Source organism: Hydrogenophaga pseudoflava (assembly GCF_004353865.1).
Taxonomy (GTDB): Bacteria; Pseudomonadota; Gammaproteobacteria; order Burkholderiales; family Burkholderiaceae_C; genus Hydrogenophaga; species Hydrogenophaga pseudoflava.
On record NZ_CP037867.1, the window covers coordinates 2,738,593 to 2,853,935 of the forward strand.

Sequence of the window (115,343 nt, forward strand, 5' to 3'; positions counted from 1 at the left end):
GGCGGCTTCGTTCCCGGCAGCGCGATGGACAGCACCTCCGTGTCGCGCGCTCTTAGCTGAGGATAAGCACTCGCCAGTTTGCCGAGGCGCTGCTCCGAAAAGGGCAAGGAGTAAAAAACCAGCAACACGGCCTTGTTCTCCCTCTCTTCATTGAGCAGCGGCGTGGGGTTGGACTGGCAGATCCCCGACTCCCGCGACACAGCCTTGCTCTCCTTGTTCTCCCGGTAAGTCTTGAGCGAACCCGTTTGCTCGAACTGATCCACGAAGTCGAAGTCGGGTGGGCCGAGCCAGGGCTGGCCGGGCACGATCTGTGGCGTCAGGATGCGGGCCTGAAACCCGGCGGAGAAGGCGCGCAGGAAGTTCACGACGTCCCAGCGCTGCTCGGGCGTCATCTCCTGGGCGAAGCCGGGCATGGCGGTTTGCGGCTTGCCGTGGGTCAGCCACCAGAACAGGTCGCCGGCCGTGTGCAGCGCTGTATGCGGCTCGGTGAGGTCCACAGGCTTGGCGGGCAGGCGGGCCGCCAGCGGCCCGTCCCCCTTGCCTCCCGCACCGTGGCAGCTGATGCAGTGCCGGGAGAACAGCGCCGCACCGCGCGCCACCGACACCGCGTTGTAGCTGATATCGGTGCGCCGGTAGGTGTCGGGGTAGGCAGGCACCGACAGCGTGTGCAGCCCAAAGACCAGCCCCGCGACAGTTGCCAGCGCGGCAGCCCCCAGACGGATACGGCGCCCCCCCGGGGTCACATTGCCGCCAGCGCCCGACCAGGCGGTATGCCACAGCACGGCCAGCCCCCCGAGCGCCAGCAGTGCGGCCCCCGCGACCTTGAGCGCCACCCCCTTCTGGCCCCAGTTGGCCGCGATCGACAAGCGAAACGGCAGCGGCCAGACCATCTGGTCATGGGCCGCGGGCAGCGTGCCAGTCAGCCCGGCCGCAAAAACAAGGATCAGCATCACGATGCCGAGCTCAACCCTGAGCAGACCAGCCACCGCGCGCCACACGCCGCCCTGCCCGTGCGCGCCGCTGCCCAGGCGGGGCATCCAGACCCAGCGAATCCGCGCCGCCAACAGCAGCACCAGCGCCAGCAGCACCAGCTTGGCCAGCACCTGCAGGCCGAACGGGGTGCTCAGCAAGGGCGCGAAGCTGCGTTCGATCACCGTCATCAGGCCGCCCAAGAGGTCATCGCTGCGGGCCGGCCAACGCGTGGGTGCGCCAAACTGCAAATAGGTGATGAGCAGGCCGGAGGCAACGATCAGGGCCACACAAATGGTGGCCAGCAGCGAGAAGCGGCGCAGCAGCAAGGCAAACATCGGGCGCCAAAGGGGATCGTGTCCGCTGGCCGCCAGGTACACGCCGTAGGCCAGTGCCGGCAGCGCGCCGGCCCAGGCGCCTGCTGCCAGCAGGTGCAGCGCATGGCCGGTTCCTGCCAGCCAGACCGGCTCGGTCGCGGCACCGTGCCCGGAAAATGCGGCGCTCGCATTCATCGCCACCGCCAGGCCCAGCAGCGCCACCGTGACGGCCCGCTCACCGAACCGGGTGAACAGGGGTTCGCGTGCGAGCAAGAGCAGCAGCATGAGCAAGGCGATGGCCTGCCGCACCTGCCAGACCGCGCCGTAGCGGGTCCGCTCCAGCAGCCGCAGCCATTCGGCCCCTTCAAAGACGGCTTCGCCGCGGCCGCTGACCGAGGCCGCCTGCAGCATCAGCAGACCGACAGCGGCGACCAGCGACAGGGCCAACAACCAGGGCGCGACCGCCATGACAACACGTCGCCAACGTGTGGCCGCCGGGCTGGTGTGATCTGCAGGAGCCAGCAGCAGCAGCGCAAAGCCGCCGAGCAGCACCACGCCGCTGGTCAGCTGCAGCCAGCGCAGCATGGTGCCGAGCCATTCCATCTACTTGCCGGCGCCGCCGCTCTCGACGCTGAAGGTATAGCCATAGTCGACGGTGTGGCCATCGACCGAGAGCACCCGGTATTTCACGGTATAGGCACCCGGCACGAGCACGGGCAAGGGCAGGACCAGCAGTTTGGGGTCGTCCTTGTCCACCTGGGCCTTCGACGTTGCGACCGGACCGGCGCCGTCCCTGATCACGCTGATCGTTGCGTACGCGGGCTCCAGCCGCTCGTTGAACCACAGCCGCACCTGCGGCGGCGGCTTCGATAGCGTGGCTCGGCGCGCCGGCTCCGACTTGACCAGCGCCGCATGCGCCCAGGCTGCGCTGGTGCCGGCCAGGGCCAGCACCGCGACGAGACACGAAGCCATCTCGCGCCGGGCGTTCACTCTGCGCGCACCCAGGTTTGCGAGCGCCCTAGCATTGGCACACCGATATAGCCTCGAACCTCGAGCTTCTTGCCCCCGTCGGCGGGCCGCAGACGCAGCCGGTAGGTCGCCCCGTTCTCTGGGTCGAGCACCTCTCCGCCGTCCCACAGCGTGACATCCTCGGCATTGCGCTTGATGCCGCGAATAATCATCATCCCGACCACCGCTTTGTCCTTGCGCTCATCGGTGCATTTCGCGCAGACGGTCGCCGCCTTCGGGTCTAGCAGCTTTTCTATGGTGCCACTGATCACGCCAGCCGATTCGCTGATGCGGATCAATGTCTTTACGGTCTTGCCGTCGTCGTCAATCGTCTTCCAGAGCCCGACGGGTGTGTCCTGCGCAAAAGCAGGAACGGCTACCCAAGCAAGTAAAGCGATAGCGAGTGCGCTTTTCAATGTTTTTTCGATTTCCATGAGGTTTTCTTTCATTGTGGGTAATCGGGAAACGACTCCATTGGCCGACGGCGCTATTGCTTTGCTGACTATTTGCACCCGTATCCATTGATCTCAGGGACGATCTGACTGTATGTTTATGGCTTGACCTTGCCCCGATTCGGAACGACCACCACACTTACCTTCTGTACCGATGATTCGATGGTCTTGTGGGATGCATCGGACCAGTACACGCTGATGACGTGCGCGCCCGCTTCGAGCGGCAGGTCAAAAACGTAGCGGTAGCGGTTCTTGCCCACGCGCGCGAGTTCCCTCATCGTCGGCATCAGCGAGGTGCCATCGATGTCAACGTGCAGGTGAACGCCAACGGTCTTGGCGCCCATCGTCATCTGCTCCAGATCGGCGCCGGTCTCGAATTCGACCTTGATGTCGGGGCCGAGCTGCGCCCCGGCAAGCGGCGACACGATGCGCAGCGATGGCAAGGCCTTCACGTCCAGCGCCTCGCCTTTGCGGACACTCCCACTGGCGCCATGGCCATGGTGCGCGTGCTCTCCCGCCACGGCCACCGTTGCGCCCAGCGCCCCGATCAGGGCAGCGAGACAGACCTTGCGAACACCCAGCTTCGATTTCATCGTTGACTCCTTGTATTCTGACCAAGCATGGCAAGCGACCGGGCACGAAAGCTCTGCAAGAACCGTCGGCCCGTCATCCGCTGCGCGCATGCAAGCCTGCACAGCGACTTCCGCTCCTCGGCGGTGCGTGCGCTGACGCACTCGCACTCGCACATGGACACCCGTGGCATTCCTTCGCGCCAACGGTCATTTCTGGGGACGTATCGCGTCTGCCGTTCCCTGGATGAAGGCCTTGATCTTCTCCACCTCGTCCGCGCTCAGTTTGCCCGTGAAGTCAGGCATGCCCCGGCTCATGGCCGGACCCTTGAAGACGAACTTGTCCAGGTTCTCGATATAGGCGGCCCCGATGTAGCCCAGGTTGGGAATGCTGCCGCCGCGGTCAACACCCGGCACGCCGTGGCAAAGCACGCAATTGCTGACATACAGCGCGGTGCCGGCCGGCACCTGGGCCGGGTCGTATTTCACGCCAGCCACCAGCTCTTCCATGCGGTACTTCACGAACTCGGGCATCGGCGCCTTGCCGCCGACCGCGAAGGTATACACCGTGCCCGGTCCCTGCCGGTCGGTGGCGCGTCTGTCCAATCCATATGAGCCGCCCCAGCCTACCGCAATCGACACATACTGCTTGCCGTCCACCAGGTAGGTGGATGGCGCAGCCACCACGCCGGTTCCGGTGGGTGATTCCCAGAGCTTCTCGCCGTTGCGCGCGTTGAAGGCAATGAAGCGGCCGTCGGCCGTGCCTTGGAACACCAGATCGCCCGCGGTGGTCAGCGTGCCGCCGTTCCACGGCGACACATGCTCCTGCGTCCAGGCAGCCTTCTGCTGCACCGGATCCCAGGCGATCAGCCTGCCGAACGGGGCACTCTTGGGTGGCTCGACGTTGGCAAATGTCGCTATGTTCCAGCCCGTGTTGCTTTGCGGTTCGCCCGGACGCACGCCGTTGAACGTCCAGTCCTTGTTGTCCATCAGCGTGAGCGGCACACTCTGCGCCGGCAAGTAGGCCAGCCCGGTCTGCGGGTTGAATGACATCGAATGCCAGTTGTGTGCACCTAAGGCGCTGGGAATGATCTCGCGCGGCCGGTCAGCCACGCGCGCAATGGGCGTTTCGATCGGGCGTCCGTCCTTGTCATAGCCGCTGGCCCAGTTCACGTCAACGAAATTCTTCGCCGAGATGAACTTGCCGTTGGTGCGGTCGATCACGAAGAAGAAGCCGTTCTTCGGCGCATGCAGGATCACCTTGCGCGGCTTGCCGTCAATCTTCAGATCGGCCAGGATCATCGGCTGGGTCGAAGTGAAATCCCAGTTGTCGCCCGGGGTCTGCTGGTAGTGCCAGACGTACTTGCCGGTGTCGGGGTCGAGCGCGACGATGGATGCGAGATAAAGGTTGTCGCCGCCCGCGGGGCTGCGTTTGCTGCGGGCCCAGGGCGAGCCGTTGCCGGTGCCCACATACATCAGGTTGAGCTCGGGGTCGAAGGTCAGGGTGTCCCAGGCGGTGCCGCCACCCCCGGCTTCCCAGTACTTGCCACTGGGATCCCAGGTCTTGGCCGCCTTGGCCATGGACTCATCCTCGAACGGCTTGCTCGGATCGCCCGGTACCGTGAACCAGCGCCATTTCTGGTCACCGGTCTTGGCATCGTAGGCGGTGATGTAGCCGCGCACGCCGTATTCGGCACCACCGTTGCCAATGATGACTTTGCCCTTGAACACGCGCGGCGCACCAGTGATGGTGTAGCTGAACTTGCGATCAATGATGGTGTCTTTTTCCCAGACCTTTTTGCCGCTCGCCGCATCGAGCGCGATCAGGCGGCCGTCGAACGAACCGACATAGACCTTGCCTTCATACAGGGCGACGCCACGGTTGACCACATCGCAGCATCCTTTGTAGCCGATCTCGCGCGGCACCTTGGGATCAAAGGTCCAGATGCGCTTGCCGGTGCGCACATCGATCGCATGAACAATGCTCCACGAGGCGCTGACATACATGATGCCGTCCACCACCAGCGGTGTGGCCTCAACGCCGCGCGTCGATTCGAGGTTGTACGACCAGACCAGTCCCATGTCTTTTACGTTGGCGGTATTGATCTGGTTCAGGCGCGAGAAGCGGGTCTCGGCATAGTCCAGGCCGTAGCTGGGCCAGTCGTTGGTGCGCGCCTCGTTGGCGCGGATGAATGCGCCATCGACCTTCTTGGTCACGGCTGCAATGTGCGCCTTCGAGCCCTTCGCCGCCTCGGCCATGGCAGCCGGCGCTGCCATGGCGAGCAGCGAAACCACTGCGAACATCACGGCGATTGCGGGTCGTTTGGCGGCTTTCCCTTGACGGACGCCACCCACCGTATCGAAGCCATGCTTCATTGTGTCTCCTTTTTTCATGCTGTCTCCTTTTTGGTTTTGAGTCTTGAGGTATGTCCGTGATTCAGGTTCTGCGCCGCGGTCTGGTGAACCGGTACAGGAGCAGCGCCACGCCCATCAAGACCAGCGGAAATGGCAGGTACTTCCAATAATTGCGCACTCCGACCCGAAACGGAAACACCGAATGTTCGGTCTTTCCGGTGGCCGGGTCGGTCGCGCTGAGCAGTCCGATATACCATCCAGCTGCGCTGAAGCGGTGATCCAGCGTGACGGTGCCGCGCGGATAGGTCTTGGCCGGCAGCGCCACGACGGTCTCTGCCGCAATACGGCCCGCGTCACCGAGATCCTCGTAGCGCGCCATGGCCTCTTTCCCGCTGGCATCACGAAGTATCCGGAACTCCACCACGCGTTCGCGCAATGCGGGCTGGATGAAGTCAATCACCATCACCGCACGCCCGACCTCGGGAATGTCCTCGCAGAACTCCTGACTGGCCCGATGCTCGGGCTGGTAGCCGGCAAAATGGGCGTCAGCCGTCCTGCTATTGCCGACACGCAAGACGCACTTGTCGTCCTCCATGCCGACCCCGCCATGAGCCCAAGCGGATGCCGCGGCCACTGCAAGCAGCGCGGAACCCAGTATTCGGATCAAGCGCATCCTCAGTACCCCCCGAACAAGGGGATCATCGGCCCGCTGATTTCAACCGGATAGCGGCGCCCCTTGGCATCAAAGAAGAACAGCATGCCGGCCACCACCGCATCCGGGGACGAAATCATGGTCGTCATGCGCTGCGTCTCCCACATCGCGTCGTCGGCATAGATCACGATCTGCTGTGTTTTACCCGGCTGAATCGGCCCGCCTTCCACGCGCAGCGCGTCGGATGCCACCAGATCGTCCGCATCTCTGGGCTTGACCTGCTGCACCGCTGCATTGATGAAGCGCAGTCCCCCGGATGCAAACTCGCCGATGCTCAAGGGACTGCTCCCGTGATTGGTCACGGTGAGCGCAATGCGAAAGCTTCGTCCAGGGATGCGGTAGCGGGCATCATCCATGCGCACCATCACCGGCGAGGGCTCGCGCTCCAGGACGGCCGTGTCGACCTTGCCGGTCTGCAACGGCGTCGTGATCGGCCAGCGCTCGTTGGCATAGATGTATCCACCAACGATGAGCATCAGCGTGACCAGCAGGACCCCCAGCGCCACCATGCGATCGCGCGCGGTAATCATGTCGTCGGCATTCTCGCCCAGCGCGCTGACCCGCCGGAACCTCGGCATGATCAAGGGTATCTTGGTCAGCCAATAGCCAAACCAGAGCAAACCAAGCGCAATCCACGCCACCGACCAGCCAACGGAATGAGCGAAGCCGTAGGTCTCGAGGTCAAGCTCTTGCCCGAGCAACGTCTTGATGCTGTTCTGGAAGTCCGCCTGGGTACCCCCGACCTCGACCCACAGGCCGGGCCCGATCATGGGACCGGCGTCCTTGACGTTGACGATCGGATGCAGGTGGTAGCGCCCCGGTGTGCGCGCCTTCAGCGTGACCACGAAATCGTAACGCTCGCCCCGCTTGAACGTTGTGCTGCGGATGCCGGGCGTTCCGTTGATGCGCGTCTCCAGCCGAACGAAGGATGGCCCGGGTACACCGATATTGAGAAAGGCCGAGCCATCCTCGATGGAGGCAACGTGATGGGGCCAGGATTCGGACGGAATGAATCTGCCTTTGACCACCAATATCTCGTTGACGTCGAGCTTGGCCGTCGACAACTCGAGATCAAACCAATGCACGGTGCGCATGCGCAAGGCCGGCTGCTGGGCTTTTTCGCCATGGGCGTATGCCAACTGTGCCGAGAACGCAACCCCTACCACAATCAGCGTCTGAATGACTGCAAACAATTTTGTTATGAATTTCATGATTGTCCCTCGAATTAGACGACTTTCTGCAACCACTTGAGCCTGAAGGCGAGGGAGCCCACCCAGACCCAGAACCAGTACGCCATGACTGTCAAAAAGGCCGCAAACACCGCCGTCAGCGGCGTCACCGCATCACCGAACGTCCTCAAGGTGCTCTCCTCGATGATGCGCACGTATTCCGGCATGGCGGTGCGGATGTACTCGAAGCCCATCACGTCCGCCACGGTCATCAAGGTGCCCTGCATCTCGACGGGAACCATGTACGGCGCAAACAAGGGCCAGTTCAGCGGCCAGAGCAGCAAACCGGAAAGAAAACCCGCGAAGATTCCTGTGAAAAAGAAACTGCGCGTGAGCAGCAAGATGCAATCGATCATCAGACCAATGGCAATATGGGTGGACGGAACCACAAAATTCATCGGAAAACCGGCAAATTCATGGAAATTCAGGTAGCGGCTCACCCACGCCATCAGCGTGAATGCAAGAATGCTCAACGTGCCGCCCAGCGGCAGCCGCACCAAACGCCAGAAGGCATAGCCAAACACGGCAGGGAGCGTGACCATCACCAACGGTGTTATCAGTGGCCAATAGCGCCGGTCCCTCCAGTCCATCCAAAAATCCCAGTCGCCCACAAGCAAAGAAAACTGGAAGCTGAAAATAGCACCCAAAAGGACAACGAGCAGCGGAATGACCACCCAATCCACCTGAGCATCCACGCGCGCCAATTCCTGCGGGCTATCGATGGCTGATGTCGAAATAGACATGAAAAACTTTCAAAAACAAATATATGCAAAGGGGAAAATGCTCACCCCACAACAATCAAGCCGTGGAGCGAGCACACATGAAACCCGCGATCGGAGGGCCTGGACACCCCCCTTTGAATCAATCGGGCGCCATCAATCCTTTATCAACGGGCCGCCAGGAGATCATCCTCAGCGGAAGCCGTCAGCCTCGTAAGTTCAGCCACCCGGGCAAGGATTTGCAAGAGCAGCCCGCCCGCAGCGAATGCAGACCAGCCCAGCAACACAAAGCCCCAGTGAATCGGCGCGGCGAACAGCTCCTCGGCATAGAAGAAAGTGTGCCCCCATTCATTGAAGCCAACGTTGGGCATGATCATGAAAGCGCCGGTCACAATGATCGCGAACGGCACGGAGACGCGCTTGCCAAAGAGAGGAATCCGCGTATGGGCATAGGCAAACGAAATGAAGCCCCAGAAAATCAGCACCGGCACACAGAAATAGAAGAGACCGATGTGAGTGGGCGTGAAATCGGTATCCCGGATCGTGACCTGATGCCAAGCCGCATCCGCCTCCGTGTAGATCGAACCTGTCACGTAAAAGAGTATCCCGAATCCCAACAACTGAGCCATCAACACAAACAAGCGGCGCAACTCTTCGCGCGGCCCGATTTGCGAAAAATCACGCACACGGGTATGCCAGAGGTAGGCGAGAGATCCCGTGCCCACAGTGATGATCAGCAACAACTGCCCATACAGGAGTCGCATCCAATAGGCTTGAAACTCAGGGCTGAAATAATCAAGGCCATAGGTAAAGGCACTGGCCTCCGAGTAGATCCGGTAACCAGTGAACACCACCACGGCACTGAGAATAGCAATAAAGAACTTGGCCCACGGTGCCCCAAGCCTGCCTTGAGCAGCACCCGCCTTCTGAATCGAACTTGTTTTCATCGTCATGTCTCCTGTTGTGCGAAGTAAAAACTGACCATCGCCGGTCCGCATGGCGCGAACTACTTCGCGAACGACTTTGCGCCACCGTCCTGAAAATGGTAGATCGAAGTCTGCGGCGCCACACCTAACTTTCGTTAGGGTGTTTTTCATGGCGCATCTCCATAGACTCGGTCCACACATGAATCGACATAAAGGAGACAAAAAATGTCAGTGACTTCCGCAGCAATGCGTCTTGTAGGCCCCGCCGATCACGTCGGCCAGCCGGAACTAGAGCGCATCTTTGCTGCACAACGCGAGACGGCATTGCGACTTCGCAGGTCAACCGCCGCGCAGCGACTCGACAAGATCGAACGCCTTAAGCGGGCCGTTCTGGCGCGCCAAACCGACATCCAGCGCGCCGGCGCCATGGATTTTGGCAAGCCAGCCGCCGAGGTCGACCTGACCGAGATCCTGCCGGTTGTGGCCGAGGCCAACGACGCACGCCGCCATCTGCGCCGCTGGATGAAGGCGAAGAAGGTTCTGCCAACCCTGCTGATGTTCGGCACCTCGAGCTACGTGCAGTGCGAACCAAAAGGCCGTTGCCTGATCATCTCGCCCTGGAACTATCCGGTCAACCTGACCTTCGGACCGCTGATCTCGGCCATCGCCGCCGGCAACACGGTGATTCTCAAGCCCTCGGAGATGACGCCGCACCTGACGGCGCTCATGGCCGAAATCGTGCGCGAGGTGTTTCCCGAAGACGAGGTGGCGCTGTTCCAGGGCGATGCTTCGGTCTCGCAGGCGCTGCTGGACCTGCCGTTCGACCACATCTTCTTCACCGGCTCACCAGCGATCGGCCGGGTGGTGATGGCGGCGGCGGCCAAGCACCTGACCAGCGTGACGCTGGAGCTGGGCGGCAAGAGTCCGACCATCGTCGATGCCACGGCGGACCTGAAGGCCGCGGCGGCCAACCTGATGTGGTCCAAGTGCACCAACAGTGGCCAGACCTGCATCGCCCCGGACCACGTCTATGTCCACGAATCGGTCAAGGAAACCTTTGTCCAGCACTGCCGTGACGCCTTGGCCAAGGCCTACGGCGAGGGCGACGCAACGCGCAACAGTCCGAACCTGGCGCGGATCGTCAATCCGCGCCACACGCAACGCCTGATCGATCTGATGGACGACTCCGTGCAAAAGGGCGCCCGCGTGCTCGTGGGCGGGCAACACCAGGCCGATCAGAAATTCATTGCACCGTCGCTGATCGACCAGGTCAGCCCCGACGCGAAGATCATGCAAGAGGAAATTTTCGGCCCCTTGCTGCCCGTGATCGCGTACCGTGACCTCGACGAGGTCATCGGCAAAATCAACGCCCAGCCCAAGCCGCTCGCGCTGTACATCTGGACCAAGGATGGCAAGCTTGCCGACAAGGTGCTGCGCGAGACGAGCTCGGGCGGCGCCTGCGTCAACCACAGCGTCGTGCAGTTCCTGCACGGCCGTTTGCCCTTCGGCGGTGTCAACAACTCCGGCCTGGGCAGCGCACACGGGCTCTACGGGTTCAAGGCCTTCAGCCATGAGCGCGCGATCGTCAAGACCTGGCTGTTGCTGGCATCGACCTTCTACCCGCCCTACACCCATCTGTCGCAGCGGCTGATCAACTGGACGCTGCGTCTGGTCTGAGGGTCTCGGTTGCACGGAGGTAGCCCGTGCCACTCTATTTTTATAAATCTCCTGGGACAAGTTTTGAAATTCGATTACATCATCGTAGGCGCCGGGTCGGCCGGCTGTGTGCTGGCAAACCGTTTGAGCGCGGACCCGTCGAACCGCGTTTGCCTGCTCGAGGCGGGGCGGTCCGATGACTCCTCGCTGATCCGCACGCCCATGGGCCTCGTGGGCTTGCTCTCGACCCGCAAGTACAACTGGTATTTTGACACCGAGCCGCAAGCCGAACTCGGGGGCCGTCGCCTGTACTGGCCGCGGGGCAAAACAGTCGGCGGCAGTAGTTCGATCAATGCCATGGTCTACATGCGCGGACACCAGGCTGATTACGACGAATGGGCGGCGGCGGGAAATGCCGGCTGGGCCTACAAGGATCTGCTGCCGATCTTCATGGAACACGAGCACAACGAACGCGGCGCCTCGGCGCATCATGCAACCAATGGACTGCTGAATGTCGCGGATGTGCGCTCGCCAAACCCCCTGTCGCACCTGTTCGTTGAAGCCGCCGTTCAAACTGGCATTACACGCAACATGGACTTCAACGGCGCCCAACAGGAGGGGGCCGGGCCGCACCAGGTAACCCAAAAGAACGGGGAGCGCTGGAGCAGCGCGCGGGCCTTCCTGCACCCTGTCATGGACCGGCCGAACCTGACGGTGCTGACAGGCGCCCATGTCACGCGCATCCTCTTCTCGGGCCGACAGGCCGTGGGGGTCGAGATCGAGCGCAAGGGCGAGCGCCAAAGCATAGAAGCCGAGCGTGAAATCGTTCTGAGCGGCGGTGCGATCAATTCGCCCCAGTTGCTGCTGCTGTCCGGCGTCGGTCCGAAGCAGGATTTGGCACGGCACGGCATCGGCCTCGTGGCCGATCTGCAGGGCGTGGGCCAGAACCTGCAGGACCATCTCGATGTCACGGTGATGATCCGCGACCGCAGCAAGCAAGCCGTTGGCGTGGCGCCCGGCTTTCTGCCAAGAGCGGTTGCCGGTCTCTGGCAATACTGGCGCAAGCGCGAAGGCTTCCTGTCCAGCAATGTGGCCGAGACCGGCGGCTTCGCCAAGCTCTCGCCGCAATCGGAGTTGCCGGAAGTGCAGTTCCACTTCCTGCCGACCTATCTGCGCAACCACGGCCGGAACCTCGCTCCCGGCTACGGGGCCACCTTGCACATGTGCCAGTTGCGACCAAAGAGCCGAGGCTTTATTGGCCTGAAAAACGCCGACCCGCTGGCCGCGCCGATGATCCAGCCCAACTACCTGAGCCATGCCGACGATTGGGACGAGATGTTGCGCGGCCTGAAGCTTGCGCGGCGCATCTTTGAGGCGGACGCCTTTCGCCCGGTGAACGGCGGCGAGGTAGCCCCGGGCGTCGGCGTGTCCAGCAACGAAGATTTGCGGGCCTACATCCGCCGCTCCGCGGAAACCATTTATCACCCCGTGGGCAGCTGCAAAATGGGGCGCGACGGGATGGCCGTGGTCGACGATCAGTTGCGGGTGCACGGGCTGTCGGGACTGCGTGTTGCCGATGCGTCGATCATGCCGACGATCATCGGCGGCAACACCAACGCCCCCTGCATGGTGATCGGCGAAAAGTGCGCGCGGGCCATCTTGCGCTAGCCACAACCGCACACCATTGCGTGCGCAAACAAGCGCCTCCCTCACCCCACAAACCATGGGTGTGAGTTCCCTCCGCGAGGCACCACGGTGCCTACGAACGCACTGGCCGGCCACCGGCCAGGCCAGCTTTAACAACGACACTTCTGGAGATTTCATGAACGGACAAATGATGAGCGCCCCCCTGCTCATTTCCTCACTCATCACCCATGCGGCACGCCATAGTGGCGATGTGCCCATCGTTTCGCGCCGGATCGAAGGTGACATCCACCGCACCACGTATTCACAATTGCACGACCGCGCGCGCCAGATGGCCCACGCGCTCGGCGGGCTCGGCGTACAAGCGGGGCAGCGCGTCGCCACGCTGGCCTGGAACGGCTACCGGCACCTGGAACTGTACTTCGCCGTATCCGGCAGTGGTGCGGTGCTGCATACCCTCAACCCGCGCCTGCACCCGGACCAATTGCTGTACATCCTCGACCATGCCGAGGATCAGGTGTTGTTCTTTGACCTGACCTTCCTGCCCCTGGTTGAAGCCGTGGCGGGGCGCTGCAAGACGGTGCGCCACTTCGTCGCAATGATCGACAAAGACAAGATGCCTGCGAGCAAGCTGCCCAATCTGCTGTGCTACGAAGACCTCATCGCGGCGCAAAAGCCTGACTTCGTATGGCCCACCTTCGACGAAAATACCGCCTCGTCGCTGTGCTACACGTCCGGCACCACGGGCAACCCCAAGGGCGTGCTCTACAGCCACCGCTCGACGATGCTGCACACTTACGCATCGGTCATGCCAGACGCGATCGGCATCTCGTCACGCGACTGCGTGTTGCCGGTCGTACCGATGTTCCACGTCAACGCCTGGGGACTGCCCTACAGCTGCGCGATGGTCGGCGCGAAACTGGTGCTACCGGGGCCGGCGCTGGACGGCAAGTCGCTGCACGAGCTGATTGCCACCGAGCAGGTGTCCTTTGCGGCCGGAGTGCCCACCATCTGGCTGGGCATGCTCCAGTACGTCGAGCAAAATTCGCTCAGTCTCGCCCCCCTGCAGCGCACCATTATCGGCGGCTCGGCGGTGCCACCGAGCATGATGCGGTCTTTTGAAGACGGCTATGGCATCGAGGTCATCCACGCGTGGGGGATGACGGAGATGTCGCCGCTGGGCACGGTGTGCCGGCTGCGCCAGAAACACCTGGCCGACCCGCTGGATGTGCAGCATGCGCGGCTCGAGAAACAAGGCAAGGCGGTGTTCGGCGTGGACATGCGCATCGTCGATCCGCAGGGCGCTGACGTCGCGTGGGATGGCAAGTCGCAGGGCGATCTGCTGGTGCGCGGCCCCTGGGTGGTCCAAAGCTACTTCGGCCCTGATGGCGCCCAACCGCTGGTCAGCGATGAGACGGGCGCGCAGTGGTTCCCCACCGGCGACGTGGCCACGATAGACGCCGACGGCTACATGCAAATCACCGATCGCAGCAAGGACGTGATCAAGTCCGGCGGTGAGTGGATCGGCTCGATCGACCTGGAAAACGTCGCCATGGCGCACCCGGCGGTGGCGATGGCTGCGGCCATTGCTATTCCTCACCCGAAGTGGGATGAACGGCCCTTGCTGGTGGTGGTGCGCAAGCCGGGTACGGAAGTCACGCGCGAAGAATTGATCGAGCACTACAAAGGCAAGGTCGCCTCCTGGTGGGTGCCTGACGATGTGGTGTTCGTGGACGCCATTCCGATCGGCGCGACCGGCAAGATGCTGAAGAACAAGCTGCGCGAGCAGTTCAAAGACCATCGGTTGCCGGGGGTCTAAAAGGTTTGCGGCCCATGAAAACCACGCCGCAAAAAGCAAGCCCGGCGATTTGCCGGGCCCACATCAACGCAATGGAGACAAAATGAAAAAATCGAATATTCGGCGATTGGCCAGCTTGACTGTATTGTGCGCAATCACAGGCGGTGCTGCTGCACAGGAATCGCCATGGTTTGTACGCATGGGTGCCACATCGGTTCAACACCAGTCGGATGCAGATATTGCTGTTGGGGGGGGGGCAGTGCCCGGATCTGGTTTAAACCTGAGCGACGCCTCGGCCCTCACCGCCGAGTTTGGGTACTGGCTCACGCCATCGGTGGCCTTGCGAGGGCTGGTGGGTTTTCCGCTGCTGAAGACTCGTGCCGAAGGTCGCGGGACGCTGGCGCCTGTTGGCGAGTTGGGAAAGATCACTTATGCGCCTTTGGTGGTTACAGCGACTTACAGCTTTGACCTGGGGTCTGTCAAGCCTTACGTCGGTGCTGGAATTGGCTATGTCGGTATAACGGATACGAAAGACGGTGCACTGAAGAACCTGAAAGTGGACAGCGGGTTTGGTAGTGTGCTTCAGGTGGGCGTCGACATCCCCATCGACAAGACGTGGGGCGTGTTCCTCGACTACCGTAAGTTGTACTGGAAGACCAAAGCGACCGGAACGGTTCCCGCATTTGGAGGCGCACCCGCACAGGTTGATTTGAATCCGTCTCCATCCGCAGTGACCATCGGTGTATCCATGCGGTTTTAATGGCTCACCTTTGGCCTCGCGTCGTGTGTAGCAAACTGCGGGCACGCAATGTGTGGTCAAAGGTATTGACATCCCAGTCCATGCTGTGCCGCCCCTCATGCCACTGACAGGAGGGATTCTTATGACAAGACTGACGCGTCATCACCCATTGTTTGTTCCAGCGTATTGCCGTTTTCAATTCCGCCACCCCGACTTCTGCCAAACAATTTGTCAAGGAATAATACATGCGTCCAGCAGGTGAGAAAAGTAGGAGGACTTTGTCCGCCAAAACAGCCTTGACCCTGGCCGTGACCTCACTGTTTTATCCATGTGTCGATGCGCAGACGCTGGCGGACGTCGTGGTGACCGCCTCACGGGCTCAACAACGCAGTTTTGATGCGCCGGCCGCCATTCAGTCAATTGATCGCGACACGATTCAAAACGCCGGGCCTCAGGTCAATCTATCAGAATCGCTCAACCGGGTCCCAGGTTTGACGATCCTGAACCGGCAGAACTATGCGCAGGATCTGCAGCTGTCCATCCGTGGTTTTGGCGCACGCTCGACCTTCGGCATCCGGGGCATCCGTTTGCTGGTCGATGGCATTCCGGCCACCACGCCGGATGGCCAGGGCCAGGGATCGTCGATCAGCTTGACCTCCACCGAGCGTATTGAAGTGTTGCGCGGACCGCTGGCGCAAATGTATGGCAATTCAGCGGGCGGTGTGATCCAGGCGTTTACCCGGGATGCCCCCGAGCAAGCGGAAGTGGGGGCACAGTATTACCTGGGGTCCTTCGGCATGCAGCGCTCCGACTGGCAATACGCGGGACGTGCTGGCGACTACGGCCTTGTGGTCGACTACAGCACGTTTGACACCCAGGGCTACCGCGACAACAGCAAGACCGAGCGCAAGCAGTTCAACGGAAAGTTGAGTTTCAATGCCAGCGAAAAGACGCATGTGAATGTGGTTTTCAACCAGTTTGACATGCCCCTTGCCCAGGATCCTTTGGGCCTCACCGCCGCTCAGTTAGCCGCAAACCCGGCGCAGGCGGGGAATAATGCGGTCAGCCGACGAACCCGCAAAACGGTGCTGCAAAACCAGCTCGGCAGCTCGCTGGTGCACACCATTGATACAGAGCGGGCCGTGACTGCGCGTCTCTATTACGGCACCCGGGACAATCTTCAGTACCAGACACTGGGTGCAACCGGAGCATGGGTGGGGCTGAATCGACACTACTATGGCGCCGGCCTGCAGTACAACGCCCAGTCCAAACTAGGCGGCATACCGGTGCGGTGGGTCGCGGGGTATGAGTTTGATCGCTCCCAAGAGAAGCGTCAGGGCGGCGTTGCGGCACTGGGCGAAAAAGCGTCCACCACACGCAACGAAGACAATCGTGCCGAAAACAATGATGTTTTCATCCAAGCGAGCGCCCTGGTCTCGGACAAAGTATCGATGGTGGCAGGCCTGCGACACAGCACGGTCCGTTTGAGCAGCGCTGACAATTACCTCAGCGATGGCAACGGATCTGGTTCGGTCAGCTACCAGGCTGCCAGCCCGGTGCTGGGGTTGACCTACCATGCGTCCGATGACCTGAATCTGTACGCCAATTACGGCAAGGGGTTCGAGGGTCCCACGCTGGCTGAAGTCGCCTACAGTGGCGGGGGAACACCTGCATTCAATACCGCCATCAACGCGTCAAGCAGTCAGCATTACGAACTGGGGATCAAGTGGGCACCAAGTTCTCGGTTACGTCTTGATTTCACCCTGTTCCAGATCAACTCGGATGATGAAATCGTGGTCGCCAGAAGTAGCGGTGGTAACACCTCTTTCAAAAATGCACCGGGAACACGGCGAACAGGATGGGAACTTACGGGCAGCACCCAGCTAGCAGCCAATTGGCAAGCGACGTTGGCCGCAACCCAGATTGACGCGACCTTCTCACAGGCCTTTACCAGTGGCACGTCCGGCATAGCTTCCGGTAATCGTATCCCCGGCATCCCAAAGCATTTCATTTTCTCCGAGTTGCTGTGGTCGAGCCAGTCCCTGGACGGTGCAAAGAGGTTACCCAAGCCAGGCAGTCAGGTCGGCATCGAGTTCACGCAAGCCGGCCGACTGTATGCAAACGATACCAATACGGCGTCTGCCGATGGTTACGCTACCTTGAATTTGAAAGCAAGTCACGCCTGGGCAGTGGGTGCTGGCAGTCTGACGGTCTATGGCCGGATCGACAACCTCACCGATGCGCGTTACGTGGGGTCGGTCATTGTCAACCAGGCTTTGTCTCAGTTCTATGAACCGGCACCCGGAAGAACTTGGACACTGGGACTTCGTCTGATCTTGCCGCTTTGAATTGGTCGTGCTGGCCTGGGGTGAGGACTATGCGTATTGGCCTTGTGGGAGGTCGTGCTGTTGCGACCGTGGACAAGTCATTGAATACTGGCTTCATCTGCGTCCAGCCCAAGCCTTCGCTCAATCTTTTGTTGGTCCTGCATCGGTGGCAACGTTCAGAAATATCGGTCAAATCGTCTGCCACGATAATACGGTTGCGTCCGGCCGAGTTGGCCCGATACCTTGCCTGATCGGCTGCCTCACCCGCAACTTCCTTTTTTCCCCGATCGGTCGGATTGCGGCCGAGCGCTTCTTGCGCCAGGGGTGCCTTGAACATGGCTGCGTCAATGCTCTGCCAACGCCACGCGATACCTTGCACCTGGTCGTACTCAGTCAGCCCGGCTTTCCAGATGGCCTCGAAGGCGCCCGCTCTCTCCCATTCAAGAAATCGCTTGCGGACTGCGCTGGCACTGCCAAATCGCTCCTGGGGCAACGCTTTCCATTGACAACCCGTTCTCAGCACATACACGATGGCCTCGAACACCAGCCGCGCTGGCTTGGGTGGGCGACCAGCGCCGGGCTTGCGCACATACGCTTTGTCGGTAGGGCGCTCACGCACAGGCTCCGTTTCGTCGTATAAAAGTCTTTTGTCGCACCCCATGCCGACCGGTTTCAGGCAAGCAAGCCCCCAGACGTCAGCTTGAAGACCGCAACCGTTTGCACCAGCTCCTGCGCCTGCGATTTGAGGCTGGAAGCCGCTGCGGCCATCTCCTCCACCAGCGCCGCATTTTGCTGCGTCGCCTGGTCCATTTGCATCACGGCCTCGCCCACCTGCGCAACGCCTGCGGCCTGCTCGTTGCTGGCCGCACTGATTTCACCCATGAGGTCGGTGACCCGCTTGATGGCGCTGACTACCTTGGTCATGGTGGCACCTGCCTGGTCCACCAGCACCGCACCCTGTTCCACACGCTCCACACTGGCATTGATCAGGGATTTGATTTCCTTGGCGGCTTCGGCACTGCGTCCGGCCAGACTGCGCACCTCGCTGGCCACCACGGCAAAACCACGGCCCTGCTCACCGGCGCGCGCGGCTTCCACTGCCGCGTTCAAAGCCAGGATATTGGTCTGGAAGGCAATACCCTCAATCACGTTGATGATGTCAGCCATCTTCGTGGAGCCGTCGCTGATGCCTTTCATAGTTTCCACCACCTGGGCCACGACCTCACCCCCCTCCGTGGCAACGCTGGAGGCACTCATGGCCAACTGGTTCGCCTGGCGGGCGCCGTCTGCATTCTGCTTGACGGTGGCACTGAGCTCTTCCATGGAGGCCGCGGTTTCTTCCAGTGCACTGGCCTGGCTTTCGGTGCGGGCCGATAGATCGTGGTTGCCCGATGCAATCTCGGCGCTGGCAGTGGAAACGCCTTCGGCGCCCTGGCGCACGCTGGACACTGTCTTGACCAGGCTGGTCTGCATCTGCTCAAGGCTGATCATCAAGCGGCCGACCTCATCATTCGAACGCGCCACGATGCCCCCCGAAAGATCTCCTTGGGCAATGCGGCTCGCCACACCCACCGCATCCTCCAGCGGCCCGAGAACCGCCTTGCGCAGACCCCAGAAGATGGCCAGCAGCACCAAGCCCCCCAGCAAGTTGATGGTGAACACAACCGTCTGAACAAAGCTTACCGCCTCAGCTACCAGCGGGGCGAAAAGGTCGGAGTTGCGCTGTACGATCACCATTTCGGGTTGCAACCGCTCGACCAGCGCCGGGCTCACGGAGAGGCCGGGTTCGGCCTCGATGATCTTTCGCATGCGCTCCAGATCGTCGATGTCTTGGTGCGGCAAGTTGATGATGTCACCGAAACCGACCAGGCGGAACAGCCCCTGCTCGATCTTGAACAACTCGACATCAATCTGCGCGGCAATCCACTGCCCACGCCCAATCAAATTGAGCAGAACGTCCTTGTCGAGCGCAGGCGCCGATCCACCGGAGGTAACCCTTTGCATTGCGTGGGTCATCTGCATGACGGCCTCAAGGTGGTCCCGCTCAAGGTGGTGAAACCGCGCGGCCTTGCTAAGGTAGCGTCCGCCCAGCATCACCAGCACAGACACCACGAGTACGGCTATCAAACCAAAGCGAAATCTCTGGCGCAGGGTCAATCGGGACATTTAACAACTCCTGAAACTGAAAAGGATTTCCACACAAGTCCTGTCCAGCAATATCGGCTATCAAGGCACTTTTCTCAAACCCGTGAGACTCTCGTCAAACGAGCAGCCAGGCCCGGCTACGGGCTTCCCGCAAAGCGGCGGTGCGGTTTTTGACACCCAGTTTCGCGTACAGGTTGTGCAGGTGCCACTTGACTGTGCCCTCGGTCAACATAAGCCGCCCCGCCACTTCGCTGTTGGACAGGCCATCAGCCAACAGGCGCAGGATTTGCAGTTCGCGCTCGGTCGGCCGCTCCTGGTCGGTGTGTACCGCAGCCTGGCGCGCAATAGCGGAACCCGTGGCAGACAGCAGCGTGCGCGCGTACAAAAGCGCGGGGGTTGGGCTCTGCGGCTTGTCGACCACTCGGCGCAGGAGGCTCTCTAATTCGGCACCCTCGTCAAGGTACAGACGCACGTAGCCGTTCGAGGCAGCAATGCGCAGGCTTTCCATCAACGCACTGTGGGCCTCGTCCACGTTCCCCGTCCGGTCGAGCGCCAGTGATCGCAGCATCAGCAATTCGGCCAGCTTGTGCTGCTGGTGACTGCGCCATGCCCGCCCAATGCCGGAATCGACCCATTGCAAGGCAAGTTCTGGCCGGCCCTGTGCGAGATCGAGCCGTGCCCAGAGTCGCTCAGCTTTGTCGCGGTGAAGGCTGGTGTGCGGCGCTTGCGGTAGCAGGCCGTGTTCGACCGCCATGCGCCGTGCAGCCTCGGCATCTCCGGCCCGCACGAGCAGGAGGGCGCGTTCGGCCACCATCGTCAACCGCAGACGCGCGAAGCCGCGCGCCAGCCCGACCCGCTCACCCTCGGCTGCCACGTCGAGTGCACCCGAGATGTCGCCCCGCGCCGCTTGCAGACGTGACGCCGCCACATAACCCGCAACCATCGCATCCACGATGCCCTGGTGCGGCAGCAGCGGCAAGGCCGCTTCTGCTTCCACCATCGCGCCCGCGCAATCGTTGCGTTCATAGAGCAGCAAGGCGCGGATCGCGCGCAGCATGGCCACCAGTCCGGTGGCCCCAGGCACAAAAGCTGGTGCTTCGGTCAGCGCCGAGGAAGCGTCTGCCAGGGCATCCCTATGCCGCCCTGCCTTGAGCAGTGAGGCGGCCGATACCACTCGCACCCACATCAGCCCGTAAGGCGAAGGAATGGCATCGAATTTAACTTGCGCCTCGCGCAAGGACTGGGCGGCTTCGGCAAAGCGTCCATTGCATTTGTGCGCATAGGCCAGAACCGTCTGCGCGGCACCGTGGTCGAAGGGGTCCGAGTCCGGCGGCGGTCCAGCCAGCCACTGGCGCACAAAAACTTCGGCATCCGCCGCGTCATCACGCAGGGCTGCGAGCACACCCCGCTGGAGAACCGTTGTGCCCAGGGTCGTGAGTGCGACGGCCGAGCACGTCTTGCCGCAGGCGCGCTCGATTCGCGCCAGCCACGACGCCGCTTCGGCATAACGGCGCAGAAATATGAGCGCCCACGCCGCATACAACATCAATTCGCTATCCAGCTCGGCGCTGCGTGACTCCACTTGCGTGAGCATGTCCATGAACGTTTCGTGCCGGCCCTCGCCTTTCACCAGCTGACGTGCACAACCGGTCAGATAGGACGATGCAAGCATCGCGTCGTTCCCCTCCAGTGCTGTGCGGATGGCCCGGTAACCCTCGCCACGGGTATGCCACCATTGGGCACAACGCGAACGCAACGCTGACGCGCCAGCGCCCGCCGCGTCAATCAATCGCGTCAGCGCCCGCTCAGCCACCAGTGCATGCAAAGCGTAGAACGGTTCACCTGCCACGAGTCCTCGACGCTGCACGATGCCCAGCCGTTCCCCCTCGGCGATCGCCTCCGCACCCTCGGGCGCATCGAGCGCGGCCAGCAGCGCCATTGTGAAGTCGCCAACAGCGGCCATCACGAACAGCGCCTGCTGGCGGGCCGGCGCCATGCCCAGAAAGAAGCTTTCATAGACAAAGCTGTCCATCAGCATGTTGCTGCTTTCGGCGGACTCCTGCAAACCGCCACGACTGGCTATCGCAAGCCGAACCAGTGTCGGCCAACCCTCGGTGATGCCGAGGATGCTGTCTATCTCGTCGTCCTGCGCCGACAAGCCGCAACGGCGCGCCAACTCTCGAACGTCCTGCGCGTCGAACCTCAGATCGCGCTCCGTCACCCAGCGCACCAGCCCGCGCGAGGTCATGGTGGTCAGATCGAGTTCCATCCCGTCCCGGCCGCAAACCACGAAGCGCACATGGTCAGGCGCAGCGACCAGCAGACGGCTCAGGATGAAAGCACTCTTGCTGCCGCGCAGCGCATGCACATCGTCGAAGAACAGCACCACGGGTCGGGGGCGTTCGCCAAGAGCCTGCAACAACTCCATCAGGCCGCTCTCGACCGCTGCCGCCGCGTCGGGAGCGGTCATCGCGAGGGGCTCCGACGGACCTCCGACGGCCTTCAGCAAGGAGTGCACGAAGAAAACGGGATCGCGCCAGGAAGCGTCGAGCCCGACCCACAGGGGGTCGGCGTCGTCTTTGCAAGCGCGAAACCATCCTCCCGCCAGCGTCGTCTTGCCATAACCGGCTGGCGCAAAGACAGCGACGATTCGATCGCTCATGGACAAAGGCAGAAGTGCGCGCCGCGTCACCGTGGCCGATGTATCGCCTGGCGGCACCCACTCACTCGCCGTCTGAGACAACGACGACGCCGGAGCGGCGAGAGGGGAAACGCAAGATGTCATTTTGGGATGGGTTATTTCATGGCGGCGCGAAAATGATGACCCTGCAGTATTCTTGCGATCAGACCGCCCGGAATCGCGGCAGTGCCATGCCGCCCCCGGCGGGCTCGCAGACCAACTCGACTGCCATGTCGAAACCCACAAGCGATGGGTCGGCGCCGGCAAAGGAGCTGATCATCCGCGGTCCTTCTTCGAGTTCGACCAGGATCACGGCATAGGGCGTATCCTGCTTGAAGGCCGGCCCGGGCGCCCGGTGAACGACGCTAAAGGAGTGCACTTTGCCGCGGCCGCTTGCGGCACGGTGCTCCAGGCGCTCGCTGCCGCACGCGCGGCAGATGGCCTGCTGGTAGTACTGCACGTGGCCGCACGCCTGGCAGTGTTGCAACAGCAATTTGCCCTCGTTGATGCCCTTCCAAAAAGTTTGCGAATCCGCATCCGGCATGGGCAGCGGCTTGATGTGGGCGTCTTGGGGATTGATCACAGCGTCGCCTCCGTTCCCAAAATAGTCGTCGCGTTGGTTGCGAAGCCTGCCCCCAGGCTGTGTACCAGGCCGAGTTCGGCACCCGCCACCTGGCGTTCGCCGCAGCGTCCGCGCAACTGGTTGATGACCTCGTAAAAGTGGAACAGGGAGCCCGGCATGCCCGAGTGCGCGAACGACAGCAGGCCGCCGTGCGTGTTGCATGGAATGGCACCGCCGTAGGTCATCTGACCATCATCGACAAAAGGCCCGCCCTCGCCCTTGGCACAGAACCCAAGGTCCTCCAGCATCATGATCACCGTGCCGGTGAAGCAGTCATAGACCCCGGCCACGTCAATGTCCTTGGGTCCGCAGCCGGCCATGGCATAGGCTTTGGCACTCGACTGCACCGCGCCGGTGGCAGTGAGCGAGGGCATCAAGAAGATGTGCTCGTGCGTGTAGCATTCGCCGCCACCCAGGATGTAGACCGGCTTGGCAATGCCCAAGGCCTTGGCACGCTCGGCCGAAGTGACGATGAAAGCCGCACCGCCGTCCGAGATCAGCGAGCAGTCCAGCTTGTGATAGGGGGTTGTCACCATGCCGGAATTGAGCACGTCGTCAACGGTGAGTGGGTCGGTCATCTGCGCCCCCGGCGTGCGGCGTGCGTGTTCACGGTGGATCACCGCCACCTTGGCCAGCTGCTCGGAGGTGGTGCCGAATTCCTTCATGTGCCGGTGCGCGGTCATGGCGAAGGTGTTGGCCACGGGAATGCCGAATGGCATCTCGTATTGCTGGTCCCGGCTTTCGGTCATCGAGCGCAAGGCGAGGTCGGGCGACAGGCCGGTCAGCAGGCTGTCTCCACCGACCACCAGCACGGTTTCGGCCAGGCCGCCGGCAATCGCGGCGGCGGCGATATTGAACATCGTCGCCGCCGTGGCGCCCGAGACCTGCAGCGTGTTGGAGAATGTGGGCTGGATGCCGAGGTACTCGCTGAAGGCGACGCTGAAACGATGGAACGGCGAGGCGAAGGCAGCGCTTGACAGCACGCCGTCCACCTCGTGCTTGCCGATGCCGGCGTCGGCCAGCGCCTTGCCCGCCGCATCAGCCGCCAGCGCGAGTGCGCTCTTGCCCGGCACGCGCCCGACCGCCGAAAGACCGGCGCCGATGATCGCGGTCTGGCCGCGAAGCGTCTGTCTCGATGACGAGGAAGACGATGGTTTGAAACTTGTCATGGTGATTCAGAATGGGGACGATCTGAGGCTGCGGGGACGCGCAAATGCTGGCGCAATTGCGCCTTGAGGATTTTGCCCACCGGATTGCGCGGAATCACGTCGATCAGCTCCATGCGCTCAGGCAGCTTGTAGGTCGCCACGCCGATCTGCTTCAGGTGCGCGACGATGTCTTCCAGCGTCGGTGGCCGCGCCTTGTCCTTGGGCACGACCATGATGCAGGTCTTCTCTCCCATGATGTCGTCGGGCACAGCCACCGCCGCCACCTCTTGCACGCCAGGGTGGGTCAGCACCAGATTCTCCACCTCGGCAGCGCTGATATTGAAGCCGCCGCGGATGATGATGTCTTTCTTGCGGTCAAAAAAGCCAATGTGGCGCTCGTCACGCACGATGAAGAAATCGCCGGTACGAAAGAAGCCGTCCGGAGTGAACGAATTCGGCGCAAGGTCGGGCCGTCGGTAGTAGCCGGCAAATACGTTCGGCCCGCGGTAGACCAATTCGCCTACCTGGCCCGGCTGCGTGCACTCCCGGTCTTGCTCGTCGAGCAGCTTGGCCTGCACGCCTTCCATATTGGACGGCCATTCGAGCCCTGGCTTGCCCCACCAGGGGAAATGGTCCGAGCGCATGGCGAAGTCCGGCACGTCAACCGGTCCGCCGACCAGGCCAGTGCCCTCGGTCTGCCCCCACAGGTTGCAGATTTCGATGTTCCAGCGCCGTTTGAACTCTTCCATGCTCCAGCGCGACGGCGGTGCCGAGCCGGTGGCGATCGAGCGGATCGACGAGAGGTCAAGCTGGTCGACGTTGGGCAGCTTCAGAATCATGTTCAGAATCGCTGGCACCAGAATCGTGAACTGAACGCGCTCCGTGAGTATCTGCTTGAGAAACAGTTCCACATTGAGCGGATGGTGCAACAACAGCGTGCCGCGCGCCGCCAGCCAGCTCAGCCAGGCCACAGCGCCAGTCATGTTGACCATCGGTGCCGGTGCCAGCACACGGTCGCCCTCCTGGATGCCCGCCGTGTTGGGCAGCAGCCGCATCTGGTAGAGCCAGTTGTTATGCGACATCGGGCAGCCCTTGGCATACGATTCGGTGCCCGAGGACCAGCACAGGCTGAAGATATCGTTGGGGCCGATACTGATCGCGTCCAGCAACGCCTTGTCCGGCGCCTGCGCGGACATGGCAGTGATGTCTTCGAGCGCCAATGCATCGCAGCCCAGCTTGTCAGCCATGGCGATGTGATTGAAGCCCTTGAAATCCTTCACGCCGATGTACAGTCGTGCCCGACTGGCATCAAAAACGTTGCGCAACTCGGTTTCGCGCCACTGCATCGCCACGGGCGACAGCACGCCGCCGGCACGGGAAACAGCAAAGTACAGCGCAATCAACTCCCAGACGTTGGGCAGCTGCGCGACCACAACATCGTCTTTTTTAACCCCCCGGCGGACCAACCCGGTGGCAATTGCATCGACGGCGTGGCCGAACTCGCGCCAGCTCACCGAGGTGGCGGGCGTGCCGATCAGCGCCTCGCGGTCGGGGGTGTCGACGATGGCCACCCGTTCAGGGACATGGGCCACGTGTGCCGCGACGACATCGAGCAGCGTTCGGTCGCCCCACAATCCGTCAGACGTGTAGCGTTCAATCGTGGCAGAGCTATGCAGAATCATGTTGCGGGTCTCCCAAAAAAAGCAAGCAACCCAGGGCGATCGACTTCGATCACGCCCTGAGGATCAAAAGCCATGGAAGCTGGCGAAGGCATCCACCTCGGCACGTTCGGTAATGAAGGCATTCTCCGGGGCCGACAGGTCTTCGTGACCCAGGGCGATGCCGCAGGCCAGGATTTCGTGGTCACCGATCGGCAACTGGGTGCGCGCCACCTTGTGGAACCAGGCAAACGCCGCCTGCGCACAGGTGTGCAGGCCTTGGGCGCGCGCGGCGATAAGGATGTTCTCGATGAACATCCCCAGGTCCATGAAGCTGCCGGTGTTCAGGCGGCGGTCCAGCGTGACGATCAGCCCGACCGGCGCGTCGAAGAAAAGGTAGTTGCGCAGCATCTGGCGCTCGCGCGCCGCCATATCGTCGCGGCCGATGCCCAGGCTGGCATACAGGCCGAAGCCGCAGCGACGCCGGCGCTCCAGATACGGCTCAACCCAGGTCGTGGGGTAATAGGCGTACTCGGGCAGGTGGCGGTCGGCTTCGTGGGTGGCCGCATGAACGATGGCATCGCACAAGCGCTGCCGCGCCTCGCCCGCCACCGCATAAACCCTCCACGGCTGCACATTGTTGCCACTCGGCGCCCGCGCCGCCACGTCCAGTATGTGATGCACGACCGAGGTGGGAATGGGCGTGGGCAGAAAACGCCTGACTGATTTTCGGCTGCGGATCGCTTCGTCGACATGCATGGGAATACACCGCCCTTCTGACAAGCCAAATAAAGGAAAAAATTCATACGGGTACCACACTGGACTCCAGCGCGGCCTTCAGTGTATATTATGTCATGATTTCTAACAAACAACCGTTCGACTGGGTGCCAACCCCGGACCTGATGGCGCAATCGAACCTCACCGCCTTCCTGCGCAAGGTTGGCGAATCCAGCTTCGAGAACTTGAGCGCGCGTGCCGATGCCGATCCGGCATGGCTTATGGAAGAGGTGTTCGACTTCTGCGACATGCGCTTCTACAAGCCCTACACCCAGATGCTCGACACCTCGCGCGGCATCGAATGGGCGCGCTGGTGTGCAGGCGGCACGACCAACATCGTCTTGAATTGTCTGGACCGGCACCGCGGCACGCCGGTGTGGGAGCAGACCTTCCTGGTCTGGGAGGGAGAAGACCCGAAAGACCGCAGGAGCCTGAGCTACCGCGAGTTCGATGCCGAGGTTTGCCGCCTGGCAGGGGCGATGGCGTCGCTCGGCATAGGGCGCGGCGACCGGGTCGGTCTGTTCATGCCCAACCTGCCAGAGACCTTCATCGCGTTTTTCGCGGTGCTGAAAATGGGGGCGGTCCTGATGCCCCTGTTTTCAGGCTTCGGGCCGCAGCCGATCATCTCGCGCTTGAACGACGGCGAAGCCAAAGCCGTGCTGACGGTCGATGGCACCTGGCGGCGCGGCAGCCCAGGGGCCATGAAGCCGGTGCTCGACGAAGCGCTGGCCGAAGCGCCAAGCGTGCAGCACGTGCTGGTGCTGCGCCACTTGGGCGAAGCACTCGCCTGCCCGATGACACCCGGACGCGACCACGACTGGGCCACGCTGGTGGCCAAGCAACCCGCCGACCGCCCGACCGCCGAAATGGAGGCCGAGGCACCCGCCGTGCTGCTCTACACCTCCGGCACCACCGGCAAACCCAAGGGCTGCGTCTGGACGCATGTCAGCTTCCTTGGCTCGATGGTCACGCGCGACATGCACATCTGCGCCGATTTCAAGGCCAGCGACCGCTTCTTCTTCATGAGCGACATGGGCTGGATGGTGGGCGCCATGTGCGCCTGCATTCCGAGCTACTTTGGCGGCAGCCTGCTGGTGGCCGAAGGCACGCCCGATTACCCCGACACCGGGCGGTTCTGGCGCCTGCTGCAGGACCACAAGGTCAGCTATGTCGGGGTGGCGCCGACGCTGATCCGGGGGCTGATGCGCCATGGCAACGAGGACGTCGAGCGCTACGACCTGTCGTCCCTGCGCGTCACCTGCTCAGGCGGCGAGGCCTGGACCGAGGCGCCGTGGCGCTGGTTCTTCGAGCACGTCTGCAAAACAAAGCTTCCGTTCCTGAACATCGTGGGCGGCACCGAGGTCGGCGGTTGTAATTTCACCGGCACCCTGCACCATCCTCTGCGTCCTGGCTCGTTTGGCGCGCGCGGACTCGGTGCGGGCGTTAACATCGTGAACGAAAGCGGCCAGCCGGTCGGCCCCGGGCAGGTCGGCGAACTGGTGCTGCGCAATCCCAACATCGGTTTTACCAAAAGCCTGTGGCGCGACGACGAGCGTTACCTCGACAGCTACTGGCGTACCCTCCCCGGCCTGTGGGTGCATGGCGATTTCGCCATGCGTGACGCAGACGGTCTGTTCTACATCCTCGGCCGCAGCGACGACACGATCAAGGTCTCGGGCAAGCGCACCGGCCCGTCGGAAATCGAAACGCTGCTCACCGGCACCGGCAAGGTCTCGGAGGCCGCGGTGGTCGGCGTGCCCGACGAGATCAAGGGCTCGGCCATCGTCTGCGTCTGCGTGCCGATGCCCGGCGTGGCGGCGGGAGCGGCGCTGCAAGCCGAACTGTCGGGGGCCGTGGTCGCAGGCATGGGCACGTCTTACCGCCCGCGTCAGGTGCTGCTGGTCAGCGACCTGCCGAAGACGCGCAACATGAAGATCATGCGCCGCGTCGTGCGTGCCGTGTACCGGGGCGAGAGCCCGGGTGACCTGTCCTCGCTGGTCAACCCGGAGACCGTGGCCGAACTGCAAAACAAACTGGCGGAGTGAGGCTCCGATCGCTCAGCAGGCGAAGGCTCAAATGGGGTCCCGCTCCACCAGTTGGCGGGCAATGATCAGGCGCTGCAGTTCGTTGGTGCCCTCGCCAATGCACAGCAGCGGCGCATCGCGGTAATAGCGCTCGACGTTCATCTCTTTCGAATAACCATAGGCACCGTGAATCCGCAGTGCTTCCATGGCGTTTTCGACCGCCGCCTCGCTGGCGAACAGCTTGGCCATACCGGCTTCCATGTCGCAGCGCTGGCCAACGTCATAAGCACGCGCGGCCTGTTCAACCAGCAGCCGCGCCGCCTCGGCCCGGGTCGCCATGTCAGCCAACTTGAGCGCAATCGCCTGGTGATCGCAGATCGGCTTGCCAAAGGTGCGCCGCAGTTGCGCATAGGCAACCGATTCCTCCAGGCAGGCGCGCGCCACACCCACGCCGCGTGCTGCCACATTGATGCGCCCGAGCTCGAGCCCGCTCATCACCTGCTTGAAGCCCTGCCCTTCCACACCGCCCACCAGATTTTCGGCCGGCACGCGGAAGTTTTCGAACACCAGCTCGGCGCTGTCAATGCCCTTGTAGCCGAGCTTTTCCAGCTTGCGGGTGGAGGTGAAGCCCGGGCCTTTCTCGCAGATGAACAGGCTCATGCCACGATGCCGTGGCTGCGCCTGGGGGTCGGTCTTGACCAGTACGGCAAAGGCCTGTCCATGGATGCCGTTGGAGATCCATGTCTTGGTGCCGTTGATGACGTAGTGATCACCGTCGCGGCGCGCCACCGTGCGCACCGCCTGCAGATCGGTGCCACAATCGGGTTCGGTCAGTGCCAGCCCGCCGCGCAGCTCGCCGCTGGCAAAGATCGGCAGAAAACGCTGGCGTTGCGCCTCGGTGCCGTTGCGCTGCACGCAAGCGGCCATGATGAGATGCGAATTGATGATGCCGGACACCGACATCCAGACCCGCGCGATGCGCTCCACAACCTTGGCATAGGTGCTGGCCGACAGGCCCAGGCCGCCGTATTCCTCCCGGATGATGCAGCCAAACAGGCCCATCTCGCGCATCCCGGCGACAATGCCGGCCGGCCACTCGTCGGCATGTTCGAGCCGCTGCGCCACCGGCTTGAGCTCCCTCTCTACGAAGCGCTCGACGGCATCGAGCACCAAACTTTCTTTTTCAGCATCAAAGGCCATGGGCTGGCTGGTGGTCATCAGGGGGCTCCGGAGGTGTTGGACTGGGTCAGGGTGCGCGCCAAGGTGGCTGCGTCTTTGATCCGGTCAGCCGCCAGCACGGCGTCGCGCCAGCGCAGCGCTTGATCGCGTGGCAGCGCCAGCAGCGCATTGCGCATGAATTTGATCTCGATGTCAGCGCCCGTGATGGGTCGACCCGGCGCGCCACGGTGCGCTGACTCACGCCAGCGCAGTTCGCGCCCGTCGTGCGTGCGCACGCGCAGTTCACCCGAAAAGAAGGCCGGGTAATCGGCTTCGGGGTCGGCCACGTGCTCGATGCGGTCAGCCAGCGCCTGCACCCGTGGGTCGCTCAGGTTGACAGCATCCAGTTCGGTCAGCCCCAATTCCCCGCGCAGCAGGGCCAGCGCGACAAGGTGGTGGATGCTGAACTGCGATTCATAGACATTGGCCGGGCGGCGCTTGGCCGCAACTGGCTCGCACACCACCGGGTGCACCCCTTGCGGCAGGAGCACCTGCACCGACGCCACCTCCTCGGCACGCAGACCGGCGGCCCGCAGCGCCAACGCGGCGTCGATGCTGGCGTGCGTGAAGTGGCAGGTCGGATACAGCTTGACGGCGACATCGAGCACTTCCCAGCGCTCGCCCAGGCCGCGCGTGCACTGCGACAGGTCGGCCTGCAGGCCGCGTGCGGCAAGGTGGCTGGCGTACAGGCCAAAACGCCCTTCATAAGGCTGTGAAGGGCCGCGAAACCCGGCACCGGCCAGCGCCGTGGCTGTCAGTCCGCAGACACCGGCCCAGCCCGGGTGCATGCGCTTGGTCCAGGCGCCGTCGCTCAGGAATTCCATGCTGCCAGAAGCCATGGACAACACCACACCTTGCGCGTGTTCAAGTCCGATCCGGTCCAGCCCCATCAACTTGCCCGCCGCCAGCGTGCAACCAAAAGCCCCCACCAACCCGGTCGGATGAAAGCCAACGTCGTGGAAGCCGCCCCGGGCCGCTGCACCCAGGCGAGCTGCGACCTCGATCGCCAGCACGTAGGCAGCGATCATCTCAGCGCCCGTGGCATGCCGCTGCGCCGCCAGGCCCAACGCCAGCGGAAAGGCGCTGGCGCTGGGGTGCGTGATCGCGCCGGGGTGAGTATCATCAAAGTCCAGTCCATGCACCAGGATGCCATTCATCAACACCGCGTCACGCAACAGCAATGGCGCAAAGGCGCCCATGACGGCGCTATCGCCCGCGCCGCCCAAGGCCTGCAGGCCGCGGTAGGCGCAGTGCGCGAAATCCTGCTGTGACGACGCCAGTGCGATGCCCAGTGCGTCGAGCATCAGCAGCTTGGCCCGTTCGACCACGGCCGCCGGCAGCATGCCGGGCTCGAGGTCATGCGCGAACGAAGCCAACTGCGCGGCAATGCTGGGCGCGGCGTTAGGGGTGTTATGAATCATTTTCAATGCGCCTCGCTCGCGTCAAGTTTCACGGCAGACACAGCGCGGCCAGTGACTGGAGGTAACGATCTTGCCCATCCTGCGCACCGTTGACACTGACACCAACCCGTCGAAGCAAGCCGTCGCGCAGGCCATAGACCAGCCCATGCACCTCGACTTGTTGTCCGCGCTCCCAAGCGCGGCGCAGGATGGTGGTGCGGCACACATTGCTGACCTGCTCGATCACGTTCATCTCGCAAAGCCGGGCGGCGCGCTCGTCGGCACAGGAAATGCCGTCCAGCCGATCGGCATGCTTGCGCGCCACGTCTTCCAGATGACGCAGCCAGTTGTCGGCCAGGCCGGTTCGGCGCTGTTCGACCACTGCCTGCACGCCACCGCAACCGTAGTGCCCGACCACCAGCACATGCTCGACCTTGAGCACCTCAACCGCGTACTGCAGCACCGTCAGACAGTTCAGGTCGGAGTGCACCACCAGGTTGCCGACGTTGCGGTGCACGAACACCTCGCCCGGCTGCAAGCCCACGATTTCGTTGGCCGGTACCCGGCTGTCGGAGCAGCCGATCCACAGGTAGCGTGGCATCTGCTGTTGCGCCAGCCGCTCGAAGTACTGCGGATCGTGGGCAGCGCAGCGCGCCGACCAGTTCCGGTTGTTTTCAAAAAGAGGGTCGAGGTTGCACATCGATTTCACGCGTTATAGACCATGTCGCCTGCTCTACTTACCACTGCGGATCGCACAAGTGTCGATCACGCGCAGAGGTCAACACATGGCTGCGGTAGCTGGAGGATGAGCCATGACCGGGAATGACCTGCCGGGGTCCGAGTCGTTCGATCAAATCGAATGTGGTGGCAACCGCGTCGAAAGCGCTTTCACCTTCCAGCTCGGGAAACACGACCCCAAAGCCTTTTTCCCCCAGGGCATCCGCGGAGATCAATGTCCGTGAAGTCGGTTCGAACAAGATCACGGAATGGTGCCGGGCACGGAAAGTCTCCTTGCAGACATCGGCTGGCAGATCCACGCTGCGCCCGGGCATGATCCTCAGGTCCCATGACGATACAAGCGAAGACTGACCCGGTGGAATGAGTGTTCTAAGTTCTGGAAAACGCGCCTGAATGGCAGCGTTGGCGCCGCAATGGTCGCTGTGCAAATGCGTGTTGAGCAGGATGTCCAGCTTCCGTCCCTGCAGAACAGCGCTGACGAGCTGAACGGTTTGATCGGCGTGTCTGCCGTACCTACTGTCAACGAGCGCGGTGGACTGCAATCCGGCGAAAAGAATGCTGTTGAAAGACAACCAACCGCGCTCAAGCACGTGCATGCCCGAAGGAAACTGGGAGTCGGTGCCATTGGTCACGTCAGCATCCCTTCTCTGTTCCATGGCTGGCACAGGCTAGCGCCCCTTCCACACCGGCTTTCGCTTCTCGGCAAAAGCGCGCGGGCCCTCCTGCGCGTCTTCGCTGGCATAGGCGGCGCGATAGATGTTGTGCGCCAGCGCCATGCCGGCGTCGCAGCCCGCGCTCATGGCCGTCAGGATCGACTCCTTGCCGGCCATCACCGACAGCGGCGCGTTGTCGCGGATGCGCTCGGCCAGCGCGGTGGCGCGGGCGCGCACCGCATCCGGCGTGTCTTCGAGGTAGTTGATGAAACCCAGCCCATGGAAAGTCTCGATCGGATACAGGTCGCCGGTCAGCACCATCTCCATCAGCATCGGCTGCGGCAGCATCCACAGCAGCGGAATCGCCCACGGGCTGCCGCGCCCGGCGATACGCGTTTCGGTAATGCCGACTTGCGTGCCCTTCAGGCCGACGCGCAGATCCGAGTTCAGGCTCAGCATCATGCCACCGGCAATCAGGTGGCCGGTCATCGCGGCGATGATCGGCTTGGCCACGCGGCGCTGGCGGCCGTGGAACGGATCCTTCATCTTGGTCAGGATGTCGACGCCCTCTTCCTTCTTGACGCGCGACGCCTCGCGCAGGTCGAGCCCGGCGCAGAAGGTGCCGCAATCGGCCGAGGTCAGGATGGCGACGCGCACGTTTTTATCGGCATCGACCTCACCCCACAGGTCGTGCAGCCGGTTGGCGGCGGCCGGTGACAGCGCGTTGCGCATCTCGGGCCGGTTGATCTTTACCGTGGCAATGCCATCGCGCACCTCGTACAGAACCGTTTCTGCTTCGCTCATGTCTTGATCTCCTGGTAAAAACCTCTTGCGATCAACTTGTTCGCCATTCATTCGCCGGCGTTTTCGGATTCGACCACCGCCACGACCAGGCCGCGCTCGACCATCTCCCCGGCCTGCACCGACAGCAAGCGCACCACGCCGTCGTGATCGGCGTTGATGCACATCTCCATCTTCATCGACTCCACGTCGCCGTCTCGCAACCGGTCGCCCATCACGCCATCAAGTTGCCGCACGCAGCGCCGCAAAACGCTGCAGGTGGTGGTCGGAGCTGCCGAACAGGTTGCAAAAGAGGGTGAGGCGGCGAAAGTAATGACCGATGTCCAACTCCTCGGTCATGCCCACCCCGCCGTGCAACTGCACCGCCTGCTGGGCGACGAAACGCGCTCGCTCGCCAATGGCCGCCTTGGCGGCCGACACGGTACGCGAACGGACCGCCGCATCGAGATGCTCGGCATGCAAGGCCGCCATCAACACCAGGGAGCGGGTGGCTTCGACGGCGGCAAACATATCGACCAGCCGGTGCTGGATAACTTGGAAGCTGGCAATCGGCACGTCAAATTGTTTGCGCGTACTGACGTACTCGCCGGTTTTTCGCAGCAGCGCGCCCATCGCGCCAAGGGCATCGGCGCAGGCGGCAACAATGCCAAGATCGATCAAGTGCTCCAGCAGCGCCTGGCCTTCGCCTTCGGTGCCGAGCAGCGCGCCCTCGCCGAGCACGACATCGTCGAGCCGGAGATCGCCGGCCCGGCTGCCGTCATAGACCTTGTAACCCGCCACCTGCACCCCTGGCGTCCTGGCCCCGACCAGAAACAAGCTGATACCCCGGCGCTCATTGACCGCGCCCGACGTCCTGGCCACGACGACAAAGCCGTCAGCCCAGGGCGCGCCCAGCACGCCGCTCTTGCGGCCCGACAGCACCCAGCCACCGCCCTTGGCGGTGGCGCGGGTCTGGACATGGGCGAGGTCGTGACGCGCATCGACCTCGGTGTGCGCCAAGCTGAGAATGAGCTCGCCCGATGCCAGCCCTGGCAGCCACGTCGAGCGCTGCGCCGGGTTGCCTGCGCGCGCCACCGCCTGCGCACCGAGCACCGTGCTGGCGAGATAGGGTTCTGCCACCAGCGCCGCACCCAAGGCCTCGGCGACCTGGATCGTCTCGACAATGCCTCCGCCGAAACCGCCGTCCGCTTCGGGCAGCGCCACGCCCAGCCAGCCGAACTCGCCGAATCGCCGCCAGTGCTCACGGCTCATGCCGGGCTCGGAGGCGGCGATTTTGTTGCGGGCATCGAAACCGTACTCGGCGCGCAAAAATTTCTGCGCCGCGTCACGCAGCATCGTTTGTTCTTCAGACAAATCAAAGTTCATGGGGTTTCCTTTAGCGTGCGCCGCCGGCCAGAAGCATCTTGGCCAGTACGTTCTTCTGCACCTCGTCGCTGCCACCGTAGATGGTGGCAGCGCGTGAGAAGCAGTAGCGCGGCATTGCATGCGCGTAGCGCCCGTGGCCCAACTCGCCGCCCTCGTGCCAGGGCCACGCCATCTCCGCGGCGATTTCCACGTCCAGCTCAGACAAGGTCTGTTGCACCGCCGTGCCCATGGTCTTGAGCAGTGAGGATTCCGGCCCCGGTGCCTTGCCTGTGGCAGTGTCCGCGAGCACACGGAAATTGGTGTATTCAAGCGCCATCAGTTCAATCTCGGCACGCGCCAGCTTGAGGCGCATCGCGCCATCCTCGGCCAGCGGTCGGCCGCCCGAGCGGCGCTCACCCGCTGCGGTGTACAGGTTGGCCAGATGCGCCTTGCAGTCGGCCACGCCGGCGATGCTGGTGCGTTCGTGCGTCAGCAGGTACTTGGCAATGTCCCAGCCCTGGCCCTCACGGCCAACCAGGTTTTTCCTGGGAACACGAACGTCGGTGAGGAACACCTGGTTGAGGTGATGCTCGCCGTCGATCGAGACGATGGGCTTGACCTCGATGCCAGCACGGTCCATCTCGATCAGCAGGAAGGAAATCCCTTCCTGCTTTTTCCCGGTGCTGGAGGTGCGCACCAGGCAGAACATGTGGGTGGCCCAGTGTGCGTAGGTGGTCCAGATTTTCGAACCGTTGAGGATGTAGTCGTCGCCATCGGCCACGGCCGTGGTCTTCAAGCTGGCCAAATCCGAGCCTGCGCCCGGCTCGGAATAGCCCTGGCACCACCAGTCTTCACAGCGACGGATGCGCGGCAGGTACTGGGCCTTTTGCTCAGGCGTTCCAAAGGCGACCAGCACCGGCCCGAGCATAATCACCCCCATCGACAGGCCGACCGGCGCGCTGGCCGCCGCGCGTTCAAGGTCAAAGATATAGCGCTGCGTTGGCGTCCAGCCCGGCCCGCCGTGCTCCTTGGGCCAGCCGGTGACCAGCCAGCCCTGCGTGTCGAGCCGGCGCTGCCATTGAACGATGTCGTCCTTTTGCAGCATTTCCCCGGTAACGGTCTTGCGCTTGAGCTCGGCTGGCGTGTGGGCCTTGAACCAGGCGCGAACCTCTTGCTGGAACGCCCTGTCTTCCGGGCTGAAATCAATGTCCATCGTGTGCCTTTGTGCGCTGGTGGTATGCGTTTCAGATCGAGATGCCGCCGCCGCAAATCAGGGTCTGGCCGCTGACGTAGTTCGATTCTGGAATGCACAGCAGATAGACCGATCCGGCCGCTTCCTCGGGCGTACCGCCGCGACCCAGCGGAATGGTGCGCTCCATCATTTCCAGCAGATCAGGATTGACACCGACCTTGATCTTGTGGCCTTCGACGTCAATCGAGGCATCGCCGGCGGCCGAAGCTTCGGTCAGCCGCGTCTTGATCATGCCAAAAGCGACGGCATTGACGTTGACCTTGTAGCGCCCCCACTCCTTGGACAGCGCCTTGGTCAGACCGATGATGCCGGCCTTGCCGGCCGAGTAATTGGCCTGGCCGGCATTGCCGCCGGTGCCGGCGATGGACGAGATGTTGACCACCTTGCGGAACACCTCCTGCCCTGCTTCGGCTTCCTTGCGCGAAGAGGCACGAATGAACTCCGCGGCCGCGCGCAGAATCTTGAACGGCGCGGTCAGGTGCACATCAATGATCGCGTTCCATTGCTCGTCGGTCATCTTCTGGACCACGTTGTCCCAGGTGTAGCCGGCGTTGTTGATGATGATGTCCAGGCCGCCGAAGTTGTCGATCGCGGTCTTGACGAAGCGATCAGCGAAACCGTCGGCGGTGACGCTGCCTACGCAGGCCACGGCGGTGCCGCCAGCGGCCTTGATGTCGGCCAGCGTCTGCTCGGCCGGCGCGGCGTCGAGGTCATTGATCACGACCTTGGCACCTTCGCTGGCGAGCTTCATGGCGATGGCGCGCCCAATGCCGCGACCCGATCCGGAGACGATCGCGACTTTACCTTCGAGCTTTTTCATGATGTGTGTCCTTGCTTGTGATTGAAAAGAAAAGAAATATGTAAATTGGACCGCCCGTCAGCGGCCCTCAGTTCAGGGCCACCAGGGCCTCGCCCGCCAGCGTGATTTCACCCGTGGCCTTGGCCGCGCTGATTTGAACGCGCACGCAGGGGCGACCGGCGTGCTCGAGCTTTTCGACCACCTTGCCGCTGCAGCGCACGCGGTCACCCAGGTGGGTCATGGCCGCAAAGCGAACGCCATAGCTGAGAATCTGGCGCTGCGGCACCCATTCGGTGAGCGCGCGCCCGAGATAGGCCATCGACAACATGCCTTGCGCAAACACGTCCTTCATGCCCGCGCCGCGCGCGAAGTCGATGTCGATGTGGATCGGGTTGTGGTCGCCCGAGGCGCCGGCGAACAAGGCCAGGGTGGTGCGGCTGATGGGTGGCAACTCCACCACGGGCATGTCATCGCCGACCTGGATCATTTTTGTTTGAGCGTTCATGGCTATTCCTTCAGGCGTGGCGCACGACGATCACCGAGTGCAAGTCGGCGACATGCTCGCCGAGCTGATTGGTGACCTTCGTGTCGTTGACGACAAACTCGAGTGCGCCGTCCTTCTTGTCGTAGATGTCGGCGACCCGGGTCTGGAAGCGCAGCGTGTCGCCAGCGCACACCGGGGCGTGGTAGTCGAAGCGCTGCTCGCCGTGCAAGACCTCGCGCAGATCGATCCTGAGGGTGTCGAGCAACTTCATCAGCACGCCCGAATCGCTCTCGGCACCAAAGATGAAGGTCGGTGGCGCAACGACGTTGCGGTAACCGGCGGCCTTGGCGCTGGCCTCGTCGAGGTAAATCGGATCAGCGCTACCGATCACCTCGGCGAAGAAGCGAATGCGCCCCTTCTCCACATCCCACAGCGTAGGCGGCACCTCGTACCCGATGAATTTTTTGTCAATCATGGGATTCAAGCTCCTGGTTTTCTTGTGTTTGCGCTCAAGCGGCCTGGTAGAGCGTGACGACGCAAGCGCCGCCCAGCCCGAGGTTGTGCTGCAAGGCCACGCGCGCGCCCTCGACCTGGCGCTGGTCCGCCGTGCCGCGCAGTTGGTGGGTCAGCTCAAAACATTGCGCCAGGCCGGTGGCCCCCAGCGGATGGCCCTTGGATAACAGTCCTCCCGACGGGTTGGTGACGACCTTGCCGCCATAGGTGTTGTCGCCGTCCAGCACGAACTTCTCCGCGCCCCCCACCGGACACAGGCCCAGGGCCTCGTATGTCAGCAGTTCATTCTGTGCGAAGCAGTCGTGCAGCTCGACCACATCCACGTCGTCCGGACCGATGCCGGCTTGCGCATAGACCTTTTGCGCCGCATCGCGCGCCATGTCGAAGCCGACCAGGCGCATCATGTCGTGCGATTCGAAGGTGCTGGGGAAGTCCGTGCTCATCGACTGGGCGCGGATGGAGACGCGGGTGTCTAGCCCGTGCTTCCTGGCGAAGGCTTCGGAGCAGATCACCGCGGCGGCGGCGCCGCAGGTCGGCGGGCACGCCATCAAGCGCGTCATCACGCCGGGCCAGACGGTTGGTGCGCTCATCACATCGTCAACGCTGACTTCCTTGCGGAACAGCGCGAGCGGGTTGTTGGCGGCATGGCGGCTGGCCTTGGCGCGGATGTGGGCGAAGGTGTCCAGGCGCGTGCCGTATTTGTCCATGTGCGCCTTGCCCGCGCCGCCAAAGTAACGGATGGCCAGCGGGATTTCCGGGTGACCCACCAGTTCGGCGGTGGCGCGGTCGAATGCTTCAAAGGGCGTGGGCCTGTCCTCGAACTGAGCCTTGATGGCGCCTGCCGCCATCTGCTCAAAACCCAGCGCCAGCACGCAATCGACCGCACCGCTTTCAACCGCCTGGCGCGCCAGGAACAGCGCGGTGGAACCGGTGGAGCAGTTGTTGTTGACGTTGATAATCGGTATGCCGCTCATGCCCACTGGATACAGCGCGCGCTGGCCGCAGGTGGAATCACCATACACGTAGCCGACATAGGCCTGCTGGATCATGGGGTACTCGACTCGCGCGTCGGCCAAGGCCTGGTGCACGGCCTTCTCTCCCATCACGTGATAGGGCTCACTGGCACCCGGTTTGGTGAACGGGACCATGCCGACGCCGGCGACGATGACTTTATGACCCATGACTCTCTAACTCCTCAAGTTGACGCGTCGGCTGACGCTGATGAATGGTCGCGCCGCATGCGTCGTGACCGGATGCTTGCCAAAGCGGCAGCGCCGAACCTCCGGGATCACAGGCTTGCCCATTGGCGCTCGATCTCGTGGCGCTGTATCTTGCCGGTGCTGCTGCGCGGAAACGCGGCGGCATCGACAAACCGAATGTCCTTGGGCACCTTGCAGCCGGCCAGTTGCGCACGGCACCACGGCAGCAGGGCCTGCGCGTCCGTGGCGGCTCCGGGCTTGAGCGCGACGAAGGCCACGGGTACTTCGCCCCAGCGCTCGTCGCGGCGAAGCTGTTGAGGCAAGGCGCACGCAGTGCGTCATTTCAGCTACGGCCAGTACGCAGGCAAATCGACTCACGCACCGGTAAATCGTTCGGTAGCCCAGCACTCCCCGTGCATCCTCAACAGCCGTCGATTCGGCACGGACGGCCGCCTGCTTGCGCAGCAGGTCGGCCACGGTCAAAGAAAACGCGCCGATTCCGTCTCCCATGGATACAGCCTCCAGTTCTGGCACCCCAAGTGAATGTTCGCACCACATTCTATCTAACGCTTGACAGATTTGCAACGCCCCAGTAAATTTGCATCGACTTAAAAAGGTCTCGTCGGCGCCGGTCCGATCTCGCGCGCGTCGTGACGCATTGACCCACAACCCAAACACCGATTGGCACCCCCACATGGTCACCCCCCGCAGTTTCGTTCTCTCCGCCGACGACCGCGCCGTGCTCGATGCCGCGGACAAGTTCGCCCGCAATGAGTTTGTGCCGCTCGCGCGTCGCATGGACGACGAGGAATGGTGGCCGCCGGATATTTTTCAGAGAATCGGCGCGGCCGGCTTCATGGGCGTCACCGTGCCCGCCGAGCATGGCGGCGCCGGCATGGACCTGTTCAGTTCGGGTTTGATCTGCCAGGCCTTCGCGCGCTGGAACCCTGCCCTCGCGCTGTCGTGGGCGGCGCACGACAACCTGTGCGTCAACAACATCTACCGCAACGCCAGTGAAGCGCAGCGCCGCCAATACCTGCCCGGCCTGTGCGACGGCAGCAAGATCGGCGCGCTCGGCCTGACCGAACCTGGCGCCGGCTCGGATGCACTGGGCGCCATGCGCACCAGCGCACGCCGTGTGGGCGACCACTACATCCTCAACGGCACCAAGATTTACATCACCAACGGCCCGGTGGCCGATGTGCTGCTGGTCTACGCCAAGACCGCCCCGGAACTCGGCGCCAAGGGCATCTCGGCCTTCATCGTCGAAAAAGACTTCCCCGGCTTCAAGGTGGCGCAAAAACTGGTCAAGATGGGCTTTCGCGGCAGCCAGACCGGCGAGCTGGTATTCGACGACTGCCGCGTGCCGGCGGCCAACCTGGTTGGCAAGGAAAACGAAGGCGTCAAAATCGTCATGAGCGGACTCGACCTGGAGCGCGCGCTGGTGGCAGCGCTGTGCGTCGGCATCTGTGAACGCGCGCTCGAATTGAGCGTCGAATACGCTAGGACGCGCGTGCAGTTCGGCAAACCTATCGGCAGCTTCCAGATGGTGCAGGCCATGCTGGCCGAGATGTACACCGAAACCGAGGCGATGAAAACCCTCGTCTGGCGCACACTGGCCGAGGTCAATGACCTCGAGATCGGCGGCGGCGGACGCGGCGAAGCCCACAAGCTCACTGCAGCCTCCATTCTCTTTGCTGGCGAGGCCTGCAACCGGGTGCTCAACAAGGCCATGCAAGTCCATGGCGGGGGCGGTTACATCTGGGAGTCCGAGATCAACCGGCTGTTCCGTTGCATCAAGATCCTCGAGATCGGCGCCGGAACATCCGAGGTGCGCAAATTGATCATCGCAGAGGAGCTGCTGAAAGGCTGAATCCGCTTGCGGACCGCGGCACGATGCTGGCCGAGGCCACGCAACAACACGAAGGAGACACATGGAAGCGACCCCGACGATCCGCTACGAGCAGCGCGGCGCCACCGCCTGGATCACCCTTGACCGGCCCGACGCGATGAATGCCTTGTCGGGCCCGATGTGCACCGAGCTGCTGGAGGCCATCGGGCGCATCGAGCGCGACCCCGGCATTCGCGTCATCGTGCTCACCGGAGCAGGCCGTGCCTTTTGTGCCGGGGCCGACCTCAAGGGCGTTTTTGAGGACGCGGGCGGTTCGCCTGGGCCGATCGACCCGATGACAGATTTTCTCGACCAGGTTGGCGCGATGATGGAACGGCTGCGCATGTGCCCCAAGCCCACCATTGCGGCATTGAATGGCCTGACCCTGGCCGGTGGCCTGGAACTGGCGATGGCCTGCGATCTGATCATCGCCGCCGACAGTGCCCGCATCGGCGACGCCCACGCCAATTTCGGCGTCTTCCCCGGCGCCGGCGGCGCCGCGATCCTGCCGCGCCGAATTGGCGCCACCGCCGCGAAATACCTGCTCTTCACCGGCGACACCCTGCCGGCGAAGGAACTGGTGCCACTCGGCCTCGTGAACCGCGTCGTTCCCGACGCCGATCTGGGGAGCGAGGTGGAGAAACTGGCCGCGCGCATCGCCAGCAAGAGTCCGCTCGTCATCCGCCGCATGAAGCAGACGGTCGCCGACGGGCTGGAGCAGCCACAGGCTTCGGCGCTGCGGCTGGAGCGGGTGGTGCTCGACGCGCATCGCCATTCGCACGACATCCGCGAAGGCCTCGCGGCCTTCGTCGGCAAACGCACGCCCGATTTCAAAGGCTACTGAACCGAACGCTGCACAAGAATTCCCACGATGAGCCACACGCACCCAACCGTCTACATTGCCGGCGTCGGCATGACACCGACCGGCAAATTCCTCGATCGCGGCATCAAGCAACTCACCGCCGCTGCGGTGCACGCGGCGCTGACCGACGCCGGGTTCGCCACCAGCGATATCCAGTCGGCGTACTTTTCCAACGCAACCCAGGGTGTGCTGGAAGGCCAGAGCATGATCCGCGGCCAGATTGCGTTGCGTTCCATGGGCTTCGAATCCATCCCGATCTTCAACATTGAGAACGCCTGCGCCAGTGGCAGCTCGGCCTTCAGCCTGGCGGTGCAGTATGTGCGCTCCGGCGCGGGAGAGATCGCGCTGGCAGTGGGTGCCGAGAAGATGTTTTGCACCGACAAGGCCAAAATGTTCAGCGTCTTCGACGGCGCCTGGGACGTGGCAACGGTCGAGGAGAACAAACGCAATCTGCTGCAAATGGGGCACGGCGTGGAGCCGCCTGAAGGGTCGATGTCGAAGGCGCCATACAGCCTGTTCATGGACATTTACGCCGCCTTTGGACGCTTTCACATGCGCGAGTTCGGCACCACGCAGCGGCAAATCGCTGCGGTGTCGGCGAAGAACCACGGCCATTCCGTACACAACCCGCTGGCACAATACCGCAACGCCTACACCATCGACGAGGTACTGGCCGCGCCGCCCATCACCTACCCGCTCACGCTACCGATGTGCGCGCCGATCAGCGACGGTGCAGCCGCGGCGATCGTCTGCTCGGAGGCGGCGCTGGCGCGGATGGCCGACCGCAGGCGTGCCATCAAGGTGCTGGCCTCCGTGGTGGCCACGGGCACCAACCGGCGACCCGAAGACGTGGGCCAGCACATCACCGCCAGGGCGTCCAAGCTCGCCTACAAACTCGCCGGCATCGGCCCGCAGGACATCTCGCTGGCCGAGGTTCACGATGCCACCGCCATCGGCGAAATCGTGCAGAGCGAAAACCTGGGCTTCTGCGCGTTCGGCGAAGGCGGATGGCTCGCCGAGAGCGGCGGCACCACGATTGGCGGGCGCATCCCCATCAACACCTCGGGTGGACTGGAGTCCAAAGGGCACCCGATCGGCGCTACCGGTCTGGGCCAGTTGCACGAACTGGTCACCCAACTGCGTGGCGAAGCCGGGGCCCGCCAGGTGCAGGGCGCACGGCTCGCCATCGCCGAAAACGGCGGCGGCCTGTTCGGCCTCGAAGAGGCGGTCTGCGCCATCACCATTCTCGGCCGCTGAGGCTTGCCTGCTGCGCCGTCAACCTTGACCTGAAGAGATGTCCTCCATGAACTTCCTGCCCACCGAAGAGCAGCGCATGGCCGTCGAAGGCTTCACACGCTTCCTCGAAAACGAACTGCGCCCGATCGTCGAACGCTACCAGCCCGACAAGCTGATTGAAAAAGAGCTGATGCTCGAAATTTTCCAGAAAATGCTGCCCTACGGCATGGGCGGCAATGGCATCATCGCCGAGCAATACGGCGGCATGGGGATGCCCTGGCTCACCTATGCGCTGATGTACGAGCAGCTCGCGCGCATCTCCGGCGACGTGGCGATCTCGCTGCTGATTCAGCAGCTCGGCGCCTATTCACTGGAGGTGTGCACCAACACCGCCATGCGCGAGAAGTACCTGCCGCGCATGGTGCGCGCCGAAATCATCGCCTGCAGCGGCATCAGCGAGCCCGGTGTCGGCTCCAACGTGGCTGAAGTCACCTGCCGGGCCCAGCGTGACGGCGACCACTACATCGTTACCGGTGAGAAAACCTGGATCTCGAACGGGCACTACTCCGACTTTTGCATGGTCATCGTGCGCACGTCGAGCGAAGGCTCTGGCGCCCTGTCGATGATCCTGGTCGACCGCGCCGAACACGGCTACGAAAGCCGCAACATCGACAAGCTCGGTCTCAACAGCACCTCGACCGCACAGCTCTTCTTCGACGGCGTTCGCGTACCGGCAGCCAATATGATGATCGAGCCAGGCTCCGGCCTCAAGAACACGATGGTGCTGTTCGAGAAAGCGCGTCCCATGGTCGGCCTTACCTCGGTGGGAATCGCACAGGCGGCGCTTGACAAGGCGGTGTCCTATTCGAAGGAGCGTCGCCAGCATGGCAAGCCGATCGGCGGCCACCAGTTGATCCAGGGGATGTTGGCCGAAGCCGCCACCGAACTCGATGCCGCACGGTTACTGGTCTACCGCGCCTTCAACCTGATCGACCACGGTGTGCGCAGCGAGGTGCAAAGCGCCATGGCCAAATGGTACGCCACCGAGATGGCTGTCAACGTCACGTCGAAAGCCGTGCAGATTCATGGTGGCAACGGCATTACCAAGGACTTTGGGGTGGAACTGTTGTTCCGAAACGCCCGCATGATGCCCATCCCCGACGGCACGACCGAGATCCAGAAGCTCATCATTGGCCGCACCCTGACCGGCATCAATGCTTTCTCCTGACCCATGGCCTCCCTTTCCTCCCCCTCCTCAATCGCCCGGGCCAGTGAAGTTCCGGTGCTCCAGGCCCGGAACGTCACGCTGCGATTCGGCGGCGTGACGGCCCTGGCTGACGTCGGCATCGAAGTCCGTGACAACGAGCTGCTGGCCATCATCGGCCCCAACGGCGCCGGCAAGAGTTCGCTGATGAACGTGCTGAGCGGTTTTTACCAGCCGCAACAGGGCGATGTGCACTACCGCGCGCACGACATCAAGGGCCGCGCGGTGCACGAAATCGCGCGCGACGGCGTGGTGCGCACTTTTCAGGGCACCCATTTGTTCTCCAACATGAGCGTGCTCGACAACATCCTGGTCGGCCGCTACTGCAAGATGCGCTCGAGTCTGGCGCAGGCATTTCTCTATTTCCCCTGGACCCAGCGTGAAGAAACCCTGCACCGGGAAGCGGCCGAGGAAATCATCGACTTCCTCGAAATCGAAAACATCCGCCACCAGCCGGTGGGCGCACTCGGCTACGGTCTTCGCAAGCGCGTCGACCTGGGCCGTGCATTGGCGATGGACCCCAAGGTGCTGCTGATGGATGAACCGATGGCCGGCATGAACACCGAAGAAAAGGAAGACCTTGCACGCTTCATCATCGATGTGCGTGAGGCCAAGCGCATCCCGGTGGTGCTGGTCGAGCACGACATGGGGGTGGTCATGGATCTGGCCGACCGTGTAGCGGTACTAGACTTCGGCCGCAAGATCGCCGACGGCACGCCGGCGCAGGTGCAAGCCGACCCGGCCGTGATTCAGGCCTACCTGGGAGCAGCGGCATGAACCGCCGGGCCGCTCCCAAGGCGAATACCGCGGCGCACAGCGCGAAGGGCAATTCAGTGAGCGCGCACCATCCCACCCCGGCATCCGCACTCACCCTGCCACAGAAGTTGCTCGCCCACACCCAGGAACATCCGCAGCGACTGGCGCAGCGCGTCAAGCGCAAAGGCGTGTGGCGCTGCTATACGTGGTCCGACGTGTTTGAGCGCACGCGCAGCATGGCGCTTGGCGCAGCAGCGCAGGGCCTGCAGCGCGGCGAAACCGCGATCGTGATCGGCGAGAACGAACCCGAGCATTACTGGGCTCTGTTTGCAGCCCAGTCACTGGGCGCCAAAACCGTGTCGGTCTACCCCGACGCCACCGTCGACGAACTGCATTACCTCTGCGAGGACGCGCAGGCCCGCTTCATCTTCGCGCAGGATCAGGAGCAGGTCGACAAGGCGCTCGCGCTGCTGGAGCGGCTGCCCGACATCCGGGGCATCGCTTACTGGGACAACTCGGGCATGTGGTCGTACCGGCATCCGCTGCTGCAATCCTTCGATGCCTTGACCGACGAAGGGCGGCGCCAGCACGAGCGGCAACCGCAGCGCTTCGAACGCGAAATCGCCGCCGGCCACCCTGACGATCTGGCACTGCTGACCTACACCTCCGGCACCACCAGCAAGCCCAAGGGCGTGATGATCAGTCACCGCTGGCTGATGGACAACGCGTTGCGCATGAGCAGCGCGCTTCCGATCAAGCCCGGCATGGAGTACCTGTCCTACACGCCGCTGGCCTGGATCACCGAGCAATTGCTGGGCGTGACACTCGGGCTGACCATGCCGCTGGTGGTCAGCTTCCCGGAAGGTCCTGACCAGGTCTTGCCCAATCTGCGCGAACTCGCGCCGCACATCGTGCTGTTCGGCCCGCGCCAGTGGGAGAACATCGCCGCCACCATCGAGGCGCGCATGCTCGCCGCGAACTGGATTGCGCGCGGCATCTACCGCTGGGGCATACGCATCGGCCACGACGTGCATGTTGCGCGGCTCGAGGGGCGGACGGCACCGTGGCTGTCGCGGCTGCTGCTGCCGCTGGCCGAAGCGCTGGTGCTTCATCCGCTGCGCGACCAGTTTGGCTTTATTCGCGGCAAGGTCGCCGTTTCTGGCGGCACCGCCATGGCGCCCGACGTGTTCCGGCTGTTTCACGCCATGGGCGTGCCACTGCGCAACATCTACGGCTGTTCCGAATTCGGCCTGATTGCCGGCCACCGCGGCGAGCGTTACGACCTCGAAACCGTGGGCCCGCTGCTCGATGTGGATCCTGCCTTCGGCGCACCGCTGGAATCGCGCATCCAGGATAACGGCGAGCTGCTCCTGCGCGGCGGCACCGGCTTTCTCGGCTACTGGGGCAAACCCGAGAAGGCCGCCGCCATCCAGCGCGACGGCTGGTACGTCAGCGGTGACGCTGTGCGCAAGACCGGTTGCGGTGAACTGGTGTACCTGGACCGGCTGGAGCACTTGGTCCAACTCGCCAGCGGCCATCTGTATCCGCCGCAGTTTATCGAGACGCGCCTGCGCTTTTCGCCCTTCATCAAGGACGTGATGGTGCTGGGCGACGCCACCCGGCCCTGGGTTGGCGCACTGATCAACATCGACATGGCAGTAACCAGCCGCTGGGCCGAGGAGCGGCGCATCGCCTTCTCCACCTTCACCGATCTGTCGCAGCGACCCGAAGTGCGGCAACTGGTGCAGGGCGAAATCCGCCGCATCAACAAACTGCTGCCCGAAGGCTCGCGCGTGGTGCGTTTCGCCAATTTTCCGAAGGAACTCGACCCCGACGAAGGTGAACTCACGCGCACGCGCAAGCTGCGCCGCGAGTTTCTTGAGGTGCGCTATCGGGCGCTGATTGACGGCCTGTATGCAGGCGCCGCCGACATCGCCTGCGAAATCGCCGTGACCTATCAGGACGGCCGCCAGGGCGTGCTGCGGGCAACCGTAGTGGCCACCGACATCGACCAGACGCCCACACCATGATCATCGAATTCATCAACTACACAATCAACGGCGCGCTGCTCGGCCTGCTGTACTCGCTGGTCGCCATGGGCTTTGTGGTCATCTACCGCGCCAGCAAGGTCTTCAACATGGCGATCGGCGAGATGATCGTGCTGGGTGCCTTCCTGCTGTGGTGGGCGATCCAGTCGCGCGGCATGCATCCGGTGCTGGGCATCGCCGTCGCGCTGGGCATTTCGGTGCTGATCGGGCTGGCGATTGAACGGCTGCTGTTCAGGCGCCTGATCGGCGAATCGGTGTTCTCGATGATCATGGTCACCATCGGGCTGCTGATCCTGATGCGAGGACTGGTGCTGGTGATCTGGGGCCCGCAGGAGCGTCAGTTCCCCGCCATCTTTCCCCTGGCGCCCATCATCTTGGGCGAGATGATCATCCCGCGCTCGCTCGCCATCGGTGGCCTCATCGCGGTGCTGGCGGCGGTGGCGCTGCACTGGTTCTTCAACCGCAGCCGCACCGGGCTGGCCATGTCGGCAGTGGCCGAAGACCACCAAATCGCGCTGGCCATGGGCATCAGCGTGCGCCGCTCCATCGCCTTCGCCTGGGCGCTGGGCGGGGTGCTGTCGGTCATCACCTCGATGGTCTACCTGAGCGGCAAGTCGCTGACCGTCCTGTCCTCCGAGATCGGCTTCGCCGCCCTGCCGGTGGCGCTGCTGGCCGGGCTCGAATCCATCGGCGGCCTGCTGTTGGCCGGCATCATCGTCGGGGTCGTGCAGGGGCTGACGGCCGCCTACATCGACCCGCTGATCGGCGGCAACGCCGCCGCCGTCGTCCCCTATATCTTCATGCTGGTGGTGCTGGTGGTCCGTCCGACCGGCATGTTCGGCTGGAAACGCATTGAAAGAGTCTGACCCATGGATCCCTCCGGCATTTTTTCCACCAGTTATGCACGTGACCGCGCGCTGATCCGCACGCGTGCCCAGTGGGTCGCGCTGGCCCTGTTCATCGGCATTCTGCTGATCTACCCTTGGTTCGCCTCGGCGCGCCTGGTAGCAATAGCCAACCTGATGCTGGTCACCTCCATCGTGGTGGTCGGCCTGCAGATCACCACCGGCTACGCCGGGCAGATCAACCTGGGCCAGGCTGCCTTCATGGGGGTCGGTGCCTACGCCGCCAGCGTGATCGAGGTCAAGGCCGGGCTGCCGTTCTGGGTGGCGGTGCCGGTGGGAGGGCTGGTCGCAGCGCTGGCCGGCTGGCTGTTTGGCTTGACGGCGGCGCGCATCAAGGGCTTTTACCTTGCGCTGACCACCATCGCGGCCCAGTTCATCTTCCACTTCATGGTGCTGAATCTGCCCTCGGACTGGCTCGGCGGCGTCAATGGTTTCAGTCTGCAGCCGGCTCAGGTGGGCGCCTACGTGTTCAACACCGACCGCTCCCTGTACTACCTGTTTCTGGTCGTCACCCTGGTGATGGTATTCGGCGCTTTCGGCATCCTGCGCAGCCGCCACGGGCGCGCCTTCGTCGCCGTGCGCGACGACGATGTGGCTGCCGGCATGATGGGCGTAGACGTGGCTGGCGCCAAATCGCGCGCCTTTGTGCTGGGCGCCTTCTACGCCGGCATTGGCGGCGCCCTTTGGGCCTACCAGGTGCGTTATGTTTCGGTCGATCAGTTCACGCTGTTCAACTCGATCTGGTTCATTGCCATGATGATCGTCGGCGGGCTCGGCTCACTCGTCGGGGCGCTGATCGGCACCGTGCTCATCCGGGGCGTGCAGGAGACCATTACCAGTCTGGGGCCCGATCTGGTCGAGCGCATCCCCAGCCTGAGCAGCGATCTGATCTTCGCCAGCATGAATGTGTTTCTCGGGCTCATCATCACGCTGTTCCTGCTGCTGGAACCGAAAGGCCTGATGCACCGCTGGAACATCCTGAAAGCCAACTATCGGCTCTGGCCGTTTCATCACTGAACCCGTTCACCACGGCGAGTCTCAGTGCCTTTTTACCTTCACCACCACCACTGCCCGGAGACAACCATGCAACGCAACACCTTTCTCAAACTCACAACCGTTCTGGCAACCGGCCTGCTGCTGAACGCGCCGGCCCACGCGCAGACGACAACGATCAACGTCGCCGCCATTGCCGACTTCGCCGGCCCCTACGCCAGCGTCATGCCCCAGATGCAGGGTGGGCGACTCGCCGTGATCGAGTGGTGGAACAAGGAAGTCGGCAGCAAGCTCAATGTACAGATCGCCGTCAAAACGTTTGACACGCGCTACGACGTGGCGCAAACCGCCAGCCTCTGGCCCGGCATCAAGGCCGAACTCAAACCGGTGCTCGTGCTTGGCCTTGGCGGCCCGGATGCTGCTGCGCTGCAGCAGCGCCTGCCGGATGACAAGGTACCCATGCTCATGGGCACCGCCGCCTACGGCTTCGGCTGGAAGCCCGACCAATGGGTTCTGAACCTGCGCCCCACCTACCCCCATGAAGCGGCCGGTTTCCTGGAATGGTTCCGCGCCACCAAACTCCAGGACAAGCGTCCCGTCAAGGTGGCAATCATCACCTCCGAAGCCACACCCGCCTATGCCGACATGGCCAAGGGCCTGCAAAGCTACACCAAGGCCAACCCCGACAAGGCCACCTTCGTCGAGGCCATCTGGACCGAGGTGCAACCGACCGACCTGACACTGCCGGTGCGCCGCCTGGTCAACGCCGGCACCGACGTGATCGTGATCCAGACCAACACCGCCCAGGCCGTGGCCGCCAAACGGGCGTTACAGGCACTGGGTAAAAACGTTCCGATCATGCTGTCGCTGCACAACGGGGTAGTGGGTTCGTCCAAGGCACTTGGCGACCCGAACGGCTTTGCCGACGATTTCGAAGTGGGCGCCATCGCCGATGCCACCGAAGACGACACGGCCGCGCGCAAGTTCTACCGCATGTTGCAGGAAAAGCACGGACTGAAATCGGGCTGGAATGCAATGACCATCATGGGTCTGGGCCAAAGCATTGTGGCCGTGCGCGCGATCGAGGCCACCCTCAAGGCCAAGGGCGCAGGCAAAGTCACCGGCGAAGCCGTGCGTGAGACGCTGCTGGCCAGCCAGTTCACCAGCAACGATCTGATGGGTGTGCTGCCGGGCATGGACTTCAGCAACGACGCCCCCTTCCCGACCGGCACCTCAAAGGTCAACATTGCCACGATGAAGGATGGCAAGGTGGTCCGGGCGGCTGGCGATGTGACCGTGCCCATGGTGAATAAATGGTGAGTACAACCCTTGCTGGCGCACCGGATCAAGGTGCCGCGTCCCATGCCCCCCCGGCGGTGCTGACGCTTTCCAACGTCGAGGTGCTGTATGCCGAGGTGATCCTGGCGCTCAAGGGCGTGTCCATGCAGATTCCCGAAGGCGGCTGCGTTGCGCTGCTGGGCGCCAACGGCGCTGGCAAGAGCACCACGCTCAAGGCCATCTCCGGCGTCATCGACTCGGAAGACGGCCGCGTCTCCGGGGGGGCGATCACCTTCGACGGGAGGCCGATTCAGGGGCACGACCCGGCGACGGTGGTGCGCAGCGGTCTGGTCCATGTCATGGAAGGCCGACGTGTGCTGCAACACATGACGGTCGAGCAAAACCTGATCATCGGCGGCCACATGTTCCCCTCGACGCAGGCCATGCGCCGGGCGATGGACAGCGTCTACCAGGCGATTCCGCGCCTGGCCGAACTGCGCAAGCGTACCGCCGGCTACCTTTCGGGCGGCGAGCAGCAAATGCTTGTGATCGGGCGCGCGATCATGGCCGAGCCGAAACTCATGCTGATCGACGAGCCCTCGCTCGGCTTGGCGCCGCGCATGGTCGAGGACGTCTTCGCCGTGCTGCATCACCTGCGTGAGCAGGGACTGTCGCTCCTGATCGTCGAGCAGAACACCCGCGTGGTCCTCGAGATTGCCGACTACGGTTATGTGATGGAAAGCGGTCGCATCGTGCTTGAAGGCCAGGCCCAGGCGTTGCGCGACAACGAGGACGTACGCGAGTTCTATCTCGGACTGGACCGCGAGGGGGAGCGAAAGAGCTTTCGCGAGGTCAAGCACTACAAGCGGCGAAAGCGCTGGCTGGGGTAACTGACGGCTGGCCTGTGGCTTAAATTCGGTTTCAGGAGTAACGACAAATGAGTGGTCCCCTGCAAGGGTTGAAAGTGATCGAGTTCGGCGGCATCGGCCCCGGACCGTTCTGCGCGATGATGCTGTCCGACATGGGTGCCGACGTGATCCGACTGGACCGCAAGGCCGACAAGGGCAAGGACCGCGGGCAAGGGGCCTTCCTGGCCAGTGGCCGGCGCAGCGTGCTGCACCGCGGACGCCGATCGCTGGCGGTCGACCTGAAGTCGCCCGAGGACGTACAGCGGGTCCTGGCGCTGGTTGATGGCGCGGACGCCATCATCGAGGGCTTCCGCCCGGGCGTGATGGAGCGGCTGGGTCTGGGTCCGGATGCGCTGCTCGCGCGCAACCCGCGCCTGGTGTACGGGCGCATGACCGGCTGGGGCCAGGACGGGCCGCTCGCACAGGCTGCGGGCCATGACATCAACTACATCGCCCTATCGGGCGCGCTCAGCATGATCGGACGCGCAGAAGGTGGGCCGGCGGCACCGCCGGCCATGGTCGGCGACCTTGGCGGCGGTGGCATGATGCTCGCGTTCGGCATCGTTTGCGCCTTGCTCGAAGCGCGCACCTCCGGCCAGGGCCAGGTGGTTGATGCCGCGATCACCGACGGTGCGGCCCTGCTCACCTCGATCGTCTGCGACCTAAAAGCCCTGGGACTTTGGAAAAACGAACGGCAGGCCAACCTTCTGGACGGTGGCTCGCATTTCTACGACACGTACGAGTGCGCGGATGGAAAGTGGATCTCGATTGCCTCGCTGGAGCCGCAGTTCTATTCGCTGCTCCTGGACAAGCTCGGCATCAGCGACCCCAAATTTCAACGGCAACGCGACCCGGCAGCCTGGCCGGCGCTCAAGCGCCAGATCACCGACATCTTCCGCAATCAACCGAGCGCGCACTGGTGTGCCTTGCTAGAAGGGACCGACGTCTGCTTTGCACCGGTGCTGACGCTGGAAGAGGCAGCCCGCCATCCGCACAACGCGGCTCGCGAAACTTTCTTTGAGCGAGACGGCGTCCTGCAGCCTTCGCCGGCCCCGCGATTTAGCCGAACGGCTCCGGATCGACCGCCACCCGCGCCGTTTATCGGGGAACACGACGACACCGAGGCCACTGGCGCGACCTGATGCGATTGGCGATCTCGATCTAGGACTGAGCTAATCTTACTATGTCACAAGAGTAGCCTTGTGCTTACCCTGCCGCAGCAGGGGCACCGCCCCAAACGAGCGATCAGCTGATAGCTCAGCCGATAACGCAGCGTCGTGATCGAGATCATCACGTGGCGCTGCGCGCGCAGGGCTGCCGCGGGGGACGTAATCCTCGGGAAGGGCAGGCATCTGGCGTTCGAGGAAGTTTTTTTTGCCGCCGACAGGCTTGTCGGCGACGAGGCGTTCTGCCATCAGGAATCCGTAGGCCGCGATGCTCAAGGCGGCATGGTGGTGAAACCCCCGCCAGCCTCGCCCTTCGTAGTGCCCGAGGCCGAAGTCCTGTTTCAAATCCTGATAGTTGCGCTCGATGCGCCAGCGCTGGTGGGCGACGCCGACGAGTTCGTCGAGGGTGACGTCCTCGGATAGCGTGGACAGGAAATACTTGCTCGGCTCAGCCTCATGGGCCGGCCACTCGATGAGCAGCCATTGCTCGGGACGCAGGCGCGCCTTGCCGACATTGCCGCCCGCATGGCGCACCCGCACGGCCGCGAAGCGGCCGTTCAGCGGTGCATTGGTTCCCTCGCGCCAAGTAACGCTCCGGAATGCCTGGGCTGGCAGTGACATCGCCAATGCTTTGACGCTGATGGGCTGCAAGGCGGCAGTGCGCCGAGGCACCACAGGTGGGCGGCCCCGGCCGCTGTACGCCGCCAGCGGCTGCAGCCCGGGTGGCCAGACTACGATGGCCGAGGTGATGCCAACCGCATAGAGCAGGCCCATGTCGCTGAGCGCCTGGCGAAAGGCGTTGTCCACACCGTAGCCGGCATCAGCCAGCACGCAGTGGTGCGGCGCGCCCTCCTCGAGCAGCGCGCGTAGTTGCTGCAGCGCGATCTGCGTCTTCGTGGCGAAGCGCACCTCCTCGGGCACGCCGGCCTTGGCACGGCGTTCAGGATCGGCCGCCCAGTCCTCGGGCAGATACAACTGCCAAGCCACGGGCAGGCTGCCCTGATTGCTTGCAAGCGAGATGCTCACGGCCACCTGGCAGTTGTCCTGCTTGCCCAGCACCCCGCAGTACTGACGAGTGACACCGACCGAGTGGCGACCCTTCTTCGGGAATCCAGTGTCGTCGATGATCCACCAGCCGCCCTCACTGAAGTCCATCTTGGGCATCACCCACTGGCACGCGCGACGCAGCATCTGGGTGTCCGACCACTCGGCCTTGGCCACGAAGTGATGCAACGCCTGGTGCCGAGCGCTGGCGTGCATCGGATCCACACGTGCGGCCATGGGCTCCACGCTCTTGCGAGCCAACGGCAGCATCAAGCCGGTGCAGTAGCCACGAAGGCCCGCGTGTCGGTCTGCATGCCCCAGGCCTTTGCTCAGGTGCTCCAGGTAGTGATCGAAGCGCTCGGCTGCATTCATCGATCCTCCGCCACGAAGTCGAGAAGATCGCATTATGCCATTTATGACACAGTAAGACTAAGTAATCGGCCCGCCCGCGCCGCAAATCGTTCCGAAGAAACACCTGGCGTTGGCGCGCGCAATGTGAGAAGGTGGAACGCAGCACCGGCGAAGGCCGACACAGCAATGGTACACATTGCCCGCGACTGAGCTTGGTCATGGGCTGCGTCATCGACATTGGTGAGCCTGTGCCAGGCCTCTTCGGTCTGGCGCAGGCATCCCGTTTGAGAGAGTGATCAAGACGACGTACCCGAGCCGGTGTCACGTTCCACTTCTCATGATGGAGGATGCCATGGCACAACACAAGCGGCCCACCACACAGGCGGCCATCTCTCTGACCCACCCCAACGCCGCCGGTATCGACATCGGCAGCGCCGCGCACTTCGTAGCCGTGCCACCGGACCGCGACGACGAGCCCGTGCGCGAGTTCGCCAGCTTCACCGCCGACCTGCACCGCCTGGCCGACTGGCTCGACGCCTGCGGCGTGGACACCTTGGCCATGGAGTCCACCGGGGTCTACTGGATTCCTCTGTACGAACTGCTCGAATCGCGCGGCTTGACGGTGTTGCTGGTCAACGCGCGCCACGTCAAGAACGTCTCGGGCCGCAAGAGCGATGTGCTGGACTGCCAGTGGCTGCAGCAGCTCATGAGCTTTTGCGCATTCCACTGATGGCGGACAGTGATTCCATTCCCATCGCGGACAGCGTTCCATGCGATGGCGGACACCTTGCGCGGATGTCCTGAGTGACGCCCAAATCGTAGCCGAAGTGTCCGCCATCAGCGTGGAATGGCGTTTGGGCGGGATGGTCAGGCGGCCTTGGCCAGCTTTCTCATCGACTCGCCTTTGAGACCTATCTTGTGCGAGCCGTGCACGATGCGGTCCAGGATGGCATCGGCCAGCGTGGGCTCATCCAGCCAGGCGTGCCAGGCCGTCACCGGCAACTGGCTGGTGATGTGCGTCGAGCGTGAGCCCACCCGGTCGTCCAGCAGTTCAAGCAAGTCGTTTCGCTCATGCGCGGCAATCGGTGCAATGCCAAAGTCGTCCAGGATGAGCAGGTCCAGCCGCGCCAGTTGCGCCAGCCGTTTGCCAAAGCTGCCGTCCCCATGGGCCACATGCAGCTCCTCCAGCAGGCGCGGCGCGCGAGCATAGAGAACAGAGAACCCCAGGCGCGCCGCCTGCTGCCCAAGCGCGCAAGCAAGCCACGTCTTGCCGCAACCGGTGGCGCCGGTGAGCAGCACATTGTGACCATGGCGCAGCCAGTCGCCGCCGGCCAGGCTGGTGATGACCTCCCGGCTCAGGCCCCGACTGCCCCGCCAGTCGATGTCCTCCAGGCACGCGCCGGAGACCTTCAGGCGGGCGGCTTTCAACAGGCGTTCCAGGCGTTTGCTGTCACGCCAGTCCACCTCACGCTGCACCAGCAGGGCCAGGCGTTGTTCAAAGGGCAGCTCGCTGGCGGTGATGTGGATGGCGGCATCGTTCAGGGCGGCCACCATGCCGTCCAGGCGCAGTGCTCGTAGTTGGTTGAGGGTGTGTTCGTTGAGCATGCTTGTTCTTTCTCTATTTCCGTGTCTCAGTGGTAGTAGCCCGGCCCGCGCACGTTCTCGTGCAGCGGCAAGCTGACCTGCATGGGGATGGGGGTGTCCAGCGGACGCTGGTCCAGGCCACAACTCAGGATGGAGGCGACGCTCTTGTAGGACGGCGAGCGAATTGACTGCGCCCGTGCACAGGCCGCCTCCAGCCGTTCTGCCCCGTACTCACGCCCCAGGCGCATGAGGCCCAGGCAGGAGCGGTAGCCCTGCTCGGGGTGCGCTCGGTGCTCCATCTGCCAGCGCACCACGGCGGCGGTGGCAGCACCTATTCGTTCGCCCCAGGCGATGAGCTTGGCCGGCGTCCACTGCAGGTGCGCCCGGTGCGAGGCCGGCATGTGCTCAGGCGTGGTGGTGTGAGCGCCTTTGCGCCCATTGAGCGCGTGGGCGGCCACCCGCTTGTTGCCGTGCAGGACTTCGACGGTGGCGTCCGTGATGCGCAGCTCCACCGTCTGACCCACCAGGGCGTGGGGCACCGAGTAGTAGTGGCCATCGAGCTCGACGTGGTAGTCGATGTTTTCTGTGGTCGACCACAGAAAACATCTTGTGTGGCGTTGCCAGTTCTGTGGTCTTGACGCCGTACAGCGGCCTGTAGCGCGGGCGTGGCCGTCACGATGGCCACAGAACTTCTGGCACGAGCAGCATGGGTCCTCCATCCACTGTTCCAGAAGGGGTCACCTATGTTCGACGAGTTGTTCAAGCGCACCGCCGCCGTTGTGCGCCATACCGCAGCACCGCTCCTTGTGGAGCGACTCCTGTACCTGGAGCATCTGCGCGACGTCGGGTCCGCACACAAGACGTTGATCCGATACGCGGACGGCATGCTGTGCATTGGGGAGATGCTGCGGTGGACGTTGCCGAATCCGATCACGACAGAGCAAGTCGAAGCAGCGGTGGATCGATGGATCACCCGCCGACACAGCCGCAAGATCCCCGGACATGCGACCAAGATTGCCTTGCGGTGCACCGCGCGGGGCTGGTTTCGCTTCCTTGGACTCCTGCAGGCGAACGTTGACAACCATCCGGGCAGTGAACAGATCGAAGCCTACGCGCGCTTCATGCTCGAGGAGCGCAACCTCTCTCCGGTCACAGTTCGTGCCCGCTGCGGGCACGCCGCAGAGTTCCTTCGGCTACTCGCAGAACAGGGACGCGACGTGGTCGGGTTCGGCTGGCGCGACGTGGATCAGATCCTGGTCTTCAAAGGCCGCCAGGAAGGCCTGACCCGCTCCTCCATGCAGACGTACACCTATGACTTGCGCAACTTCGTCCGCTTTCTCGAAGATCGCCATCATTGCCTGCCCGGCCTGGCCGCAGCGATTCGACCGGGGCGCGTTTACCAAGGTGAGCAACTTCCCATGGGTCCGTCCTGGGATGTGGTCTGCCGCCTGCTGGACGCGATGCAGGGAGAGACCGACAGCGTGGTCCGTGATCGCGCCATCATGATGCTTTTCGCTCTGTACGGTCTGCGCGCGTCCGAAGTCCAGCGGCTGTCGTTGGATGACTTCGATTGGGAGAACGCCATCATTCGGGTCCATCGCTCCAAACAGTGCGCGCGTGTCGAGTGTTATCCGCTGGCGCACCCTACAGCGCAGGCGCTTGCCACGTACATACGGTCCGTCCGACCGAAGACAGATCGGCGCGAAGTCTTCCTGCAGATGCGCGCGCCATACCTGCCATTGAGCACGAGTGCATTGTGGCAAGTGGTCAGCCGGCGCCTGAGGCCGATGGATCCTGGTCTCAGACACCATGGTCCCCATGCGTTGCGACACGCCTGCGCGACCCGCCTGCTGGCGCGCGGGATGAGCATGAAGGAGATCGGGGACTTCCTCGGCCACCGCCATCCTTCCACCACTGCGGTGTACGCGAAGGTCGACCTCCATGGCCTGCGCCGTGTCGCAGACGTCGATCTGAGGAGATTCCTGTGAAGCTCGCCGACGCCCAAGCTCTGTACATCCAACAGCTCCAAGCCCGTGGCTGTGCCGGCACCAGCATCGCTGGTGTGCTGCGCATGTTCGCCAAGTCGATTGGTGGCGAACGCGAGTTGGAGACGATCCTGACCTCCGAGGTGAGAACCTTTCTCGACGGAACCCGACCACTGACACGGTACTGGCACCGCAAGCATTCGGCCTTGCTGGGCTTCTTTCGCTTCGCCTTCGTCCGGTCCATGGTGGCGCACATGCCGCTGCCTATGCACACCCCGCGGTGTCGCCAGGTCTTTCGGCCTTACATCTACACCGATGACGATGTCGCTCGGTTGATCGGCGCCATCGACTCCCTTCGGACATCGCGCATCGAACGGTACAGTCTTCGCACCTTGCTTGTGCTCTTGCTGGGAACCGGATTGAGGCTCAGCGAAGCGCTGCATCTGACCCTGGCCGATGTCGATCTGGAGCAGAACCTGCTGATCGTGCGCGAGAGCAAGTTCTACAAGACGCGCTTGGTCCCGATCGGACCTGATCTGGTTCGAATCTTGTGCACTTATGTCGATGCGCTGCACCCATCGCGCGGCGCCGATCCGGCCTCGCCGCTGCTCGTGTGCAGAGACGGCGAACCACTCACAGGAAGCGGCACACGCCGGGCGTTCGCCAGGCTTCGGTCCATGACTGGTCTGCGGCGCAACGACGACCTGCCCAATCTGCCTCGGCTGCACGACTTTCGGGCGAGCTTTGCCGTTCGCCGATTGACGGCCTGGTACAGGGAGGGTGCCGATGTCCAGAAGCTGCTGCCGCTGCTGTCGACGTATCTCGGCCACGTCAGCATCGCAGCCACCCAGGTCTATTTGCCGTTGACGCCGGAGTTGCTCGTCGAGGCCTCTGCGCGGTTCGAGCGCTACGCGACGCTGCAGGGCGATCAGCCATGAACACCGCGAACCAACTCGGCCCCTGGGTCAAACGCTTCCTGGCGGAGTACTTGGTGACCGTCAGAACAGTGGCCAGAAGCACCCAGCTCAGCTACCGGGACACGCTGGCCAAGCTTCTTCGCTTCGCAGCTCGCGCGACGCACAAACGTGTGGACCAGCTGAGCGTGGATGATCTCAGTCGCGAGATGCTCACCGCGTTCTTGCCGTCGACGACGACTACCAAGGGCGTCGGTGCGAGGACCATCAATCAACGGCTGGCCGCGTTGCACATGTTCGCGCGTTTCGTGGGTGAGTACGGGCCGGAACACCTGCAATGGTCCGCAAGCGTGCTTGCGATCCCTTTCAGGAAGTTTGCCAGCCCTCAGATCGCGTACCTGGAGAAGCCGGAGATGGATGCCCTGCTGGCCGCGGCAGATGCGCACACGCCCCAGGGCATGCGTGACCATGCCTTGCTTCTGTTCCTCTACAACACGGGCGCTCGCGCTGACGAGGCAGCGCACGTCAAGATCGGGAGCGTGCAGCTTGCGCAGTCTGACGGGGCGCGCAATGCGTTCGTCTCACTGCATGGCAAAGGCGGCAAGATCAGGCTCTGCCCGCTGTGGCCCCAAACGGCCCGTGAACTGGCCTCCTTGATCGCGGGGCGCCCGTCCACCGAGCCGGTGTTCCTCAACCGTTGCGGCCGACCGATGACACGGTTTGGTGTCCATGACTTGGTGGCGCGATATGCGCGCCGGATTTCGGAGAAGTTTCCTGCCATCAAGGCCAAACGCGTCAGCCCTCACACCATCCGGCACACTACAGCGACCTACCTGCTGCGTGCCGGCGTCGACATCAACACCATCCGCGCATGGCTGGGGCATGTCTCGCTGAGTACGACAAACATCTACGCGCAGATCGATCTGGAAGTGAAGTCTCGCGCAGTGGCCCAGTTGGAGCCCTCGGGCAAGGCAACCCGGCGACGAATCGAACCCGACTTGATGCAGTTCCTGCGCTCGCTGTAGCCCAAAGTTCTGTGGCCATCAAGGCAGCTACGCCCGCGCTACAGGCCGCTGTACGGCGTCAAGGCCACAGAACTGGCAACGCCACACAAGATGTTGACCCGGGCACTCTTGAACCGTGCAATCGCCATGCGCGTGACCGGCAGTGGGCGCAGGACTGGCCGGTCGAGCTCGGCAAAAGCGCTGGCCCGGTTACCGGGCAGCTTCTTGAACGGGCGCTGATTCAAGTCGGCCAGCAAGGCGGCAATCGCCCGGTTGAGCGCGGCCAGGCCGAAGAAGGTCTGGTGGCGCAGCCTCGCCAGAATCCAGCGCTCGACCACCTGCACGCCCACCTCCACCTTGGGCTTGTCGCGTGGCTTGGCTGGGCGCGCGGGCATGACGGGCAGGCCGTAATGGGCGGAGAGTTCTTCGAGCAGGCGGTGCGAGGTCGGCTCGTAGCGGTCAGGACGGGCCATCAAGGCACGCGGCTGGTCGGGCACCAGCAAGCGGGGCACGCCGCCGATGAACTCCAGCGCAGCCATGATGCCGGCCACCCAGTCGGTGGCTTTCTGGCTGGCGGTGGCGCACGCATAGGTGTAGTTCGAGGCGCCCAGCACCGCCACAAATATCTGGGCCTGCGTTATCTCGCCGGTGCTGGCGTCCACGATGGGCACTGTCTGACCGGCGTAGTCCACAAAGAGCTTGTCGCCGGCCTCATGGGTCTGGCGCATGGAGCGCTTCAATCGCCGGGACCAGGCTTGGTACTTCTCGCAGAAGGCGCTGTACTTGTAGGCCTGACCGGCGTGCTGCTGTTGATATTCCTCCCACAGCAGTTGCAGTGTGACGCCGGGGCGGCGCAGCTCAATGTGAATGCGGGCGCAGTCGGGCTCGAGGTGGCGCGACGCGCGGGGCACCGGTGGCTTGTAGAGCCGGGCCTGGAGTTCTTCGTCGCTCAAGGTCTGGGCCAGCGCCCAGTCCACGTCGGCCACGCGCGCGTAGCTGGCGATTTCGCTGACAGTGGATTTGGAGATGCCGAGAGCGGCGCCGATTTGGCGGGTGCTCAAGGCACCGCCGTGCAGCAGTTGCAGTGTGTGTCGTATCTTGCTCATGGTGACCCTGGGTGTGGGCATCGCTGGTTCCGGTCAAAAAACCGGGCAGCGTATGCCGCGTTCGGGTCACTCAGAACACCCCTCAGGTGTCCGCCATCAGTTTGGAATGCTGTCCGCCTTCACCGTGGAACGGTGTCCGCCATCCCGCTGGAACACTGTCCGCCATCAGCGTGGAATCGTGTCCGCCATGGCGTGGAATACGCAAGCTTTGGCCTGCTGCGCGGCGCCTTCCGCCCGGCTGAGCAGGTTTGCGTGCTGCGCTGTCTCTCCCGCCAACGCGCCATGCTGCTGCGCAGCCAGGGCCGCTTCGTGCAGCACATGCAAAAGGCCCTGACGCAGATGAACATCCAGCTGGCCAACGTCATCGCAGACGTGGCCGGCGAGAGCGGCCAGAAGATCCTGCACGCCATCGTCGCCGGTGAGCGCGATGGGCAGGCCCTGGCCAAGCTCAGGAACGCGCGCATCCGCGCCAGCGAGGAACAGATCGCCAGGAGCCTGCAAGGTAGCTGGCGCGCCGAGCACCTCTTTGCCTTGAGGCAGGCGCTGGACGCGTTTGACTTCTGTGGCACCCAGCTGACCGAGTGCGACGCGCAGATTCAGGCGCAGTTGCAGGCCCTGCATGTGCGAGAGGACGAACCGGCTCAAGGCAAGAAGCGCGGGCGCGCCCGCAATGCCCCGAAGTTCGATCTGCGCACCCAGCTCTTCCAGATGTGCGGCGTGGACCTCACGCGCATCGACGGCATCGATGTGATCACCGCGCTGGTGGTGGTCTCCGAGGTGGGCGCGGACATGGGCAAGTTCCCCAGCGACAAACACTTCGCCTCCTGGCTGGGCCTGTGTCCGGGCACCAAGATCACCGGAGGCAAGGTCATGAGCGGCAAGACCAAGCGCTGCGCCAACCGTGCGGCCCAAGCGCTGCGTCTGGCGGCAGCGGTCTTGCGCTCGAGCCACTCGGCGCCGGGGGCTTATTACCGGCGTATGTGCGCACGCATGGACAAGCCCAAGGCCGTGACAGCAGCGGCACACAAGCTGGCCCGACTGATCTACGCCATGCTCACCCACGGTCAGGAATACACCGACCGAGGGCAGGACTACTTCGAGGAGCGCTACCGCCAACGGGTCTTGCACAACCTCGCCCAGAAGGCCAAGGCCATGGGCATGCAGCTCGTCCCTTCCGACAACCCCGCTTGAAAACACCAGGAAAATCAATCAGCTATCTGGTGTTTCTTGAGAGGTCCCTCTCTTCTTCGCTGACGCTGCAGCATAAGTGCAGCCACGAAGCCGACCGGCAAACTGCTCTACACAATCAACTCCAGTTCCTTGACAACGCTCCCATCTCCCGCCTCGCAGTCCATCAGGAACTGCATCCAGGTCAGCAGCGCCTGCCGACGCTCCGGGTAGTAGGTGTGCTGGTCGTAGATGCCCTCCACGCCCGTGAGCTTGTGGTTCAGGCACATCTCGGAGATATCTCTGGGAACACCGAGTGCGCGCATGTGGGACTTCATCGTGCTGCGCAGGTCATGCGGCGTGAAGCGGCGCACTTGGGGCTTGTACTGCTTGATCCAGTAGTCGATCGACTCGCGCACGGTGTCCTTGCTCAGATGGGTGTCGCCTCCGTTTCGCTCAGTACGGCTGTGCGCCCTCGCCGGCAAAACATAGGCCGACCGGAAGGCGAACGTACGCAGTTCCTTGAACCAATCGATGAGCTCCGGGGCGAGCGGCACATCCATGGCCGGCCCGGTTTTGCTCGCGGGAATGTGCCAACGGGCCTCGTCGAGATGCACGTCCTTCCACTTGGCCGTGAAGAGTTCTGCTCCTCGCACGCCCGTTGCCAGCAGGATGCGGATTGCGAGTGTGTTTGGTCGGCGCATCGGCGCGTTAAGCAGCAGGTGCAGTTCCTCGCGGGTCAGCATCAAGCGTTTGCGAACCGGTGGTCTGGGGCCCAGCAGAGCACTGATCATGATGCCCACACAGGGGTTGGCGTTGACGAGGCGCTTGCCGCAGGCATGGGTGAACAGGCACTTGGCCGTGATGTGCAGGAGGCTCGACTCACCCCAGGTGAGCTTGCTGTCGTCGATCAGTGCCACGATGTCGCTGGACTCGACTTCACGCACGCTGAGCGAGCCAAACCGGTTTTCGATGCGCTTGAGGTGGCGTGAGTAGCAGACCCGTGTGCTCTTGGCCAACGTGACGAGTACCTTCTGGCGATAGTCCTGGATCAGTTGACGGACCGTCCAGTCCTTCGCCAATGCTGCCTTGGCCTTGATCCGCTCGGCCATCGGGTTCTTGCCTTGTGCGATCTCGGCCCGCTTGACCAGGGCCATCGTCCGCGCTTCGGACAGACCGATGGCCGGATAGGGCCCAAGGGTCATCTCGGGTCGTCGTGTGCCGTGTCGGTATCGCAGTACCCACGCCGCATTGCCTGCGGCCGACAACGTGAAGATCAGCCCCCCGCCGTCGCTCATCGATAGCGGCTTGCCCGCTTTGATCCATTGCCTGAGCTGTAGGTCAGAAAGCAGCCCGCCTTTGCTTGCCATGTTCGTTCTCCTAGTGCCGACGGGCTTGGCCGGATCGTCCGGCTGGTCACCCATCAGGTCACCCAATTTTGTTGAAACAGGGTGGCACTCCGTGACACTAAAAGACAGCTTACCTACCGAAAACTCCTTACAGAACAATCACTTATACATGGCAACTGAAACGGAGTGGCACCCCGTGAGTCGTCAAAGCAGGACGATGTCGTACTGCTCCTGGGTCATCGAACTCTCGGCCTGCAGAGAGATGGGCTTGCCGATGAAGTCCGAAAGACCCGCCAGGTGCTGCCCCTCCTCGTCCAGAAAAAGCTCGATCACCCGGGGTGAAGCCACCACCCGGAACTCGCGTGGGCTGAAGGCACGCGCCTCGCGCAGGATTTCGCGCAGGATGTCGTAGCAGACGCTGCGCGCAGTTTTCACCACACCCTTGCCATCGCAGGACGGGCACGGCTCGCTGAGCATGTGGGCCAGGGACTCGCGGGTGCGCTTGCGGGTCATCTCCACCAGGCCGAGCTGCGAAAAGCCGCCGGTCATGGTCTTGACGCGGTCTCGCGACAACTGTTTGCGGAACTCGGTCAGCACGGCGTCGCGGTGGTCTTCGCGCACCATGTCGATGAAGTCCACGATGACGATGCCGCCCAGATTGCGCAGCCGCAGCTGGCGCGCGATGGCCTGCGCGGCCTCCAGATTGGTGCGGAAGACGGTGTCGTCGAAATTCCGGGCCCCGACGAACCCGCCCGTGTTCACGTCGACCGTGGTCAGCGCTTCGGTCTGGTCGATCACCAGATAACCACCAGACTTGAGGTCGACCCGGCGACTGAGCGCGCGCGTTATCTCCTCGTCGATGTTGAACAGGTCGAAGATCGGTCGCTCGCCGGTGTAGAGCTGCAGCTTGCTGGCGGTGTCGGGCATGAATTCCGCGGCGAAGGACTGCAGCAGCCCGAACTGCTCGCGGGAATCGATGCGGATCGAGTGCGTCTGCGCGCCCACCAGGTCTCGCAACACCCGCTGCATCAGGTTGAGGTCCACATGCAGCACGGTGGCCGCAGGCTGGCGCGAGGCCGCATCCTTGATGCGCTGCCAGGTCTTGCGCAGGTAGGCGATGTCTTCGCCCAGTTCCTCGTCGCTGGCGTCCTCGGCATTGGTGCGCAGGATGAAGCCACCGGCCGCGCTGCCGTCGGGCATGGCCGTCAGCGCGAGCAGGCGCTGGCGCAGGGAATCGCGCTGGGCCGAGGGAATCTTCTGCGACACGCCGATGTGGTTGTCCTGCGGCAGGAACACCAGCAGCCGGCCCGCGATGCTGATCTGCGCGGTCAGGCGGGCGCCCTTGGTCCCGATCGGGTCCTTCAGGACCTGGACCATCAGCGCCTGTCCCTCGAAGATCTGCCGCTCGATCGGTTGCACCGGGTCAGGGGTCAGCACGCGGTTGGCGCCGCCGTTGGGGGCCTCGGACCCCGGCTGGGCGGCGGCACGCTCGCGCGGCGCCGCGTGCTTGGCGTTGATGTTGGGCATCAGGTCAGCGACGTGCAGGAAGGCCGCACGGTCCAGGCCAATGTCGATGAAGGCCGATTGCATGCCCGGCAGCACGCGGGACACCTTGCCCAGGTAGATGTTCCCCACGAGGCCGCGCTCCAGCGTGCGTTCGAGGTGCACTTCCTGCACCGCGCCCTGCTCCACCACCGCCACGCGGGTTTCCTGGGGTGCCCAGTTGATCAGGATGTCCTGGCTCATCGATGCCTCGTGATTGTGTTCAGGGTTCAGCAGGCCAGCCGCACGCCCGCAGACCGCAGGAGTTGCGCGGTTTCATGGGCCGGCAAACCCATGATGCCCGAGTAACTGCCGCTGATGTGCCGGATGTGCAGGGCCGCCGCGCCCTGGATGGCATAGGCACCAGCCTTGCCCATGGGCTCGCCGCTGTCCACGTAGCGCCGGATGTCCGCGCCGCTCCACGGGTCGAACTCGACCTGCGAGGTGGACAGCGCCGCCCACTGGCGGCCCGGACCCCGGACCCCGGGTCGCGCCACCGCCACCGCCGTCAGCACGCGATGGCGACGGCCGGACAGATCGGACAGCATGCGCCGGGCCTCGGCGGCGTCGGCAGGCTTGCCCAGAATGCGGCGCCCGAGCGTCACGGTGGTGTCTGCGCACAGCACCGGCGCCAGCAGCCATCCCCTGCGCCGAAGCCGGTCAACGGACGCCTCCAGCTTCAGAGCGGTGACCCGCTGCACGTAGGCGGCAGGCGCCTCGCCGGGTTTCACCGCCTCCAGGGCCTCGACATCCTCGTCGGCATCGGGCAACAGCAGCTCGCAGCGCACACCCCACTGTTCAAGCAACTGCTTGCGGCGGGGGCTCTGGGAAGCCAGGTAGATGAAGTCACTCACGGCGGATCATTCCCGGTGGTAAGGGTGGTTGGCGTTGATCGACCATGCGCGATAGAGCTGCTCGATCAGCAGCACCCGGACCATGGCGTGGGGCAGCGTCATGTCCGACAGGCGGATGCGCTGGTGGGCCGCCTCCCGAAACGCCGGTTCGAGACCGTCCGGCCCACCGATCACCAGCGCCACATCGTCGCCACCGAGCTGCCAGGCCTTGAGCTGCTGGGCCAACGCCTTGGTGGTCAGCTGCGCCCCACGCTCGTCGAGCACCACCACGCGGCAGCCCTTGGGCAGCGCGGCCACGATGCGCTCACGCTCGGCAGCCATGACGGTTTCCACCGTCTTGGCGCCACGCGGCTCGGTTTTTACGGTCTTGAGTTCCACCCGGAGTTCGGGCGGAAAGCGTTTGGCGTAGTCGTCGTAGGCGGTCTGGGCCCAGTCGGGCATGCGCTGCCCGACCGCGACGATCACCAGCTTCATGCCTTCTTCTTGGGCGCGGCCTTTTTCGCGGCGGCGGGTTTCTTCGCCGCCGGCTTGGGCTTGTTCACGACCAGCTTGGGCAGCACCGCTTTGGGTTGGGCCGTCTTGGCCGAGCCAGCGGTCTTGCGTGTCGCCTTGGCCGCGGGTGTCTTGACGGCTGCAGTCTTGGCTGTGGCCTTCTTGGCAGGCGCTTTCGCGGGTGCCGCCGCAGCAGCGGCCGCCTTGGCTTGCTTGCGGGCCACGGACTTGGCGTCCACCGGCTTGACCTCTTTCTCGACGCCCTTGCGGGTGGTCTTGCCCGCCGGCTTGGCGGCCGCGCGCGCCTCGGCGGCCTTCTCGGCAGCACTCTTGAGTCGTACCGGCTTCTGGCCCCAGATCTCTTCCAGGCGGTAGTACTGCCGGATCACCGGTTGCATCACATGGGCGACCGCCTGACCGCAGTCGATGATGATCCACTCACCGTTGTCCTCGCCCTCGATGCGGGGTTTGTCGAAGCCGGCCTCCCGCACAGCGTCGCGAACGCTGGACGCAAGCGCCTTGGTCTGCCGGTTGGAGGTGCCGCTGGCGATGATCACGCGTTCGAACAGCGGGGACAGCGTTTCGGTATTGAAGACCACGATGTCCTGGCCCTTGACGTCCTCCAGACCGTCGACGATGGCACGCTGGAGTTTCTGGATGTCTTTTTTGGCGGTGGTTTCGCTGGTCATGAAGGCTGCTGGTAAAGGGAATGGGTGGAAATATAGCCGGCGACGGCTTCGGGCACCAGCGCGGCCAGTTCCTGGGGCGCCGCGCCGGCAGACGCCATCGAGCGGAGGGCGGTGGAGCTGATGGGCGAAAGCGGCAACGGAAGCCGAAGGTGGGGCACGGGCGGGTCGTCGCTGGCATCACCAGATACGCGGGTCGCAGGAGACGGGAAGCCGGGACGTCCCGCCACCACCAGCCGCGCCAGGTCAAGCACCTCTGGCCAGCGCTTCCAGGTCCTGAATGCGGCCAGCTGGTCTTCGCCGATGATCAGGAACAGCTCGGCACCCGGATATTCACGCGCCAGTTCGTTCAGGGTGTCGATGGTGTACGAGTCGCCCGGGCGATCGATTTCGCGGCGGTCCACGCACACGCGCCCCAGGTCGCCAAAGGCCAGCTCACACATGGCCAGCCGGTGCTCCGCCGGGCTGAGCGCGCGCGCCTTGTGCCAGGCACGCCCGGTGGGCAGGATGTGCAGGCGGTCGAGCCGCAGCACATCCAGCGCAGACTCCACCAACAGTCGGTGCGCACGGTGCGGCGGATCGAATGCGCCGCCGAACAGGCCGACCCTTCGTACGGGCACCGTCCGGTCGTTCGACCGCCCAGAAGACATCAAACCCAGTCCTTGCGCACCAGGAAGTCGCTGTAGAGCTGTGCCTCGTGGGAGCCGGGCGCTTCCTGGCGCTGGTAGGACCAGCTCACCAGGGGGGGCATGGACAACAGGATGGACTCGCTGCGCCCGCCAGATTGCAAGCCGAAGTGGGTGCCACGGTCCCAGACCAGGTTGAATTCCACATAGCGGCCACGGCGGTAGAGCTGGAACTCCCGCTCACGCTCACCAGAAGGAAGCGTCTTGCGACGGTCCACGATGGGCAGGTAAGCGTCCAGGAAGGCATCGCCCACCGATCGCATCATGGCGAAACTGCCCTCGAAGCCCAGCTCCGAGAAGTCGTCGAAGAACACGCCACCGATGCCACGCTGCTCGTCGCGGTGCTTCAGGTAGAAGTACTCGTCGCACCACTTTTTGAAGCGAGGGTATTTGTCGACACCAAACGGGTCCAGCGCGGCCTTGCAGGTGCGGTGGAAGTGTTCGGCGTCCTCCTCGAAACCGTAGTACGGCGTCAGGTCCATGCCCCCGCCGAACCAGCACACCGGTTGCCCGCCCTTCGGCGTGGCAGCGATCATGCGAACGTTCATGTGGACCGTCGGCACCATGGGGTTGCGCGGGTGGAACACCAGCGAGACGCCCATGGCCTCGAAAGGCGCCCCCGAGAGTTCCGGCCGGTGCTGGGTGGCCGAGGGCGGCAGGGCGGGCCCCGTCACATGCGAAAAACCACACCCTGCCCGCTCGAACACGGCGCCGTCTTCGAGGATCTGGGTGATGCCACTGCCCTGCAGGCGCTCGCCCGCCGGTTTTTTCCAGTGGTCCACGACGAAGCTCCCGCCATCCACCACGGCAATGGTGGACGTGATGCGGTCCTGGAGGTTGACGAGGTAGTCGCGGACCCTCTGGGTGGGATTTTTCATGGTCAGAGCGCCCGATAACCGATGTCGCGGCGGCACTGCATGCCGTCGAAGCGGATGCCATCGACCACGCCGTAGGCCTTCTGCTGCGCGGCGGCCACCGTGTCGGCCAGCGCCGTCACGCACAGCACGCGGCCGCCCGAGACCACCACCTGACCGTTGGCATCGGCCGTTCCGGCGTGAAACACCATGCGGTCGGCCTCGTCGGCTGGCAGGCCACTGATGGCGTCGCCCTTGCGCGGGTTCATGGGGTAACCGGCGGCGGCCAGCACCACGCCCAGCGCCACGCGCGGGTCCCAGTCCAGCGTCACCTGGTCCAGCTCGGCGCGGGTGGCCGAGAGCAGCACCTGGGCCAGGTTGGAACGCAGCCGCATCATGATCGGCTGGGTCTCCGGGTCGCCCATGCGGCAGTTGAATTCGAGCGTCTTCACACGGCCATCGGGCGTGATCATCAGGCCGGCGTACAGGAAACCGGTGTAAGGAATGCCGTCGGCCGCCATCCCACGCAGCGTGGGCAGGATCACCTCGTCCATGGCGCGCTGGTGCACCGCGGGCGTCACCACCGGCGCAGGCGAATAGGCGCCCATACCGCCGGTGTTCGGACCCTGGTCGGCGTCCAGCAGGCGCTTGTGGTCCTGGCTGGTGGCCAGCGCCAGCGCGTTCACTCCGTCGCACAGCACGATGAAGCTGGCCTCTTCGCCTTCGAGGAACTCCTCAATCACCACGCGAGCGCCGCCTTCGTTGTGCGCCACGCCCAACTTGTTGTCCAGCAGCATGAAGTCGATGGCCTCGTGCGCTTCGACCAGCGACATCGCCACCACCACGCCCTTGCCCGCTGCCAGCCCGTCGGCCTTGATCACGATGGGCGCGCCCTTGGCGTCCACATAGGCATGGGCCTGCGCCGCGTCGGTGAAGGTCTGGTACTCGGCCGTGGGAATGCCATGGCGCTGCATGAAGGCCTTGCTGAAGGCCTTGGAGCTTTCGAGTTGCGCGGCCTTCTGCGTCGGACCGAAGATGGCCAGACCATGGGCACGGAACTCGTCCACCACACCGGCCGCCAGCGGCGCCTCGGGGCCGACCACGGTCAGGCCGATGCCGTTGGCCTGCGCCCATTCGCGCAGCGCCACCTTGTCGGTGATGGGCAGGTTCGTCAGCTGCACATCGCGCGCGGTGCCCGCATTGCCCGGTGCGACAAACACCTGCTCCACGCCTTCAGACTGCTTGAGCTTCCACGCCAGCGCGTGCTCGCGGCCACCGCCGCCAATCACCAGGACTTTCATTCGTTGATCTCGGCGTTGTGGAACACGTCCTGCACATCGTCCAGGTCTTCGATGACATCCAGCAGCTTCTGCATGCGGGCGGCGTCGTCGCCGGTCAGCTCGATGGTGTTTTCGGGCCGCATGGTCACCTCGGCCACTTCGGGCTTGAGGCCAGCCGCTTCCAGCGCGTTCTTCACCGCTTCGAAGTCGGTGTAGGCGGTCAGCACCTCGATGGCGCCATCGTCGTCGGTGATCACGTCTTCAGCCCCGGCTTCCAGCGCCACTTCCATGACCTTGTCTTCGCTCGTGCCGGGCGCAAAGATGATCTGACCGCAGTGCTTGAACTGAAAGGCCACCGAACCTTCGGTGCCCAGGTTGCCACCGTACTTGCTGAACGCGTGGCGGATCTCGGCCACGGTGCGCACCTTGTTGTCGGTCATGGTGTCGACGATGATGGCGGCGCCACCGATGCCGTAGCCCTCGTAGCGGATCTCTTCCAGCGCCTGGCCTTCGAGGTTGCCCGAAGCCTTGTCGACGTTGTACTTGATGCGGTCGGCCGGCATGTTGGCCGCCTTGGCCTTGTCAATCGCCAGCCGCAGGCGCGGGTTCATGGCCGGGTCGCCACCGCCCGTGCGGGCTGCGACCGTGATCTCTCGGATCACGCGCGTCCAGATCTTTCCCCGCTTCTCATCCTGCCGGCCCTTGCGGTGTTGAATGTTGGCCCATTTGCTGTGTCCAGCCACGAGAGAGTCCTTTTTTCTGACCAGAATTTGGTGTAATAACTCTCGATTTTACGACCCACCCTCTCCTCTCTCTGCAAGGATGCCCGACATGGCCGAACCGATGCTGATCGCCCAGAACGCCAGTACACAGTGCCACCTGCTGCCCGGTCTGGCCAACCGCCACGGGCTGATCACCGGCGCCACCGGTACCGGCAAGACGGTGACACTGCAGACCCTGGCCGAACAGTTCTCCAACATCGGCGTGCCGGTGTTCATGGCCGACGTCAAGGGCGACCTCACCGGCATCAGCCAGACCGGCAACCTGCCCGACAAAGTCCGCAAGATCCTGGCCGACCGGGGCCTCACCCCCACCCCACCGCAAGCCTGCCCCACCACGCTGTGGGACGTGTTCGGCGAGCAGGGCCATCCGGTGCGGGCCACCGTGTCCGACATGGGCCCACTGCTGCTCTCGCGCATGCTGGACCTCAACGAAACCCAGGCCGGCGTTCTCAACCTGGTGTTCAAGATCGCGGACGACAACGGCCTGCTGCTGCTGGACATGAAAGACCTGCGCGCCATGCTCCAGCATGTGGGAGACAACGCCAAGCAGTTCACCACCGAGTACGGCAACATCAGCGCCGCCAGCATCGGCGCCATCCAGCGCGGCTTGCTGCAGATCGAGCAGCAAGGCGGCGACAAGTTCTTTGGCGAGCCCATGCTCGACATCAGCGACTTCATGCAGACCGTGGGTGGCAAGGGCGTGATCAACGTGCTGACCGCCGACAAGCTGCTGAACGCGCCGCGCCTGTACGCCACCTTCCTGCTGTGGATGCTGTCGGAGCTGTTCGAGAGCCTGCCCGAGATCGGCGACCCCGAGAAACCCAAGCTGGTGTTCTTCTTCGACGAAGCCCACCTGCTGTTCGACGAAGCGCCCAAGATCCTGGTCGAGCGCATCGAACTGGTGGTGCGCCTGGTGCGTTCCAAAGGCGTCGGCGTGTATTTCGTGACGCAGAACCCGCTGGACATCCCGGATTCCGTGCTCGGGCAGTTGGGCAACCGCGTGCAGCACGCGCTGCGCGCCTTCACCCCGCGCGACCAGAAGGCCGTCAAGGCGACCGCCGAGACCATGCGCCCAAAAGCCGGACTGGACATCGAAGCCGCCATCACCGAGCTGGCGGTGGGCGAGGCGCTGGTCAGCCTGCTCGACAGCAAAGGACGCCCGAGCGAGACGGAGCGCGTGTTCGTGCTGCCCCCGGGCAGCCAGCTCGGGCCCATCACCCCCGAACAGCGCAAAGCGCTGCTCCAGGGTTCGCTGGTGGCCGGCGTGTACGAGAAGGTGGTGGACCGCGAAAGCGCCTATGAGATGTTCCGCAAGCATGCGGGTGCCGCAGACGATGCCGACGCCGCACCGCAAGATGCACCCAAGACCCCTCGCATCCCCGGCGCTGCAGGCAAGAAAGCCGAAGCGGAAAGCGGCGGCATCGGCGGCATGCTGAACGAAGCGCTGTTTGGTCGGACCGGCCCGCGCGGTGGACAGTACGACGGCATCGTCCAGACCATGGCCAAGACCGCCGCCCGCAGCGTGGCCAGCGGCATCGGTCGCCAGATCGTGCGCGGCGTGCTGGGCAGTCTGCTCGGCGGCAAGCGCTGAACCTTCAAACCATTCGCCAAGGACCTTACATATGCCCCAGCGCTTCTTAGCTCATGCTTGCCTGGTCGGCCTCAGTGCCCTGTTGAGCGCCTGCGGCGGCGGCGACAGTGGCGACGACGCCGGAGGTGGTGGCAGCTCGGCCGAGAAGGTGGCCAGCTGTGGCCTCAGTGGCGGCCCGTTGCGCATCATGCCTCTGGGCGACTCCATCACCGAGGGCGAAGCCGGCCACAACAGCTACCGCCGGGTGCTGTGGCAGCGCCTGAACGGCGCGGGCTGCTCGGTCAACCTGGTCGGCAGCAAATCGGGCGTGTCCAGAGGCTCACGCGACAGCGGGTCGGTCAACCCACCCAACGCCGACTTCGACCTGGACCACGAAGGCTACTGGGACTATTCGGTCAACGAGCTCGCGCCCCGGGTGGGCGGGCTGGTGGCCCAGGCACAGCCCGATGTCGTTCTGGTGCATCTGGGCACCAACGACGTGCTCGCAGGCCAGTCGGCCAGTGGCATCGCCGCCGAGCTCGGCGGCGTCATCGACGCGATCCGCGCAGGCAAGCCGGACGCCCACATCCTGCTGGCCAAAATCATCCCGGCGGCACCCGACCCCTCCGGCACCGCAGCCCTCAACCGCCTGATCGACGGCGTCGCGTCCGGCCGGTCCAGCGCCACATCGCCGATCGCGGTGGTCAACCAGGCCAGTGGGTATTCCACCGGCGACAACTACGACGGCGTCCATCCCAATGTCAGCGGGGAGTCAAAGCTGGGCAACCGCTGGGCGGACGCCGTGCTCGCCTGGCGGACTCAGTGATCGCCGGGTCTTCGGCTCGCTGCGCCCAAAAAGAAACCCGGCATTGCCGGGTTTCTTTTTGAACATGCCGGCGGTGATCAGCCCGCTGTGGCCTCTTCGGGCTTGGCCTTGCCTTCCTTCTTGGGCAGCGGCTGGATGTCGAGTTTGACCTCCTGCGTTTCCTTGCCGTCCTCGCCGACCTTGGACTCCAGGTCCACCGTCAGGCGCCCGCCCTCGGTCAGACGTCCGAACAGCAGCTCGTCGGCCAGCGCGCGGCGAATGGTGTCCTGGATCAGGCGCTGCATCGGACGCGCCCCCATCAACGGGTCGAAACCCTTCTTGGCCAGGTGCTTGCGCAGCGTGTCGGTGAAGGTGACCTCCACTTTCTTCTCGGCCAGTTGGCCTTCCAGCTGCAGCAGGAACTTGTCCACCACGCGCATGATGATCTGCTCATCCAGCGCCTTGAAGCTGACGATGGCGTCCAGCCGGTTGCGGAACTCCGGCGTGAACAGGCGTTTGATATCGCCCATTTCGTCGCCGGCCACACGCGGGTTCGTGAAGCCGATGGTCGCCTTGTTCATGGTCTCGGCGCCCGCATTGGTCGTCATGATGATGATGACGTTGCGGAAGTCGGCCTTGCGCCCGTTGTTGTCCGTCAGCGTGCCATGGTCCATCACCTGCAGCAGCACGTTGAAGATGTCGGGGTGCGCCTTCTCGATCTCGTCCAACAGCAGCACGCAATGCGGCTTCTTGGTGATGGCCTCGGTCAGCAGACCGCCCTGGTCGAAACCGACATAGCCCGGAGGCGCGCCGATCAGGCGGCTGACCGCGTGCCGCTCCATGTACTCCGACATGTCGAAGCGGATCAGGTCGATGCCCATGATGTAGGCCAGCTGCTTGGCGGCTTCGGTCTTGCCGACGCCGGTGGGGCCGCTGAACAGGAAGGCGCCAATCGGCTTGTCGGCCTTGCCCAGCCCTGAACGGGCCATCTTGACGCTGGCGGCCAGCACCTCCAGCGCCTTGTCCTGGCCGAACACCACGCTCTTGAGGTCGCGCTCCAAGGTCTGCAGCTTGCCTCGGTCATCATTGGACACGTTCGCAGGCGGAATGCGCGCGATCTTGGCCACGATTTCCTCGATCTCGGCCTTGCCGATGGTCTTCTTCCGCTTGGAAGGCGTGAGGATGCGCTGCGCCGCACCGGCCTCGTCGATCACGTCGATGGCCTTGTCCGGCAGATGGCGGTCGTTGATGTACTTGGCCGAGAGCTCTGCGGCGGCCTGAAGGGCGGCCACCGCGTACTTGACGCTGTGGTGCTCCTCGAAACGGCTCTTGAGCCCCTTCAGGATATCCACCGTCTGCTCCACCGTCGGTTCGACCACATCCACCTTCTGGAAGCGGCGGGACAGCGCCGCGTCCTTCTCGAAGATGCCGCGGTACTCGGTGAAGGTGGTGGCGCCGATGCACTTGAGCTGGCCGCTGGACAGCGCCGGTTTGAGCAGGTTCGAGGCGTCCAGCGTCCCGCCCGAAGCCGCACCGGCCCCGATGAGCGTGTGGATCTCGTCAATGAACAGGATGGCGTTGGGCTTGTCCTTGAGCGACTTCAGGACAGCCTTGAGGCGCTGTTCGAAATCACCCCGGTATTTGGTGCCCGCCAGCAAAGCGCCCATGTCGAGCGAGTACACGGTGGCCTCGGCCAAGATGTCGGGCACATCATTCTGCGTGATGCGCCAAGCCAGGCCTTCGGCGATCGCGGTCTTGCCCACGCCAGCCTCACCGACCAGCAGCGGGTTGTTCTTGCGGCGGCGGCAGAGGATCTGGATCGTGCGCTCGACCTCGTACTCGCGGCCGATCAACGGGTCGATCTTTCCTTCCTTGGCCGCCTGGTTGAGGTTCTGGGTGAACTGCTCCAGCGGCGATTGCTTTTCGTTGCTCTTGGCCTCGGCGCCCTGCTCCTCGTTGTCCGCAGCACTTTCGCCCGGCTTGGACGACTCGGGCGGATCGCTCTTGCGGATACCGTGGGCGATGAAGTTCACCACGTCCAGGCGCGTCACGCCCTGCTGGTGCAGGTAGTAGACGGCGTGAGAATCCTTCTCGCCGAAGATGGCCACCAGCACGTTGGCGCCGGTCACCTCTTTCTTGCCGTTGCCGGTGGACTGCACGTGCATGATCGCGCGCTGGATCACCCGCTGGAACCCCAGCGTGGGCTGCGTGTCCACCTCGTCGGTGCCGGCCACCTGGGGCGTGTTGTCCTTGATGAAGTTCGTCAGGGACTTGCGCAGGTCGTCGATATTGGCCGAGCAGGCGCGCAAAACCTCGGCTGCGCTGGGGTTGTCCAGCAGCGCCAAGAGCAGGTGCTCAACCGTGATGAATTCGTGTCGTTGCTGGCGAGCCTCAACGAAGGCCATATGCAAGCTGACTTCAAGTTCCTGGGCAATCATGGACGCTTCCTTTGGGCTGGTGAGAATCTGAAACGCAAGCGTTCGGGTAGAGGTTTACAGGGAAGAGACCATCAGTTGGGGTAGACCCGCCTTTATTCAACCGGTTCACTCAGACATTGCAGCGGGTGACCAGCGGCTCGGGATGCCGCCAGCACCTGATCGACCTTGGTGCTGGCCACGTCCCGGGTGTAGATGCCGCAGATGCCTTTGCCCTCCAGGTGGATCTTGAGCATGATCTGGGTGGCCGTCTCCCGGTCCTTGCTGAAAAACTCCTGGATCACGTGCACGACAAACTCCATGGGCGTGAAGTCGTCGTTGAGCAACACGACCTGAAACATCTGTGGTGGCTTGGTTCGCTGGGTGCGCCGCTCAAGCACCACCGAGTCATCGCTGCCGACGCCTGTCGGAGCGGCTGGAACTGGGGGTTTCTTCGGTATCTGCGTGGCCATGAAAATGATTCTAGCGGCCAGCTGACTCGCAAGTCGGGCTGTGGACATGTCCAGGCAAGTTCCGGCTGGCGGGCTGCGCCTGCCGGGTGCCTGGTATCTCTGTTGCTGACCCTTTCCATGGCGCCATTGTCCGCCTTGATGCCAAGAAAAAACCGCCAAGGAATGGCAATTCCTGGCGGCTTTTGTGCCCTTTCCCCGGAGGGGGAAAGACCGGACCTACATGTGGTCAATCATGACCTGCCCGAAACCGGAACAGGACACCTGGGTGGCCCCGTCCATCAGCCGAGCGAAGTCGTAGGTCACCCTCTTGGAGAGAATGGCCTGCTCCATGGCCGAAATGATCAGGTCGGCGGCCTCCGTCCAGCCCATGTGACGCAACATCATTTCAGCCGACAGGATCTCGGATCCGGGGTTCACGTAGTCCTTGCCGGCGTATTTCGGCGCGGTGCCGTGGGTGGCTTCGAAGCAGGCCACCGAGTCGGACAGGTTGGCGCCCGGGGCGATGCCAATGCCGCCCACCTGGGCCGCCAGGGCGTCAGAGACGTAGTCGCCATTGAGGTTGAGCGTGGCGATCACCGAGTATTCGGCCGGCCGCAGCAGGATCTGCTGCAGGAAGGCGTCCGCAATCGAGTCCTTGATCACGATGTTGCGGCCGGTTTTGGGGTTCTTGAACTGGCACCACGGGCCTCCGTCGATGGGCTCGGCGCCGAATTCCTTCTGGGCCAGGGCATAACCCCAGTCGCGGAAACCGCCCTCGGTGAACTTCATGATGTTGCCCTTGTGGACCAGGGTCACGCTGGGCTTGTCGTTGTCGATCGCATACTGGATCGCCTTACGCACCAGCCGCTCGGTGCCCTCGATCGACACCGGCTTGATGCCGATGCCCGAGGTTTCAGGGAAGCGGATTTTGGTCACGCCCATCTCGTCCTGCAGGAACTTGATCAGCTTCTTCGCCTTGTCACTCTGGGCGGCGTATTCGATGCCGGCGTAGATGTCTTCCGAGTTTTCTCGGAAGATCACCATGTTGGTCTTCTCAGGCTCCTTCAGCGGCGACGGCACGCCTTTGAAGTACTGCACCGGCCGCAGACACACGTACAGGTCCAACTCCTGCCGCAGTGCCACGTTCAGGGAACGGATCCCGCCCCCAACCGGCGTGGTCAGAGGGCCCTTGATCGAGACCACATACTCCCTGAGCGCGGCCAGCGTCTCTTCCGGCAGCCAGACGTCGGGGCCATACACCTTGGTCGACTTCTCGCCCGCGAACACCTCCATCCAGTGGATCCTGCGCTTGCCGCCGTAGGCTTTCTCCACGGCCGCGTCAACCACCTTGAGCATCACCGGTGTGATGTCCAGACCGGTGCCATCGCCTTCGATGTAGGGAACGATAGGCTCATCCGGCACGTTCAGCGACATGTCCTGATTGACAGTGATCTTCTGGCCCTGGGCCGGCACCTTGATGTGCTGATACATGGAAAACGATCTCCGGTGGAATGATGGATGCGGCAACTCTGAGGCCGGAATCGGCTCAGACAGCCGGAAATTCTATTCCGCCTGACAAGACTGATCGCGCACAATGCGCGCTTGCACGACACGAGAACCTCCCCATGATTCGCCGGACCACCCTCCTCGGCCTGCTGGCCCTGTTCGTCTCTCCTGCTTGGTCGCAGACTGCTCCGCAACTCGACCTGCCCAAGGTCACGCTGAAGGCGGGCATGCACCTGATTCACGCCCAGGTGGCCTCCACTCCTGAACAGCGGGCGACGGGTCTCATGTTCCGTTCTGAGATGCCCGCCAACGAAGGCATGCTGTTCGTTTTCGAGGAGTCCGCGGGGCAGTGCTTCTGGATGAAGAACACCCTGCTGCCTCTCACCGCTGCCTTTGTGGCCGACGACGGCACCATCGTCAACCTGGCGGACATGAAACCCAGGACGCTGGACTCCCACTGTTCCGCCAAGCCGGTGCGGTACGTGCTGGAGATGCACCAGGGCTGGTTCGCCAAGCGCGGCATTCAGGCGGGGTCTCGGCTTGGCGGGCTTCCCTTCGAAGGACGGCGCTGAACCACAACACCAATAAAAAAGCCCGCCGTGAGGCGGGCTTTTTTGATGGTGGGTAACAGCCAAACCAGAATCAGGCCACCAGTTCCAGCGCAGCATTGAGCGTCTTGCTCGGACGCATCACCGTGGAGAGCTTGTCGAAGTCGGGCTTGTAGTAACCGCCAATGTCCACCGGCTTGCCCTGGACCTCGATCAGTTCTGCGACGATGGCCTGCTCGTTGTCCGCCAGCTGCTTGGCCAGCGGCGCAAACTTGGCAGCCATTTCGGCATCCTCGGTCTGCGCGGCCAGTTCCTGTGCCCAGTACAGCGCCAGGTAGAACTGGCTGCCCCGGTTGTCGAGCTGGCCGGTCTTGGGGGACGGGTTCTTGTTGTTGTCCAGCAGCTTGCCCGTGGCACTGTCCAGGGTCTTGGCCAGGAGCTTGGCCTTGCTGTTGCCGGTCTTCAGCCCCAGGTCTTCCAGCGACACAGCCAAGGCCAGGAATTCACCCAGCGAGTCCCAGCGCAGGTGGTTCTCTTCCACCAGCTGCTGCACGTGCTTGGGGGCCGAGCCGCCGGCACCCGTCTCGTACATGCCGCCACCGGCCATCAGGGGCACGATGGACAGCATCTTGGCCGAGGTGCCCAGTTCCATGATGGGGAACAGGTCGGTCAGGTAGTCGCGCAGGATGTTGCCGGTGGCGCTGATGGTGTCCAGGCCACGGATCACACGCTCCAGCGTGTAGCGCATCGCACGCACCTGGCTCATGATCTGGATATCCAGACCGTTGGTGTCGTGCTCGTGCAGGTACATCTTGACCTTGCGGATCAGCTGGGCTTCGTGCGGGCGGTACGCGTCCAGCCAGAACACCACCGGCATGCCGGAATTGCGGGCGCGGTTGACGGCCAGCTTGACCCAGTCGCGGATGGCGGCGTCCTTGACCTGACACATGCGCCAGATGTCGCCCTCTTCCACGTTCTGGCTCAGCAGCACCTCGCCGGTTTCCAGGTCGGTGATGTTGGCGATGCCGTCCTCGGGGATCTCGAAGGTCTTGTCGTGTGAGCCGTATTCCTCGGCCTGCTGGGCCATCAGGCCGACGTTGGGCACCGTGCCCATGGTCTTGGGGTCGAAGGCGCCGTGCCACTTGCAGAAGTTGATCATCTCCTGGTAAATGCGGGCGAAGGTCGACTCCGGCATCACGGCCTTGACGTCCTTCAGGCGGCCGTTCGCGTCCCACATCTTGCCGCCGTTGCGGATCATGGCCGGCATCGAGGCGTCGACGATCACGTCATTGGGCGAGTGGAAGTTGGTGATGCCCTTGGCCGAGTCGACCATGGCCAGCTCGGGACGGTGCTCATGGCAGGCATGCAGGTCGCGCTTGATCTCGTCCTGCTTGGACTGCGGCAGCTTGGCGATCTTGTTGTACAGATCGACCATGCCGTTGTTGACGTTGACGCCCAGCTCCTTGAACAGCTCGCCGTGCTTCTCGAAGGCTTCCTTGTAGAAGATTTTCACGCAGTGGCCGAACACGATGGGGTGCGAGACTTTCATCATGGTGGCCTTGACGTGCAGCGAGAACATCACGCCGGTCTTGCGGGCATCCTCGATTTCCTTCTCGTAGAAAGCCAGCAGGGCCTTCTTGCTCATGAACATCGAGTCGATGACTTCGCGGTCGAGCAGGGAAACCTTGGGCTTGAGCACGATGGTCTTGCCGCTCTTGGTGATCAGCTCCATCTTCACGTCGCGTGCCTTGTCCAGCGTGATCGACTTCTCACCGTGGTAGAAGTCGCCGGCGTGCATGTGAGACACGTGCGATTGCGAAGCTTGGCTCCATTCGGCCATGCTGTGTGGGTTCTTGCGGGCGAACTCTTTCACCGCACGGGGGGCGCGGCGGTCCGAGTTGCCTTCGCGCAGCACCGGGTTCACGGCCGAGCCGGTGCACTTGGCGTAACGCGCCTTGATGGCCTTTTCTTCGTCGTTCTTCGGGTTCTCGGGGTAGTCGGGAATCTTGTAGCCCTTGGCCTGAAGTTCCTTGATGGCCGCCACCAGCTGCGACACGGAGGCGCTGATGTTGGGCAGCTTGATGATGTTGGCCTCGGGGCGCAGCGTCAGCTTGCCCAGCTCGCCCAGGTAGTCCGGCACCCGCTGCTCTTCGGTCAGGTATTCGGGGAACTGCGCCAGGATGCGGGCGGCGACGGAGATGTCGCTGGTGGTCACGTTGACGCCCGCGGGGGCGGCAAAGGTGCGGATGATGGGCAGGAACGACGCCGTCGCCAGCAGGGGCGCTTCGTCGGTGAGGGTGTAAACGATGGTCGAGGACGGTTGGCTCATGGCATGGCTCCTGATGTCGTTGTTGGAAATCCGCCGCTCCCGACAAACTCGGGGCAAGCGGTCGATGGTGTGGGATTTTGCTTTCAGTCCTCTGACCTCGGCTTCAAAATTCGAAGTGTTATCTCACATAACAAAATTGAACATCAAAAACTCCAACTTTTTTTCACCGTTGCCTTGACCTCATGGGTCCGAGGCCATGAAAAAAGCCCGAAGGCATGCACCTTCGGGCTTCGCCGAACCGGATTGGTCCGTCGCAGTCAGGCGAAGTTGCTTTCGGCAAACGACCAGTTGACCAGCTTGTCCAGGAAGGTTTCAACGAACTTCGGCCGCAGGTTGCGGTAGTCGATGTAGTAAGCGTGTTCCCAGACGTCCACGGTCAGCAGGGCCTTGTCACCGGTCGTCAGGGGCGTGCCGGCGGCGCCCATGTTGACGATGTCCACGGAGCCGTCGGCTTTCTTGACCAGCCAGGTCCAGCCGGAACCGAAGTTGCCCACGGCGGACTTGACGAAGGCTTCTTTGAAAGCCGCGTAGCTGCCCCACTTGGCGTTGATCGCAGCGGCCAGCGCACCGGAAGGCTCACCGCCGCCGTTGGGCTTCATGCAATTCCAGAAGAAGGTGTGGTTCCAGATCTGGGCGGCGTTGTTGTAGATGCCACCGCTGGACTTCTTGACGATCGATTCGAGGTCCATGGACTCGAACTCGGTGCCCTTCTGCAGGTTGTTCAGGTTGACCACATAGGCGTTGTGGTGCTTGCCATGGTGGAACTCCAGCGTTTCCTTGGAGTAGTGCGGTGCCAGGGCATCGATGGCGTACGGCAGTGCGGGCAGGGTGTGTTCCATGTGGGGTCCTCGTCTGTTGAGTGGGAAAAGTCCGGCGCATTGTAGGCAACACGTTGAACCGCTGCTGCCCTCAGGGGAAAAGAGGCCCGCCCTTCAACGGTCCACAGTCAGATCCACCGAACCGTCCGCCAGGGTCGCCGTGACGGACTGGCCCGGCCGCACCTGCGCGGCCTGGGTGATCGCGCGTCCATCACGGTCAGAGAGAAATGCATAGCCGCGCTCGAGCACCAGCATCGGATCCAGCAGGCCGAGCGCCGCACCGCAACGATCCAGCCGCTGCACGTGCGCCGACAGCGCGCGTGCGACCGCCTGGGGCAGCGTGAAGGACAGCCGCTCGAGATGGAGGGCGTGGCGCTGCTGGCGCAGCTGCACCGCCGACGTGAGCCGGTGCTGCAGGGCCGACAGCCGCTGGCTGCTGTCGTGCAGACGGCCAGAGGGGCGCCCCAGCCGCTGGGCCAGCCGGTCCAGCCGCTGCACCCGCAGGTCCAGCCCCCGCCAGACCACATCTCTGAGATCGGTTTCGAGCTGCTCCAGCTCGTCAAGCCGCTGTTGCCGGGCCGGTGCGCACAGCTCGGCCGCCGCCGTAGGCGTGGGGGCCCGCAGGTCGGCCGCAAAGTCGGCCAGCGTGAAATCGGTCTCGTGCCCGACGCCGCAGACCAACGGCATGGGCGCGCGCACGACCGTGCGCACCACCGATTCGTCGTTGAACGCCCAGAGGTCTTCCAGCGATCCCCCTCCACGAACCAGCAGAAGCACATCGCCTTCGCAGGAGTTCCTGAAGCGCTCGTAGGCCTGCTCCAGCGCCCGGCAGATTTCCTGCGGCGCCTGTGCCCCTTGCACCGACGCAGGATGCACCAGCACCGGTATGTGGGGCACCCGCCGCCGCAGTGCGGTCACCACGTCGCGCAGCGCAGCGGCTCCCAGCGAGGTCACCACCGCGATGCTCCGCGGCTGCGACGGCAACTCCCGTTTGCGCCGGGGGTCAAACAGCCCCTCCGCCTCCAGCTTAGCCTTGAGCCGGATGAACTGTTCGAACAAAGCGCCCTGCCCCGCCGGTTTGAGCGCTTCAACGATCAGCTGCAGATCCCCACGCGGACCATAGACATCCAGCCGGCCCTGAGCTTGCACCAGCAGCCCATCCCGCGGAACAAACTGCAGCTGATCCGCCGCACGGCGGAACATGGCACAACGCAACTGCCCCGATTCGTCCTTCAGCGAGAAGTAGCAGTGTCCGCTGGCGGCACGGGAGAAGCCCGAGATCTCGCCACGAACTGCCACGGGGTTGAAGCGCACAGACAAGGCGTCCGCAATCGCTTGCATCAGCGGCCCAACCGCCCACACGCGCCGCGCAGAGCCGTCGTCCGGCGTGAAAAACGGCTCAGACACTGGCATCTCCGGGGCGAACCTGTCCACAAGGCGCGCCGTTGCTGGAATCCGTGCCCTCGACCCCCGTGTCATCTAGGACCTGCGGGAAGTGGCTTGATTTCAAAGCACTTTGGGCTGCCTGTTTTGTCATCGAACTGTTGAAACGCAGACGTTTGGCGGGATGCGCCGCCATCGAGGCACGGTTCTGCACAAAGTTATCCACAGAATCTGTGCATGGACCCCAGGGTCGGGTTCGGGTGGAGAGGCTGGTGCATCGGCGCAGGACTGCTGCGGGCGGTCGCAGGGGCTGAGACATAATCAAAAGATTGCACCGGAGCCCTGATTTGTTTTCCATCATACAAGCCGCTGGCTGGCCGATCTGGCCCCTCATCTTCTGTTCAGTGATCGCTCTCGCCCTCGTGATCGAGCGTTTTGTCAGCCTCAAGGCGGCCAAGGTTCTGCCGCCACAACTGCTCGAGGAAGCCATCATGGTTTCCCGCAACGGCGTCCCCAACCCGGATGTCGTCACCCAGCTGGAGCAGAACTCGGTGTTTGGCGAGGTGCTCGCCAGCGGCTTTCGGACCCTGAACAACAACCCCAGGGCCACCGAAGACGACCTGAGATCTTCACTGGAGGGCGCGGGACGCATCGCCGGTTCGCGGCTGCAACGCTACCTGGGGGCGCTGGCCACGATCGCCTCCGCAGCCCCTCTGCTGGGTCTGCTGGGCACGGTGATCGGCATGATCGAGATCTTCGGCTCCCAGGGTGGCGACGGTGGCATGGGCACCATGCCGGGCGGCGGCAATCCCACCCAGCTGGCGCACGGCATCTCGATCGCCCTGTACAACACCGCTTTTGGCCTGATGGTGGCCATTCCCGCGCTGATTTTCTGGCGCTATTTCCGCGCCCGGGTCGACGACTACCTGCTGGCCATGGAAGTCGCCACGGAGCGGTTCGTCCGCCACCTGGTGACACTGCGCAACAAGTAAGCAGCGCCCGGGAACCCCGCATGAACTTCCGTCCTGGAACCCGTGATGAGCCGGAGATCAACCTGATCCCTTTCATCGACATCCTGCTGGTCGTGCTGATCTTCCTGATGCTGACCACGACCTACAGCAAGTACACGCAGCTGCAGGTCAATCTGCCGGTGGCCGATTCCGAGGCCCAGCGCAGCGCCCCGAAGGAAGTCATCGTCTCGGTCAGCAGCGACGGCCGCTACGCGATCAACCAGTTGCTGCTGGACGGCTCGTCCGTCGAGTCGCTCACCCGTGCGCTCGAAGAAGCAACGCAGGACACACGCGACATGGTGATCATCATCAGCGCAGATGCCGCGGCCACCCACCAGTCGGTGATCAACGTGATGGACGCGGCGCGGCGCGCCGGGCTGGTGCAGATCACCTTCGCCACCCAGCAGTCCGGCTCTGCCCCGTCGCGCGGCAAGTCCTGATATCCCCGCCATGACACTCCCGGACGCCGAAGCCCGGTGGCAAGCGATCTGGGCGCAGCGGGGCTGGAAAGCCCGCCTGCTGTGGCCGATGTCCCAGATCTACCGGGCGCTGGTCGGCTTGCGGCGGCGCCGCTACGCACAGGGTCAATGGCCAGTGGAACGCCTGCCCGTGCCGGTGATCGTGATCGGCAACGTGGTGGTCGGTGGCGCGGGCAAAACGCCCACGGTGATGGCGCTGATCTCCCATCTGCGCTCGCGGGGCTGGTCGCCGGGCGTGGTGTCCCGGGGGCACGGGAGGCTGGGTGAAGGACTGCTGGAGCTCACATCCGGGACAACGGCCTCGGAGGCTGGGGACGAACCCACCCTGATTCACCGGAGCACAGGCGTGCCGGTCGTGGTGGGAAGGCGTCGTGCGCACGCTGCCCGTGCACTGCTGGCGGCGCACCCCGAGGTGGACCTGCTGCTGTGCGACGATGGGTTGCAGCATCTGGCACTGGGACGTGACATCGCCATCGCGGTGTTCGATGACCGGGGCACCGGCAACGGATGGCTGCTGCCGGCGGGCCTGCTCAGGGAGCCCTGGCCTCCTGCCGCGGAAGACCCGTTCTCGCCACAGTTTGTCTTGCTGCAGCGACGGGCTGACTCCGCACCGGTCTCGCCCCCTGCCTTGCCCGTGGGCGCGACCTTGTTTGTGGCCACCCGGCGTCTCGCTGGCGTCGCCCGCGGTCCTAGTGGCAGTGAACGGCCCTTGTCCGAACTGGCGGGCCAGGACCTGGTGGCCGTGGCCGGCATCGCCCGGCCGGATGTCTTCTTCGAAATGCTGCGCAACCAGGGGCTGACCCTGTCCCGGTGCATGGCCCTGCCAGACCACGCGCCACCGGACGCCTACCAGGCAGTCCTGGATTCACCCTCATCCACCGTGGTGTGCACGGAAAAAGATGCGGTCAAGCTGTTCGCCCAGGCACTGGCGCTGCCAGCCGACCGGCGCCCGTCCCTGTGGACGGTGCCATTGGAGCTTCAGCTCGACCCGGCCTTTCTGGCTGAACTGGATCATCGGCTGGAGGCTCTGCGTGCAAGCGCGCGACTATCATCGCCTCATGGATACCAAACTGCTTGAACTGCTGGTCTGCCCCGTCACCAAAGGCCCTCTGATCTTCGACCGCGAGGCCCAGGAACTGATCTCCCGCAGCGCCCGGCTGGCCTATCCGGTGCGCGACGGCATTCCCATTCTGCTCGAGCACGAAGCCCGGACTCTGAGCGACGAAGAAGCCGCTCGGCCACCGGCACCCACCGCATGAGCGCGGCTGTCCGGACACCGGCCTTCAGCGTGCTGATTCCGGCGCGCATGGCCTCCAGCCGCCTCCCGGACAAACCTCTGGCAGACATTGCGGGCCTGCCCATGGTTGTTCGTGTGGCCCGGCAGGCGCTGCTCAGCGGCGCCCGCCAGGTGGTGGTGGCGGCCGACGATCCCCGCATCCTGAGCGCCTGTGCGGAGCATGGCGTCACGGCGCTGCTCACCCGTTCCGACCACCCCTCCGGCAGCGACCGGCTGGCCGAAGCCTGTGAACTGCTTGGCCTGGCTGACGACGAGCTCGTGGTGAATGTGCAGGGGGACGAGCCGCTGGTGGACCCCGCGCTCATTGCCGCAGTGGCCACGCAGCTGGCGCAAAGGCCCGATTGCGTGATGAGCACCGCCGCCCACGCCATTGAGCAGGTGGAAGACTTTCTCAATCCGAACGTGGTCAAGGTGGTGCTCGACCGGCGGCAGGTGGCGCTGTATTTCAGCCGCGCGCCCATCGCCTGGTGGCGCGACGGCATGTCGAACGGCCAGCCGCTCAGCCTGCCTTCTCCGGCCCCTTGGCGGCACATCGGCGTCTACGGATACCGGGCGGGTTTCCTGCGCCGTTTTCCGTCGCTGGAGCCGGCACCGCTGGAACTGACGGAGTCGCTGGAGCAACTGCGCACCCTATGGCACGGTGAGCGCATTGCGGTGCATCTCGCGACCCATGCGGCCGCTCCCGGTGTGGACACCCCCACGGACCTGGAAAGGGTCCGGGCGCTGCTCCGGAAGTCTTGAACTGCGACACTGTCTGTAAGGCAGTGTCGGGGTAGGCCATGCTATCCTCGTTCGACCCTCGATACCGGGGCCAGCTCAGCCGCGGAGACAGGCGAGCACGAATGAAACACTGATACAAGGAAGACGATGAGACTGATCCTGTTGGGCGCTCCTGGTGCGGGCAAGGGCACACAAGCCACCTTCATCTGCCAGAAGTACGGCATCCCCCAGATCTCGACCGGCGACATGCTGCGTGCCGCCGTGAAGGCTGGCACGCCTCTGGGCATGCAGGCCAAGGCGGTCATGGACGCCGGTGGCCTGGTGAGTGACGACCTGATCATCAACCTCGTCAAGGAACGCATTGCCCAGCCCGACTGCGCCAGCGGCTTCCTGTTCGATGGCTTCCCGCGCACCATCCCGCAGGCCGACGCTATGAAAGCGGCCGGCGTGAAGCTGGACTACGTGCTGGAAATCGACGTGCCGTTCGACGCCATCATCGAACGCATGAGCGGCCGCCGCTCACACCCCGCCTCAGGGCGCACCTACCACGTGAAATTCAACCCGCCCAAGGTGGAAGGCAAGGACGACGTCACCGGTGAACCGCTGATCCAGCGCGACGATGACAAGGAAGAAACGGTCAAGAAGCGCCTGGAGGTGTACAGCGCCCAGACCCGACCGCTGGTCGACTACTACAGCCAGTGGGCCAGGACAGATCCGGCCGCCGCCCCCAAGTACCGCGCCATCAGCGGCACCGGTTCGGTGGATGAGATCACAGCCCGCGCGTTCGAGGCCCTGGCCGCCTGACCCAGCGCCCACTCCTCCTGCAAACCCGGCAACTTGCCGGGTTTCTTTTTTTGTCGTTGCAACGGGCTGGCGCGTCAGGGTTCCAGCAGCGAGAGTGCCAGAGCCAGCCGCGCCTTCACAGGGGGCAGTCCGGCAGAGTCGGGCATGGGATTGGCCGTGTCAGGAATCACACGCCCTCGGGCGCAGCGCGTGGCCCTGACCACCCGCACACCACGGGCCATGGCCTCCGACAAGGCCGAGGCCAGCGACTGGTGAACCGTGCCGTTGCCGGTGGCAGCCACCACAATGCCCTGCGGACGCAGTGCCGGGTCGGCCTGCAGCAGCGCGCGAACGATGGAGCCGTCGGCATCGGCATGACTGGTCACCAGTTGGACGCGTGGCAGCGCATCGGCCCGCAGCACCCGCGCCAGCAGTGCCTCAGAACGCTCGGCGGTCGGGCGGCTTGCGGGAGGATGGAACCACCGGACCTCGCCTTCTTCCACACACGCCATAGGGCCGGCGTCGCCCGAATCGAACGCATCCACCCGGTAGCTGTGAACCTTGGTCAAGTGCTCGGGCGCGTGCACCAGCCCCGCACAGACCACCACACACCCTCCGACCTCGGGATGACCCGCCACGGTCACGGCATCCAGCAGGTTCTGAGGGCCATCGGGCACAAGGGCGGTGGCTGGGCGCATCGCGCAGGTGAACACCACCGGCTTGCGGGGCTGCAGCACCGTCTGGATGAAAAAGGCAGTTTCTTCCAGCGTGTCGGTGCCGTGTGTGACCACAACGCCGGCAACCTCGTCGCGTGCAAGGTGGTGAGAGAGCCGAAGCAACAGCCGCTTCCACAGACCGAAGTGCATGTCCTTGCTGTCCACCTGGTCCACCTGCTCCACCTCCAGTGGACTGCCTTGCAGCGCTGGAACGCCCCCCAGAAGATCTTCCACACGAACCTGCCCTGCCACATATCCCACGTTATCTCCTGCCCGGGCGGCCCGCCCGGCGATCGTTCCGCCAGTCCCCAGGATCACGCAAAAGCCTCTGTTGTTGTCGCTCACTTGCCAAGTCTCCGAAACTGTTTAAAAATACAGATACTGGATGTACAAACAGCCTGTCCAGCCGCATCCCACCTAACCACGAGGTTGACATGATCGAGTCGTTCCCGCCCAAGCTCACGGCCCGCCAGCAGCAAATCCTGGAGTTGATCCAGAACGCCATTGCCCGCACCGGCGCTCCACCCACCCGCGCAGAAATCGCCACCGAGCTCGGATTCAAGTCGGCCAATGCGGCCGAGGAGCACCTTCAGGCGCTCGCACGCAAAGGCATGATCGAACTGGTCAGCGGCACCTCCCGCGGGATCCGTCTTCGCAGCCGGGAACTGCAGGCCATCAACGATCAGCGGACTCATCAGCTTACACTGCCGATGCCCGGCCTTTCTCAGCTCATGCTGCCCCTGATCGGGCGGGTGGCTGCCGGCTCACCGATCCTCGCTCAGGAACACGTCGACCAGACTTATCACGTCGAGCGCAGCCTGTTCCAGCGCACACCTGACTACCTGCTGCGCGTGCGCGGCATGTCCATGCGCGACGTCGGCATCCTCGACGGCGACCTGCTGGCCGTGCAGTCCGGCAAGGACGCGAAAAATGGGCAGATCGTGGTGGCCAGGCTCGGAGACGATGTGACTGTCAAGCGTTTCATGCGCCGCGACCACCAAATCGAGCTGCACGCGGAAAACCCGGACTACAAAACGATCGTGGTGCAACCGGGTGAACCCTTCGAGATCGAAGGCCTCGCCGTGGGCCTGATTCGCAACAGCTTCCAGATCTGACCCGCAGGGTCGGTGCCGCCCTCGCAGGTGGCGGGCGTTTTGCCAGAACAGCACACTGTCCTTGGCAAACCCTGCGAGAGCGGCTCTTCCGAACCAATCCTGCCTGTGTCCAACCCCTTTCCGGAGTTTCACATGGGAATCCGCATCACCTCCAAGACCTGGCGCGCTCCGTTGCAGTTGATCGACAACTGGCTGCCGTCACCTCCTTGTCCCAACAAGACCCGCAAACCGCTGCCAACGTTGATGCAGCGGTTTGTCAGGGCCGGATGGTTGGCCAACAAGCAACCGAAACAGTCGCTGTCGGCCTCTCACGGCGCTTCCATGGCCGAGGTGTCGCGGCCCTCACAGACAGCAACCATCCGCTTGAAGCACACCAGCCAACCGGATCGAAGCGCTTGCCTGGTGATTTCAGGGCGCATGGCCGATGTCTGCGCCGAACTGGATCGTCTGGCCGCTCTCGAGCACCGCACCGAACCCGCCTGACAGCTCAAAGTCTGTACAGAATGCTCATGGCGGCACAATAGTGCTCCATGAACATCGTGATACTGGACGACTATCAGGACGCCGTCCGAAAGCTGGATTGCGCAGCGCGCCTCGACCCCTATCCCGCCAAAGTGTTCACCAACACGGTCAAGGGGGTCGGGCAACTGTCCATACGGTTGCGGGATGCCGACATCGTGGTCCTGATCCGGGAAAGAACCCCGGTATCCCGTCAACTGGTTGACAAGCTGCCTCGCCTGAAGCTCATTGCGCAGACGGGGCGTATCGGCAGCCATATTGACGTCACTGCCTGCACCGAACGCGGCATCGCCGTGGCCGAAGGCACAAGTTCCCCGATCTCCACCGCCGAGCTGACATGGGCTCTGGTCATGGCGTCGATGCGGCGCATTCCCCAGTATGTCGCAAGCCTCAAGCACGGCGCCTGGCAACAGTCGGGGCTGAAGTCATCGTCCATGCCCGCCAACTTCGGCCTCGGCATGGTTCTTCACGGCAAGACACTCGGCTTGTGGAGCTATGGCCGCATCGGCAAGCTGGTCGCTGCTTACGGCAAGGCCTTCGGCATGCAGGTGCTGGTCTGGGGTGGCGATGAGTCCTGCCGGCAGGCCGTTTCCGACGGCTTTGAGGTCGCAGCCAGCCGGGAAGATCTCTTTGAGCGTTCGGATGTGCTCAGCCTTCATCTTCGACTCAGCGACCGCAGCGCGGGCTGTGTCACGCTGGAGGATCTTTCTCGCATGAAGCCGACCGCCCTGCTGGTCAATACATCCAGAGCGGAACTGATCGAGGCCGAGGCCTTGCTGACCGCGTTGAACCGGGGGCGCCCAGGCATGGCCGCCATCGATGTTTTCGAATCAGAGCCGATTCTTCAGGGGCATGCGCTGCTCAGGCTCGAGAACTGCATCTGCACGCCTCACATCGGCTACGTCGAGCTCAGCAACTACGAGACCTTGTTCTCGGCTGCGTTCGACAATGTGGTCAATTTCATCAAGGGAACGCCCACGAACATCGTCAACCCTGGCGCCCTGCAGGTGCGACGCTGACCATCAGGCTCAGCAGCGCCAACAAAAAAGCCAGCACGTGTCTGGCTTTTTTTGTTGAGCAAACATGCTCACTGTGTGGACTGTGCGCCCTTGCCCGGTGGGATTTCTCCGTCATCGGGTGGCGTGAAATCCAGAACTTCAAAATCAATGAGGTTGCCCATGTCCGCGGCCTCCACTGCAGAGATGCCCGTCGATGACGCGAGCCTGGCCGTGGGCTCCACCGGCACCACAACGTCGGGCAGCGATGCTTCGAACGCCGACGCGTCGTGCAGCGCATCCAGGTCGATATCCAGGCCAAGACGGGGGGAGGCGTGCGGGATTTCATCCATCGGTTCGGTCAACCGTTCCGAAGCTGCCGCAGAGGACGAAACAGCAGCCATCTTCGGCCCCGCAGCCTTGAGAGGACGAATCGCCGTGTGCTGGAAGTCAGAAGAAGGGGTGCTCGAATCGCGCTGGATCACATCCTTCGCGATGGCGTGGAGGAGCAGGAGCTCACGGTACGCTTCGAGATCAAACACCTCCGACTCGGGATCGGCCGCATCCCTGAAGATGGACTTTTCGATGACATCCAGCACCTTGGGCTGAGGCCACAGTGCCTGAATCCGCCCGAACGCAGTCTCGTAGGCTTCCAGGCCCCGGTTGGAGTCGCTGTACTGATCGAACGGCGGGGCACTTGCATTGAACTGGCGGTTGAACTCTTCGCGCAGCTTTTCGTACTCGTCGCGCCGCCCCAGCCGGTGGTAGAGCTTGAAGAGGTCAAGATACGCGAGCGCACTGGGCTCCTGGCTTTCGTGCAAATGCATCTTGAGGACACCGATCGCCTGGTCAAACTCGCCCAGCGAAACGAAAAAATCCGACTGCTGCTGGACGTCGAACAGTTCTTCCGTAGCGACGGACCGGGACACGCCGATGTGGCTGGTGCGGAAATCGCGGCGCTCGGAAGTGGACAAGGGCATCGCTCCGCTGTCACCAGAACCTCTGCGCACAGGACCCAGTTCGTCCAACCCGGAATCGGCATCCAGATCAAGGTCAAGATCCAATCCTTTGGCCGCCACCTTCCTTGCAGGCTTGTCGGCAGGCACCTTGGCCGCTTTCGCTGCACCAGACGTCCACCAGTCCTTCTGAGGGGTACCCGCAACGCCAATGGCGGTCTTGCGTCGCCACAGCCAGGCCAGTGCTGCCAAAGCAAGAAGCAGCAGCGCCCCCAAGGTGTACGCAGCCCACGACATGAAGCGCGACTGTTCGAGCCTGGCCTCCATGTCCTGCATGGCGGCCTTGTTGCGCGCCTCCCGCTCACGCAAGCCTTTGGATTCGGCCTCCAGGACTGCCAGCTTCTGGGTGTCGCGAAGAATGTCCTCGGGGGATGCGTTCAATGCCTTCCAGAGCTGGGCAGCAGCGGCCCGCTCCTGGGGGTTCGAGGAGGGCTCGCTGAGCAGGGACAGTGACAGTTTGAGAACCGGATCGCGCTCGATCGCGAGACTCACGTCCACAGGGTCCAGCTGGAGCCGCGGGGTTACATCCCTTGCCGGTTCCACCGGCTTGCGCACCACGCTGGCTGGCCTGGGCCTGGAAGCAGAAGCAGGCGCCGTGCTGCGCGTCGGAGCCGCCACAGGAGTACCGCTGCCAGCTGCCGGACCAGCAGACACTCTGGAGCTGCCTGTCGAACCCTCCGCAGGGATGGGCGACGGCTTGGGCACTACTTGTGAACCGGACAACGCAGGCGCTGTTTGCGACGCCGTTGCAGGCTCGGACAGAAAGTCAGCCAGCAGCACATACCGACGGGAGAACGGCGAAGCGCAGCCCGCCCTCAACACCACCGAGACAACGGGTTCGTTCACCGGCACCGTGGTCTGGATCCGCACCGATGCCTCGGCATCGGGTGCGTTGTGCTGCGTCGAGGTGCGCACAGACGAAGGACCCAGCTGGTTGTCACCGAAGAACACATCGGCCTGCAGGCACAGCGCGGACAGATCTTCCCCTGGAGCCGCGACGGCCTGCACCCGTATATCAAGAGGCCTGCCAATGAGAACAGCGCCGCTGTGTCGCCCCAAAGTGGCCGCCGAACCGCCCAACGCCGTTGATAGCAAAATAGAGCCAACCAAGATCTGGCGCACGTCACAGCCCTTCCGTTCTTCGTGGCAACATTTTGTCATAGGTCGTTGCCCACCCTTCTTAAATAACACTTTCATATGACCCCAACTTTTCAAACCGTCGGCATCGTGGGTGCAGGCGCCATGGGCCGCGGCATCGCACAGATGGCAGCCCAGGCCGGAAGCGCAGTCATCTTGTTCGATCTGCAGCCCAATGCGGCCGAAACCGCCCGGCAGGCGCTGGCCGACACCTGGCAGAAGCTGGTGGACAAGAACAAGCTCGATGCCGCGCAACGCACCGCCATGCTGGATCGGCTCCGCTGCGCCGATGCCCTTGCTTCGCTGGCCCCCTGCGACCTGGTCATCGAAGCCGTCGTCGAGCGGCTAGATGTCAAACAGAAGCTGTTTTCCGAACTTGAGTCCATCGTTTCCAAACAATCGGTGCTGGCAACCAACACCTCTTCGTTGTCAGTGACCGCCATCGGTGCGGCGCTCCAGCGCCCTCGCCAGCTTGCCGGGTTCCACTTCTTCAACCCCGTGCCGCTGATGCGCGTGGTCGAAGTGATCGCCGGTCTCAAGACCGATCCGGTGGTGTGCGAGCGGCTGACGGCCTTTGCCCGCGAATTCGGGCATACCCCCGTATCGGCGCAGGACACCCCCGGCTTTATCGTCAACCACGCCGGTCGCGGTTACGGCACCGAAGCACTGCGGGTGGCGAGCGAGCGGGTGGCCGATTTCGCGACCATCGACCGCATCCTCAAAGACCAGATGGGCTTCCGGCTCGGTCCTTTCGAGCTGATGGATCTGACCGCCCTGGACGTCTCGCACCCGGTCATGGAGTCGATCTACCGCCAGTACTACGACGAACCACGCTACCGCCCCAGCGTGATCACAGCGCAGCGACTGGCCGGTGGTGTGGTCGGCAAGAAGGTCGGCGACGGCTTCTATACATATAGGGAGGGCATTGCCCAGGTTCCTGCCGAGCCTCCGGTGCCCGAGGTCGGTGCCCTGCCGCCGGTCTGGGTCTCGCCCAAAGCCGCGCGTCGGGCCGAGATCTACCAGTTGCTCAAGAACCTGGGCGCAAGCATCGAAACCGCCCAGGCCCCATCAGCCAGCGCGCTGATCCTGGTGGCACCGCTCGGACTGGACGTGACCACCCTCGCCGCGGTCGAGCGGCTCGACCCCACCCGCACCGTTGGCATCGACATGATGCTGGAGGACGCCGCCACCAAGCGCCGTGTGCTGGCCACCAACCCGGCCCCCGCCCCGACATGCGCGACGCCGCGCACGCCCTGTTCGCCAAGGACGGCAAGGCGGTGAGCGTGGTCAAGGACAGCGGCGGCTTCGTGACGCAGCGCGTCGTCGCCACCATCGTCAACATCGCGGCCGACATGTGCCAGCAGGGCATCTGCACACCCAAGGACCTGGAAGTGGCGGTGACACTGGGTCTGGGCTACCCCATGGGCCCGCTGGCCATGGGCGACAAGGTCGGCCCCACCAATGTGCTGGAGATCCTGTTCAACATGGGCACGGTCTACGGCGATCCTCGCTACCGCCCTTCGCCCTGGCTGCGCCGCCGCGGCGCCCTGGGTCTGAGCCTGATGCACGAAGAGGCCTGAGCATGAGCGCCAGCCTCAAGAGCCACAGCCATGGCCAGACCATGGTGCTCACCATCAGCAACCCGGAACACCGCAATGCCCTGGGTCCGGAGATCTATGCCGCGGGGGTCGAGGCGCTGAACGTGGCCGAGTCCAGCCCGGAGGTGCGTTCGGTGGTGATTGCCGGCGAAGGTAGCCACTTCTGCGCAGGCGGCAACCTGCAGCGCCTGCTGTCCAACCGCCAGCAGCCACCCGAGGTGCAGGCCCAGAGCATCGAAAGCCTGCACAACTGGATCGAAACCATCCGCGCATTCCCCAAGCCGGTGATCGCCGCCGTGGAAGGCGCCTGCGCCGGTGCGGGCTTCTCGCTTGCGCTGGCCTGCGACCTGCTGGTCGCCGCACAGGACAGCGTCTTTGTGATGGCCTACAGCAATGTGGGCCTGTCCTCCGACGGCGGCGCCACCTGGAGCCTGGCGCGCGCCCTGCCCCGCGCCACCGCGATGCAGTTGCTGATGTGTGGCGACCGCATCGACGCCGCGCGCCTGCAGACCCTCGGCGTGGTCAGCCAGGTGTGTGCCAGCGGCGAGGCGATGGCCTCCGCGCTGGCGCTGGCCGAAAAACTCAACTCCCGGGCGCCCAACGCCATGGCCAGCATCAAGGAGCTGGTGAACGAGGCCCAGACCGCGCCGCTGCACACCCAGCTCGCCGCCGAGCGCGACCACTTCGTGCGAAACCTCCACCACGCCAACGGCGGTGAAGGCATCTCGGCCTTCCTTGAGAAGCGCCGCCCCGGCTACCGTTGATCGACAAGCCTGCCGTGCTGCGGTTTTAAAAGCGGCACGGCGACACCTGCGGGACAGCTTCCCCGCGCTATCCCTGATGCTCCCGGCGCGTCCCAGTGGTGACAATGGGACCGCTTTCAGTCACTCAAAAGACATCCGATGGACGAACCGATTCTGACAATGGAAGAACGAGAGGCGATCAACAACGGTCGCTGGTTCCAGAGTCTTTCCCCTTCCCTGCGTCACGACATTCTCCGATGCGCCTACGTCAAGCGATTCAAGGACGGCGACCTGATCGTCGCCCGCGGCGAACCGCCCACCGAGTGGACAGCGGTCGCCAAGGGCGCGGTGCGTGTCAGCTCGACCTCGCTCTCGGGCAAGCTGATCACGCTGACCTATGTGGAGCCCGGCGTGTGGTTCGGGGATGTGGCGTTCTTCGACGGGGACCGTCGCACGCACGACGCCTATGCGCATGGCCCGACCACGCTGCTGTGCGTGGCCCGCAACGACTTCCAGAAGATCCTCAGCGCCCACGTCGAACTGTACGAAGCGCTGATGCGCCTGCAGGCGCGGCGCATCCGCACGCTGTTCGGACTGGTGGAAGACCTCAACACCCTGCCGCTGCGCGCGCGCCTGGCCAAGCAACTGCTGCACCTGGTGCGTTCCTATGGCGTGCCCTGCCTCTCGGACGGCAACGAGATGCGCATCGGCCTGCAACTGGCACAGGAAGAACTGGCGCAGCTGCTGGGCGCTTCGCGCCAGCGCGTGAACCAGGAACTCAAATCCATGGAACGCGAAGAAGCGATCCGCATCGAGCAGGGAGGGCTGGTGGTGCGCAACCGCGACATGCTGATGCGCATCGCCGAAGCCGAACACTGACCGTTTTCCTGCCCTCACCGACCGTGACCGAATGAACGACCTCCAGAACTTCACCGGCACACGGCCGGTGGCGGCCCAGCACGCCGTCGACACCGCCGCCCTCCAGGCCTGGCTCGAACGCCATGTCGATGGCTTCAGCGGCCCCTTGAGCATCGAAATGTTCAAGGGCGGCCAGTCCAACCCCACCTACAAGCTCATCACACCGGGCCGCAGCTATGTGATGCGCGCGAAGCCCGGCCCGGTGGCCAAGCTGCTGCCCTCGGCCCACGCCATCGAGCGGGAGTACCGTGTCATGGGTGCACTGCACGGCACGGGCGTGCCGGTGGCGCGCATGTACGCCCTGTGTGAGGACGAATCGGTGATCGGCCGCGCGTTCTATGTGATGGAGTGCGTCGACGGCCGCGTGATGTGGGACCAGTCGCTGCCCGAACTGACCAGGGACCAGCGCGGCGCCATCTACGACGAGATGAACCGCGTGATGGCCGCGCTGCACTCGGTGCGCCCGGACACCATCGGCCTGGCCGACTACGGCAAGCCCGGCAACTACTTCGAGCGCCAGATCGGCCGCTGGAGCAAGCAGTACGTGGCGTCGATCACCCAGCCCATTCCCGAGATGGACCAGCTCATGGAGTGGCTGCCCCGGAACATTCCGGCCATGGCGCGCGACGAATCGCTGGTGTCCATCGTGCACGGCGACTACCGGCTGGACAACCTGATGTTCCACCCCACCGAACCGCGCGTGCTCGCGATCCTCGACTGGGAGCTGTCCACGCTGGGTCACCCGCTGGCCGATTTCAGCTACCACTGCATGGCCTGGCACATCCCGCCCGGCGCCTTCCGCGGCATCGGCGGCCTGGACGTGCAGGCGCTGGGCATTCCCACCGAGGCCGAGTACATCCGCCGCTACTGCGAGCGCACCGGCTTCGTCACGCCCGAACAGCTCAAGGCCGACTGGAACTTTTACCTCGCCTACAACCTGTTCCGCCTCGCCGCCATCCTGCAGGGCATCGCCAAGCGCGTCGAGATGGGCACCGCCTCCAGCGCGCAGGCGGTTTCTTCCGCGGCTGGTGCGCGCCCGCTGGCCGAGATGGCCTGGCGCTTTGCACAGCAGGCCTGACCCCGACTCCAACGTCCCGACCCCACACCCAAGGAACACACCATGCACTTCGATTACACCGACAAGGTCAAGGACATGCGCCAGCGCCTGCTGGCCTTCATGGACGAGCACATCTACCCGAACGAAGGGCGCTTCTTCGCCGAGATCGCGGCCAACCGCGCCAAAGGCAATGCCTGGATCCCGACCACCGTCATTGAGGAGCTCAAGCCCAAGGCGCGCGCCGCCGGCCTCTGGAACCTGTTCCTGCCGATGAGCAAGCGGGCACCCGAGGGTCTGTCCAACCTGGAATACGCACCGCTGTGCGAGATCATGGGCCGCGTGCCGTTCGCGGCCGAGGTGTTCAACTGCTCCGCTCCCGACACCGGCAACATGGAAACGCTGGAGCGCTATGCGTCCGAGGAGATCAAGGACGAATGGCTCGAACCCCTGCTGCGCGGCGAGTTCCGTTCGGCCTTCTTGATGACCGAACCCGCGGTGGCCTCGTCGGACGCCACCAACATCCAGTGCGAGATCACGCGCGACGGTGACCACTACGTGCTCAACGGCCGCAAGTGGTGGTCGTCCGGTGCTGGCGATCCGCGCTGCAAGGTCTACATCGTCATGGGCAAGACCGACCCCGAGGCACCGCGCCATTCGCAGCAGAGCATGATCGTCGTGCCCGCCGGCACGCCCGGCGTCACTGTGGTGCGCCCGCTCTCCGTGTTCGGTTACGACGACGCGCCGCATGGCCACATGGAAGTGGTGCTCAAGGACGTGCGCGTGCCGGTGCGCAACCTGCTGCTGGGCGAGGGCCGCGGTTTCGAGATCGCCCAGGGCCGCCTCGGCCCGGGCCGCATCCACCACTGCATGCGCTCCATCGGCGCAGCCGAGCGCGCGCTGGAGTTGATGTGCAAGCGCCTCAACAGCCGCGTCGCCTTCGGCAAGCCGATCTCCGCGCAGTCGGTCTGGCACGAGCGCATCGCCGAGGCCCGCTGCAAGATCGAACAGGCGCGCCTGCTCACGCTCAAGGCCGCCTACATGATGGACACAGTGGGCAACAAGGTGGCCAAGGCCGAGATCGCGATGATCAAGGTGGTGGCGCCCAACATGGCCTGCGAGATCATCGACATGGCCATCCAGGCCCATGGCGGCGGTGGCGTCAGCGACGACTTCCCGCTGGCCTACAGCTACGCCAACCAGCGCACGCTGCGCTTGGCCGATGGTCCTGACGAGGTGCACCGCGCGGCGATTGCCAAGCTGGAGCTGGCCAAACACATGGCCATCAAGAGCGACGTCGAGATGCCGGTGACGCGCGGTTGCTGATGCGCACCAACAAACCGCGCAGAGCCCCCTGGCGACAGGGTATACTCGCCGGCTTGTCGGAGCGTAGCGCAGCCTGGTAGCGCATCTGCTTTGGGAGCAGAGGGTCGCGAGTTCGAATCCCGCCGCTCCGACCATTCTTCAGGACAAAAAAGGCCCACTGCGTGGGCCTTTTTTGTATCCTGTCCGCACCGGCTGCCCGTAGCTCAACCGGATAGAGCAGCTGCCTTCTAAGCAGCAGGTCGGGGGTTCGAGTCCCTCCGGGCAGGCCAGCGATTCCTCCCCAGCGCCCCTCCCTTCTGCGCGGCCAACGTCGCATGCAATCACACGAACAACCTGTCCTGCGCGATCTGGTCCTCGTCGGTGGCGGCCACAGCCATGTGGTCGCGCTGCGCATGCTGGCCATGCGGCCCGAACCGGGCCTGCGCATCACCCTGGTCTGCACCGACATTGACACGCCCTACTCCGGCATGCTGCCGGGCTACATCGCGGGCCACTACCGTTTTGACGAGGTCCACATCGACCTGGGCCGTCTGGCGGTGTTCGCCGGCGCGCGCTTCATCCACGGCGAGGTGACCGGGCTGGACCGCGCGAACCAGCGCGTGCTGCTCAAGGGGCGACCCGCCATTCCCTACGACCTGCTGTCCATCAACACCGGCTCCACGCCGAATGTGCGTCAGGTCGATGGCGCCCAGGCCCACGCGGTGCCGGTCAAGCCCATCGCCCACTTCAATCAGCGCTGGCTCGACCTGCTGGAGCGCGTGCGGGGCCTGCGCGACCGCTTCACCGTGGCGGTGGTGGGCGGCGGCGCGGGCGGTGTGGAACTGGCGCTGTCCATGCAATACCGGCTGCGCCAGGAGCTGCAGGTCCTGGGCAAGAGCCCGGACCTGCTGCAGTTCGTGTTGCTCACCGCCGGCGACACGCTTCTGCCCACCCACAACGCCGGCGTGCGGGCGCGCTTTGCCCGTGTGCTCAGGGAGCGGCGCGTGGCGGTGCACACCCGGGCCGAGGTGTCGCAGGTTTCGCCCGGCTGCCTCACCACGCAGGACGGCCGCACCTTCGACGCCGACGAGACCATGTGGGTGACGCAGGCGGGCGGCCCGGCCTGGCTGCAGGGCACGGGTCTGGCGCTGGACGAACACGGCTTCGTCTGCGTCAACGAACACCTGCAGACGCCGGATGATCCGAAGATATTCGCGGCCGGCGACGTGGCGTCCTTCCTGCCGCGCCCGCTGGAAAAGGCCGGCGTGTTCGCGGTGCGCATGGGCCGTCCGCTGGCGCGCAACCTGCGCCGGGCCTTGCGCGGTCAACCCCTGCAGCCCTACCGCCCGCAGAAACACTGGCTGGCGCTGATCTCCACCGGCGACCGCCACGCCGTGGCCTCGCGCGGCCCCATCGGCTTCGCGGGCGACTGGGTCTGGCGCTGGAAGGACCACATCGACCGCCACTTCATGCGCAAGTTCACCGAGCTGCCCGCCATGGCGCCGGCATCACCGTCACAGGCCGCGCCCGCCAGCGGCCTGGTGCTGAACGCCGAAGAATCGCGCCAGGCCATCTCGGCCATCGCCATGCGCTGCGGCGGCTGCGGCGCCAAGGTGGGGGCCAGCATCCTCAGCCGCGCACTCGGCAACCTGCAGCCGGTGCAGCGCGACGACGTGCTGATCGGCCTGCATGCGCCGGACGACGCCGCCGTGGTGCGCGTGCCGCCGGGCATGGCCATGGTGCACACGGTCGACTTCTTCCGCAGCTTCATCGACGACCCCTACCTGTTCGGCCAGGTCGCGGCCAACCACGCGCTGGGCGACATCTTCGCCATGGGCGCCGAGCCGCAGTCGGCCACGGCGATCGCCACGGTGCCACCGGGCTTGGAGGCCAAGGTCGAAGACCTGCTGCTGCAGATGATGACCGGCGCGGTCGAAGTGCTCAATGCCGCTGGCTGCAGCCTGGTCGGCGGACACACCGGCGAAGGGCGCGAACTGGCGCTGGGCTTCGCCGTCAACGGCCTGATCGACGAGCGCATGACCGGCGTGATGCGCAAGGGCGGCATGTTGCCCGGCGATGTGCTGCTGCTGACCAAGCCCATCGGCACCGGCACCCTGTTCGCGGCGCACGCGCGGCACGCCGCCAAAGGCCGCTGGGTGGACGCCGCGCTGAAATCGATGGTGCTGTCCAACCAGGCCGGTGCGCAGATCCTGCGCGATCACGGCGCCACCGCCTGCACCGACCTCACCGGCTTCGGCCTGCTCGGGCACCTGGTCGAGATGACCCGCCCCTCGGGGGTAGACGCAGAGCTGCGGCTGGGCGCCCTGCCCCTGCTCGACGGCGCGGAGGACTGCGTCAAGGCCGGCATCGTCAGCTCGCTGCAGCCGGCCAACGTGCGCCTGCGCCGTGCGCTGCGCAACGCCGTGGCCTTCGTGGACGACCAACGCTACCCGCTTCTGTTCGACCCGCAGACCGCGGGCGGCCTGCTGGCCAGCGTGCCCGCCGACCGCGCGGCCGACTGCGTCCGCGCGCTGCAGGCGGCGGGCTACCCGCACACCGCCGCCATCGGCCGCATCAGCGCTGCCAGCGACGCGCTCGAACCAGTGGTGCTGAGTGCCTGAGTCCGCCTGGGCTTAGCGGTTCGCTCAGTCCGGCGGCGCCTGCCACTGCTGGATGTCGAACACCTGCCCGCCAGGTGGCACGTCGTCCGGATCGTGTGTGACCAGCACGGTCGGGATGCGCTGGCTCTGGATCTGCTCGAACACGAGGCGGCGGAACTGCGCACGCAGCGCCGCGTCCAGCCGCGAGAAGGGCTCGTCCAGCAGCAGCGCGCAAGGCTCGGCCAGCAGCGCCCGCATCAGGCTCACGCGCGCCCGCTGCCCACCCGAGAGGGTGGCGGGGTCGCGGTCGTGAAAGCCCTCCAGGCCAATGTCGCGCAGTGTCTGCACCACCCGCTCGCGCCTGGCTGCGGCGCCGCGCACCGCGGCCGGCAAGGCAAACGCCAGGTTCTGCCCCACGCTCAGGTGGGGGAACAGCAGGTCGTCCTGGAACAGGATGCCGATGCCGCGCGCCTCCACCGGCAGGCCGTCACGCCGCTGGCCGTCCAGCCACAGTTCGCCCTGGGCCTGGAACGCCGGGTCCAGATCGCCCACCAGCCAGTTGAGCAGGGTCGACTTGCCCGAGCCCGACGCGCCGGTGAGTGTGACGATGCAGCCCTGCCCGACCTGCAGGTCCAGGCCCGCGATGAGCTCATGGCCGTCCTTGACGATGGTCAGATTTCGAACCTCAAGCATTTCAGCGCAACCCTCGACGGTGTCGACCCGCCCATTGAGACAGCAGCGCTGCCAGACCGAAGCCCAGCAGCGGCAGCACGATTTGCAGCAACGCCTGCGCGGCCAGCACGCGGCGATTGCCGCCGGCGCTCAGCGCCACCGCTTCGGTGGTCACCGTGGCAAAGCGCCCGCCGCCAGCGAACAGCGTCGGCAGGTACTGCGCCACGCTGACCGAAAAACCGACCGCGAGCGCGGCCAGGATGGGTTTGAGCAGCATCGGCCACTTGACGTGCAGACAGGCGCCCAGGGGCGACTGGCCCAGCGCCCGCGCGGTGGTCATCAGCCGCCGGTCGAATGCGCGGTAGGGCCCGATCAGGGTGAGCACCATGTAGGGCAGCACCCACAGCAGGTGGCTCCACAACAGGCCGCCTGCGGTGCCGTCGGCCGGCAGCCGCAGCAGCGCCGCGTACTGCGCCGCCACCAGGGGCAGCGAGGGAATGATCAGGGGCAGATACAGCACGGCGTTGTAGCGCTGCGGCCCCCACTCCAGCCAGACCAGCGCGGCCGGCAGGCACAGCAGTGTGGCCGCCGCCGCCAGCCACAGGGTGGTGCCGAACGGCGCCCAGTCGGCCTGCATCCAGGTCTGCAGCGACAGCGCATCGGGCCACAGCGCGGGGAAGAACCAGGTGTCCGCCAGCGACCACAGCAGCAGCACCGCCACCACCGCATAGCCCACCAGAAACAGCGGCTGGTGCAGCCCCCAGCGGGACGGGTTGCTTGCAGGCCGGCGCACACCCGCAGGATAGGCCGCGCGCCGAACCAGCCCATGCCATATCCAACGGGCGCCCACCGCGATCAGCAGAAACAGCCCCAACAGCAGCAGCGCCGCCGCCGCCCCCTGGGCTTGCAGGGCGGGGTCGGGGTCGGTCAGCCATTGCCAAACCAGCACCGCCAGCGTGGGCGGCGTGCTCGGCCCCAGCACCACGGCCATGTCCACCACCGACAGGCCGTAGGCCAGCACCGCCGCCAGCGGCCAGCCCAGGCGCGGCAGCAGCTGGGGCCACAGCACGTGCCGCCAGGTCTGGGCGCGGTTGTAGCCCAGCGACCGCGCCACCACCATGTGGCGATGCACGGTCTGCTCGCCCAGCACCGCCACCAGCACCCAGAGCAGGAACCAGCTCTCCTTGAGTCCCAGCGCCAGGGCCAGGCTCAGGCCGAGCGGGTCCTGCACCGTCGTCCAAGCCGGCGGATCGATCCAGCCCGCCAGCGGAGCCACCGCACGCGCCAGCCAGCCTGAGGGCGAGATCAGGAACAAAAGGCCGACGGCAAAGGCCGCGTGCGGCACCGACAGCATCAGCGGCAATCGTCGCTGTATCGCCAGCCAGCGCGGCCCCGGGTACAGCGCAGTCGCCAGCCCGGCCGCCAGGGCCATGCCCAGCACGCTGCCCAGCCCGGCCGACACCAGGGTGGTGCGCAGGGCCTGAGGCCATTGGACGTCGGACCACAGTGCCCGCCAGACCGACAGGTCCAGCGAGGGCGCCAGCGCCCAGTACAGGCCGGGCAGCACCGGCCCGAGGATCGCCAGCGCCGGCAGGGCCGCCAGCCAGGCCATCGGCCGACGCCAGGGGTGCCACCCCGAAGGCGCTGGTGGCTGGCTCAGCGGGTCCCGTAGCGCTTGAGCCACTCGCTCTCCAGCGCCTCCACCCAGCTGGCATGGGGCTCGGCCAGCGTGGGCACGGCCTCGGCCAGCGCGCCCGGCGCCGTCTTGCGCATGGCGGTCTGAATCGACGCCGGCAGCTTGTTCACATCCAGCACGCTGCCGTCGCCCCAGACCGTGATGTCGGCCTTGCGCGCCTGGGCCTCGGGCGACAGCAGGAAGTTGGCCACCACCTGGGCCCCGGCGCGGGCCTTGGCATTGACGGGAATGGCCACGAAGTGCACGTTGCCGATGGTGCCGCCGGCGAAGCCGAAGCTGTAGGCCGTGGCAGGCAACTGGCGCGAGCTGATCAGGTTCGCGGCCTCATTCGGGTTGAAGGTGAGCGAGAGCCGGAGTTCGCCATCGGCCAGCATGCGGTGCATCTCGGCGGCGCTGGCCGGGAAGGTCTTGCCACTGCGCCAGAGAGCCGGGTGCAGCTGGTCCAGGTAGGCCCACAGCTGCGCGGTGGCGGCGCCGAAGCTGGCGGGGCTCACCGGTGACTGCAGCACCTTGCGGTCAGGTGCCAACTCGATCAGCACCTGTTTGAGAAAGGTGGTGCCGTGGAAGTCTGGTGGTTTCGGGTAGCTCACACGCCCGGGGTTGGCTTTGGCGAAGCTCAGCAACTCTGCCGCGGAGCGCGGCGGCGTGGGGGTACGGGCCTTGTCGGCGATGAAGGTCAGCTGGGCCGTGCCCCACGGCGCCTCGTAACCCTCCGTCGGCACCGAAAAATCGCTGCGCACCGGCTTGTTCAGGTCCACCGCGCCCCAGTTGGGAAGGGACTCGGCCCAGGGACCGAACAGCAGACCGCCCTGCTTGAGGTTGCGGAAGTTCTCGCCGTTGATCCACACAAGGTCGACCGAGCCGTCGGTGCGCCGGCCGGCCGCCACCTCGGTCTGCACCCGCTTGACCACCTCGGCTGCGTCGGTCACCTTGACGTGCCGCAGCTCCACCCCATAGCGGCCCTTGACCTCCTGCGCCACCCAGGCGATATAGGCATTGATGGCTTCGCCGCCGCCCCAGGCGTTGAAGTACACCGACTGGCCTTTGGCCTCGGCTTCGGTCTTGGCCCAGTCGGCGTGGGCAGCGAACGGGACACACAGGCTCAGGGTCAGTGCGGTCAGCGAGAACCATTTCATGCGCGAACTCTCGATAAAACAGTAAATGGAAGGCCAGCAGTCGGGCGGGAGGCCGAAAACTTACAGCCGACACCGACTGTACGGCCTGACCCGGCCAACCGAGCACCCTGTGCCAGGAGGGTTGTGCGTCGATCGGCCGAGAGGCACCCACAAAAAAGCCGCCCGAAGGCGGCTCTTTTGAGGCTTGTCCGCAGATCAGCGGATCACGGCCAGTTCCGAGCGCTTGCCACCCTTGTAGGTGTACAGCGTCAGGGCACCGTTCTTGATGTCGCCCTTCTCGTCGAAAGCGATCTGACCCGTCACGCCCTTGTAGTTGGTTTCCTTCAGCTTCGGCAGGTACTTGGCCGGGTCGGAAGAATCGGCAGCCTTCATGGCTTCGACCATCACCTTGACGGAGTCGTACACGTACGGTGCGTACACCTGGACGTCGGCGTTGAACTTGGCCTTGAAGTCGGCCTTGAACTTCTCCATACCCGCCTTGGCTTCACCTTCCACGCCACCGGCTTCCGCGCAGTAGACCTGCTCGTCGGACATGCCGTCACCAGCCAGATCGACCAGGCCGGAAGAGCAGATGCCGTCGCCGCCCATGAACTTGGCCTTGATGCCGAGCTGCTTCATCTGCTTGAGCATCGGGCCAGCCACGGCGTCCATGCCGCCGAAGAACACGATGTCCGGCTTCTTGGCCTTCAGCGTGGTCAGGATGGCGTTGAAGTCGGTGGCCTTGTCGTTGGTGAATTCACGACCCACGACCTTGCCGCCAGCGGCCGTCACACCCTTCTCGAACTCGTCGGCCACACCCTGGCCGTAGGCGGTGCGGTCGTCGATGACTGCAATGCTCTTGCCCTTGAGGGATTCCACAGCGTACTTGCCCAGCGTGCCACCCAGGTGCACGTCGTCGGCCACCACGCGGAACGCACCGGCGTAGCCCTGGCGGGTGTACTTGGGGTTGGTGGCGGAGGGAGAGATCTGGGGAATGCCAGCGTCGTTGTAGATCTGGGACGCGGGGATGGTGGTGCCCGAGTTCAGGTGACCGATCACGCCGTTGACCTTGGCGTCCACCAGCTTTTGAGCGGCGGCCGTGCCCTGCTTCGGATCGCCGGCGTCGTCTTCGGCCAGCAACTCGAACTTGGCAGGTTTGCCTCCGATGGTCAGACCAGCGGCGTTCAACTCTTCGATGGCCATGCGTGCGCCATTTTCGTTGTCCTTGCCGAGGTGGGCGATGGCACCGCTGGTGGGACCGACGTGACCGATCTTGATGACGCCGTCATCTGCTGCGGGCGCAGGAGCGGCAGCAGGTGCCGGGGCAGCAGCAGGAGCGGCGGCCGGAGCTGCCTCTTCTTTTTTGCCGCAGGCGGCCAGAACGACGGCTGCGGAAATGACGGCCAGTTTCAGGTTCAGTTGCATAGGTATCCTCGGAAAGGAATGAATTTTGGAATGCGGAGGGAACTTTTCTCCACATCCATAAAGATACTCCAAATCGTTGTGCAGAGGACGCTGCATCAGGACTTGCACAAATCGCTTCAAGGGTTTGCCCCAGTGAGCATCATTCCAACGCATGCACCATAAGCACACCGCATGCAAGGCAAACGACCATCCATCACGCCACGGACCCGGACAGGTCGTGGGCCGTGGGCTCAACGCCCGCCTGGCGGTAGAGCCGCCACCGCTCCCGACCTTTCTCCCTGCCTCCTGGTTCCGAGCCCACCACCTCGATGATCCGCGGCACAACACCCACGCCGCAGAGGGCCTGATCCGACAGATTGACCAGCACATCCACCGGCCCCCACTCGGGCTCATGCTCGCCCAGCACGATGGGCGAACGGCGGCGGACGTGCTCTGCAGATCCGCTTCTTGCATGCGGCACAAACTCACCCTGCGCCATGAGCCAGAGAGCCCTGTCGAGCGGGTCGATGGACGACGCGCCGCCGAGCACGTACACGCGGGAGCCCTTGAGGTAGGCCTTGCGCAGCAGCCTGCAGAGGTAGACCGTCCGGTCTCCGACGTTCAGGTGAAACGCGACCTCGGTCATGCCTTGCGGGATGTCCTGCCGCCTGAGCGCGACTTCTTGGGCGCTCCGGTCTCGCCCTGGAGATCGCTGAGGTACTGCAGCAACAAGGGAACCGGTCGCCCCGTCGCACCTTTGCTGGTGCCGCTCTTCCAGGCCGTCCCTGCGATGTCAAGGTGCGCCCAGGGCATTTCCGCCACGAACTTCTGCAGGAACTTGGCCGCAGTGATCGCACCACCCGCCCGTCCGGCCACATTGCCCATGTCCGCGAAGTTCGACTTGAGGCCTTCGGCGTATTCGTCGTCCAGCGGGAGCCGCCAGCAGAGATCCATTGACCGATCTCCCGCCGCGAGCAGTGCGTCGGCCAGGTCGCTCCGGTTGGCGAACATGCCAGACCGGACCGCCCCGAGAGCGATCACGCAGGCACCCGTGAGCGTGGCAATGTCGATCACGCAACGCGGTTTGAACCGCGCGGCGTAGGTCAGTGCATCGCAAAGAATGAGCCGTCCTTCCGCGTCGGTGTTGAGGATCTCGATGGTCTGTCCGCTCATGCTGGTGACCACGTCCCCGGGTTTGACCGCGCTGCCGTCCGGCATGTTCTCGCAGCTCGGAATGATGCCCACCACGTTGACCTCGGGCTGCAGCTCGGCCAGCCCGGCGAAGGTGCCCAGCACGCTCGCAGCCCCACCCATGTCGAATTTCATCTCGTCCATCTCGGCCGCAGGCTTGATCGAGATGCCGCCGGTATCGAAGGTAATGCCCTTGCCCACCAGCACCACCGGCGCACTGCCTTTGGACCCGCCCTGGTAGTGCATGACGATGAACCGCAGCGGCTGGGACGAGCCCTGCGCCACCGCCATGAAGGCGCCCATGCCCAGAGCCGCCACTTCCTTGGGCCCGAGCACCTCGGTCCTGATGCGGGGCTTGCGCCCGAGCTTGCGCGCGGCCTCGGCCAGGTGGCTGGGCGTGGCGTGGTTCGCGGGCCGGTTGGCCCACTCCTTGGCCAGCTCGATCCCTGCAACCTGGGCCAGACCGAAACGGAAGGCAGGACGCGCCACGGCGACGTCGCTCACACCGACGATCACCTGCCGGATCGCGCGAGCGGTGGCAGAAGGCTTGGTGGTCACATAGGCGTAGGTGCTGTCCGCCACCGCCACCATGGCGCTGTGCACCGTGGGCTGGTCGCTCGCCATCCCGCTGAGCAGCACAGCCACTTTCTTCACACTGGACGACTTCAGGCCCGACATCGCCGCCGTGACCGCCTTGCGGACCGCAGCGGGCGAACAGTCGCCAGTGCGTGCCAGCACCACCCTGACCGGTTTGAGCCCCTGGGGCCGGTAGACCGACAGGCACTTGCCCACGCCGGTTTCAAGATCTCCCCTGCGGGAGGCGTCCCGCACCAGCTCGCTCAAGGCGTCGGCGCCGTCCATACCCTGGGTGTCGTCGGGCACCAGCACCACCAGTGCGTCCACCGCGAGCTGGCTTGCCTGAACCGGGGAAAGGGCTTTGAGTTCGAAGTCCATAATCGTGTCTTTCCTGTTTGATTCGATGTTATTCCATTCATCCATCCGCACCGAACTGGCACGCAGTTTCGGCGCCACCCTGGTGGTGCTCTTCACCATCGTGCTGACGGTGCTGCTGATCCGCACGCTGGGACTGGCCTCGCGCGGCAGCGTGAACCCGGAAGAGGTCATGCTGGTGCTGGGCTACACGGTGCTGGGCTACACGCAGACCATCCTGACGCTGGCCCTGTTCATCGCGATTGTCTCCACGCTCTCCCGCATGTACCGCGAGAGCGAGATGATCATCTGGTTCTCCAGCGGGCGCTCGCTGGGGGGATTTCTCAGTCCGGTGATGAGGTTCGCCTGGCCGGTGCTGCTGGTGATCGTTCTGATGGTGCTGTTCGTCTGGCCCTGGGCCAACCAGCAGACCGCCGAACTGCGCAACCGGTTCGAAAACCGCGGCGACCTCCAGCGCATCGCCCCGGGTCAGTTCCAGGAGTCGTCCAGCGGCCGGCGGGTGTTCTTCATCGACAAGGACACGGCCGACGGCACCGAAGGGCGCAACGTGTTCATCTCCAGCATCGAGAAGAACGGCAACGAGACCGTCACCTCGGCGGTGTCCGGCCGCATCGAGTGGCAGGGTGACCGCCAGTTCCTGATGCTCAACAACGGCCAGCGTCTCGAAAGCGACCCGAAGACCGGCCGCATCAAGGTCAGCCAGTTCGAGCAGTACGGGGCACAGATCGGCGCCTCGTCCTCCTACATCCGCGGCGGCCAGGCGCTCAAGGCGCGCAGCACCCTCGCGCTCATCCAGGACCCCACGCCCGCGCACATGGGTGAACTGGGTTGGCGCATCGGCGTGGCACTGACCGCCTTCAATCTGGTCTTGCTGGGCGTCGCGACCACGGTCAGCAACCCCCGTGCCGGCCGCAGCGGCAACCTGCTGTTCACGCTCTTTGCCTTCATCGTGTACTTCAACCTGCTCAACGTCGGTCAGCGCTGGGTCACCGCCGGACAGGTCAGCTGGCTGACGCTGACCGTCCTGCTGCACGGCTCGGTGTTCCTGTTCAGTGCCCTGTGGCTGGCCAAGCGCCACCACAACATCCACTGGCGCACCTGGTTCAGCCAGATCGCACGTGGCGGCGCCGCGGGGGCATCCGCATGAAAACGATCCGCCGACTGATCTACGGTGAGGTCCTGATCGCCACCGGCTACGTGCTGCTGGCCTTCCTGTCGCTGTTCTTCTTCTTCGACTTCGTCGAGGAGCTGGCGGCGATCGGCCAGCCGTCCCGCCTGGACCCCAAGGTCACCTACGAGCTGACGCACGCCATGCTGTATGTGGCGCTGCTGATGCCCAGCCGCATCTACGAGCTGCTCCCGATATCGGTGCTCATCGGCTCGGTGGCGGTGCTGGCGCGCCTGGCCCAGAGTTCCGAATACACCATCCTGCGCACCAGCGGCCTGGGGCCATGGAAAGCGCTGCGCACGCTGCTGGGCCTGGGCCTGCTGTTTGTCGCGCTCACCTTCGCGGTCGGGGACTATGTGGCCCCCATTGCCGACAAGACGGCGCAACTGCTCAAGGCCCGGTACCAGGGCAAGCTGAGCCTGGGCCAGACCGGCGCCTGGCTCAAGGAGCGGCAGGCGCACAGCAACTTCTCGGTCAACGTGGGGTCGCTCTCCCCCTCCGGTGAGCTGGGAGAAGTCCGCATCTTCGAGTTCGACAACCAGGGCCTGCTGGTGTCCACGGTGCAGGCCGAGCAGGGCCGGATCGAAGGCCACGGTACCTGGACGCTGAACAATGCGGTACGAAGAGAGTTTGATGTGGCGGGCCAGCTGTCGGCCCGGATCGTGCGCAGCCAGCACGAGTCGTTCGCCTGGCCCAGCGCGATTTCCGCGGAGATGGTGTCGGTGGCGCTGCTCAAGCCAGACCGCATGCGCACGACCGATCTTTACGCCTACGTCCAGCACCTGGAGGCCAACGGCCAGACCGCGCAGCGTTACGAAATCGAGTTCTGGCGCAAGGTGTTCTATCCACTCTCCTGTCTGGTGATGGTGGTGCTGTCCCTGCCATTCGCCTATCTGCATTTCCGCAGCGGCGGCATCACCGGCTACGTGTTCGGCGGCGTGATGATCGGCATCAGCTTCTTCCTGCTGAACAACGTTTTCGGCTACATCGGCAATCTCAACCACTGGCGTCCGTGGCTGGCGGCGGCGTCTCCGGCCATCATCTATTCGTTCCTCTCGCTGGGTGCGTTTGGCTGGCTGGTGCTCAGGAGATAGCCATGCTGGGCGTCATCGTTTTTGCGCATGGGTCCCGCGACCTGCTGTGGCGGGCGCCGGTCGAATCGGTGGCGCGGCAGATCCGTGACGCCGATCCGGCGGTCCGGGTGGCCTGTGCCTATCTGGAGCTGAGCGAGCCCGACCTGCCCACCGCCGCCGCGCAGCTGGTGAGCCAGGGGGTGTCCCGCATCCGGGTACTACCCCTGTTCTTCGGCATGGGCAAACACGCGCGTGAAGACCTCCCGGTGCTGGTGGAGCAGCTGGCACGCGCCCACCCCGACGTTCGCTTCGAGCGCCTCGCCGCCGCCGGCGAAGATCCCCGCCTGACCGCCCTGCTCGCACAGATTGCGCTGGAACCTGCCCGATGAACCTGCACCAGTTCCGCTTCGTCCAGGAGGCGGTGCGCCGCAACCTGAACCTGACCGAAGCCGCCAAGGCGCTGCACACCTCGCAGCCCGGCGTTTCCAAGGCCATCATCGAACTCGAAGAAGAGCTGGGCATCGAGATCTTTGCCCGCCACGGCAAGCGAATCAAGCGCATCACCGAACCCGGCGTGCAGGTGCTCAAGAGCATCGAAGTGATTCTGCGCGAGGTCAACAACCTCAAACGCATCGGCGAGCAGTACGCAGCGCAGGACAGCGGCACGCTGTCCATCGCGACCACCCACACCCAGGCGCGCTACGTGCTGCCCGGACCGGTGGCCAAGCTGCGCCAAGCCTATCCCAAGGTGGCGGTCAGCCTGCACCAGGGCTCACCCGACCAGGTCGCCAAGATGCTGATCGAGGAAGTAGCTGAAATCGGCGTCGCCACCGAGTCGCTGACCAACTACCCCGATCTGGTCACCCTGCCCTGCTACGAATGGCAGCACGTGCTGGTCTTCCCCTACGACCACCCGCTGGTCGCGCAGGAGCGCATCACGCTGGAAGACCTGGCCCATGTGCCACTGATCACCTACCACCCGAGCTTCACGGGCCGCACCCGCATCGACCAGGCCTTTGCGCTGCGGCACCTGCGGCCCAACATCGTGCTCGAAGCCATCGATTCGGACGTGATCAAGACCTACGTGAAGCTGGGCATGGGCGTGGGTATCGTGGCCGAGATGGCGATGCAGGGTGACAACGCGACCCCCGACCTCGTGGCCCGCCCCGGCGCGCAGCTGTTCGGCCACAACCTGGCCCGCGTGGCCTTCAAGCGCGGCAGCTACCTGCGGCAGTTCGTGCTGCGCTTTGCCGAGCTGCTCAGCGACCGGCTCTCGCGCGACCTGATCCTGCGCGCCATGGCCGGCAACTCCGACGAATACGACATCTGAAGCCATGGACACCGCCACCGCCCCCCGCACGCCGCCGCTGACCTCCCGCCTGCCCGCCGTCGGCACCACCATCTTCACCGTCATGTCGGCGCTCGCCGCCGAGGTCGGGGCCGTCAACCTGGGCCAAGGTTTCCCTGACTTCGACTGCGACCCGGAACTGGTCAACGCCGTCACCCTGGCCATGCAGGCCGGCCACAACCAGTACCCGCCCATGCCCGGCGTGCCGGCGCTGAGACAGGCCATGGCCGCGAAGATGGAAGCGCTGTACGGCCTGCGCTGCGACCCGAACACCGAGATCACCGTCACCGCCGGCGCCACCCAGGCGATCTTGACCGCCATCCTCGCTGTGGTGCACCCGGGCGACGAAGTCATCGTGCTCGAGCCCTGCTACGACAGCTACGTGCCCAACATCGAACTGGCCGGCGGCAAGGTGGTTCGCGTGCCGCTGGTGCCGGGCAGCTTCCGGCCCGACTTCGACGCCATCGCCGCCGCCATCACGCCGCGCACCCGCGCGCTCATGATCAACAGCCCGCACAACCCCAGCGGCCAGGTCTGGAGCGCCGAGGACATGCGCCGGCTGGAGGCGCTGCTGGCGCCGACCGACGTGCTGCTGATCAGCGACGAGGTCTACGAGCACATGGTCTACGACGGCCAGCAGCACCAGAGCGCTGCACGCTTCCCCGGCCTGGCGGCGCGCGCCTTCATCATCAGCAGCTTCGGCAAGACCTACCACGTCACCGGCTGGAAGGTCGGTACGGTGATCGCACCTGCGCCGCTGACGGCCGAGTTCCGCAAGGTGCACCAGTTCAACGTGTTCACCGTGAACACGCCCATGCAGCACGCGCTGGCCGCCTACATGGCCGACCCGGCGCCCTACCTGCAATTGAGCGATTTCTACCAGCGCAAGCGCGACCTGTTCCGGGAAGGTCTTGCACAAACGCGCTTTCGCCTGCTGCCCGGCCAGGGCACCTACTTCCAGTGCGTGGGCATTGAGAACCTGGCGGTGGCGGAACGCGACCTGCCCGAAGGCGAGTTCTGCCAGTGGCTCACGCGCGAGATCGGCGTGGCGGCGATTCCTCTTTCGGCGTTCTACGGCAACGGCTTCGACCAGAAGGTGGTGCGCTTCTGTTTCGCCAAAAAGGACGACACCTTGAAGGCTGCACTGGAGCGGCTGGCCCGCCTCTGACGCAGCGCGTCAGCAGCGGATCGGGTTGCGGCAGAAGCGCTCCAGTTCCCTCACGGTGCTGCGCCCGGCCACCGGCTGGCGCGCCTTGGGCCCGACGTCCAGGCTCAGCTTCATCTCGTACTTGCGAAAGAACTCGTCAAAGAGTTCACCACCCAGGGTGCCGGTCGCGGTCAGGGTGTCTGTGCGCGCATCGTGCTCCAGCAGCACGGCGCACAGCGGTTGTTCCGCCGGCCCGCCCAGCACCTGGGCACCGCGCGCCGGGTCGTATTGGCTGTGGTCGGCGCAGCAGTGGATCAGGTCGTTGCCGTGACTGGGCGTCTTCGGATTGAGCACCGGTCCCTTGCGGAAGCTGATGAAACTCAGGTCCTTGGTGGGATAAACCAGCTGGTGGGCGCAAATGGCGCTGAACGCCACCAGGCTGCGGCGCGGCCCCACGCCACCGGGCCACTGGTAGTCCTGCTGGCCCTTGGTCTTGAGGGACAGTGGCATGGCGGCCTTGCCCAGGTCCAGCAGGAACACCGGCGTGGCCTCGAACGGGTAGTGGAACACGTAGTTCGTCTGCAGCTTCAGCTGCGAAGCTTTCACCGGATCACCCAGCTCGTCGACGAGCAACGCCGGGGCGTAGCGGCGCGGCGTGGCCTGTGCCGCCCAGCTGGCCGCCCCGAGTGTCGTGGCCAGCGCACCCGCGCCCAGCGCACACCCTTCCACGAAGTCACGCCGATCCATGGACACCTCCATGCAAAGAAGGCGTCAGTGAAGCGCATGCCGGGCGCCCCTGTCAACAGGGGCACGCCGGATCAGGTGTTGAGCTGGGCCCAGGCCTTGTCGATGCGCTTGATGCTCACCGGCTGCGGCGTGCGCAGCTCCTGCGCAAAGAAGCTCACGCGCAGCTCTTCCAGCAGCCAGCGCACCTCCTGCAACCGGGCGTCCTGCACACCCTTGCGCTCGGCCACCAGGCGCCAGAAGCGCTGGTCCTGCGGCCGGAGTTCCGCGAACTTCGCCGCGTCGCGCGCCGGGTCGCCGCGCAGCTTGTCCAGCCGCAACTGCACCGCCTTGAGGTAGCGCGGGAAATGCTGCAGCTGCGCGTAGGGCGTGGCGCTCAGGAAGGTCTTGGGCACCAGGCGCTGCAGTTGCTGCTGCACGTCGGTGGCCACGTCGGCCGGAGGCTTGCTGTCCTTGAGCTTGCGCTGCGCGGCTGCGAACTCGGTGAGGATCACGCCAGCCTGGCGCGCGATCTCGTTGGCGATCAGGGTCAGGCGTCCTCTGCCCTCGTCCACCCGAGCTTTGAAGGCCGCGGCGTCCGCCGGCAACGGGTCGGTCAGGAAGGCACGGTCCAGGGCGAGATCGAGGATCTGGTTCTTCAGTTCGTCCAGCGTGCCGCCACCGCCGCCACTGTCGGTCTTGCCAACGGCCATGTAGGCCACGCCCATGGCCTGCAGGCCGGGCAGGTTCTTCTCCAGGTACTTCAGCGCGTCCTTGATCTGCAGCGCGAACAGGCGGCGCAGGCCGGCGCGGTGGCGCGCCTGCGCCACCTCGGGCTCGTCGAAGACCTCGATGCGCACCGCGTCGCCGTCGTCGATCAGCGCCGGGAAACCGATCAGCGTCTGGCCACCCTTGCGGATTTCCATCAGCTCGGGCAGTTCGCCGAAGTCCCAGGTGGTGTGGCGCTGTTCGGCGCTGGACGTCTTCGCGGCCGGTGAGGTCGGTGCCTTGGCCTTGTCGGGCGCAGGCATACGGCGAACGCCATCGGCGGCCGTTGACTGCGCCGTTGCAGCGGGCGCAGCCGCGGGCGCCGCGATGTCCTTGAGCTTGAGCGAAGCCAGCGCCTGGAAGGCGCCACGCGCCTGACTGCCCAGCTCGGCTTTCAGTGCGCCCAGGTTGCGCCCCTGGCCGAGCTGGCGGCCGTGTTCGTCCACCACGCGCAGGTGCATGAAATGGTGGGCCGGCAGCATGTCCACCTTGATGTCGTTGCGCTGCACCGGCAGCTGCGTGGCCTCGCGCACCAGCTTGAGCAGCGCGTCCATCAGGTTACCGCTGCCGAACGTTTCGGGCTGGCACAGGGCCTCGGTCATCTTCTCGGCGGTGGCCGGCAGCGGCACCAGGCGCGAACGCGGCCGCTGGTGCAGGGTCTTGAGCAAGGCCTGCACCTTGTCCTTGAGCATGCCGGGCACCAGCCAGTCGCAGCGGTCTTCGCTGACCTGGTTGAGTGCGAAGATGGGCACGGTCACGCTCACGCCGTCGCGCGGGTCACCGGGCTCGTGCAGGTAGGCGGCGGCGCAGTCCACACCACCCAGGCGAATGGTCTTGGGGTAGGACTGCGTGGTGATGCCGGCGGCCTCGTGCCGCATCAGCTCTTCGCGCGTGAGGAACAGCAGTTTCGGGTTCGCGCGCGAGGCGTCGCGGTACCAGCGCTCGAAAGCCGCGCCGTTGCATACGTCGGCCGGCAGTTGCTGATCGTAGAAGGCGTAGATCAGTTCGTCGTCGACCAGCACATCCTGGCGGCGTGCCTTGTGTTCCAGCTCCTGCACCTCGCGCACGGTGCGGCGGTTGGCGGTCAGGAAGGGCAGCTTGCTGTCCCAGGTGTCCTCGTGCAGGTGGCCCACCAGGGCTTCGCGGATGAAGAGATCACGCGCGCCGGCCGGGTCCACTTTTTGATAGTCCACCCGCCGCTGCTGATAGACCACCAGACCGTACAGCGTGGCACGTTCATAGGCGCTGACGCGGCCGGCCTTCTTCTCCCAGTGCGGGTCCAGCACCTGCTTCTTGAGCAAATGGCCGCCGACCTGCTCCAGCCACTGCGGCTCGATGTTCGCAATGCCGCGACCGAACAGGCGCGCGGTTTCCACCAGTTCGGCGCAGACAATCCAGCGGCCAGGCTTCTTGCTCAGGTTCGCGCCGGGGTGGCGGTGGAACTTGATGCCGCGCGCGCCCAGGTACCAGTCCTCGGTGTCGTTCTTTTGGCCGATGTTGCCCAGCAGGCCGGCGAGCATGGACAGGTGCAACTGTTCATACGACGCAGGCGCGGTGTTGATGGGCCACTTGTGTTCTGCCACCACGGTGTGCAGCTGCGAATGGATGTCGCGCCACTCGCGCACACGCCGCACGTTGATGTAGTTCTCGCGCAGCAGATTTTCGTACTGGCGGTGGCTGAGCTTGTGATCGGTGCCGTGGCCGCCCTTGCTGTCTTCCAGCCACTTCCAGAGCTTGAGCGTGCCGGTGAACTCGCTCTTCTCGTCGTCGAACTTTTTGTGCGCCTGGTCGGCCTGGGTCTGCTTGTCCATTGGCCTGTCGCGCACGTCCTGCAGGCTCAGCGCGGATGCAATGACCAGCACCTCGTCCAGCGCGCCGCGCTGCTGCGCCTCCAACAGGATGCGGCCCACGCGCGGGTCCAGGGGCAGGCGACTGAGCGTCTGGCCGATGCGGGTGAGTTCGTTGGCCTCGTCCACTGCGCCCAGTTCGGACAGCAGCTGGTAGCCGTCGGTGATGGCGCGGCGCTGCGGCGCTTCCAGAAACGCGAAATCCTCCACCGCACCCAGGTGCAGCGCCTTCATGCGCAGGATCACCCCCGCCAGCGAGCTGCGCAGGATTTCGGGGTCGGTGAATTTCGGCCGGCTGTTGAACCCGGCCTCGTCGTACAGACGGATGCAGATGCCGTCGGCCACGCGGCCGCAACGGCCGGCGCGCTGATTGGCCGCGGCCTGGCTGATCGGCTCGATGAGCAACTGCTCCACCTTCTGGCGGAAGCTGTAGCGCTTGACGCGGGCCGTGCCGGCGTCGATGACGAAACGGATGCCCGGCACCGTCAGCGAGGTCTCGGCCACATTGGTCGAGAGCACGATGCGGCGCTGGCCGTGCGGCTGGAAGA

The 115,343-nt window shown here is 64.3% G+C and carries 98 protein-coding genes, 2 tRNA genes and 5 pseudogenes (2 of these 105 only partly in view); 47 read left to right on the top strand and 58 right to left on the bottom strand.

Features of this window, described 5'->3' with window-relative positions; genetic code table 11:
* The 9 genes from HPF_RS13155 to HPF_RS13195 form a co-directional block, all read right to left on the bottom strand.
* Positions 1-1,889: the 5' portion of a c-type cytochrome gene (locus HPF_RS13155; protein ID WP_066786158.1), read on the bottom strand. The gene continues 292 nt to the left of window position 1, outside the view; 1,889 of the gene's 2,181 nt are visible here — the first part of the coding sequence; its start codon is at positions 1,887-1,889; its stop codon lies off the left edge, out of view.
* On the bottom strand, positions 1,890-2,258 hold the full coding sequence (locus tag HPF_RS13160) for a copper resistance CopC family protein (RefSeq protein ID WP_060984658.1): 369 nt from the start codon (positions 2,256-2,258) through the stop codon (positions 1,890-1,892). It lies immediately after the preceding gene.
* A 14-nt stretch (positions 2,259-2,272) separates the two neighbouring features.
* Positions 2,273-2,728: a DUF2147 domain-containing protein gene (locus tag HPF_RS13165; protein ID WP_243721579.1), complete on the bottom strand. Its 456-nt coding sequence runs from the start codon at positions 2,726-2,728 to the stop codon at positions 2,273-2,275.
* A gap of 116 nt (positions 2,729-2,844) precedes the next feature.
* Positions 2,845-3,339 carry a hypothetical protein gene (locus HPF_RS13170; RefSeq protein ID WP_060984654.1) on the bottom strand — a complete coding sequence of 165 codons (495 nt, stop codon included), beginning with the start codon at positions 3,337-3,339 and terminating at the stop codon, positions 2,845-2,847.
* Between the two features lie 186 nt (positions 3,340-3,525).
* Positions 3,526-5,574, bottom strand: coding sequence for a PQQ-dependent dehydrogenase, methanol/ethanol family (locus tag HPF_RS13175; RefSeq protein WP_243721779.1), 2,049 nt, complete (start codon positions 5,572-5,574; stop codon positions 3,526-3,528).
* A gap of 178 nt (positions 5,575-5,752) precedes the next feature.
* Positions 5,753-6,265 carry a hypothetical protein gene (locus HPF_RS13180; protein WP_133156845.1) on the bottom strand — a complete coding sequence of 171 codons (513 nt, stop codon included), beginning with the start codon at positions 6,263-6,265 and terminating at the stop codon, positions 5,753-5,755.
* 80 nt (positions 6,266-6,345) lie between these two features.
* Complete coding sequence (amoB, locus tag HPF_RS13185; protein WP_067512346.1) at positions 6,346-7,593, bottom strand: bacterial ammonia monooxygenase, subunit AmoB; 1,248 nt, start codon at positions 7,591-7,593, stop codon at positions 6,346-6,348.
* Between the two features lie 14 nt (positions 7,594-7,607).
* Positions 7,608-8,354 carry a methane monooxygenase/ammonia monooxygenase subunit A gene (locus HPF_RS13190; RefSeq protein ID WP_060984650.1) on the bottom strand — a complete coding sequence of 249 codons (747 nt, stop codon included), beginning with the start codon at positions 8,352-8,354 and terminating at the stop codon, positions 7,608-7,610.
* Between the two features lie 143 nt (positions 8,355-8,497).
* Positions 8,498-9,427 carry a methane monooxygenase/ammonia monooxygenase subunit C gene (locus HPF_RS13195; protein ID WP_165961701.1) on the bottom strand — a complete coding sequence of 310 codons (930 nt, stop codon included), beginning with the start codon at positions 9,425-9,427 and terminating at the stop codon, positions 8,498-8,500.
* Between the two features lie 54 nt (positions 9,428-9,481).
* Between HPF_RS13195 and HPF_RS13200 the strand changes: the two genes are divergently transcribed.
* The 5 genes from HPF_RS13200 to HPF_RS13220 all read left to right on the top strand — a co-directional run bounded on the left by HPF_RS13200 (position 9,482) and on the right by HPF_RS13220 (position 17,441).
* Positions 9,482-10,933 carry an aldehyde dehydrogenase family protein gene (locus HPF_RS13200; RefSeq protein WP_082753188.1) on the top strand — a complete coding sequence of 484 codons (1,452 nt, stop codon included), beginning with the start codon at positions 9,482-9,484 and terminating at the stop codon, positions 10,931-10,933.
* Between the two features lie 63 nt (positions 10,934-10,996).
* Entirely contained in the window at positions 10,997-12,580 is a 1,584-nt protein-coding gene (locus HPF_RS13205) for a GMC family oxidoreductase (RefSeq protein ID WP_060984647.1), read from the top strand.
* A 154-nt stretch (positions 12,581-12,734) separates the two neighbouring features.
* Positions 12,735-14,375: a 3-(methylthio)propionyl-CoA ligase gene (locus HPF_RS13210; protein WP_133156846.1), complete on the top strand. Its 1,641-nt coding sequence runs from the start codon at positions 12,735-12,737 to the stop codon at positions 14,373-14,375.
* Between the two features lie 82 nt (positions 14,376-14,457).
* On the top strand, positions 14,458-15,114 hold the full coding sequence (locus HPF_RS13215) for an OmpW/AlkL family protein (RefSeq protein ID WP_082753187.1): 657 nt from the start codon (positions 14,458-14,460) through the stop codon (positions 15,112-15,114).
* A gap of 275 nt (positions 15,115-15,389) precedes the next feature.
* Positions 15,390-17,441, top strand: coding sequence for a TonB-dependent receptor family protein (locus HPF_RS13220; RefSeq protein ID WP_066786152.1), 2,052 nt, complete (start codon positions 15,390-15,392; stop codon positions 17,439-17,441).
* A 253-nt stretch (positions 17,442-17,694) separates the two neighbouring features.
* Here HPF_RS13220 and HPF_RS13225 read toward each other — a convergent pair.
* The 7 genes and pseudogenes from HPF_RS13225 to HPF_RS13255 all read right to left on the bottom strand — a co-directional run.
* Positions 17,695-18,021, bottom strand: a pseudogene (locus HPF_RS13225) (transposase); the annotation flags it as partial.
* A gap of 71 nt (positions 18,022-18,092) precedes the next feature.
* Positions 18,093-19,586 carry a methyl-accepting chemotaxis protein gene (locus HPF_RS13230; RefSeq protein ID WP_082753186.1) on the bottom strand — a complete coding sequence of 498 codons (1,494 nt, stop codon included), beginning with the start codon at positions 19,584-19,586 and terminating at the stop codon, positions 18,093-18,095.
* A gap of 94 nt (positions 19,587-19,680) precedes the next feature.
* Positions 19,681-22,227 (bottom strand): LuxR C-terminal-related transcriptional regulator, encoded by a 2,547-nt coding sequence (locus HPF_RS23910; protein WP_243721580.1) that lies wholly within the window; start codon positions 22,225-22,227, stop codon positions 19,681-19,683.
* A gap of 181 nt (positions 22,228-22,408) precedes the next feature.
* Positions 22,409-22,828 (bottom strand): Zn-ribbon domain-containing OB-fold protein, encoded by a 420-nt coding sequence (locus HPF_RS13240; RefSeq protein WP_082753185.1) that lies wholly within the window; start codon positions 22,826-22,828, stop codon positions 22,409-22,411.
* Entirely contained in the window at positions 22,825-24,036 is a 1,212-nt protein-coding gene (locus HPF_RS13245) for a thiolase C-terminal domain-containing protein (protein ID WP_060984642.1), read from the bottom strand. The genes HPF_RS13240 and HPF_RS13245 overlap by 4 nt, the downstream gene beginning before the upstream one ends.
* Positions 24,033-25,697, bottom strand: a complete 1,665-nt coding sequence (locus HPF_RS13250; protein ID WP_066690427.1) for a class I adenylate-forming enzyme family protein — start codon at positions 25,695-25,697, stop codon at positions 24,033-24,035. The genes HPF_RS13245 and HPF_RS13250 overlap by 4 nt, the downstream gene beginning before the upstream one ends.
* 63 nt (positions 25,698-25,760) lie before the next feature.
* On the bottom strand, positions 25,761-26,432 hold the full coding sequence (locus tag HPF_RS13255) for a nitroreductase (protein WP_060984640.1): 672 nt from the start codon (positions 26,430-26,432) through the stop codon (positions 25,761-25,763).
* 95 nt (positions 26,433-26,527) lie between these two features.
* Between HPF_RS13255 and HPF_RS13260 the strand changes: the two genes are divergently transcribed.
* Positions 26,528-28,495: an AMP-binding protein gene (locus HPF_RS13260; RefSeq protein ID WP_060984639.1), complete on the top strand. Its 1,968-nt coding sequence runs from the start codon at positions 26,528-26,530 to the stop codon at positions 28,493-28,495.
* Between the two features lie 27 nt (positions 28,496-28,522).
* Here HPF_RS13260 and HPF_RS13265 read toward each other — a convergent pair whose 3' ends face one another.
* The 13 genes from HPF_RS13265 to HPF_RS13325 form a co-directional block, all read right to left on the bottom strand.
* On the bottom strand, positions 28,523-29,692 hold the full coding sequence (locus HPF_RS13265; RefSeq protein ID WP_207959149.1) for an acyl-CoA dehydrogenase family protein: 1,170 nt from the start codon (positions 29,690-29,692) through the stop codon (positions 28,523-28,525).
* A complete protein-coding gene (locus HPF_RS13270; RefSeq protein ID WP_060984637.1) occupies positions 29,692-31,113 on the bottom strand; it encodes an MmgE/PrpD family protein in 1,422 nt (473 codons plus the stop codon). Before HPF_RS13270 ends, HPF_RS13265 begins: the two co-directional genes overlap by 1 nt.
* Before the next feature lie 28 nt (positions 31,114-31,141).
* Complete coding sequence (gene can / locus HPF_RS13275) at positions 31,142-31,792, bottom strand: carbonate dehydratase (RefSeq protein WP_066690418.1); 651 nt, start codon at positions 31,790-31,792, stop codon at positions 31,142-31,144.
* Positions 31,793-31,829: 37 nt separating this feature from the next.
* Entirely contained in the window at positions 31,830-32,462 is a 633-nt protein-coding gene (locus tag HPF_RS13280) for an MBL fold metallo-hydrolase (RefSeq protein ID WP_243721581.1), read from the bottom strand.
* Positions 32,463-32,498: 36 nt separating this feature from the next.
* Positions 32,499-33,338: an enoyl-CoA hydratase/isomerase family protein gene (locus HPF_RS13285; protein ID WP_243721582.1), complete on the bottom strand. Its 840-nt coding sequence runs from the start codon at positions 33,336-33,338 to the stop codon at positions 32,499-32,501.
* Positions 33,335-33,520 (bottom strand): biotin/lipoyl-containing protein, encoded by a 186-nt coding sequence (locus tag HPF_RS13290; protein ID WP_133156848.1) that lies wholly within the window; start codon positions 33,518-33,520, stop codon positions 33,335-33,337. Before HPF_RS13290 ends, HPF_RS13285 begins: the two co-directional genes overlap by 4 nt.
* On the bottom strand, positions 33,507-34,649 hold the full coding sequence (locus HPF_RS13295) for an acyl-CoA dehydrogenase family protein (RefSeq protein WP_165961702.1): 1,143 nt from the start codon (positions 34,647-34,649) through the stop codon (positions 33,507-33,509). The genes HPF_RS13290 and HPF_RS13295 overlap by 14 nt, the downstream gene beginning before the upstream one ends.
* 10 nt (positions 34,650-34,659) lie before the next feature.
* Complete coding sequence (locus HPF_RS13300; protein WP_133156850.1) at positions 34,660-35,841, bottom strand: acyl-CoA dehydrogenase family protein; 1,182 nt, start codon at positions 35,839-35,841, stop codon at positions 34,660-34,662.
* A gap of 31 nt (positions 35,842-35,872) precedes the next feature.
* A complete protein-coding gene (locus HPF_RS13305) occupies positions 35,873-36,700 on the bottom strand; it encodes an SDR family NAD(P)-dependent oxidoreductase (protein ID WP_066690408.1) in 828 nt (275 codons plus the stop codon).
* 67 nt (positions 36,701-36,767) lie between these two features.
* The gene (locus tag HPF_RS13310; protein ID WP_066690407.1) at positions 36,768-37,184 is read right to left on the bottom strand and encodes a MaoC family dehydratase; all 417 of its coding nucleotides are present in this window, start codon (positions 37,182-37,184) and stop codon (positions 36,768-36,770) included.
* Positions 37,185-37,194: 10 nt separating this feature from the next.
* The gene (locus tag HPF_RS13315; protein ID WP_066690406.1) at positions 37,195-37,638 is read right to left on the bottom strand and encodes a MaoC family dehydratase N-terminal domain-containing protein; all 444 of its coding nucleotides are present in this window, start codon (positions 37,636-37,638) and stop codon (positions 37,195-37,197) included.
* 34 nt (positions 37,639-37,672) lie between these two features.
* Complete coding sequence (locus tag HPF_RS13320; RefSeq protein ID WP_133156852.1) at positions 37,673-38,857, bottom strand: lipid-transfer protein; 1,185 nt, start codon at positions 38,855-38,857, stop codon at positions 37,673-37,675.
* Between the two features lie 107 nt (positions 38,858-38,964).
* Positions 38,965-39,198 (bottom strand): AMP-binding enzyme, encoded by a 234-nt coding sequence (locus tag HPF_RS13325; RefSeq protein ID WP_133156853.1) that lies wholly within the window; start codon positions 39,196-39,198, stop codon positions 38,965-38,967.
* A gap of 371 nt (positions 39,199-39,569) precedes the next feature.
* Between HPF_RS13325 and HPF_RS13330 the strand changes: the two genes are divergently transcribed.
* The 11 genes from HPF_RS13330 (at position 39,570) to HPF_RS13380 (ending at position 52,158) form a co-directional block, all read left to right on the top strand.
* On the top strand, positions 39,570-40,748 hold the full coding sequence (locus tag HPF_RS13330) for an acyl-CoA dehydrogenase family protein (RefSeq protein ID WP_060985452.1): 1,179 nt from the start codon (positions 39,570-39,572) through the stop codon (positions 40,746-40,748).
* Between the two features lie 61 nt (positions 40,749-40,809).
* Positions 40,810-41,610: an enoyl-CoA hydratase/isomerase family protein gene (locus tag HPF_RS13335; RefSeq protein ID WP_060985451.1), complete on the top strand. Its 801-nt coding sequence runs from the start codon at positions 40,810-40,812 to the stop codon at positions 41,608-41,610.
* A gap of 27 nt (positions 41,611-41,637) precedes the next feature.
* On the top strand, positions 41,638-42,885 hold the full coding sequence (locus tag HPF_RS13340) for a thiolase family protein (RefSeq protein ID WP_133156854.1): 1,248 nt from the start codon (positions 41,638-41,640) through the stop codon (positions 42,883-42,885).
* A gap of 46 nt (positions 42,886-42,931) precedes the next feature.
* On the top strand, positions 42,932-44,092 hold the full coding sequence (locus tag HPF_RS13345) for an acyl-CoA dehydrogenase family protein (protein ID WP_082753266.1): 1,161 nt from the start codon (positions 42,932-42,934) through the stop codon (positions 44,090-44,092).
* A 54-nt stretch (positions 44,093-44,146) separates the two neighbouring features.
* Positions 44,147-44,905 (top strand): ABC transporter ATP-binding protein, encoded by a 759-nt coding sequence (locus tag HPF_RS13350; protein ID WP_082753265.1) that lies wholly within the window; start codon positions 44,147-44,149, stop codon positions 44,903-44,905.
* Positions 44,902-46,914, top strand: coding sequence for an AMP-dependent synthetase/ligase (locus tag HPF_RS13355; protein ID WP_243721583.1), 2,013 nt, complete (start codon positions 44,902-44,904; stop codon positions 46,912-46,914). The genes HPF_RS13350 and HPF_RS13355 overlap by 4 nt, the downstream gene beginning before the upstream one ends.
* Positions 46,911-47,798: a branched-chain amino acid ABC transporter permease gene (locus HPF_RS13360; protein WP_207959151.1), complete on the top strand. Its 888-nt coding sequence runs from the start codon at positions 46,911-46,913 to the stop codon at positions 47,796-47,798. The genes HPF_RS13355 and HPF_RS13360 overlap by 4 nt, the downstream gene beginning before the upstream one ends.
* 3 nt (positions 47,799-47,801) lie before the next feature.
* On the top strand, positions 47,802-48,854 hold the full coding sequence (locus HPF_RS13365) for a branched-chain amino acid ABC transporter permease (RefSeq protein ID WP_060985447.1): 1,053 nt from the start codon (positions 47,802-47,804) through the stop codon (positions 48,852-48,854).
* Positions 48,855-48,920: 66 nt separating this feature from the next.
* Positions 48,921-50,150, top strand: coding sequence for an ABC transporter substrate-binding protein (locus HPF_RS13370; RefSeq protein WP_060985446.1), 1,230 nt, complete (start codon positions 48,921-48,923; stop codon positions 50,148-50,150).
* The gene (locus HPF_RS13375) at positions 50,144-50,998 is read left to right on the top strand and encodes an ABC transporter ATP-binding protein (protein WP_133156855.1); all 855 of its coding nucleotides are present in this window, start codon (positions 50,144-50,146) and stop codon (positions 50,996-50,998) included. Before HPF_RS13370 ends, HPF_RS13375 begins: the two co-directional genes overlap by 7 nt.
* A gap of 47 nt (positions 50,999-51,045) precedes the next feature.
* The gene (locus HPF_RS13380) at positions 51,046-52,158 is read left to right on the top strand and encodes a CaiB/BaiF CoA transferase family protein (protein WP_060985444.1); all 1,113 of its coding nucleotides are present in this window, start codon (positions 51,046-51,048) and stop codon (positions 52,156-52,158) included.
* A gap of 39 nt (positions 52,159-52,197) precedes the next feature.
* Here the strand turns inward: HPF_RS13380 and HPF_RS13385 are convergent, their stop codons facing one another.
* Complete coding sequence (locus HPF_RS13385; protein WP_060985443.1) at positions 52,198-53,598, bottom strand: IS701 family transposase; 1,401 nt, start codon at positions 53,596-53,598, stop codon at positions 52,198-52,200.
* Between the two features lie 331 nt (positions 53,599-53,929).
* Here HPF_RS13385 and HPF_RS13390 point away from each other — a divergent pair.
* Positions 53,930-54,292, top strand: a pseudogene (locus tag HPF_RS13390) (IS110 family transposase); the annotation flags it as partial.
* A gap of 152 nt (positions 54,293-54,444) precedes the next feature.
* Here HPF_RS13390 and istB read toward each other — a convergent pair.
* Complete coding sequence (istB, locus tag HPF_RS13395; protein ID WP_060985442.1) at positions 54,445-55,182, bottom strand: IS21-like element helper ATPase IstB; 738 nt, start codon at positions 55,180-55,182, stop codon at positions 54,445-54,447.
* A gap of 26 nt (positions 55,183-55,208) precedes the next feature.
* Positions 55,209-55,742: pseudogene (locus tag HPF_RS13400) on the bottom strand (Mu transposase domain-containing protein); the annotation flags it as partial.
* Positions 55,743-55,904: 162 nt separating this feature from the next.
* Here HPF_RS13400 and HPF_RS13405 point away from each other — a divergent pair.
* The 3 genes from HPF_RS13405 to HPF_RS13415 are packed head-to-tail and all read left to right on the top strand — an operon-like array spanning position 55,905 to position 59,085.
* On the top strand, positions 55,905-57,149 hold the full coding sequence (locus HPF_RS13405) for a tyrosine-type recombinase/integrase (protein ID WP_060985441.1): 1,245 nt from the start codon (positions 55,905-55,907) through the stop codon (positions 57,147-57,149).
* Positions 57,146-58,084, top strand: coding sequence for a tyrosine-type recombinase/integrase (locus HPF_RS13410; RefSeq protein ID WP_060985440.1), 939 nt, complete (start codon positions 57,146-57,148; stop codon positions 58,082-58,084). Before HPF_RS13405 ends, HPF_RS13410 begins: the two co-directional genes overlap by 4 nt.
* Positions 58,081-59,085 carry a tyrosine-type recombinase/integrase gene (locus HPF_RS13415; protein WP_060985439.1) on the top strand — a complete coding sequence of 335 codons (1,005 nt, stop codon included), beginning with the start codon at positions 58,081-58,083 and terminating at the stop codon, positions 59,083-59,085. Before HPF_RS13410 ends, HPF_RS13415 begins: the two co-directional genes overlap by 4 nt.
* Positions 59,086-59,123: 38 nt before the next feature.
* Here the strand turns inward: HPF_RS13415 and istA are convergent, their stop codons facing one another.
* Entirely contained in the window at positions 59,124-60,170 is a 1,047-nt protein-coding gene (gene istA / locus HPF_RS13420; RefSeq protein WP_424955174.1) for an IS21 family transposase, read from the bottom strand.
* Between the two features lie 204 nt (positions 60,171-60,374).
* Here istA and HPF_RS13425 point away from each other — a divergent pair.
* A pseudogene (locus HPF_RS13425) lies at positions 60,375-61,361 on the top strand (IS110 family RNA-guided transposase); the annotation flags it as partial.
* 107 nt (positions 61,362-61,468) lie between these two features.
* Here HPF_RS13425 and HPF_RS13430 read toward each other — a convergent pair.
* From HPF_RS13430 to HPF_RS13470, 9 genes are all read right to left on the bottom strand, one after another.
* On the bottom strand, positions 61,469-62,707 hold the full coding sequence (locus HPF_RS13430) for a tyrosine-type recombinase/integrase (protein ID WP_060987550.1): 1,239 nt from the start codon (positions 62,705-62,707) through the stop codon (positions 61,469-61,471).
* 183 nt (positions 62,708-62,890) lie between these two features.
* Positions 62,891-64,432 (bottom strand): ribonuclease G, encoded by a 1,542-nt coding sequence (gene rng / locus HPF_RS13435; protein ID WP_133156857.1) that lies wholly within the window; start codon positions 64,430-64,432, stop codon positions 62,891-62,893.
* 26 nt (positions 64,433-64,458) lie between these two features.
* Entirely contained in the window at positions 64,459-65,082 is a 624-nt protein-coding gene (locus HPF_RS13440) for a Maf family protein (protein WP_079365799.1), read from the bottom strand.
* A 6-nt stretch (positions 65,083-65,088) separates the two neighbouring features.
* Positions 65,089-65,556, bottom strand: a complete 468-nt coding sequence (rlmH, locus tag HPF_RS13445; protein ID WP_079365798.1) for a 23S rRNA (pseudouridine(1915)-N(3))-methyltransferase RlmH — start codon at positions 65,554-65,556, stop codon at positions 65,089-65,091.
* The gene (gene rsfS / locus HPF_RS13450; protein WP_066151008.1) at positions 65,553-66,263 is read right to left on the bottom strand and encodes a ribosome silencing factor; all 711 of its coding nucleotides are present in this window, start codon (positions 66,261-66,263) and stop codon (positions 65,553-65,555) included. The genes rlmH and rsfS overlap by 4 nt, the downstream gene beginning before the upstream one ends.
* Positions 66,260-66,910, bottom strand: a complete 651-nt coding sequence (gene nadD, locus HPF_RS13455) for a nicotinate (nicotinamide) nucleotide adenylyltransferase (protein WP_133156858.1) — start codon at positions 66,908-66,910, stop codon at positions 66,260-66,262. Before nadD ends, rsfS begins: the two co-directional genes overlap by 4 nt.
* On the bottom strand, positions 66,910-67,824 hold the full coding sequence (gene hemF, locus HPF_RS13460) for an oxygen-dependent coproporphyrinogen oxidase (protein WP_133156859.1): 915 nt from the start codon (positions 67,822-67,824) through the stop codon (positions 66,910-66,912). Before hemF ends, nadD begins: the two co-directional genes overlap by 1 nt.
* Before the next feature lie 2 nt (positions 67,825-67,826).
* Positions 67,827-69,101, bottom strand: coding sequence for a phosphoribosylamine--glycine ligase (gene purD, locus HPF_RS13465; protein ID WP_066151016.1), 1,275 nt, complete (start codon positions 69,099-69,101; stop codon positions 67,827-67,829).
* Complete coding sequence (locus tag HPF_RS13470; protein ID WP_066151019.1) at positions 69,098-69,823, bottom strand: YebC/PmpR family DNA-binding transcriptional regulator; 726 nt, start codon at positions 69,821-69,823, stop codon at positions 69,098-69,100. The genes purD and HPF_RS13470 overlap by 4 nt, the downstream gene beginning before the upstream one ends.
* 88 nt (positions 69,824-69,911) lie before the next feature.
* Between HPF_RS13470 and HPF_RS13475 the strand changes: the two genes are divergently transcribed.
* The gene (locus HPF_RS13475; RefSeq protein WP_066151774.1) at positions 69,912-71,453 is read left to right on the top strand and encodes a helicase HerA-like C-terminal domain-containing protein; all 1,542 of its coding nucleotides are present in this window, start codon (positions 69,912-69,914) and stop codon (positions 71,451-71,453) included.
* Positions 71,454-71,484: 31 nt separating this feature from the next.
* Entirely contained in the window at positions 71,485-72,258 is a 774-nt protein-coding gene (locus HPF_RS13480; RefSeq protein WP_079365794.1) for an SGNH/GDSL hydrolase family protein, read from the top strand.
* 77 nt (positions 72,259-72,335) lie between these two features.
* Here the strand turns inward: HPF_RS13480 and clpA are convergent, their stop codons facing one another.
* The 3 genes from clpA to icd all read right to left on the bottom strand — a co-directional run bounded on the left by clpA (position 72,336) and on the right by icd (position 76,594).
* Positions 72,336-74,675, bottom strand: coding sequence for an ATP-dependent Clp protease ATP-binding subunit ClpA (gene clpA, locus HPF_RS13485; RefSeq protein WP_066151025.1), 2,340 nt, complete (start codon positions 74,673-74,675; stop codon positions 72,336-72,338).
* 92 nt (positions 74,676-74,767) lie between these two features.
* Complete coding sequence (clpS, locus tag HPF_RS13490) at positions 74,768-75,124, bottom strand: ATP-dependent Clp protease adapter ClpS (protein WP_133156860.1); 357 nt, start codon at positions 75,122-75,124, stop codon at positions 74,768-74,770.
* A gap of 216 nt (positions 75,125-75,340) precedes the next feature.
* On the bottom strand, positions 75,341-76,594 hold the full coding sequence (gene icd, locus HPF_RS13495) for an NADP-dependent isocitrate dehydrogenase (protein ID WP_133156861.1): 1,254 nt from the start codon (positions 76,592-76,594) through the stop codon (positions 75,341-75,343).
* Between the two features lie 134 nt (positions 76,595-76,728).
* Between icd and HPF_RS13500 the strand changes: the two genes are divergently transcribed.
* A complete protein-coding gene (locus HPF_RS13500; RefSeq protein ID WP_066151031.1) occupies positions 76,729-77,181 on the top strand; it encodes a DUF192 domain-containing protein in 453 nt (150 codons plus the stop codon).
* Between the two features lie 70 nt (positions 77,182-77,251).
* Here the strand turns inward: HPF_RS13500 and HPF_RS13505 are convergent, their stop codons facing one another.
* The 3 genes from HPF_RS13505 to xseA all read right to left on the bottom strand — a co-directional run bounded on the left by HPF_RS13505 (position 77,252) and on the right by xseA (position 81,717).
* A complete protein-coding gene (locus HPF_RS13505) occupies positions 77,252-79,486 on the bottom strand; it encodes an NADP-dependent isocitrate dehydrogenase (protein WP_133156862.1) in 2,235 nt (744 codons plus the stop codon).
* A gap of 257 nt (positions 79,487-79,743) precedes the next feature.
* On the bottom strand, positions 79,744-80,325 hold the full coding sequence (locus HPF_RS23915) for a superoxide dismutase (RefSeq protein WP_066151037.1): 582 nt from the start codon (positions 80,323-80,325) through the stop codon (positions 79,744-79,746).
* 93 nt (positions 80,326-80,418) lie between these two features.
* Positions 80,419-81,717 (bottom strand): exodeoxyribonuclease VII large subunit, encoded by a 1,299-nt coding sequence (xseA, locus tag HPF_RS23920; RefSeq protein WP_424955175.1) that lies wholly within the window; start codon positions 81,715-81,717, stop codon positions 80,419-80,421.
* 317 nt (positions 81,718-82,034) lie between these two features.
* Between xseA and HPF_RS13515 the strand changes: the two genes are divergently transcribed.
* The 6 genes from HPF_RS13515 to adk all read left to right on the top strand — a co-directional run bounded on the left by HPF_RS13515 (position 82,035) and on the right by adk (position 85,997).
* A complete protein-coding gene (locus tag HPF_RS13515; protein ID WP_066151043.1) occupies positions 82,035-82,679 on the top strand; it encodes a MotA/TolQ/ExbB proton channel family protein in 645 nt (214 codons plus the stop codon).
* Between the two features lie 20 nt (positions 82,680-82,699).
* Complete coding sequence (locus tag HPF_RS13520; protein ID WP_066151048.1) at positions 82,700-83,137, top strand: ExbD/TolR family protein; 438 nt, start codon at positions 82,700-82,702, stop codon at positions 83,135-83,137.
* 10 nt (positions 83,138-83,147) lie between these two features.
* Positions 83,148-84,254, top strand: coding sequence for a tetraacyldisaccharide 4'-kinase (gene lpxK / locus HPF_RS13525; RefSeq protein WP_133156863.1), 1,107 nt, complete (start codon positions 83,148-83,150; stop codon positions 84,252-84,254).
* Complete coding sequence (locus tag HPF_RS13530; RefSeq protein WP_066151054.1) at positions 84,235-84,435, top strand: Trm112 family protein; 201 nt, start codon at positions 84,235-84,237, stop codon at positions 84,433-84,435. The genes lpxK and HPF_RS13530 overlap by 20 nt, the downstream gene beginning before the upstream one ends.
* The gene (kdsB, locus tag HPF_RS13535; protein ID WP_066151056.1) at positions 84,432-85,214 is read left to right on the top strand and encodes a 3-deoxy-manno-octulosonate cytidylyltransferase; all 783 of its coding nucleotides are present in this window, start codon (positions 84,432-84,434) and stop codon (positions 85,212-85,214) included. Before HPF_RS13530 ends, kdsB begins: the two co-directional genes overlap by 4 nt.
* A gap of 126 nt (positions 85,215-85,340) precedes the next feature.
* A complete protein-coding gene (gene adk / locus HPF_RS13540) occupies positions 85,341-85,997 on the top strand; it encodes an adenylate kinase (RefSeq protein WP_133156864.1) in 657 nt (218 codons plus the stop codon).
* A 74-nt stretch (positions 85,998-86,071) separates the two neighbouring features.
* On the opposite strand, the gene HPF_RS13545 is transcribed toward adk, so the two are convergent.
* Positions 86,072-87,037, bottom strand: a complete 966-nt coding sequence (locus HPF_RS13545) for an asparaginase (RefSeq protein ID WP_133156865.1) — start codon at positions 87,035-87,037, stop codon at positions 86,072-86,074.
* Positions 87,038-87,126: 89 nt separating this feature from the next.
* On the opposite strand from HPF_RS13545, the gene lexA reads away from it, so the two are divergent.
* The 3 genes from lexA (at position 87,127) to HPF_RS13560 (ending at position 89,345) form a co-directional block, all read left to right on the top strand.
* Entirely contained in the window at positions 87,127-87,807 is a 681-nt protein-coding gene (gene lexA / locus HPF_RS13550) for a transcriptional repressor LexA (protein WP_133156866.1), read from the top strand.
* Between the two features lie 132 nt (positions 87,808-87,939).
* Positions 87,940-88,290 carry a hypothetical protein gene (locus HPF_RS13555; protein WP_133156867.1) on the top strand — a complete coding sequence of 117 codons (351 nt, stop codon included), beginning with the start codon at positions 87,940-87,942 and terminating at the stop codon, positions 88,288-88,290.
* Between the two features lie 47 nt (positions 88,291-88,337).
* On the top strand, positions 88,338-89,345 hold the full coding sequence (locus tag HPF_RS13560; RefSeq protein ID WP_066151071.1) for a D-2-hydroxyacid dehydrogenase family protein: 1,008 nt from the start codon (positions 88,338-88,340) through the stop codon (positions 89,343-89,345).
* A gap of 68 nt (positions 89,346-89,413) precedes the next feature.
* Here HPF_RS13560 and HPF_RS13565 read toward each other — a convergent pair whose 3' ends face one another.
* Entirely contained in the window at positions 89,414-91,459 is a 2,046-nt protein-coding gene (locus HPF_RS13565) for a type IV pilus assembly protein FimV (RefSeq protein ID WP_133156868.1), read from the bottom strand.
* Positions 91,460-91,534: 75 nt separating this feature from the next.
* Here HPF_RS13565 and HPF_RS13570 point away from each other — a divergent pair.
* The 8 genes and pseudogenes from HPF_RS13570 (at position 91,535) to selD (ending at position 99,713) form a co-directional block, all read left to right on the top strand.
* Positions 91,535-93,054 (top strand): annotated as a pseudogene (locus tag HPF_RS13570) (3-hydroxyacyl-CoA dehydrogenase).
* A 2-nt stretch (positions 93,055-93,056) separates the two neighbouring features.
* On the top strand, positions 93,057-93,836 hold the full coding sequence (locus HPF_RS13575; protein ID WP_133156869.1) for an oxepin-CoA hydrolase, alternative type: 780 nt from the start codon (positions 93,057-93,059) through the stop codon (positions 93,834-93,836).
* A gap of 138 nt (positions 93,837-93,974) precedes the next feature.
* Positions 93,975-94,694: a Crp/Fnr family transcriptional regulator gene (locus HPF_RS13580; RefSeq protein WP_066151083.1), complete on the top strand. Its 720-nt coding sequence runs from the start codon at positions 93,975-93,977 to the stop codon at positions 94,692-94,694.
* Between the two features lie 31 nt (positions 94,695-94,725).
* Entirely contained in the window at positions 94,726-95,811 is a 1,086-nt protein-coding gene (locus tag HPF_RS13585) for a phosphotransferase family protein (RefSeq protein WP_133156870.1), read from the top strand.
* Between the two features lie 42 nt (positions 95,812-95,853).
* Positions 95,854-97,113, top strand: a complete 1,260-nt coding sequence (locus HPF_RS13590; RefSeq protein ID WP_066151089.1) for an acyl-CoA dehydrogenase family protein — start codon at positions 95,854-95,856, stop codon at positions 97,111-97,113.
* Between the two features lie 57 nt (positions 97,114-97,170).
* A tRNA-Pro gene (locus tag HPF_RS13595) sits at positions 97,171-97,247 on the top strand.
* Positions 97,248-97,305: 58 nt separating this feature from the next.
* Positions 97,306-97,382 (top strand) — tRNA-Arg (locus tag HPF_RS13600).
* A gap of 45 nt (positions 97,383-97,427) precedes the next feature.
* Complete coding sequence (gene selD, locus HPF_RS13605; RefSeq protein WP_133156871.1) at positions 97,428-99,713, top strand: selenide, water dikinase SelD; 2,286 nt, start codon at positions 97,428-97,430, stop codon at positions 99,711-99,713.
* A gap of 24 nt (positions 99,714-99,737) precedes the next feature.
* On the opposite strand, the gene HPF_RS13610 is transcribed toward selD, so the two are convergent.
* From HPF_RS13610 to HPF_RS13635, 6 genes are all read right to left on the bottom strand, one after another.
* Positions 99,738-100,385: an ATP-binding cassette domain-containing protein gene (locus tag HPF_RS13610; protein WP_133156872.1), complete on the bottom strand. Its 648-nt coding sequence runs from the start codon at positions 100,383-100,385 to the stop codon at positions 99,738-99,740.
* Position 100,386: 1 nt separating this feature from the next.
* Positions 100,387-102,048 carry an ABC transporter permease gene (locus tag HPF_RS13615; protein ID WP_165961703.1) on the bottom strand — a complete coding sequence of 554 codons (1,662 nt, stop codon included), beginning with the start codon at positions 102,046-102,048 and terminating at the stop codon, positions 100,387-100,389.
* The gene (locus HPF_RS13620) at positions 102,021-103,196 is read right to left on the bottom strand and encodes an ABC transporter substrate-binding protein (protein ID WP_079365781.1); all 1,176 of its coding nucleotides are present in this window, start codon (positions 103,194-103,196) and stop codon (positions 102,021-102,023) included. Before HPF_RS13620 ends, HPF_RS13615 begins: the two co-directional genes overlap by 28 nt.
* Positions 103,197-103,391: 195 nt before the next feature.
* Positions 103,392-104,600 carry a branched-chain amino acid ABC transporter substrate-binding protein gene (locus HPF_RS13625; protein ID WP_066151105.1) on the bottom strand — a complete coding sequence of 403 codons (1,209 nt, stop codon included), beginning with the start codon at positions 104,598-104,600 and terminating at the stop codon, positions 103,392-103,394.
* Positions 104,601-104,793: 193 nt separating this feature from the next.
* A complete protein-coding gene (locus HPF_RS13630) occupies positions 104,794-105,225 on the bottom strand; it encodes a DNA polymerase III subunit chi (RefSeq protein WP_079365780.1) in 432 nt (143 codons plus the stop codon).
* Positions 105,222-106,724: a leucyl aminopeptidase gene (locus HPF_RS13635; RefSeq protein WP_079365779.1), complete on the bottom strand. Its 1,503-nt coding sequence runs from the start codon at positions 106,722-106,724 to the stop codon at positions 105,222-105,224. The genes HPF_RS13630 and HPF_RS13635 overlap by 4 nt, the downstream gene beginning before the upstream one ends.
* A gap of 25 nt (positions 106,725-106,749) precedes the next feature.
* Between HPF_RS13635 and lptF the strand changes: the two genes are divergently transcribed.
* The 5 genes from lptF to HPF_RS13660 are packed head-to-tail and all read left to right on the top strand — an operon-like array spanning position 106,750 to position 111,478.
* Complete coding sequence (gene lptF, locus HPF_RS13640) at positions 106,750-107,868, top strand: LPS export ABC transporter permease LptF (protein WP_066151778.1); 1,119 nt, start codon at positions 106,750-106,752, stop codon at positions 107,866-107,868.
* Complete coding sequence (lptG, locus tag HPF_RS13645; RefSeq protein WP_066151115.1) at positions 107,865-108,983, top strand: LPS export ABC transporter permease LptG; 1,119 nt, start codon at positions 107,865-107,867, stop codon at positions 108,981-108,983. The genes lptF and lptG overlap by 4 nt, the downstream gene beginning before the upstream one ends.
* A 2-nt stretch (positions 108,984-108,985) precedes the next feature.
* The gene (locus HPF_RS13650; protein ID WP_133156874.1) at positions 108,986-109,351 is read left to right on the top strand and encodes a sirohydrochlorin chelatase; all 366 of its coding nucleotides are present in this window, start codon (positions 108,986-108,988) and stop codon (positions 109,349-109,351) included.
* A complete protein-coding gene (locus HPF_RS13655; RefSeq protein WP_066151121.1) occupies positions 109,348-110,292 on the top strand; it encodes a CysB family HTH-type transcriptional regulator in 945 nt (314 codons plus the stop codon). Before HPF_RS13650 ends, HPF_RS13655 begins: the two co-directional genes overlap by 4 nt.
* A gap of 4 nt (positions 110,293-110,296) precedes the next feature.
* Complete coding sequence (locus HPF_RS13660; RefSeq protein ID WP_133156875.1) at positions 110,297-111,478, top strand: pyridoxal phosphate-dependent aminotransferase; 1,182 nt, start codon at positions 110,297-110,299, stop codon at positions 111,476-111,478.
* A 9-nt stretch (positions 111,479-111,487) separates the two neighbouring features.
* Here HPF_RS13660 and HPF_RS13665 read toward each other — a convergent pair whose 3' ends face one another.
* Positions 111,488-112,204, bottom strand: coding sequence for a twin-arginine translocation signal domain-containing protein (locus HPF_RS13665; RefSeq protein WP_127805942.1), 717 nt, complete (start codon positions 112,202-112,204; stop codon positions 111,488-111,490).
* Between the two features lie 71 nt (positions 112,205-112,275).
* Positions 112,276-115,343, bottom strand: the 3' portion of a protein-coding gene (hrpA, locus tag HPF_RS13670; protein ID WP_207959405.1) for an ATP-dependent RNA helicase HrpA. Its footprint extends 868 nt past the window's final position; the window shows 3,068 of its 3,936 coding nt (coding positions 869-3,936); its start codon lies off the right edge, out of view; its stop codon occupies positions 112,276-112,278.

Excerpts from the sequence above, each read along its gene's own strand:
- HPF_RS13210 (WP_133156846.1), top strand. The coding sequence starts at position 12,735 with ATGAACGGACAAATGATGAGCGCCCCCCTGCTCATTTCCTCACTCATC.
- HPF_RS13195 (WP_165961701.1), bottom strand. The coding sequence starts at position 9,427 with ATGAAAAACACCCTAACGAAAGTTAGGTGTGGCGCCGCAGACTTCGAT.
- HPF_RS13215 (WP_082753187.1), top strand. The coding sequence starts at position 14,458 with ATGAAAAAATCGAATATTCGGCGATTGGCCAGCTTGACTGTATTGTGC.
- HPF_RS13300 (WP_133156850.1), bottom strand. The coding sequence starts at position 35,841 with ATGGACATTGATTTCAGCCCGGAAGACAGGGCGTTCCAGCAAGAGGTT.
- HPF_RS13660 (WP_133156875.1), top strand. The coding sequence starts at position 110,297 with ATGGACACCGCCACCGCCCCCCGCACGCCGCCGCTGACCTCCCGCCTG.
- HPF_RS13230 (WP_082753186.1), bottom strand. The coding sequence starts at position 19,586 with ATGTCCCGATTGACCCTGCGCCAGAGATTTCGCTTTGGTTTGATAGCC.
- HPF_RS13610 (WP_133156872.1), bottom strand. The coding sequence starts at position 100,385 with ATGCTTGAGGTTCGAAATCTGACCATCGTCAAGGACGGCCATGAGCTC.
- HPF_RS13200 (WP_082753188.1), top strand. The coding sequence starts at position 9,482 with ATGTCAGTGACTTCCGCAGCAATGCGTCTTGTAGGCCCCGCCGATCAC.
- lptG (WP_066151115.1), top strand. The coding sequence starts at position 107,865 with ATGAAAACGATCCGCCGACTGATCTACGGTGAGGTCCTGATCGCCACC.
- HPF_RS13380 (WP_060985444.1), top strand. The coding sequence starts at position 51,046 with ATGAGTGGTCCCCTGCAAGGGTTGAAAGTGATCGAGTTCGGCGGCATC.
- HPF_RS13170 (WP_060984654.1), bottom strand. The coding sequence starts at position 3,339 with ATGAAATCGAAGCTGGGTGTTCGCAAGGTCTGTCTCGCTGCCCTGATC.
- HPF_RS13360 (WP_207959151.1), top strand. The coding sequence starts at position 46,911 with ATGATCATCGAATTCATCAACTACACAATCAACGGCGCGCTGCTCGGC.
- HPF_RS13575 (WP_133156869.1), top strand. The coding sequence starts at position 93,057 with ATGAGCGCCAGCCTCAAGAGCCACAGCCATGGCCAGACCATGGTGCTC.
- HPF_RS13405 (WP_060985441.1), top strand. The coding sequence starts at position 55,905 with ATGTTCGACGAGTTGTTCAAGCGCACCGCCGCCGTTGTGCGCCATACC.
- HPF_RS13585 (WP_133156870.1), top strand. The coding sequence starts at position 94,726 with ATGAACGACCTCCAGAACTTCACCGGCACACGGCCGGTGGCGGCCCAG.
- HPF_RS13475 (WP_066151774.1), top strand. The coding sequence starts at position 69,912 with ATGGCCGAACCGATGCTGATCGCCCAGAACGCCAGTACACAGTGCCAC.
- can (WP_066690418.1), bottom strand. The coding sequence starts at position 31,792 with ATGTGCAACCTCGACCCTCTTTTTGAAAACAACCGGAACTGGTCGGCG.
- hemF (WP_133156859.1), bottom strand. The coding sequence starts at position 67,824 with ATGAAAAATCCCACCCAGAGGGTCCGCGACTACCTCGTCAACCTCCAG.
- HPF_RS13625 (WP_066151105.1), bottom strand. The coding sequence starts at position 104,600 with ATGCAACTGAACCTGAAACTGGCCGTCATTTCCGCAGCCGTCGTTCTG.
- amoB (WP_067512346.1), bottom strand. The coding sequence starts at position 7,593 with ATGAAATTCATAACAAAATTGTTTGCAGTCATTCAGACGCTGATTGTG.
- HPF_RS13335 (WP_060985451.1), top strand. The coding sequence starts at position 40,810 with ATGGAAGCGACCCCGACGATCCGCTACGAGCAGCGCGGCGCCACCGCC.
- rng (WP_133156857.1), bottom strand. The coding sequence starts at position 64,432 with ATGAGCCAGGACATCCTGATCAACTGGGCACCCCAGGAAACCCGCGTG.
- HPF_RS13370 (WP_060985446.1), top strand. The coding sequence starts at position 48,921 with ATGCAACGCAACACCTTTCTCAAACTCACAACCGTTCTGGCAACCGGC.
- HPF_RS23915 (WP_066151037.1), bottom strand. The coding sequence starts at position 80,325 with ATGGAACACACCCTGCCCGCACTGCCGTACGCCATCGATGCCCTGGCA.
- HPF_RS13160 (WP_060984658.1), bottom strand. The coding sequence starts at position 2,258 with ATGGCTTCGTGTCTCGTCGCGGTGCTGGCCCTGGCCGGCACCAGCGCA.
- HPF_RS13175 (WP_243721779.1), bottom strand. The coding sequence starts at position 5,574 with ATGGCCGAGGCGGCGAAGGGCTCGAAGGCGCACATTGCAGCCGTGACC.
- HPF_RS13530 (WP_066151054.1), top strand. The coding sequence starts at position 84,235 with ATGGATACCAAACTGCTTGAACTGCTGGTCTGCCCCGTCACCAAAGGC.
- lpxK (WP_133156863.1), top strand. The coding sequence starts at position 83,148 with ATGACACTCCCGGACGCCGAAGCCCGGTGGCAAGCGATCTGGGCGCAG.
- HPF_RS13665 (WP_127805942.1), bottom strand. The coding sequence starts at position 112,204 with ATGGATCGGCGTGACTTCGTGGAAGGGTGTGCGCTGGGCGCGGGTGCG.
- purD (WP_066151016.1), bottom strand. The coding sequence starts at position 69,101 with ATGAAAGTCCTGGTGATTGGCGGCGGTGGCCGCGAGCACGCGCTGGCG.
- HPF_RS13310 (WP_066690407.1), bottom strand. The coding sequence starts at position 37,184 with ATGAACGCTCAAACAAAAATGATCCAGGTCGGCGATGACATGCCCGTG.
- HPF_RS13345 (WP_082753266.1), top strand. The coding sequence starts at position 42,932 with ATGAACTTCCTGCCCACCGAAGAGCAGCGCATGGCCGTCGAAGGCTTC.
- HPF_RS13260 (WP_060984639.1), top strand. The coding sequence starts at position 26,528 with ATGATTTCTAACAAACAACCGTTCGACTGGGTGCCAACCCCGGACCTG.
- HPF_RS13385 (WP_060985443.1), bottom strand. The coding sequence starts at position 53,598 with ATGAATGCAGCCGAGCGCTTCGATCACTACCTGGAGCACCTGAGCAAA.
- HPF_RS13340 (WP_133156854.1), top strand. The coding sequence starts at position 41,638 with ATGAGCCACACGCACCCAACCGTCTACATTGCCGGCGTCGGCATGACA.
- HPF_RS13635 (WP_079365779.1), bottom strand. The coding sequence starts at position 106,724 with ATGGACTTCGAACTCAAAGCCCTTTCCCCGGTTCAGGCAAGCCAGCTC.
- HPF_RS13650 (WP_133156874.1), top strand. The coding sequence starts at position 108,986 with ATGCTGGGCGTCATCGTTTTTGCGCATGGGTCCCGCGACCTGCTGTGG.
- lptF (WP_066151778.1), top strand. The coding sequence starts at position 106,750 with ATGTTATTCCATTCATCCATCCGCACCGAACTGGCACGCAGTTTCGGC.
- adk (WP_133156864.1), top strand. The coding sequence starts at position 85,341 with ATGAGACTGATCCTGTTGGGCGCTCCTGGTGCGGGCAAGGGCACACAA.
- istB (WP_060985442.1), bottom strand. The coding sequence starts at position 55,182 with ATGCTCAACGAACACACCCTCAACCAACTACGAGCACTGCGCCTGGAC.
- HPF_RS13270 (WP_060984637.1), bottom strand. The coding sequence starts at position 31,113 with ATGATTCATAACACCCCTAACGCCGCGCCCAGCATTGCCGCGCAGTTG.
- rsfS (WP_066151008.1), bottom strand. The coding sequence starts at position 66,263 with ATGACCAGCGAAACCACCGCCAAAAAAGACATCCAGAAACTCCAGCGT.
- HPF_RS13320 (WP_133156852.1), bottom strand. The coding sequence starts at position 38,857 with ATGGGTCATAAAGTCATCGTCGCCGGCGTCGGCATGGTCCCGTTCACC.
- HPF_RS13580 (WP_066151083.1), top strand. The coding sequence starts at position 93,975 with ATGGACGAACCGATTCTGACAATGGAAGAACGAGAGGCGATCAACAAC.
- HPF_RS13480 (WP_079365794.1), top strand. The coding sequence starts at position 71,485 with ATGCCCCAGCGCTTCTTAGCTCATGCTTGCCTGGTCGGCCTCAGTGCC.
- HPF_RS13415 (WP_060985439.1), top strand. The coding sequence starts at position 58,081 with ATGAACACCGCGAACCAACTCGGCCCCTGGGTCAAACGCTTCCTGGCG.
- rlmH (WP_079365798.1), bottom strand. The coding sequence starts at position 65,556 with ATGAAGCTGGTGATCGTCGCGGTCGGGCAGCGCATGCCCGACTGGGCC.
- lexA (WP_133156866.1), top strand. The coding sequence starts at position 87,127 with ATGATCGAGTCGTTCCCGCCCAAGCTCACGGCCCGCCAGCAGCAAATC.
- HPF_RS23910 (WP_243721580.1), bottom strand. The coding sequence starts at position 22,227 with ATGAGCGATCGAATCGTCGCTGTCTTTGCGCCAGCCGGTTATGGCAAG.
- HPF_RS13590 (WP_066151089.1), top strand. The coding sequence starts at position 95,854 with ATGCACTTCGATTACACCGACAAGGTCAAGGACATGCGCCAGCGCCTG.
- HPF_RS13375 (WP_133156855.1), top strand. The coding sequence starts at position 50,144 with ATGGTGAGTACAACCCTTGCTGGCGCACCGGATCAAGGTGCCGCGTCC.
- HPF_RS13520 (WP_066151048.1), top strand. The coding sequence starts at position 82,700 with ATGAACTTCCGTCCTGGAACCCGTGATGAGCCGGAGATCAACCTGATC.
- HPF_RS13295 (WP_165961702.1), bottom strand. The coding sequence starts at position 34,649 with ATGAACTTTGATTTGTCTGAAGAACAAACGATGCTGCGTGACGCGGCG.
- HPF_RS13505 (WP_133156862.1), bottom strand. The coding sequence starts at position 79,486 with ATGAGCCAACCGTCCTCGACCATCGTTTACACCCTCACCGACGAAGCG.
- HPF_RS13245 (WP_060984642.1), bottom strand. The coding sequence starts at position 24,036 with ATGACAAGTTTCAAACCATCGTCTTCCTCGTCATCGAGACAGACGCTT.
- clpS (WP_133156860.1), bottom strand. The coding sequence starts at position 75,124 with ATGGCCACGCAGATACCGAAGAAACCCCCAGTTCCAGCCGCTCCGACA.
- HPF_RS13250 (WP_066690427.1), bottom strand. The coding sequence starts at position 25,697 with ATGATTCTGCATAGCTCTGCCACGATTGAACGCTACACGTCTGACGGA.
- HPF_RS13265 (WP_207959149.1), bottom strand. The coding sequence starts at position 29,692 with ATGACCACCAGCCAGCCCATGGCCTTTGATGCTGAAAAAGAAAGTTTG.
- kdsB (WP_066151056.1), top strand. The coding sequence starts at position 84,432 with ATGAGCGCGGCTGTCCGGACACCGGCCTTCAGCGTGCTGATTCCGGCG.
- nadD (WP_133156858.1), bottom strand. The coding sequence starts at position 66,910 with ATGTCTTCTGGGCGGTCGAACGACCGGACGGTGCCCGTACGAAGGGTC.
- HPF_RS13285 (WP_243721582.1), bottom strand. The coding sequence starts at position 33,338 with ATGAATGGCGAACAAGTTGATCGCAAGAGGTTTTTACCAGGAGATCAA.
- HPF_RS13190 (WP_060984650.1), bottom strand. The coding sequence starts at position 8,354 with ATGTCTATTTCGACATCAGCCATCGATAGCCCGCAGGAATTGGCGCGC.
- selD (WP_133156871.1), top strand. The coding sequence starts at position 97,428 with ATGCAATCACACGAACAACCTGTCCTGCGCGATCTGGTCCTCGTCGGT.
- icd (WP_133156861.1), bottom strand. The coding sequence starts at position 76,594 with ATGTATCAGCACATCAAGGTGCCGGCCCAGGGCCAGAAGATCACTGTC.
- HPF_RS13620 (WP_079365781.1), bottom strand. The coding sequence starts at position 103,196 with ATGAAATGGTTCTCGCTGACCGCACTGACCCTGAGCCTGTGTGTCCCG.
- HPF_RS13655 (WP_066151121.1), top strand. The coding sequence starts at position 109,348 with ATGAACCTGCACCAGTTCCGCTTCGTCCAGGAGGCGGTGCGCCGCAAC.
- HPF_RS13330 (WP_060985452.1), top strand. The coding sequence starts at position 39,570 with ATGGTCACCCCCCGCAGTTTCGTTCTCTCCGCCGACGACCGCGCCGTG.
- HPF_RS13355 (WP_243721583.1), top strand. The coding sequence starts at position 44,902 with ATGAACCGCCGGGCCGCTCCCAAGGCGAATACCGCGGCGCACAGCGCG.
- HPF_RS13560 (WP_066151071.1), top strand. The coding sequence starts at position 88,338 with ATGAACATCGTGATACTGGACGACTATCAGGACGCCGTCCGAAAGCTG.
- clpA (WP_066151025.1), bottom strand. The coding sequence starts at position 74,675 with ATGATTGCCCAGGAACTTGAAGTCAGCTTGCATATGGCCTTCGTTGAG.
- HPF_RS13305 (WP_066690408.1), bottom strand. The coding sequence starts at position 36,700 with ATGAAAAAGCTCGAAGGTAAAGTCGCGATCGTCTCCGGATCGGGTCGC.
- HPF_RS13630 (WP_079365780.1), bottom strand. The coding sequence starts at position 105,225 with ATGACCGAGGTCGCGTTTCACCTGAACGTCGGAGACCGGACGGTCTAC.
- HPF_RS13255 (WP_060984640.1), bottom strand. The coding sequence starts at position 26,432 with ATGCATGTCGACGAAGCGATCCGCAGCCGAAAATCAGTCAGGCGTTTT.
- HPF_RS13180 (WP_133156845.1), bottom strand. The coding sequence starts at position 6,265 with ATGGAGGACGACAAGTGCGTCTTGCGTGTCGGCAATAGCAGGACGGCT.
- HPF_RS13365 (WP_060985447.1), top strand. The coding sequence starts at position 47,802 with ATGGATCCCTCCGGCATTTTTTCCACCAGTTATGCACGTGACCGCGCG.
- HPF_RS13430 (WP_060987550.1), bottom strand. The coding sequence starts at position 62,707 with ATGGCAAGCAAAGGCGGGCTGCTTTCTGACCTACAGCTCAGGCAATGG.
- HPF_RS13500 (WP_066151031.1), top strand. The coding sequence starts at position 76,729 with ATGATTCGCCGGACCACCCTCCTCGGCCTGCTGGCCCTGTTCGTCTCT.
- HPF_RS13555 (WP_133156867.1), top strand. The coding sequence starts at position 87,940 with ATGGGAATCCGCATCACCTCCAAGACCTGGCGCGCTCCGTTGCAGTTG.
- istA (WP_424955174.1), bottom strand. The coding sequence starts at position 60,170 with ATGAGCAAGATACGACACACACTGCAACTGCTGCACGGCGGTGCCTTG.
- HPF_RS13165 (WP_243721579.1), bottom strand. The coding sequence starts at position 2,728 with ATGGAAATCGAAAAAACATTGAAAAGCGCACTCGCTATCGCTTTACTT.
- xseA (WP_424955175.1), bottom strand. The coding sequence starts at position 81,717 with ATGCCAGTGTCTGAGCCGTTTTTCACGCCGGACGACGGCTCTGCGCGG.
- HPF_RS13315 (WP_066690406.1), bottom strand. The coding sequence starts at position 37,638 with ATGATTGACAAAAAATTCATCGGGTACGAGGTGCCGCCTACGCTGTGG.